Genomic DNA, 95,068 nt, shown 5'->3' on the forward strand with positions numbered 1-95,068 from the left:
GGTCACCCTTGAGGATTTGTCTGGCAAGCGCGTGTCGTTTATCGGCGGCAACAGCCTCGCCGCGCAGATTGCCCGGGACTATCCAGGTATCGGCTTTGTCAATGTGGAGAACCCCGAACAGGCCCTGGAGTTGGTCGCCAAAGGCGGCGCTGATGCGACCATTGTGTCGTTGATCAGCGCACGCTATATGGTTGCGCGTGATTACCGTGATCGACTGCGAATTACCAGCACCGTGGGCACAGAGCCCGCGCGGATTACCTTTGGCGTCAACCGCAGCCAGCTGGAGCTGTATTCCATTCTCGACAAGGCCCTGTTGAGCATCACCCCGGAAGAAATGGACGAACTGACCAACCACTGGCGCGGCGAAGTGATCATTGGAGACAGTTACTGGTTGCGTCATCGCAATGCAATCGTTCAAGGGTTTGGCGTGGCCGCGGTATTGCTGCTGGTGACCCTGGGCTGGGCCATTTACCTGCGTCGCCTGATTCGCACGCGGGTCCAGGCCGAACGTGCATTGAGCGACCAGATGCGTTTTATGAGTGTGCTGATCGACGGCACGCCCCACCCGATTTATGTCCGTGACCGCCAGGGCCGGTTGATGGCCTGCAACAACGCCTACCTCGATGTGTTTGGTTTCAAGCTGGAAGATGTGATCGGCAAGACCGTGATGGAGACCGACACCGGCAACCCACCTCAGGCGCAGTCATTTCATGACGATTACATGCGGTTGATGGCGCAGGGCGAGCCGCAGGTTCATGACCGCATACTCAGGCTGCCCAACAGTGAAGTGCTGACCATCTACCAGTGGATGCTGCCGTACCGTGATGGCAATGACAGTGTGGTGGGCATGATTGCTGGCTGGGTCGACGTGAGTGAGCGTCAGCGCCTGTTGGGGCAATTGCAGGAGGCCAAGGACGAAGCCGACGCCGCCAACCGTGCGAAGACTACCTTTCTGGCGACGATGAGCCATGAGATCCGTACGCCGATGAACGCAGTGATCGGCATGATCGAGCTGGCCCTGAAAAACGCCGAACAGGGCCGGGCCGACCGCGACGCGCTGGAAGTGGCGTCAGTGGCCTCGCGCAGCATGTTGGAACTGATTGGCGATATTCTTGATATTGCCCGCATCGAATCCGGCCATTTGTCCTTGACCCTGGAGCCGGCGAACCTTGAGGCGTTGTTGGCCCCGGTCGTGCGAGTCTTTGAAGGGCTGGCGCGGGCCAAGGGCCTGGCGCTGCAGTTTGAGTTTGATCCGGTGATCGATCGCGCGGTACTGATCGATCCACTGCGCTTCAAGCAAGTGGTGTCGAACCTGTTGAGCAATGCCATCAAGTTTACGGCCAGCGGGCAGGTGCAACTCGGTGCCCGGGGCACGGTGGCCGGGGGCCAGTTGACGCTGCGGTTATGGGTGCAAGACACCGGTATCGGTATCAGTGCCGAAGATCAGCAGCGGTTATTCAACCCGTTTATCCAGGGCAGCAATGCCGAGCAGTCGGCACGCAGTGGGTCTGGCCTGGGGTTGGTGATCAGTCGCAGTTTGTGCGAGATGTTTGGTGGTCAGTTGCACTTGAGCAGCGTGATGGGGCAGGGCACGCGAGTCGATGTGCGCCTGGTGCTGGCGCTGTCGGCGCAGTTGCCGGCCCAGGCGTCAACGGTGGTAGAGGATGCGCCGCCGACCCTGGCGTTGAACATCCTGGTTGTGGACGATTATCGTGCCAATCGACTGTTGCTGGCTCGGCAACTGAGCTTTCTGGGACACCACATCACCACCGCCGACGACGGTGTCCAAGGGGTGCAACTCTGGCAAGCAGGGCACTTTGATGTGGTCATCACCGATTGCAACATGCCGCTGAAGAACGGTTACCAGTTGGCGCACGACATTCGCGCCCAGGAACGGGAGCGCGGTCTGGTGCCATGCCTGTTGCTCGGGTTCACCGCCAATGCCCAGCCGGAGGAGGCCGAGCGCTGTCGGCTCGCGGGCATGGATGGGTGTCTGTTCAAGCCCACTGGCCTGGATGACTTGCGCTCGGTACTCGCTTCTCGCGCCCTGAGCGTTGTCCCGGCGGATACAGCGGCGACGTTTGACCTGAGTACCCTGACGGCATTGACGGGGGATGACCATGACGCCCTCAAAGAGCTGTTGATCCCGCTGATTGAAAGCCTGGAGGTTGACCTCGCCTTGTTGCCGGCGCTGCAACAAGCGTTTGATTTTGCCAAGCTGCACGACCTTGCACACCGCGCCAAGGGGGGCGCACGCATGGTCAAGGCACACGGGGTGATCACCTGTTGCGAAGTGCTGGAGGCGGTGTGTGAGAAACAAGACCGGGAGGCGCTGGGTTCAGCCGCTGGGGATGTCAGTGCAGCCATCGGTGATTTGCATCAGGCATTGAGCGTTTATTGCAATCAACCTTGAGCACCGTTCGGCTGGTTTGGGAAAGCCCCTACGCAAAGGGGGAACATGCCTGATTTTGCCGACGGCCTACGTCTGGAAAATGGCCTGCACTCACTGTCGAGCACTGCCTACCCAGGGGTTTGCCATGCCAAACAAAGCACTGACCATCCTGATTGCCGATGAGCAGCATCTGCAGCGGCTGTACATCGAGAAAATGCTCAATCAACTGGGGTATCACCGGATCGTGCCCGTGCAAACCTTCGACGAGGTGCAGACGCTTGCCGCCATCCCGGTTGAGCCGTTCGATGTACTGATCATCAATGCGGGGCTGGCGACCCATGTCAACGGGCCACCGCCCCAGGTGCGCCATGCACTGGTCTACGACCACCTGGACCTGGGCAATCCCGCCGGTGTCACGTCGACGGTGCTGGTACGGCTGCCGGGCGTGCCGGATAACGTCAACCTCGAACACTTCATGGACATCATCGACCCGCCCGCGGCCACCAGCGGCCTGCGGGTATTGCCCTGGCTACGGGAGCTGTCCCGAACGCCTGTCGCCCGGGTTTAGTCCCACTGGGGCGCGATGCCCTTGGGGCTGGTCAGGCGATGGCCACGCTCCAGGCTGGCAATCTGCGCCATGTCTGCGGCGGTCAAGGTCAGCTGCAGCGCCTTGAGGTTGCTTTCCAGGTTGGCGCGCTGGGTGGACGACGGGATCACCGCGTAGCCCAGTTGCATCGCCCAGGCCAGTGTGACTTGTGCCGCAGTGGCCTGGTGGCGTTCGGCGATCTGCTGGATCAGCGGATCTTTCAGCACTTCGCCGTAGGCCAGGGTCATGTAGGAGGTGATGTGGATGCCGTGGGCGCTGGCGAAGTCCACGACCTTGCGGTTTTGCAGGTAGGGGTGCAGTTCGATCTGGTGGGTGGCGATGTGTTCTGCGCCCACGGCGGCAATCGCCTGTTTCATCAGGTCGTTGGTGAAGTTGGAAACACCGATCTGGCGTGTCAGGCCAAGGCGCTTGGCTTCCAGCAACTGGCCCATGAATTCGGCGACGGGCACTTGGTCTTCTGGTGATGGCCAGTGGATCAAGGTCAGGTCGAGATAGTCGGTCTGCAATTTGCGCAGGCTTTCGCGCAGGCTGGGGATCAACTGGTCTTCGGCGAAATGGGCGATCCAGATCTTGCTGGTGATGAACAGCTCGTCGCGCGGGATGCCGCTGTCGGCGATCGCCTGGCCAACCTCGGCTTCGTTCTCGTAGATCTGCGCGGTGTCGATGACGCGGTAGCCCAGTTCCAGGCCAGTGCTCACGGAGTCGATCACCACCTTACCTTGCAAGCGGAAGGTGCCGAGGCCGAAGGCCGGAACGGTTTGCGTGGGGGTAGACATCAGTAACTCCAGTAGGGCTGAACAATGGCGTTGAGTATCCGCCTGTCGTTCCCTCGGAAAAACCGTCAAGTCCGAAAAGGACTCTTTACCGCAGATCACGAATCGTTATAGCCGACCTTGGGAGGGCGCTTGTCGCACCGCCGCTCCCACCTGTTGGACTCAGCGCGTCATTTTGCCCGCAACCGCTCTGCCGCGCTGCGCAACAGCTGCTCGGTGGCGTCCCAGCCCAGGCAACCATCGGTGACCGATACGCCGTATTTCATCGACGCGCCCAGCGGCTGGCAACCTTCGAACAAATGACTTTCCAGCATCATGCCAATCAGCGAGGTGTCGCCTTGCAGGCGCTGCTCCAGCACCTCGTTGAACACCGCCGGCTGACGCAAGGGGTCTTTGCCACTGTTGGCATGGCTGCAATCGACCATGATCCGCGCCGCCACCTTGGATTTGGCCAGGTCGTGTTTTACCTGCGCGACACTTTGCACATCGTAGTTCGGCCCACGGTGGCCGCCGCGCAATACCAGGTGGGTGTCGGGGTTGCCCGGGGTCTGGATGATCGCCGGATGGCCTTGGCTGTCGACGCCGAAGTGGCGGTGCGGGTGGGAGGCTGAGCGCATCGCGTCACACGCAATCGCGACGCCGCCGTCGGTGCCGTTCTTGAAGCCCACGGGCATGCCCAGGCCGCTGGCCATCTCGCGGTGGATCTGCGATTCGGTGGTGCGCGCGCCAATCGCGACCCAACTGAGCAGGTCATCGAAGTAGCCGGCGGCCATGGGTTGCAGCAGTTCGGTGGCGACCGGCAGGCCCAGGCGCAGCATTTCGCGCATCAATTGACGGGACAGGGTGAGGCCGGCGGCCATGTCATCGCTGCCGTCCAGGTGCGGATCGTAGGCGAGGCCTTTCCAGCCGATGGTGGTGCGTGGCTTTTCGACGTAGGCACGGATCACCAGCAGCATCTGGTCACTGACTTCCAGGGCCAGTTTCTTCAGGTTGCGTGCGTATTCCATGGCCGATTCCGGGTCGTGGATCGAGCACGGGCCGACAATCACCAGCAAACGCTTATCTTCGCCATTGAGGATGGCGCGCACGGCTTGGCGATGGGCGTGGATCTGCTCGTTGAGGAACGGGCTGAGGGGCAGTTGGTGCTTGAGCTCATGGGAGCTGGGCAGGCGCTGGGACAGGGCTTCATTGGCGCTGTTCAGGGCAGAAAGAGGCAGAGCGGCGGTGGCAGAGTTCATATTCAAGGCTTCCTGGGCAAGCGGCGGGTGATTCCCGCACGCTTGGCCCTACTGGGGTGTTCGACAATTGGCCGTATCGGCTACGTGTGTTGGCTTGCCACCAATAGGTGACCGATCGGAGGCGGCAGGCTGTCCCGAACGGAGCTTGCTAAATCGCCATGCAGTGCAAGTGTCGTAGCGGTAATAGGTGGCGTAGTTCATGTCGTGATTCCTTGAGTGTTCTTACGAAATTTTTTGAGAGCCTGAAAAAACAAAACCCCCGGTCGGGGAGCCGACCGGGGGTTAGATTTCTCTGGTAGGCGACCCCTTGAGTAGTGGCCGCCGATTTCAGGTATCAGGCGCGCCAGTGGCTAAACCAATACCCAAAATAAAAGCTTACAGCTGCGCTCGAACCGCTCACACGGGAAGCCGACACCGAGCGCGGGGCGCTGGTAGCAGGGCAAACCGGAGTGTGGGTGAGTTGCAACATGGTGTTTCTCCAAATGATGGGGGGAGCTTACTAGAGGCACGCAGGAGGATTCAATGGGTAATTTCTATGGCGTGGGGGTACTCGGCGCTATTGGCCGCGATATGCTGTTAATACTTCACTATCGATTGCTTGGACGCGACCATGACCACCTTGACCCTTGCTGCTGCTCAATCCATTTCCATTGCGGGCGACGTACAGGCCAATATCCAGCGACACTTGGCGTTTATGCGTGTGGCCGCGGAGCAGGGCGTGCAGGTGTTGGTGTTTCCGGAGTTGTCATTGACCGGGTATGAACCGTCTTTGGCCGCCGCATTGGCGATCGCCCCAGAGGACGCGTTGCTGGCGCCATTGCGTGAGATGGCGCGGGAGTTGCGGTTGATTGCTGTGGTCGGAATGCCAGTCCGATTGGCCCCTGAAGCCGGCGTATCGATCGGCGCTTTGGTGTTGGGGGCGGATGGCTCTCAGGCGACATACACCAAGCAGCACCTGCACCCCGGCGAGGACGCGGTGTTTGTCCCGGGGCAGGGTGGTGCTTTGCTGGCGGTGGGGGACGAGCGAATTGCGTTGGCCGTGTGTGCAGACTTTTCCCAGGCAAGTCATCCACGCGCTGCCGCTGAGGCGGGGGCCAGTGTGTACGCCGCTGGTGTCCTTATCAGCGAAGGCGGCTACGCAACAGACAGTACGTTGCTGCAAGGCTACGCTGCCGAGCACGGCCTGTTGGTGCTGATGGCCAATCACGGGGGGCCGTCCGGCGGCTACGTGTGTGCCGGTCGTAGCGCGATCTGGGCCACTGATGGCAGTTTATTGGCTGCCACGCCGGGTGTGGGGGATGCCTTGGTGATAGCCCGCCGTGAAGGCGGGCGGTGGGCCAGCCAAGTGGTGGTGCTCTAATGGCGCTCTACCTGCGCGCGGCGACGGATCGCGACCTGACATTTGCGCGAACGCTGACCCACGAGGCCATGGGCCGCTACTACACGCAGTACGGTCTGTTGTGGTCCAACGACGGTTTCGATACCGCCTGGGCGGGTCGGGAAAACTGGCTGATTTGTCGCGACGAGAGTGTCCTGGGTTTTATTAGCCTGAGCCGTGATGGTCGGGCGTTGTACATCCGCGAACTGCATCTGCTCGAAGGCTGTCGCAAGCAAGGTGCGGGCAGTTGGGTGTTGGAACAGATGGCGCTGAAGGCCTGCGATCAGGGGTTGTTGCGCTTGACCGTCTTCAAGACCAATCCGGCGAGACGGCTCTATCAGCGCATGGGACTGAGCATCGTTGGTGAGGAAGACTGCTTCTGGCGTATGGAGCGCGTTTGCCCCTCAAGCTAAACCTGCGCCAAATTCTAATAAGCGCATACTGGGTTCAAGAGACGACTTCCTGATCGTTGTTTTGGCCATCAGCCTCAGAAAGGATAACTCCCTCTTTCATGCCCAGAAGGACCGCTACCTTATGGGCTTCCCCACGCCGTCCCTTTTTGCGCCCAGCGAGCACTTGATAGGTGGTTGCCGGATCAACGCCATGTTCACGGGCGAACGCTTGAACTGACTTTCCTTGATGTTCCAGCCAGGCCTTGGCTTGTGCGGCAGTACGGATTCCGGGCATAGTTCAAAACCGTTCAAGTTGGTTTAACAAAGAGATGAATGTGTCACCTCTTGGGGTGTGCAAAATAGGATCATACATCCAAATGAGTGGAATCGGTTCGCGTTTGAGGCAAGAAAGAGAGCGACTTGGCCTGTCGCAGAAAGTTTTTGGTGAGATAGGAGGCGTTGAAGCCAACGCACAAGGTAAATATGAAAGTGGAGGGCGTGCGCCTAAAGCGGACTACTTGTCTCGTGTCGCCGAAAGAGGAGTGGATATCCTGTTCGTGTTGACTGGGAATGCCACGCCGATTCAGTTGGAAAATTTGAGCCAAGTTGAAGAAAAGGTATTGGGCGATTATCGCGCAATGTTCAAGGAAGACCAGGATGCGATCCGTCGCCTGACATCCACCCTGGCCGAACACTCCGTTTCGTTGAATGGCAAAGCCAAGCCGCAGCCCGCGGATTCCTGAAGTTTTTGCCGGGCTAACCAGGGCGCCCGCCGCCAGGCGGGCGGGCGCGGCGTATTCAAGCTCTATATATATGACGCTTGCAGCTAGGTCTACGCCTTGGTTTTTTGCTAAGGTGTTCAGCAACCTATAAGACCATATCGCGAGGTGTCTGCTTGATTAGGGTGCTAGTAGTCGATGACCATGATCTCGTTCGTACAGGCATTACACGAATGCTGGCTGACATCGATGGCCTGCAAGTAGTCGGCCAGGCTGAGTCCGGGGAAGAGTCCCTGATCAAGGCGCGGGAGTTGAAACCCGATGTGGTGTTGATGGACGTCAAGATGCCGGGGATCGGCGGTCTTGGTGCAACGACCAAGTTGTTGCGCAGCCACCCGGACATCAAGGTCGTGGTGGTGACAGTGTGCGAGGAAGACCCGTTCCCGACACGCCTGCTACAGGCCGGGGCGGCGGGTTACCTGACCAAGGGCGCAGGCCTGGCCGAGATGGTCCAAGCCATCCGCCTGGTATTTGCCGGCCAGCGCTACATCAGCCCGCAGATTGCCCAGCAGTTGGCGATAAAATCCTTCCAGCCCGTCAGTGATTCACCCTTTGACGCGCTGTCGGAGCGGGAAATCCAGATTGCCTTGATGATTGTCGGCTGCCAGAAGGTGCAGACGATCTCGGACAAGCTGTGCCTGTCGCCCAAGACCGTCAACACCTACCGCTATCGCATCTTCGAGAAACTCACCATCAGCAGTGATGTTGAACTGACCCTGCTCGCGGTACGCCACGGCATGGTGGACGCCAGCGCCTGACATGACCACGCCGTTTGATCCGAGTGCCTTTCTCTCAACCTGCAGTGGCCGCCCTGGCGTGTACCGCATGTTCGACAGCGAGGCACGCCTGCTTTACGTCGGTAAAGCCAAGAACCTGAAGAACCGCCTGGCGAGCTATTTTCGCAAGAGCGGCCTGGCGCCCAAGACGGCGGCATTGGTCGCACGTATCGCCCAGGTCGAAACCACCATCACCGCCAACGAGACCGAAGCGCTGTTGCTTGAGCAGACGCTGATCAAGGAATGGCGGCCCCCCTACAACATCCTGCTGCGCGACGATAAATCCTACCCCTACGTGTTTTTATCCGACGGCAACTTCCCACGCCTGAGCATTCACCGTGGGGCGAAGAAGCAGAAGGGCAAGTACTTCGGCCCTTATCCCAGTGCTGGCGCGATCCGTGAAAGCTTGAGCCTGCTGCAAAAGACTTTTTTTGTGCGCCAGTGCGAAGACAGCTTCTACAAGAACCGCACCCGGCCGTGCCTGCAATACCAGATCAAGCGCTGCAAGGCGCCGTGCGTTGGCCTGGTTGAACCCGCCGAGTACGCCGAAGATGTGCGCCATTCGGTGATGTTCCTCGAAGGACGCAGCAATGCGCTCACCGATGAACTCTCCGCCGCCATGGAGCAGGCTGCCAGCACCCTGGATTTCGAGCGCGCCGCCGAACTGCGCGACCAGATCTCCCTGCTGCGCCGCGTGCAGGACCAGCAGAGCATGGAAGGTGGCACCGGCGACGTGGATGTGATCGCCGCCTTCGTCAACCCGGGCGGTGCCTGTGTGCACCTGATCAGCGTGCGTGGCGGTCGGGTGCTGGGCAGCAAGAACTTCTTCCCGCAGACCGGTATCGATGAGGACGTGGCCGAAGTCATGGCTGCGTTCCTTGGCCAATACTACGTCAGCAGCCCTGAGCGCGACTTGCCATCCGAGCTGATCGTCAACGTGGTGCACGAAGACTTCCCCACGCTCATCGCGGCGATTCACGAACTGCGCGGCCGCGAGCTGGACATCAGCCACCGCGTCCGCGGCACCCGTGCCCGCTGGCAAACATTGGCGGTGACCAACGCCGAGCAAGCCCTGAGTGCACGCCTGGCCAATCGACAGCATGTCGCCGCACGGTTCGACGCCCTGGCCGAAGTCCTCAACCTGGACGAGCCACCACAGCGCCTGGAGTGCTACGACATCAGCCACTCCAGCGGCGAGGCCACCGTGGCTTCCTGCGTGGTGTTCGGGCCGGAAGGGCCGATCAAGTCCGACTACCGGCGCTACAACATCGAAGGCGTCACTGCCGGCGATGACTACGCCGCCATGCACCAGGCCCTGACACGGCGTTTCAGCAAGTTGAAGGACGGCGAGGGCAAGTTGCCGGATATCCTGCTGGTGGACGGCGGCAAGGGCCAGCTGTCCATGGCCCGTGACGTGCTCAACGAGCTGGCGGTGCCCGACCTCATCCTCCTCGGCGTCGCCAAGGGCGCCACGCGCAAGGCCGGCTTCGAGACGTTGTACTTGAATGATGCCGCCCATGAGTTCACTTTGAAGGGCGACTCACCCGCACTGCACCTGATCCAGCAGATCCGCGACGAAGCCCACCGTTTTGCAATTACCGGCCACCGCGCCCGTCGCGGCAAAACCCGGCGAACCTCAACCCTGGAAGGGGTGGCGGGGGTTGGCCCGACGCGACGTCGCGACTTGCTAAAACATTTTGGTGGCTTGCAAGAGCTCTCCCGTGCCAGCATTGACGAAATAGCCAAAGCACCCGGTATCAGTAAAAAGCTCGCTGAGCTGATTTATGCAAACCTGCACAGCGAATAGAATGCCTTTCCACCTCGTAGCCAGTTGTGCCGATGAATATCCCTAATCTGATCACCGTTCTACGCGTCCTGCTTATTCCGATTTTCATTCTGTTGTTCTATTTGCCGTACGAATGGAGCTATGCCGCGTCCAGTTCGGTATTCGCCTTTGCGGCCGCCACCGACTGGCTCGACGGCTACCTGGCCCGCCGCCTGGAACAGAGCACGCCCTTTGGCGCGTTCCTCGACCCCGTGGCCGACAAACTCATGGTGGCCGTGGCCCTGGTCCTGCTGGTGCAGGAACACGGCAACCTATGGCTGACCCTGCCGGCCGCCGTGATCATCGGTCGCGAGATCGTCGTCTCGGCCCTGCGCGAATGGATGGCCGAAATCGGCGCCCGCGCCCACGTCGCCGTGTCCAACATGGGCAAGTGGAAAACCGCTGCGCAGATGCTCGCCCTGGTGATCCTGCTGGCCAACCCATCGGACTTCTCGTTCTGGGTCCTGACTGGCTACGCCTTGCTGCTGATCGCGGCGGGCCTGACGCTGTGGTCCATGCTCCAGTACCTGCGTGCCGCCTGGCCTCATCTGCGCACCACCGTTGAAAAGAAATAAAACTTTTTTGAATCAAAGGGTTGACCGGTTACGAGATTTGTATAGAATGCGCATCACCAAGCGGGAATAGCTCAGTTGGTAGAGCACGACCTTGCCAAGGTCGGGGTCGCGAGTTCGAGTCTCGTTTCCCGCTCCAAACATAGGTCTACAGGCATCCGCTGGATTCTGGAGATCAGCGAAATAGACGCTTCGGCGTCTTTTTTCGTTATTTCGACTTTCATCGAAATCCACCCGATTCTGGACTAATTCAGTCCAGAATCCAGTCCATCTAATGGGCGGGTTTCGACATCGGATTGTCAGCGGAGCCCGGCGAATCATTTGCTGAACATCTAGCCCTGAATTCAACCCTCAGGAGGCTAGAAAATGGCTCTTTCAGACGCGGCTATTCGGCACGCAAAGCCTACAGGCACAGACTACACACTCGGCGATATCGACGGCCTCTCTTTGGCGGTTGGGTCTTCGGGTGGGCGTTCGTGGCACTTTCGCTTTACCTGGCACGGCAAGCAAAAACGCATGTCTCTCGGTACCTATCCCGAAATTACCTTGCGTGAGGCGCGTGCTTTGCGGGATGAGGCGCGCAAGTTACTCGCTCAAGGGATCAATCCTTTGACGCAGCGTCGGCAAAAGCGCGAAGCTGACCGACTTGCCGAAGAAAACACCTTCAAAAGCACTTACGATCAGTGGCTGGCGCATCGTGCGCTTCCCCTCAAGGAAGGTCGTCAAAGCACCCTCTCGCAAATTCGCCGCATCTTTGACAAGGACGTAATGCCCATTCTGGGGCTGTGCTCAATCGGCGAAATTCAACGCCCTGACTTGCTGAGGGTGCTGTCGAATATCGAGCAGCGCGGTGCGCCCACCACTGCCGAAAAATGTCGAACCTGGTTGAACCAGTTGTTTCGTTTCGCCATGGTCAAGCTTCCAGGCCTAAACCAAAACCCGGCCACGGATCTGGATGTTGTCGCACTGCCCAAGCCGCCGGTGAACCATCAACCCTTCCTGCGCATGCCCGAAATCCCCGCGTTGTTAAGTACCCTGAATGGCTACGGCGGTATGCAAACCCGGTTGGGGATACGCCTGCTGCTGTTGACCGGCGTGCGCACGGGAGAGCTGCGCTGGGCGACACCCAGCCAGTTTGATCTCACGCGAGGCTTGTGGACCATTCCGTCCGAGGTGGTGAAGCAGTTGCAATTGAAAATGCGCAAGAAAAATAAGCGTGCTCAGGATATTCCACCCTACATCGTACCGCTCTCGACCCAGGCAATTGAGATAGTGCAGCAACTGTTGAAGCGGGTTCGGCCGGCACAGAAATACTTGCTGGCTGGTCGTAATAACCTGCGCCTGCGGATCAGCGAAAATACACTCAATCTCGCGCTACATCGGCTGGGATATGCCGACCGGCTGACGGGGCATGGTATCCGGGCGACGCTGTCGACGGCGTTGCATGAGATTGGTTATCTCAAGCCTTGGATTGATGCGCAGCTGTCGCATGCGGATCCGGATAAAACCAGTGCTACTTATAACCATGCTGAGTATGTCGAGTTGCGGCGGCATATGATGCAGGATTGGGCTAATCGGTTGGATTTGCTGGAGCGAGGTAATCTGGAGGCGGCTTGTACGCGGTTGATGATTCGTTTGGAGGGGGTGCCTGCGTTAGGGGAGGGGGTGGAGCTGAATGGTACTGCGGCATGGTCTGTGCGCGCCGGTTAGTACGGATGAATGTAAGTGTGTCGGCAGGAGTTGAGTGCTGAGTTGGTTTGACCAGGGCATCTAAACAGTAATGGGAGATCTCATTTGGGTGGGGGGGCACAACGCGATGATAAAACCGCTGTTTCGGAGACCGTATCATGGCGGTCCGATTTCCCGGCTAACAAATATACAAATCCCAAGAGCCAAAGGCTCTGCGAGATTTTGCCCGCAGTTTGCGGGGCTACCTACTGATGTGTTGGCATTAATTGGAATGTGTTTGGCCAACGGGGGTAGGATGGGTTGCTGAAGGAGCATCGCCATGTTGCATGCGCCTCGCGGGTGTTGATGCTGGAATGCCTGCAATGAGCGGCCTAGGGGCGCCTGGCTCGTCTGCCGTGCGGCACCTTTTGGCGTCCTGACTTCTGAGACGGTGGCGCACCGCCAAGCAGTGACCTGCGCTCAGTTGAGGTTGTAGCCCAATGTTCGCGTCATCAGCATGATCTTCCAGTGGCTTTCACGTGCATCAATCTCTTGCGGTATGGAATGACGGTCGGCGATCTCCAGCAGGGTAAACAGAAAATCCTGCTGACGCTCCACGGCAACGCCCAACTCCTGAACCAGTGCTTTGTTATGGCCGTGACCGTTCGCGGCATAACTGCACCATCGCCCCCAAATGCCGTATTCACCATCCGCCTTGCCCACGTAAAGCTGCCGGTCTGGGTATCGGTGATGAGGTAGACGCCTTTACGGCTGACAACGCCGTGCGCCAGGACTCCAGGTTATGCAGCACGATCAAGTCCAACTCGGCTTTGGAGAGGTTGACGCGTTTGAATCCGGGGAACTGGCCCATACTCCGGCGTTCAGGCAGCAGTTGTTGAAGGGTCAGATCTTGGGCAACGGTTTCGCCATAGACATAGGTTTGTCGTTCCTTGTCACAAAGCGACAGTGAGATGGGCCATTCTCAACATAGTGATTTCGACTCTAATCTCGCTGGTTATCACCAACTGGTCTTCTCTGAAAAGCTCGTTTCTGGCTATCGCTGCGGGTTGACGATTGGGGCGTTCGGCTTTAATGAAGTTGGGCGCTCATTTCGCCCAATGCCTGCGAAACATGATGCTTGCGCAGGGAAGTGGCGCATCGCCACTTTCCGGCTACGCTGAGGCGCTATGCCCACCGTAGAAATGGAATCCCCGCGATGCACTCTTTGAGCAAGATACACATCAGAAACTTCCGCTCGTGCAAGCAAGTGTTTTTACCTCTAGGTGATTTCACCCCGCTGGTTGGTCAAAATAACGCGGGGAAATCCACCATCCTAGATGCGATCAGGTTGGTGCTAGCACCAAAAGCATTTGCGAAGACAGACGCTAATGAACCCAACGAGCCAATCATTATCAGCGCCTGCGTATCGGGGATCACAGAGGAGCTGATTGCGCAAATTCCTGAAGCCAAGCATCGAGCGGCGATTACTCCCTACTGCATCAACGGTGACCTTTGGATCAGGATCTCTGCGTCAGGCTCCACCAAGCCGACCACGGAAGTCTGGGAAAACGCCGATGTGGATGAGCATGGTCTCCCCACCTCCTGGCGCTCCTATCCGACAGGTCTTCCTCAAGCCATTTCAGCATTGTTGCCTGAAGCGTTGCATATCCGTGCTATGGACGACGTTCAGGAAGACTTGGGTAAAGGCAAAGCTGGCAGCACAATCCGAGGGCTGCTGGATGAAATCATGGCACCTATTCTGACGGCTCACCAAGAGGTTCAGGATGCGCTCACAGCAGTCAGGAATATCCTGGGATCTGACGGTGAAAACCGATCCCCGTTACTGGCTCAGTTCGACACCAGTGCCAACAATGCCTTATCAAGCTTTTTCCCAGGGTTACTTCTGAACCTAGACGTACCATCAATCGACGTGAAGGAGTTCTTCAAGAGCGGTGATTTGAACGTGACCGATGAGATATCCGGTCAAACCAGGCGATTCGACACCTTAGGCAGTGGTGCGCAGCGTGCGATACAAATGGCTTTAATCCGGCTTTTGGCCGACATCCGGAAATCCCGCGATCAAGATCTTGCCCGTCGTCTACTACTGATTGACGAGCCGGAAATTTTTCTTCACCCACAAGGTGTCCGAGGCCTAAGGGAAGCGCTCCATGTGCTTTCAAAATCTGGTTACCAGGTCGTGTTCACCACCCACTCGCCATTGATGGTGAGCAGGGATAACGCTCCTGAAACGGTGATAGTGCGCAGATCACGGGAGAATGGCTCCGAGGTTCGTATTCCGATGGGGGCGGCGGTCGCGCACGCTATGGCTGAGGCACAAGCCCAATCACGAACTCTTTTTGAGCTCGGAAACATTGCGGAGATCTATTTCGCGGAAAAGGTAATTCTCTGCGAAGGCAAAACCGATCAGAGGCTGCTACCACTCATCTACGAGAAGCTGTATGGAGTCAGGCCTGAGCTCGAGCGGATCTGCTTTGTTGCACTCGGTAGCTGTACTTCTATACCCAAGGGTTTTTCTGTCCTGACAGCGATGGGGATCAAATGCGGTGTGATCGCTGACTTAGATTTTGCATTCACTCATGCCAGGGGGCCTTGGCTACTGAAGGAATGCGAGGAGATGGATAAGGTCAGATCTGTGCTTCAAGTGGTCGGCCAAACCGAAGGCTTTCAGATCGGTGGTAACGGCATGCCTCAGAACTCCAGAAGCGGGTCAGCAGCTGACTGCTGGGCCGCCTTTGCGAAAAATGCTGACGGCAAAGTTCTTGCGAATGCTGCCCACGAGGCAATGAAGGGCTATGCAACCTGGGTCTGGCCAATGGGCTGCATTGAGGATGCATTGAATATTGAGGAGAAGGGAGAGGCAGCCATCATCGCTCAGGAAGACAATATCCGGAGCTGGGAGCCGGAGATTATTGATCAAGAGTATCCCGTTTTTCGACGTACCCTAGATTGGATGCGAGCGATCTAACAGCCCACCTCATCGTAATGCTTCCAGTTGGAAGCATTACTTCAGCTTGACCTAGGCACTTACTACCACATCATTACTCCCGAGATACCTAGGGATGGAAGTCCCTGGCAGTTCGGGTTGAAGGCTTGAAAAGCTTAGCACGGGAGCGATGAGGTTGAGTCCTAGGTCGACGACGGCTGACGGTTGAGAATTTGTTTTATAAGGTGGAAGTCAGAAGATAACAGTTAAGGGGGCGGAAACACGACGTCCGAATTTAAGTGCGATGATGATCGCTGATAACTAAGACCCGATATGGGGTTCAGGTTCGTCTAGGCGAGCCTCCAAAAGAAGCTCGCCAAGGTTGGCGATCTAAAGTGTAAGCAGGGCACCGATCAGCGGCACGATCAATGCCGTACTGATCGCCATCGACATCACATTCCCAATATACGGATGCATGTACCGCGGCAGCCTCCCTGCAATCGCGCAGGCCAAGGGTGGAGCGAGCAACGCACCCAGCAAGGCACTGCCCGCTATGACGATCGGGCTACCGCCATGCACTAAAACCGCCGCAGGCACCACCGACACCAACGGCACGTAGGTCGGATACCACCCACGCTTTTGCCACTGCCGCCGCCATAACAGAATGCCCAGCAACGAAGTCAGCGCCTGGCCGACGACTAGTTGCGGCAACCAGCCTGATCCATACGCCGGGCTCAGGGGATTTAATGCGTAAGCGAGGAAAACCCCTGCGATCAACCCCAGGCTCGCCCACTCATTGCCAAAAAAAGGCGCTTCGGAAAAATCCGCCAACACCCGCCGGAATGTCCAGCGTATGCCGTAGTCAGGCGTTTGCTGGGGCGTGGGCAGAGGGGAGTCTTCCATGACTTCCGGCTGACGACTGACCAACCCCGGCAACGCCCGACACAGCAAAAACGCCACCACGCTCCCCAGCGCCATGCCCAGCACATTGCCGATCACCACCGGCAATCCAAGCGGAACACACACGAAATTAACGATCAGCAGGCAACTTGGCGTCACCAGAACCGCACCCAGTACGGCGCCATTCAGCGTAACCTTCCACCCGCCGCCAAACAGCAACACCATCGCCGCCGGCAACGACACAAACGCCGCAAAGGTGGGTTGCCAGGACTCAGCCGTCACCGTCCAACCCCACAGCAGATTACTCAGCAACAACCCAAGCAATGAACTGGTCACCAGCCAAGGCCACAGCCCCGTGCCATAGGCGATGCTGAAACCCTGCCAGCCCTGGGCATAACGACTGGTCCAATAACCGAAAGCTCCGCCCAGCAGCAGTCCCACGGAGGCAAACTCGTGTTTGTAAAACGCCACTTCACTGATATCGCCGACTACCCAACGCAACCAGGCGGTGGGTGAGGGCAGGCTGGTCACCATGTCGTTGTAGCCCGGCCAGTAAGCCGCTGCGGAGGCTGAATACAGCACCGACAAGGCGACGATCAGCCCGAGCACGGCGACTGTTACCGCAAGCAAAATCACCAGGTAACGAGCAGCCGCGCCCGATGACGGATTTGCAGAAATTGAGTCCATGATCGTAGCCCCATCAGCGCGGCAGGCACGGGTGTTGGCAATAGCCGAGCATGCCGTCATAGAGGTCGACACGGCGGTCTCGTTGAAGATCGTTCAGATCGTTCCAAATCGGCGCACTGCGTGCGCTGGACAGGTCGATATCCGCATATAAAATCGCCTGTTCATTGGGCGACGCGACCTTGCCGATGGGCCAGCCGTTGGTGCCGGCAATCAGCGAGCAACCGAGGTAACGCGCGCCATGTTCCTCGCCGATCCGATTGGCGGCAGCGATGAACACATTGTTGACGTGGGCGGCGGTCATGGTCAGGTACGAGGCCATGCATTTGCCGGCTTCGTCGAACAGCGGTGGTGGGGTCCATACCCAGTTGTTCAGGCTGCAAATGATATCGGCACCCTGCTGGGTCAGGATGCGCGGGACTTCGGGGAACCAGATGTCCCAGCAGATCAGCAAACCGATGCGGCCGATGGGTGTTTCAAACACCGGAAAGCCCAGATTACCGGGTGTGAACCAGAGCTTTTCCTTGTTCCACAGGTGCGCCTTGCGGTACTTGCCGATCAGCCCATCCGGACCCAGCAGCAAGGCGGTGTCAAACAGTTGCATGCCTTCGCGTTCGGCAAGGCCGGCAACCAGGTAGACCCTATGGTTCTGCGCAAAGTCCATCCAGGCCCGTGTGCTCGGCCCATCCGGAACGGGCTCGGCATGCTCGAAGGCATCCTGGCGATTGCTGAACAGGTAACCGGTATTGGCCAACTCCGGCAGCACGATCAAGTTGGCCCCATTGTTCACGGCTTGCAGCGCTAGGCTGAGGCTGGTGTCGAGGTTGGATTGGCGATTTAGGGTGCCGACTTGCGGATCGAATTGCACAACGGCGACGCGGGCGAGACTGGTAGCTTCGTTCATGGTTCATGACCTCTTTTTATTGTTATGGCTCCGCTGCGGTAGGCGGATGCTTAAGTAGAAGGTCTTTTTGGCGTGGTCGTCAGTAGTCTGTTTCCGCTAGAGGTGTAGGTTCTTGCCGTAAAGCTTGGGCGTGGTAGATGGGGTAGTCGTCCAGGGTAAAGCCACCATTGAAGTTGGCACGGGTGTTGTTGCAGAGGTGAATGACTGCGTCGATTGCGCCGCGCAGACAGGGTTCGGTCCAACCGGCATCGACGGAGAACGATTCCCCCGACAGATAGAGTCCGGACACGTGAGCGTAATCGCGGTTGTACTTCAGCAGGCTGACGGCGTCGGAGTAAGTGCCGGCGCGGTAGAGTTTTGCGCAGCCCAGTGCATTTTTGTCGGTCATCCAGCGTTGAACGACAGCGTTCTGGGTGGCGATGTAGGGGGAAATCGGCGTTTTGACATTGGAGGACCGCAACAGGATGCGGTCGAGTTCGGCGACGCATTTTTTGACGAGCGCTTGATCGTCGAAAGAAGCCAGTTTTGTAGCGTCGTCTTCCCAGGTGTAACTGAGCAGAATGCAGTCATAGGGATAAGCGTCGTGATAGCGATAGGTGTACACGTCGTGGATAAAGCTGTCGGTGACCATGATCTGGGGGATCTTTTTGTTTTTCGACAGGAAGCTCTTTTTCAACGGTGCATAGACCTTGCAACTGGTTTCCCAATGCGCGGTTTTGTAGGCGTTGGTGATGGCGTACGGCAGCATTGCCTGACTGAAATTCTCCAATTGGATGTGGGTTTCGATGATCCAGGAGGGTAGGGTCATGATCACGGCGTCGAAGTCTTCATGGCGCTCGGATTTGCCGCTGGGATTGCTGGCATTCCAGTCGTAGGTCACGCGAATCTGGCCGTTTTCAAGCTTGGTCAATCGGGTCACTGAACTGTCAGTCAGGAAACCTTTACCGCGCTGTCGAGAGTAGTCGTAGAACGAAAGACCATTGACCTTGGCTGGCGTAAATAACAGGCACTCATCCAGCGCCGCAAGGCCAAGATAGCGTGGCGGATCGAAGTTCAGCCCATTGCAGTCTTCAAGCGTGGGGGTGCCCAGGTAGGGCGATGGAACAGGATTGCCGTTGTTGTCGGTACGTCCATGCACCAGTTGTAACTGGCTGCTGAAACCAAAGATCGCCGTGCGTAAGGGGTAGAGGCAACAGACGTCATAAAACGCGCCCCAACTGCCATCTCCGATACCTATGGAATAGAAAATGGTGGACTCTTCAGCGCTCATGCCCAGCCCGCCAAAGTCTCCGGGGGCATCGGCAAGCCATGCCTGACTCGCCAAGCCCACCAGGTCACGAAAGGACAAACTCTGATAACGCGCGACGATGGCGGCCCACATGGACTCCCATTGTGGCGTGCCGTAAGCCTGTGCGACTTGGCGAGTCATCTGGTCAGCAAAGTGGCGCCACTTGGCGTACACCCGTTGAAGCTTTTCTGTTGGAGGTGGCGTGTCACCCTTTGGATTTTTCCAAATCAGCATTTGTGGTTCCGACTGCCCTTCCAGCAAACCTTCGCGCAGGTAAATGCCAGTGCTGCTGACATACTGTGTGCCTGGGTTGGGGAAGTCAGATAGCCGCAGGTCAAAGCGCTTGCAGTAGTAAGCCAGTAGCGACTGGCCCTCCAGCGGTGGCTCACCCGCACGATTGAACAGGGGCATGCGCATTGCGCCCATTTCGAAGGGCGTTTGGCCTAGAAAAGGGGATTGCCCGGAGTTGAGCACGCTTAAGTGGCGGCCGCCAATTCGCTGGGATTGTTCCAGCAATGTCACGTTGTTGAATCCGCATCGAAGTAGCTCCCGAGCGGCGGTCAACCCTGTAACGCCGGCACCGACGATGCAGATCTTGTAGTCGGGCTGGGTCGCGGTGGCGATGCCAAATTCGTGCTCAACCAGCTTTCGGTAGTTGAAACACAGGTCCGGCGGACTGGGAAAACGGCCTCGCCATGCAGAGGGCTCATCGAGTGGCAACCGATTGGCGATGAGGGCAGGGTAGTCGTAGGTGGATCCGATGGTCATGGTTCACGCTCCAGAGTCTGCACGACCGGGAAAGGCCGATGGCAATGGAGGGTGAATCTAGTCAGTCGGCTGTTTGCCGGGGTGGTAGATGGTTGTGGTGATACTTGCTCGATCGTTTTGTCGAGGGAAGGGAGATCACTCATGACGATTCTGAATCCACCCTAGTTTTGTATTGTGTTCCAGGCCACAAGTGAGGCTTGCTAAGCGCTACGTAACCGTCCGTTTTTGGCCGGTTTCTGCCTGTCACCAAACGGCAGGAGTCGGCCAAAAGCGGACGCCAGGGGTCGTTCAAAAAACAGGGAGAGCCTGTTCGATATTGGGCCATGGTAGCTAATCTATAGCCACAGCAGCTCTGCTTCGCTGACCGAGCGACTCGTGGTGGTTGAAGGACAGTACGACTGATCTCAGTTGCTACTCCTGACTTCTTGGCGAAATGGAGTGGAGCCTCGTTCGAAACGATACATCGTGATTAATTTAGCCCAAGATCTGAAGTGCTTTTAATAAGGAGATTTCATGATTTCAAAAAAAGAAACATCTATATTGGAACGTATTTTTGAGGCCTGCGTGCTGGATCGTTCAGTATTAGAAGCCCTCCCTCCCTTATCAGCAGCCGGCATGGTCGAAGATGTGATAATAAAGACCGATGTTGAAGCCTTCAATAAGGGAGTTTCGGATTTTTTAAAAACCAATACGGGGAAGAATCTTTCTAGACAGATGTTGTTGACAGTCATCCGCTCATCGCATGTCTTGTGTAAAAATCTTGATGACAGTATCCTCGCCGAAAAAATTGCAAAGTTTATTGATCTTTTCAAGGCTTGTGAAGTTAAGGGTCACACTACTTTGAAAACACTTTACGGGGCGGACTCTACTAGCTTATGGGAGCCAAAGACAATTGGTCCAATAACTATTTACGCAGTTCCGAGACACGCAGATCAAATCGAGTCTCTTTTCGAACGCTGCAAGCATCAGTTTACAGAAGGGACTGACAGAGTAGTTGTTGAGCATCGATCAATGGTCAGAGATCAAATAAAAGCCTTAGAAGTTGCCAACAAAGCATTCAATACACTCGACTTGTTAATCGCTTTTCTGCTTGGTGATAGTAATAGAACTCATGCTGCAGGCATTATGCACTTACGCTTTGATCCATTTCAGCGTGCCACAATTACGAGCGTTAATGGATTTTTTGGTGGGGAAGAGGAGTTTCAAGGGTTCAGGGAGAATGTTAATATTCATGACTTATTTAGCCCCAATCTTCGTCATGGTAAGGTTGCATCATCGGAATTAATATCAAGCGTGATGGATCCGGTCGACGAAATCGGAAGAAAAATTTCAAGGGCTGTTGAGTGGGTAGGCGAGGCTTACATTGAAAAAAATAAGGCAAGCGCATTTCTTAAGGTGGCAGTTGCAATGGAAGCACTGTTGAAATCTAATGAAAAAGGAGTAATCAACGCTTCTATAGTATCGACAATAGCTGAGCAGTGTGCATTCCTTTTGGGGGGCGATCCCGACGACTGCATTGAAGTTGAAGATAAAGTAAAAGAAATGTATGGCGTCAGGTCTAGCATTGTCCATAGTGGAAGCAGCTCAGTTGATGACTCAACTCTTCAGGATTTTCTTGATTTAATTCGTCAAATTATCTTCAAAGTAATGGAGCTTAAGTCTTCACTCAACCTAAAATCCATGAGCGAACTACAAGCGGTGCTCAAGAAAAGAAAATACCATGGCCATTTTTAAATCAATAAAAAATGGTGACGGCTTAGAGACGTGGCTCATACCAATGGAACGATCATTTTTCCCAGTCAGGATCTGAAATATCTGCATTATAGGAAGCTTATTTCTTCTAGAGTTTTTGATGGCAGAAGTCGTAACTGATTGTAAGGATCCGCGCGGAAAAGTCTGCCTTGGACCGATTCCTGCCCTTCTCAAAGGGCAGCTCTGGTTAGAAAGTTGACCATTACGGTCACATGAGACGCCTCGCTCATGAAGGGCCAATCTTGGCCGGTAGCCGTCTGTTGCAGTGAAGCAAACGCTAGCCATGCCGCAAGCGAGGATAGCGGCCGCTCGCGGCGTGGCGCGCGATTGCTGGCCCCACATGAGTGATGTCACAATGTTGCGCCACGCCTTGCACGCTCAACCACGAGCGCGATTCACGGACTCTCACGATGCCCAGCCTCTGTTGCTGTTCTAACGCGCTCAACCGGCCGGAGAGATCTCTGTTGGTTCGGCTGCGTCGACTGCTGTGTTTTGTGTTGCTCTCGGCTCAGGCTGCGTGGGCGAGTCCGGTCACTCAACAGAATGGCACCGAACAGGTGATTGATGTTCAGCTGCGTTGGACGCATCAGTTCCAGTTCGCGGGCTACTATGCCGCCATCGCCCAGGGCTATTACCGCGAAGAAGGACTGGACGTGCGCTTGCACGAAGGTGGCCCCAACGTCACGCCGGTCGAAGAAGTGCTCTCTGGGCGTGCCCAATACGGCGAAGCCAATAGTGAATTGCTCTACGCACGCCTGCATGGCAAGCCCTTGGTAGCGCTGGCGGTGATTTTTCAGCACTCACCTTCCGTGCTCGTGGCTCGCACAGACCAAGGTGTTCGCACTGTGCACGACCTGATCGGCAAGCCGTTGATGCTGATGGATGCACAGACCGATGCCGATTTTCTGGCGATGTTCCGTAGTGAGGGTATACCTCTCGAAAAACTACAACTGCTACCCAGCAGTTTTCAAATCGGGGATCTGGCCAGCGGTAAAGTTGCGGCGTTCAACTCGTACCTGACCAACGAGCCCTTCTACCTGCAACAGCGGGGCGTGGAATACAACATCATCTCGCCCGTCACCTATGGGATCGACTTCTACAGCGACATCCTGTTCACCAGCCAGGCCGAGATTGACGAGCATCCACAGCGGGTCGAGGCCTTCCGCCGCGCTACCCTGCGCGGCTGGCGCTACGCGATGGATAACCCCGAGCAAATCATAGACCTGCTGCTCGATCAGTATTCGGTGGAGAAAAGTCGCGCGCACTTGCAATTCGAAGCTCAGGCCATGCGTCCGCTGGTGGTATCTGACCTGATCGAGATCGGTCATATGAACCCAGGGCGCTGGCAACGTATGGCTGAAACTTTCCTCGAACTGGGCATGGTCGACACTATCGCCGGTCTGGAAAACTTCATTTACGATCCCAACCCGCCGCAACTCGTCGAGCGGCTGCGCAAGACCATTGTGCTGATCAGCATCGGCTCTGTGCTTGTCCTGATATTCGCTCTGGTTCTGTTGAATGCCCAGCGCCATCTACGCAACGAGATCAAGTTGCGCAAACTCGCCGAAGAGGAAGTACACAATCTGGCTTTCTATGACAGCCTGACTGGCTTGCCCAATCGCAATAGTTTTATTCCCTTCGCTAGTCAGCGGCTGCTCGACGCAAAGAATCGTGGAGAGCATCTGGCCCTGTGCTATATCGACTTGAACCACTTCAAGCAGATCAATGATCGTTATGGCCACCAGGCGGGCGATGCCATGCTGATCCACGCAGCCTCGGCGATCAAATCCAATATTGGCGAGTTCGAAATAGCTGCACGCATGGGCGGTGATGAATTTATCGTGCTGCTCGACGGCGCGCGTCACAGAAGCGATATCCAGCGCATCACCGGTGAAATCTGCGAAGCCGTCGCCTTGCCCATTCCATGGGAAAACAGCCAGATCAAGGTTAGCGCCAGCCTAGGGGTGGCGTGGTATCCGGAAGATGGTGAAGGCCTCGACGATTTGATTTTCAAGGCTGACACCGCCATGTTCCAAAGCAAAGCCAGTAACGCTGCGCAGGCTTGAAGCTGCTGGGTGGTGCCCCTGCGAAAAGACTTGGTGGTTAGAAATCAGTGCGCCACGGCGGTGTGCGTCGTCATTCGCATGAGGCTTCTATCCAGCGCCGTTGACTGGCCCGGACTGTGAAAGCTGAATGGCTACTTTTGGCCGGACCTGTTGAAAAAAATCGGATTTTCAGCTCGCCTGAACTCAGGCACGGCTCCAAAATTGCCGTTCTTGCGCTCGGTTTTGTCCCACACCGGCACGTGCGGTTCTATGTCTTTTTCCTCCACCATCCAGGCCAGCATCGGCGCTAGTGGTCTATTCAATTCTTTGCCAGCACACGCAATTCAAGCCCCTCAAAAATCAGCATGCCCACCAGCATTGCCAGCGTGAATACGACCACCTGCCAATGCCCCGTCAACAGCAATGCCAAGGCCGGCCCAGGGCAAAGCCCCGCAATCGCCCAGCCCATGCCAAACAGCAGGCTGCCCAGCACAAGCCTGCGGTCAATTTTCCTGTTGGTCGGTATCTGAAGGGGCGCACCCAGCAGCGAGACCTGGCGACGCCTGGCGAAGAAGAACGCCACGCTGCTCACCGCAAGGGCGCCGGCCATCACCAAGGCCAGTGACGGATCCCAATCGCCGGCCAGGTCAAGGAAGGCCAGTACTTTCGCCGGATCGGTCATGCCGCTGAGGTAAAGGCCGAGTCCAAAGATCAAACCGGCCATCAAGGCAGTGAGTTTGCGCATGCTCAGGCTCCCAGCAGATGACGTATGACGTAGACACCGGCAAACCCGCTGCCCATGAAGCAGGCGACCGCAACCAGCGAGCGCGGCGACAGGCGTGAGAGGCCGCAGATGCCATGTCCGCTGGTACAGCCGGCGCCATACCGTGTGCCGATCCCAACCAACAGCCCCGCGATGGCCAGCGAGTAGCCACTGGCCTGGAACGAGGCTTCGGGTAACGCGGCAGCGAGTGACCAGACCCAGGGGGAGGCCAGCAGGCCAGTCAAAAACAGCCATTTTTCGGCGCGCCCGTCGTCGCGTTTGGCAAACAGGCTACCCAGCAGGCCACTGATACCGGCAATACGCCCGTTGAGCAGGATGAACAGGCCTGCTGACACGCCGATGAGTGCGCCGCCAAGCAGCGAAGCCCAGGGGGTGAAGTGAATGGAGATGCTCATGTCGAGTGCTGCCTGGATCTAAAGTGATGAGTTATATCGATATCACAATTTGTCGGACAGACATCGTGAAAGATTGTCGTTGCATGCCTTTACTTCATGTCTCTGGCCTGCACCCACAAAACCGCATCCTGGGACAGCGGTTTGCCCTTGTGGGTTTTGGTGCTGCCGATGTCGAGCGCCGCAATACCCCACCAGCCGGCCCGGGGCAGGCCGATGGTCAGGACGCCCTGGCCGTCTGTGTAGGTGCTCAAGGCCTTGAAGGAGGCTTGCGGCGCCGTGACGTAGTCTTGCTGGCCGAAGGCGTTGTTCTCGACATCGACGGAGTGGTTGAGGTATTCGATTTCGACTTCGGTAAAGGGCACGGGCTTGCCGTCGGCCAGTACCACGGCGCGGAATACGCTGCCCGTCCAGTTTGCATAGGGTTTGCTCAGTGGCTGGATTTCCACGGGCAACCCCTGCGGTTCTGACCAGTTGCCGGGCACACCGCCGACATTCACGATCAGCTTGGTGAACTGTTGGATATAGACGTCTTCTTCCGTTTCCAGATAGGGCTCGGGCTCAAGGACGAAAATGTGGTCACCCAATGAACGTACCAACTCGCGGGGAATCGACGCGCGATAGGCGGTCGTTCGGTTGTCGCGGCTCTGCCATTGGACGGGACGCAGGTAGTTGCGCAGGTCGATTTTTTCGCCACCGTGCGAACTCGTGTGGCTGAACGAACGTGGTTGATCCATCAGCATGGTCGGGCCGCCGGAAAACGGGTGCGTGAACACCAGCGCAAACTCCAGGTTTTGCGCACGCGCCAGCGCGGTGTCCTCCACGTAGAGCATCTGGAAATGGGCCTGGGCGGCGCCGGTCAAACCACTGAACGCAGCAACGGCAAGGGTTTGCAGCAGTCGTCGTGTTGTGATTGGCATGGTCGATTTCACCTTGAGATGTCGGAGGACTGAATCGTTGCGTCATGGGCGTCTCCACCGAGGAACACCACGGAGTAGTGGTCGGCAGGCGCCTGGAACGTATAGGTGTTGTCCTGGCCTATGCTGCCTTCGAGCAACACTTTGTTGCTCGCATTCCGGACATGGACTTTTCTGCCAACAGCAGGGCTGCCGTCGGTGTAGCCAGCCTCGCATTTCACCTGGTCATCGTTCTCGAGGTAGCAGTCGAACACGGGGGCATGGGCCAGGGCGGCCTGACAGAACAGCAAGGTGCCTGCGATCAATAGTTGAGTTGCTGAACCTAGGGTGGGCATGGGTTTGAGTCTCCAGGGTCGAGTGTCTTCATTGGCGTACTGGGAAGGCCGCCAGCAAGGCGTTCAGGTTGGCAACCATCAGTGCGTAATACCCGTTGGCCGGGTCGGCGAGCACTCCGGGGTTGCCCGTGTCGAGAATCAGCAGCTGTGCGCCTGCGTCCTCAATGGCCTGGACGATCCGCGCGTCCGGCGCCCACTTATGGACCACCACGCGAATCTCACGCTCGCGCAGGTACTGGGTCAGCGCTGCACGGTCGGCGTCGCTCCAGTCGATGTCCTGGCGGATAAACCAGCCGTCGACGTAGATGCCGAATTCGTCGAACAGGTAGATGAACTCACTGGCCAGCGACAGCACGCGCAGGTCCGTGACGTGCACCAGCCTGGCGCCATACTCGGCCTTGAGCGCACGCAAACGGCCTTCGAGTCCCCCGAGGTTGCGCTCAATGCGGGATGCATCGCCGGGGGAAAGGCGTGCCAGGTCGGCCGCGATGATCGCTGACATGCGCATGGCGTTGACCGGGCCGAGCCAGGCATAGGGTGACAGGTCGCCCTCTGCTTCGTGCACGGCAGCCCATGGCACATCGTTCGCGGGCGCGCGAATCGCAGCGACGCCTGGCTTGATGCTGTCCCAGGCGTGCGAAGCATCGATCTCGACGATCCGCAGGTTGTGGCGACGAGCCGTTGCATACAGCGGGTCCGCACGCCACAGACTGCTCAAGGTGACCACGGCCGTCGCCTGCTGGAACACATCAGGGGCCAGGCGCGACAGCGTGTGGGCCTGGCTTTCCATGGGCACCGCAGCGTCCTGTGGCACGCGCACGACCTCGATGGCCGTGCCGTCGCTGAGTACCGAGGTGAGCGCATACACGGCGGGCAGCGCGACAAGCACCTGTGGCCGGCCGGCGTCGGCGAAGGCTGTCAATGAGCTGCCCAACAGCCAGGCCAGTATCCAACGCCGTTTCATACGCTTGCTCCTCTGAAGCGCGACGCGGACGCGCGAATGACCACGGTGAGCAGGAACACCAACGCCGCCACGATCACAATGGCGCCTCCCGTCGGCACCGGAATATGAAATTGCATCGGCGCCAGGATGCCGACCACGCAGGAAAACGTGGCGATCAACACCGCGCGGGCGACCAGCCCCGGCAGTGAATGGCTGATGTTGCGTGCGGCTGCCGCCGGTATCAGCAGCAAGGCTTCAACCAGCACGGCACCGATGATTTTCAGGCAGGCCACCGTCACCAGGGTGACCAGCACCACGAACAGGTACTCGACGCTGCGCACCGGCACGCCACGCGCATGGGCCAGGCTCGGATTGAGGCTGGACAACAGCATGCTGTTGTACAGCGGCAGGCCGAGCAGCGCACAGGTGGCGGTGACCACCAGCAGTACGTTCATGTCGGTATGGTCCACGGCCAGGATGGAGCCACACAGCACGCTCTCCATCACGTGGGTGTTGATCTTTGCCGACACGAACAGCAGCAACGAGGCGCCGATCGCCAGCGAGATAGACAGGAACACCCCGATCAGCGTGTCGTTGGCCAGCGTGGTGCGGTGTTGTGTGTACTTCAGCGTCAGCGCAAACAGCAGGCAGAAGCCGAACATCGAAAAGTAGGGTGAGGTATAGGACTCGCCGATCAGCACGCCAATGGCCACGCCGGTCATCGCCGCATTGCCGACGGACTGGCTGAAAAAGGCCATGCGCTTGATCATCACCATCGAGCCCAGCACACCCAGCAGGGGGCCGATCAGCATCGCACACAGCAGCGCATTGATCACGAACTCGTACTCGAACGGCTGTGGCAGCAAACCGTTGGCGGTGAGCGCCTGCAGTTGGATGCGAATGAAATCGTACAGGGCGTTCATCGCAGGTTCTCCCAATGCTCGCAGCTGCCATGGAACAGCAGCCGTTGATTGATCACGGTGACCGATTGCGCGACGCGCCTTACTTGTTCCAGGTCATGGTTGATCCAGAGGATGGTGACGCCCTGGTCGTGCAGTTCGGTGACTAACTCCTCCACCAGGCGCACACCGGGTTCGTCGATTCCGGCGGTTGGCTCGTCGAGAATCAGCAGCCGGGGCATCGGGCTGATCGCTTGGGCGAGCAGCACGCGTTGGCGCTCGCCTCCGGACAGGCTGCCAAACGGCTTGGCACCCATTGCGCCAACCCCGGTGCGATGCAGGGCCGCGATGCGGGTTGCCTTGGCTGAGCGGGATGCGCCGAGGAATGCCGGCCTGCGCTGGCTGAGCAGGGCCATCACGTCGTTGACGGTCATCGGCACATTGCGGTCGAAGTCCGGCAATTGCGGCACGTAGCCCATGGGCGTGCTGACCTCGCCCTCTAGCCGCACCGTGCCCGTGTGCGGCATCTGGCCCAGCAACGCGCGCACCAGTGAGGTCTTGCCGCCCCCGTTCGGGCCGACCAGGCAGTGGAGGGCACCGGCCTCGACCCGGAAGTTCACGGCGTCCAGCACTTGAGTGCCGCCCAGTTGCAATGAGACGTTATCGAATATAACGGCAGGTCCACGCACGGCGGGTCGCTCCTTCATGGCTGGGTAAACTCGACGGCTTCGGCCAGGGTTTCGAGGTTTTCGCCCATGGCCACCTCGAACTCATCCGCGCTGTAGGCAGTGCCAGTGATATGCGACAGCGCAAACACCTTCACGCCGGTGGCGGCCTCGATGGGCTTGGCCAGGTCGAGGGAGAAGTTTTTCTCGGCGAACAGCACACGCACATGGGCGTTCTTGATCGCCTCGATGGTGTTGGCCAACTGGCGTGCCGTCGGCGCGACGCCATGGCGCGGTTCAATCACCGCGCTGACGAACAAACCGAATTCCTGCATGAGGTAGTCGTAGCCGGCGTGCGTGGTCGCACAGCGAAAGCCGGACAGGTCCAGCGCAGCGAAACGGCTCATGAAACGCGCGCGCAGTTCGCGGATACGGGTGGCGTAGGCCAGGGCGTTGTGCCGATAGGTCACGGCGTTGGCCGGGTCCAATTCACCCAGCTTGCGGGCGATCTCGAACACCTGTTGTATCGCGGCGGTGGTGGAGACAAAGGTATGCGGGTTGACCACCTTGACGCCGCCCGGGTCGCCGCCCACGGGAATCAGCGCGACCGAGGCATTCGCCTGGATGATCGGCAGTGTCTGCGTACGGCCGGCCGCCTTGACGATCTGGAAGGCCCATTCGTCGTGGCCGATGCCGTTGACGACCAATGCATCCAGGCTCATCGCACGGGTGATATCGTCGGGTTGCGGTTGGTAGTTGTGCGGGTTCGCCTGCGCGGGGATGAGCGGCACCACCTCCGCGCGGTCACCGACGATATTCGCCACGAAACTGTAGTAAGGGTGCAGCGTGACCCCGATTTTGAGCTTCTTGGTCGAATCGGGTGCCGCGGCCGCCAGGGCGATGACGGGGATCAGTACCAGCAGCGCAACGCAGCCGCGCCACAGTGTGCGAAGTGAGGGAGGGGCAGTCATGGCTGGATTCCTTTGACGCGTTCGACTTCGCTGGCGCCGTCGTAGGGGATGACCTGGCGCCAGCCGGCGCCGACCAGCGACTCGGGCTTGACGATGCCAGGGTAGGGCGCGTTCGGGTCGCGGTGGACCCAGATCGTCGCCTGGTTGGCCCACATGACGCCGGCATGCGCATGCCCGATGATCAGCAGGTACGCGCTCTGCCCCGGCGCTCGACCGGCAGCACCGTAATACACCGTGGCGCCTTGGCCTTGGGTGGCTTGTGACACGCTGCTGGCGGTATCGGCTGACGGGTCATGGGCCTGATGAGTACCGGGCAGGATCAGTTGCCAGTGCACTTGGCCGTTGGTTTTCCAGAAGACGTCACGGTAGAAGGGCGGCAGCAACAGCTTCTGCGCATATTCCAGGGTGATCCAGCCACCGGTGTCGTTGTTGAACCAGATGATTTCTTCACCCGCCGGCAACAGCGCGCTGTGAATGGCTTGGTCAGCGGCGCCCAAGCCATCAAAGGAGCGCACCTGCCAGCTCAAGGGCACGGGCGGGCCGACGCGTTCGGGACGCAGCATCACGTAGCCCAATACGCCGGTGGTGACGGCCAGGGTCGCCAGCAGCAGGCCCAGCGATTCCCATCGACCGGAAGCGGGGCGCACCACCTGGATGGCATTGCTCACGCAGGCCATCAGAGAAACGCAATCCAGCGGCCGAGGACAATCACCCCGGCCCACAACGCCAGCGAACTGAAGCCCGCGACACGTGCCTGGCCGGGTGGTGGCAGCGAGGTGTCCCATTCACCAATGCGGCGAAACGCGCCCAGGTGGAATACCCCCATGTTGAGCCCCGCCAGTACCAGCAGGCCCATCTTCCACAGGAAGGCGGTGTTTTGCACATAGGTGGTGCCGTTGGCGCAGAACATCAGCAGGCCGGTGATCACGCACACACAGAACGCGACCCAGGTGTAGGGCAGCAGGTCCTGGATCAGCCTCAGCGCGCTGCGTCGATGGGCCGCCACACCCAGCAGGCGCAGGTCGACGACGGCAATGGTGCCGTACACGATCGCGATGCCGATCACATGCAGCGATTCGAGCAAGGGAAAGGCTGAGCCCGACTCTCTGATGAAGCTGGCGACGGCGGTGTCCTGGAGGATTTGCAGCAGGGCTTGAATGTCCATGGCGAGTACCTGAAGGCTTGGGTTGAAAACGCTTAGATCGTGTAGGCGATCCAGCGGCCGCAAATGATCACGACGCACCACAATCCGATCGACACCCAGGCCAGCGCCTTGATCGGGCGTGGTGCGGGCTTGTCGGCTGCACGCAGCAGCGGGCGCCGCAGCAACAGCGTCAGGGTGAAGGCCGTCACCACCAGCGCCATCTTCAGCCAGAACGTCGTGTTGACGAGTACCCGGTCGGGCTCGGCGATGACCATGATCAGCCCCGTGAAGAGCAGCACGATCAGTGCATTGCGCATCCACGGGTAGTAACGGCGAACGACACCGCGCAAGGGCTCGTCGGTGGCCAGCACGCCGGCCAGGCGGAGGTCGGAAACGAGCGCCGAACCGAACAGCACGGTGATGGCGAGGATATGAATGCTCTGGACCGTGGGAATGACCCAGAGGATGTCTCGGATGGCGGTGCTCAAAGGCGTCGCATAGAGCCAGGCAATGATGAATGACGATGACATCGGCTTTCCTTCCTCTTGGGGTTAGAAATCTTGGGGTTTAGCGACCGGCTGCAGGCCCGCCGCATCCTCTGGAAGCAGGTAGCCTTCCTTGATCGACACGGCTTTGGCCTCTTCGAATTGCTGTGCGTAGCGGTTGAAGTTTGCGTAGTGCCGGCCAAGCACGTCCTTCGCGTAAGCCACCTTTGTGTCGTAGATCAGGCCGCAACCGGTCTCTTGGTCGGTGAGGTAGACGGCGCTGGGCACCTGCACCCAGGGGGGGCGCACGCCGCCTTGCAGGTTGCCGGTGGCAGGCGCACGTGCGGCGGTCTTGCCGTCGCGCACCACCCGTGGCGCCTCTGGCATGGGGGTGCCTTCGCGCACCCAACGGTCCATGCGATCAAGCAGCGCCGCCGCCACCAGCTCAGCCGGTTCGTCGTACAGCGTCTGGCACCGTGGGTCGTCGCCCTTGCCGATGTCGGCGGCGAGCCGTTCGGTGTGGTCTGTGCCCAGGTCGGCCAGGCGCAGATGGGGCATGCCGGTGACTTCGTAGTAACGCACCTGCGGGCTGTCGGTGTCCGCGGGCAGGGCAATGCCTTCGATTACGTCGTGCATCAATTCGGACTGGCTGTAGACCGTCACGAACGGCACGCCCTCGGGCATCTGGCGCGGCAGCCGTATCACCTCGCCGCCTACCTCTCCGTACGCCATGCGGCCGGTCATGTAGGCATCGATCAGCGGCGTATCGTCCGGCATGCGCCATTGCTGGTGCCGGCCCTGGTCGAGGTAATCCATCCACACTTGTGCCGTCACGGCCCAGCTATTGACGTAGATGCGCTGCACGCCGAAGCCCGCCAGCGGCCCCTGCGCCGCAGGGGTTTTCAGCAGCAGCGCCAACTGCGCCGCAATGCCTTGGGACTGTGGCGGGAACGGATCGGGCGCTGTACCCCGGCTGAAGTGCTCCGGGTCGTAGTAAGTACCCAGGGGGGCATAACGTGCGTAGTCGTAACGGCGCATGAAGTCGAAGTTCACGATCCGCCCGTATTGGGCAATCTGCTCGGCCTCGGCGGCGGGCGTGTCGGCCATGAACTTGGGATCGACGCGCGGCTGGTTGGTGTTCAGCGTGTAGCCGACATAGGCGTAGCCACGGCGCAGCAAATAGTCACGGGTCAGGATCCAGCCGGCGCCACGCTCGCCAAACCAACTGAACGGCTCGATGATCACGGTGCCGTTGAACCGCGCGGGGTCAGCCGGTTTGCGCACCAGAATCCGCGTGGTGTAGGGCACATCAAAACGGTTTTCACCGGCGGCGGTAATGGCCGGGGCGATACCTTGCAGGTAAAACTCTTCTTCGCGGTAGCCGTACCTGTCGAGGTCGCTGTATTCGGTGCCGGGACGTTTCGCCGACGACAGCGGCAGTTGGCCCGACGGCGGCACGGCAATCGCCGTGGGCAGGCGCGGCACTTCTGCACCCGCGTTCGACGCCAGGACCAGTGCCAGCCACAGGCCGCCGAGGGTGATCGAACGCGCCATCCGGCCCACCTCATTCAAGGCTGAGGGACGCCTTGCCCTCGCTGTCGATCACGATCTGGTTGTTCTCGCAGACATACTCCTGGATGGCGTAGCTGGAGCGCTTGTAGTCGAACGTGAAGCGATACGGCGTGTTGAGCACCTGCGGGTCTTCGATCACGACCTGGTCCTCCAAGTGGTCCGGCCCGCGCAGGCGGATGCGCTCGGTGATCTTCATGTCCGGGCCGTGGGGCACGTCATAGAAACGCACGTCGGTACGCACCCGTTGGGTCTGCACCACCAACGTATCGCCTTCCCAATGACCGCGCGAATGGCCCTGATACAGCGGGTCGAGTTTCTCCTTGGGCGGCATCGGCTGGTTCAACAGAACCCGGCGCACCTGTTGCAGGTATTCGCCCAGCACGATCACCTGCTTGTCGTCGTGGATGATCTGGATCGGGAACAGCGCGGCCATCATTATCGGCATGCCTTCAGGCAGGCATTTGGCGCTTGTGGTCGCGAGCGGCGTCCCGGCTTCGTTGGCCGCCGCCTGTTTTTTCTTGAGCGCGGCATAGTCGGCGGCATAGGGCGCCTTCAGGTCCATCGGCCCGCCGGGGTGCACGGGGTCGTCCGGGTTCTCACCAAACCAGTCGTCCGGGGTACGTTCCCAGGTGCCGCTGATGTCGGGCTTGGGTGTGGGCATTGTCGCGGCGTTGCCTAAACCGGTGACGGTCGCGAGGGCAAAGCCCAGGCCGATCATGGCCGTGTGCAAGGTGCGTGTCGGTTTCATAGAGACGTCTCCACGTGAGGGTGCTGTTCGGTTGGGGCGGCTGAAAGGGTGCGTTCAACCGCCGCCCGAGAGCACCACGTCACCGATCTTGATCTCCACCAGCAGGCCGCCGGGCTCACCGTTTTTCAGTGGTTTGAAGGACACCTCGGCGTTCTCGCCAGCCTTGATCGAGTCCGCGCTCCAGCCGGTGCGTTGCAATGCGTTGACGCTGCCGGTCTCGATCTTGTAGCGCTGGGCCGGTGGGCCAGGGGCATCGAGGTAAATCGTGATGTGCGGGTTGGTCCAGGCAAAGCGCTCCACCACACCCTTGACCGTCACGGTGCGGGTCTGGTCGAACAGTGCGAAGGAGTGGTGGGCAGTGGCGACTGACGACAACGCGCTGCAGGTAACGAGCGTCAGTAGACAAAGTCCCTGACGTAACAACGGGGAAGGGGGGAATACGGTCATGACGGGTGCCTCGGGTTCTTATGGTTCTTATGCCGCCAGCATAGGGCGCCAGGGAACCCGGGCCGTAGCCCAAAACGGCAACCAATGGCCGTGATGACCGGTAGTTTTTGAAAGACCCTGCACATGCTGATTTGGGTTACCGCTTGCCCAAGCCGAATCGGAACACTCGTGTCTCGCCTCATAAATATAAAAACAGGAGAGACGTCATGCGCACCCCACCCTATGCCCCGTTATTGTCGTTGGTCGCACTTTGTGCATGTGAGCCGCAGGCACACGCCTACACGCTCTACAACGAAGAGGACGGCGGCACCGTGTTGAACGCTGAACTGGGCGCCGGCTTCGGCTGGCTCGGCAGTACCCGCAACTACCTCGGCGACCCCGAGCGCGTGCCCGGCAGCATGCGTTGGCAAGAGGGCTACGCCAAATACGGCCTCAGCGGCACCACCGACAAGCTCACCGCCGGCTCGCTCTACGGCGGCTTCAGCCTGCTCAGTTCCGGTTCATGGGGCGACGGCGACACCGGCAAGATCACCGCCGGCAACGAGCGCCGTACAGCCGTTGAGGACGCATACCTGGGCTGGCGTTCGGGCGAGCTGATACCCGCCCTGGGCAAGGACGGCGTGGATTTCTCGTTTGGCCGCCAACTGGTGACGGTGGATGGTTTCCTGATCACCGACGATGGCTTCAACCCCGGCAAGGCCTTCAGCCCCATCGAAGGCGTCAGCGATGGGCGCTTCGACCGTGGCGGCGCGTTTTACCTCGGCCAGCGCCTGGCGTTTGGCAATACGGCGGTGCTCAAATTGGGCGGCACAGAGGGCTTGCACGGCAGCCTTATCTGGCTCAAGTCGGATAACCCAGGGCAGTCCAAGACCGAAGTCGCTGCGGCTACCGTCGACTACACCACGCCGTTCGGCTCAATCGGTTCAACCTATGTGCGCGGCCTGGATGTGGAAGAGCGCTACGCCTTCGGGGACCGCATGGAGCGCAAGGGCATGAACATCTACAGCTTGCGCGGCCAGGGCAATGCGGGGATCGAAAATGCCGACTTTGCCTTTGAAGTCGCCCGCCAGGAAAAGCGTTCAGGCTCACAGCGGGCGATGTTCTTCGACGCGGGCTACACCTTTACCGACGTCAAATGGCAGCCGACGCTGAGCTATCGCTACACGCGTTATTCCGAAGGCTGGGACTTCCTGTTCCAGGGTGGTTTCCGCAAGCGTTACCAGGGCGAAGTCGCGGTCAATTACGCCGGTTCCGTGACGTCGAACATGCAGATCAACGACGTGCTGCTCTCCGTGCGGCCGACCGACAAGCTGACGCTCAACGCCATGGCGTTCGACTATCACCAACTGTCCCGTCGGCAGCAACAGAACTTCAGTGCGCGCGAAGTCGACTTCTTCCTTGATTGGATGGTGACGGACAACATCACGCTGTCGCCGTTGATCGGCTTCTACAAACCGCAAAAGTGGCTGGGCAATGGTGGGCTTCAGAGTGGCAGTGCATCCACCAACACGTACCTGCAGTTCATCGTGTGGGTGACATTCTAGGAGAGGGGCACAAGGGCAGGCGTTGGCAGCTTGTGCCAACGCCTGTTTGTCAGAGCATGCGACGCAGTACGTCGTTGCGCGGGTCTTTGTCGTAGAAGCGGTGTTTGAGGGCGCCGGCGATGTGCAGCACGATCAGCGCAAGCAAGGTATAGGCGAACACCTTGTGCAGCAGTTGGAACACCACGAACCAATCATCATTTTTCGGCAGCAGCTCGGGCAGGTTGACGCCAAAAAAGAACACCCCATCGCTCAGGGTGAACGTGCTCGACATGGAGTAGCCCATCAGCGGCACGATCACCAGCAGTGCATACATCACCCGCTGGATCAGCCTGGACAGCATCTGTTCATAAGGCATCAACGTTGCCAGCGGTTGGGGAATGTTCGGGGTGAAAAAGCGCACGGCAATCTGCGTCAGCACCAGCAGGAACGCCAGCACCCCGAAGGATTTGTGCCAGGGGTAGTACAGCTCGAACTTGCTCGCCACTTCATCATTCATGCCGGTCATGTGCCAGCCGGCCCAGAGCAGGCCGGTAATGATCACGGCACGCACCCAGTGCAGCAGGCGCAGGGACGTCGGATAACGATCGATTGTCGTTTGCTTGTTTGCGTTCATCACGGTCTCTCCAACGCTCATCAAAGACACCACCCTCGCTGAAAGGGTGGTTCGCTCAGTGCAGGGGGTCAGGTGGGCATCAATACCGTGATGACCTTCTCCTCGGTGTAGGCCAGTGCACCGCTGAAACCGCCTTCGCGGCCGATACCGCTGGTCTTGACCCCGCCCCAGGGCAGGTTGGCATCCAGCGGGCTCCAGCAGTTGATCCCCACGGCACCGGCCTTGACGGCTGCGGCGACGCGGTGTGCACGCACCAGGTTGGTGGTCCACACGGTCGCCGCCAGGCCGTAGGTGGAATCGTTGGCCAGTGCGACGGCCTCGTCTTCAGTGTCGAAGACGATCAAGGTGCCGACGGGCCCGAAGATCTCGTCCCTGGCGATCGCCATGTCATTGCGGGCATTGGCGAAAATGGTCGGGCGCACGAACCAGCCCTTTGTCGACGTGGACACGCCGCCGGCCAACAACGTCGCGCCTTGGTCGATGCCCAGCTGGATGTAGCGGTTGACGCGGTCAAACTGGGCTTTCTTGGCCACTGGTCCCATCTGCACGCCAGGCTGCTGTGGATCGCCCACGCTGACCGCTTGCGCCGCCTCGGCCAGCGCCGCGCCAAAACGTTCGGCGATACTGCGCTGGACCAGAATGCGCGAGCCGGCGGCACACACCTGGCCCTGGTTGGCGAACAGGCCCAGGGCACAGCCGCGCAGGGCGTCTTCAAAGGCTGCGTCATCGAACACGATCTGCGGGCTCTTGCCGCCCAACTCCAGGGCCACGCGCTTGAACAGCACCCCAGCGGTGCGCTGGATTTCGCGACCGGCTTCGGGGCTGCCGGTGAAACTGATCTTGGCGACGTCCGGGTGTTCGCACAGGGCGCGACCCACTTCGGCGCCGTAGCCGGTGACCACATTGATCACGCCATCCGGGAAACCCGCTTCCTGCGCCAGTTTCGCCAAGTGCAGGGCTGACTGCGGGGTTTCTTCCGAAGGCTTGATCACCACGGTACAGCCTGCCGCCAGCAACGCGGCAAGCTTCCACACGGTGATCATCAACGGCGAGTTCCACGGCACGATGGCTCCGACCACGCCCACCGGCTCGCGCACGGTATACGAGAGGGTTTGAGTGCCAAAGTAGCCGCCGGTGGGAATGGTGCGACCTTCCAGCTGGTTGGCCCAGCCGGCGGCCGCGCGCAGGTTGGCGATGGCGTTGGGCAGGTCCATGCGGCGGGGTTCGATGGGGGAACGGCCGATGGCGTTGGCGTCCATGTCGGCCAGTTGCTCGGTGTCGCGTTCCACCAGGTCCGCCAGTTTCGCCAGCAGCCGGCCACGCTGGGCGCCGCTGAGTTGGCGCCACTCGCCACGTTCAAGTTGGTGCAGCGCTGCGCCGACGGCGGCATCGACGTCCTCGGCCGTGCCGCGTGCGGAGCTGGCATAGACCTGCTCGGTCACCGGGTTGATCAGGTCGATGCGGCGTTTGTCCGAGGCGGCAACCGACGCACCGGCAATGAAGTGATTCAACTGTTCAGTCATGTTGTGCTCCAGGGGTCAGGCCTTGAGGGAGGCCAGGGCATCGCCGAAGATGTCCAGTGCCTTGAAGAACAGCGCACGCGAGATGGTCAACGAAGGCATCACGCGCATCACGTTGCTGTAGCGACCGCAAGGAATCATCAGCACACCGTGGTTGATCAGGTAGCCCATGAGCTGGCCGATTTTTTCGCCGGCCAGGGGCGCCTTGGTGATCGGGTCTTCCACCAGCTCGATGCCGATCATCAGGCCGCGCCCGCGCACCTCGCCGACGAAGGGGCTGTTGAAGCCACGGATGCGTTCCTGGGCTTCCAGGCCCAGGGTGTGGGCACGGTTGAGCAGGTCGAGCTCCGGGTCTTGCAGGATGCTGATGTTGGTCAGTGCCACGGCCGACGACAACGAGTTGGCTGCGAAGGTGTTGGGCATCGAGCCGTCTGGGATCTTTGCCGCCAGGTCCGAGCGCATGATCAGGCCGGCCATGGGCAGGTCGCTGCCGATGCCCTTGCCGAAGGTGAGCATGTCGGGCTTGACGCCGGAGTGCTCGACCGCCCACATCTTGCCGGTGCGCCCGGCGCCGGACTGCACCTCGTCGACAATCAGCAAGACGCCGGCGCGGTCGCAGGCCTTGCGCAGCAGTTGCAGGAACTCGGGTGAGGGCGGCACGTAGCCGCCTTCGCCCTGTACCGGCTCGACGATCACGGCGGCCACGTCATCGGCGGCGGTGTACGGGGTGTTCAGCAGGTAGTCCACATAGTCGCCGGCGATCTGCTCGGCGCTTTGGTGGGTAGTGTCGAAGGGGAAGCGGTAGGCATACGGGTAGGGCGCGTGAATCACGCCGCCCATCTGCGCGCCATAGCCCTTGCGGTAAGCCGTGCCGGTGGTGAGGGCACCCGACGCATTCCACACCCCGTGATAGCCGCCATGAAAGGCAATGATCTGATGCCGCCCGGTGATGCGCTTGGCGAACTTGATCGCCGCTTCCAGCGCATCGCTGCCGCTTTGGGTGAAGAAGGTGATGCAGTCACCGCGCAAACCGTCCGGCGCGATCTCGGACATTTTGGCCGCCAGTTCGGTGCGGCGGGTGCTGTTGATCTCCAGGGCATGCATCAGCACTTCGGATTGCTCACGGATGGCCTGCACCACTTTCGGGTGGCAGCGACCTACGCTGCTGACGCCCACGCCGGCGGACAGGTCGATATAGGTGTTGCCGTCCGGGTCCTTGAAGGTTGCGCCGAACGCGCGGTCCATGGCCACCGGCATGCGCCCGCCACCGCGTGCCATCGACTCAGTGCGTGCCGACAAGGCCAGGGCCTCGCTTGCCTTGGGGCCAGGCAGGGCGCTGGAGATGATGCATGGGGCATCTGCGAAGTGCAGGGATTCAAGTTTGGATTCACTCATGACGGTCTCTCTGGAATGTCGATTTTTGTCAGTTGGATCATCTGCGTGGCGGGTTCCAGGCCGGTAGCCCGAATCGGCAACTGCGCGTGCAGACAACGCCGGTCGAGCGAATTCCAGAAACAAATTGCAGGATTTCTGCTATGTGCGACTATCGAGCGCAGCGGCGATCAAAAAACAAGAAATATGGGTAGAGGCTTTCCACACCATGAGAAACCAGACGATCAGCCATTTTCGCGACATCCACGTGCATGCTGCCACCGTCCAGCAGTGGAACCAGGACTACAGCCAGCTGACCGCCGGCTGCGCCGAAAGCACGCTGATGCAGCTGACGACGACGGGCTGCCACTTGTTTCTTGAACAGATCAACCAGCGTGTCGTGCAGAACGGCGTAGCCCCCCGGGGCAAGATGTGCTTTGCCGTGCCAATCAATGTGCCTGGCTCGATCCGCATGCAGGGCCGCGATGTGGACGACAGCAGCCTGTTTTTTCTGCATGGGGGCGAGGAATTCATGTTCCATATGCCGATGGGTATGGAGCTGCTGTCCATCACCTTCGAGCGCGACCTGTTTGAACAGGCACTGGAGCAGATCGCGTCAGCCAAAGAACTCAACCAGTTGCTGCGCCAACCCGTGATCAAGGTGTCACCCCTGCGCTTTGCCCAGGCGCGGCGGCGATTGGTGGCCTTGTTCTCCCAGGCACTGATGTACGACGAACTCGACACCACGTTGGATCGGGAGCGCGAGGTGGCGCTGGAACAGGCCATGCTCAGTGAGCTGTTGCAGCTGATGATCGACCCCGACTGCGACAAACAGCAGCGCAGCCCCAGTTCCACTCGCAGCTTTATCGTCGAGAAATGCCACCGCCTGGCGACTGCAGAACTGCTCAATGTGCCCAGCGTGAACGAGCTGTGCCAACGCTTGCAGGTCAGTCGGCGCACGGTGCAGAACAGCTTTCGCGCGGTGGCCGAGACCACTCCGCTCAATTACCTGCGCTCCGTGCGCCTCAACGGCGTGCGCCGCACCTTGATGACGACCCGCGCGTGCGATCTTTCGATTGGTGATGCCGCCGCACGCTGGGGTTTCTATCACCTCAGCCATTTCGCGGCGGAATACCAGGAGCTGTTCGCGGAGTTGCCGTCCCATACCGCACGGGCGGCCTTCAAGACCTGACCGTCTTCCTCCGCGCGAAGGGACAGACTGAGTTGCATGACCGATTTGGGATATCGGGACGTTCATGAGCAGGCATAGGATCGAATCCAGCATGCGACAAGAACGACGAACCCTCCAGCGATTGCCTCATACAATAAGGTCAAAAAAATGAGTGTACCTCTCCCGGTCAATAGCTCCACGGAGCTCAAGCGTGGCGCCCTGGGTGTCGGCTTTATCATCTTCTTTGTGGTGTCGGCGGCCAGCCCGTTGAGCGTGATTGCCGGCGGTTTTCCGATTGGCATCATGCTTGGCAACGGCGCGGGCACGCCGGCACTGCTGATCCTGGCGCTGTTGGTGTTGTTGGCGTTTTCGGTCGGCTACACCACCATGTCCCGGCACGTGACCAACGCCGGCGGGTTCTACGCGTTTACCTCCCGTGGCCTGGGTGGCCTGGCCGGTGGTGCGGCTGGGGTGCTGGCGATGTTTGCCTACAACATCCTCCAAGTCGGCTTGTACGGCATGTTTGGTGGTGTGGTCAGCGGCACCATGGCCAGTGTGTTTGGCCTTGAATTGCCCTGGTGGGCCTACTCGCTGTTGGCGATGGCCAGCGTGGCGATCCTGGGGTATCGCAAGATCGACCTGTCGGCGCGGGTGCTCTCGGTGGTGGTGATTGCCGAATACCTGGCGATCCTGATCCTGGATTTCGCCATCCTCAAATCTGGCGGCGACAGCGGTATCAACCTCGACGCGTTCAACAGCACGCATGTGTTCAGCGGTACGCCGTCCATTGGCCTGCTGTTTTGCTTTGCGGCGTTTATCGGCTTTGAAGCCACCACTATTTATGGCGAAGAGGCGAAAAACCCGCAACGCACCATCCCCATTGCTACGTACTGTTCAGTACTGCTGATCGGTGGGTTCTACGCGTTGTCGGTGTGGGCGATGGTGGTGGGTGTGGGGGCGGACAAAATCGTGCCGCTGCTGCAGTCGTTGCAAGACCCGACGACCTTTATCTACGGCATGTCCGACCACTTCGTCGGCCCGCAGCTGACTCAAATTATTCGTGTGCTGTTCATGGTGAGTATCTACGCCGGGCTGCTGGCGTTCCATAACGCCGCCGCGCGGTATTTTTATGCGATTGGCCGTGACGGCCTGCTGCACAGTCTGTTGGGCACTACCCACCGCGTGCACCAGAGCCCGCACATGGGTTCGGCGTTGCAGAGCCTGATTTCGGCGGTGGTGGTGCTGATCTTCGCGGCGATGGATGCCGATCCGATCCTGCAACTGTTCGCTTGGTTGTCGAACCTGGCGACGCTGTGCGTGATCCTGCTGATGGCGCTCACCTCCGCTGCGGTGCTGATGTTTTTCCGCCGTCACCCCGAACTCAAGGTCGGGCTCTGGCGTGGGCAGATCTTCCCGGGGTTTTCGTGCCTGGCCCTGCTGGCGGTGTTGGTGCTGGCGGTGGTGCATTTTGACGTGCTGACCGGCGCCAGCGTGGCCTTGTCCTACGCCCTGTGCGCGATCATCCCGGCGGCCCTGCTGGGCGGCGTGTACCTTGCCGTGCGCCTGCGCAAGACCTCGCCGCAACGCTTCCTGGCCTTGGGCAGCCACAAGCTTTAAGGCTGCTTGCTGGGAGCTGTTGCAGATAGCTCCACCGATCCCCTGTGGGAGCAGGCAAGCCAGCTCCCACATTTGACCGTGTTCACAGATCAGAATGTGGGGGCTTCAAGAAGGAGTCCGGTGCTTCTTCACACGCGAAAATGGCCGACCAACTGCTGTTGGTGATTGGCCATGTCGTGCAGGGAATCGCTGGCCCGCGAGGCATCGTGCATGCGCGTGGCCAGGGTTTCGCTGATGCCCCGAATGTCACTGACCCGCTCGCTGATGTCTTCCACCACGGTGCTTTGCTCCAGGGCGGCGCTGGCGATTTGCTGGTTCATTTGCTCGATCACGTCCACGGCCTGGGAAATACCCGCCAGCGCCGCACGGGTCTGCTGCACCTGCAGCACGCTGCTGCTGGCCTGTTCACGGCTCGCTTGGGTGCTGTGTACCACCGCCTGGCTCAGCTGTTGCAATGTCTCGATCACGCCTCGCACCTGTTCGACCGAGTGTTGGGTGTTGCTTGCCAGGTGTCTGACCTCATCGGCCACCACCGCGAAACCGCGTCCCTGTTCACCGGCCCTGGCGGCTTCGATAGCGGCGTTCAACGCCAGCAGGTTGGTCTGCTGGGCAATGGCGCTGATGACGTCGAGCACCTGGCCGATCTGCGCGCTGCTGTCGGCCAGTGCGTTTACCTGGCTGAGGGTGGCGTCCAGGCGCTGATCCAGGCTTTCGATGCTGCGCTCGGCCGTGGCGAACACCCCTTGGCCCGCGCTGCTTGCGCTTTGAGCCGCGCTGGCGGCGTCGGCGGCGCTGTGGGAGTGACGCGCCACTTCCTGGGCACTGGCGCTCATTTCGTGCAGAGCGGTCGCCGCCAATTCCACTTCGCGGTACTGGCGTTGCATGCCGGTGCTGACTTCGCGGGCGATGCCGGACGAGGTGTCGGCATGGTTACGGGTATCCACGGCGGCGCTTTGAATCGCGCGCATCATCGGCTGCAGTGTGTCGAGGAAGCGGTTGAAACCCTGGCTCAGCCGGCCCAGTTCATCCTGGCGTCCGGCAGGCAAGCGTTGGGTCAAGTCTCCGTCGCCCTCGGCGATGGCCTCCAGCAGGTTGGCCACCTTCAATAGCGGCCGGGTCACGCCGTACGCCGCCAGCCAGATCAGCAGCATGCCCAGGCTGCTGGCCAGCAAGCCCAGGCCCAGGTTGAACCAGTTGGCGTCGCGGCTCTTGCGGTCCAACGCGTTCTGCATTTGTCGGGCGGGGGCCTGGACCAGGGCCTGCGGCACTTTGAGCTGCAACTGCCACGCCGGGTTGCCCGCGACGGTCTGCACGGCTTGGCGGATATCGACGGTAGGCCCCTCGGCGACGCCGCTGCGTCCCGCGATCTGATCGGCGGGGGACAGGATCGTCACTTCGCTCGCGCCCGCGTACAGGTCCTGGCCCAGGTTGGCGGCAAGCTTTTGCAGCGTCTCGAGACTGACGTCGATGCCGATCACGCCGAGCACGTTGCCATTGACGATCAGCGGCACGGAAATACTGCTCATCAGCACATCACGGCCTTCGACCTGGCTGGTATACGGCTCCACCACGCAGGTACGCCGCTGGGTTTGCGGGCAGCGATACCAGTCGGTGTCCGGATCGGCGCCGGGGAGGGTGTGGTTAGCGGTGATTTGCGCTTCGCTGAGCACATCCTGCACCAATTGCCCCGGCTGGCTTTGTGACCAGTACAACGCAAAACGCCCGGTTTCGTTGCCTGCCAGGGCCGGTTGCGCGGCAAATTCCGCGTCGGCGGCCGTCGGTAGCAGCACCACGAACAGGCCCAGCACGTTCTCGCGCTTGAGCAGGGTCTGGCGAGTGACATTGACCAGCGCCTCGCGCAATTGCGTGGCGTTGAGGCGGCCCTTGACGGTCTGCTCACGCAGTTGGGCGACCTGTTCGGCGAAGCCTTCGATATACAGCGCATTTTCGTTGAAAAACCGCTCGACGCGCTGGCCATGGGCAACCGCCTGGGCTTGCAAGCGTGCCTCGGCTGCTTGCCCCAGCAACTGACTGCTCTGCTGCTTGAGCAGGTCGGCGCTTTGCTGGTTTTGGTACACGCCGGCTGCCAATAGCGCGCCGACCACTGCCAGCAGGCAGAGCCCGCTCAAGAGGGTGATTCGCCATTGGAGGGAGAGATGAACTAGACGCATGACTGAGGTTCCTGCACAAGGCATTCGGGGAGCGAGCGGGGTGAGGCGAGCATGCGGGGGGACGGGATAAGCGGCTATCCCGAATCGGCAAGCGCTGTCGGCTGGCCGAGGGTGGCTTGACCTGTTTTGGGGCGACGTCTTGGATGCTACCGATTTGGGATAGCGAGCAGTTTGGGCGCGGGCATAGGATCAAATTCAGCGCGCAACCAAAACAAAACGCTAACGGGCGCCGATGCGACTTGGTCGGGCCCACCCAACAGCGACTGCCTCATACAACAAGGTCAAAAAAATGAGTGTATCTATCCCGGTCAATAGCTCCACGGAGCTCAAACGTGGCGCCCTGGGTGTCGGCTTCATCATCTTTTTCGTGGTGTCGGCGGCCAGCCCACTGAGTGTGATTGCCGGTGGTTTTCCCATCGGCATCATGCTCGGCAACGGCGCCGGTACGCCGGCATTGTTGATCCTGGCCTTGCTGGTGTTGCTGGCGTTTTCGGTGGGTTACACCACCATGTCCAAGCACCTGACCAACGCTGGCGGTTTTTACGCGTTTACCTCCCGTGGCCTGGGTGGCCTGGCCGGCGGTGCGGCCGGGGTGCTGGCGATGTTCGCCTACAACATCCTCCAGGTCGGGCTGTACGGCATGTTCGGCGGGGTGGTCAGCGGCACCATGGCCAGTGTCTTTGGCCTTGAATTGCCCTGGTGGGCCTACTCGCTGTTGGCGATGGCCAGCGTGGCGATCCTGGGGTATCGCAAGATCGACCTGTCGGCGCGGGTGCTGTCGGTGGTGGTGATTGCCGAATACCTGGCGATCCTGATCCTGGATTTCGCCATCCTCAAATCCGGCGGCGATAGCGGTATCAACCTCGACGCGTTCAACAGCACGCATGTGTTCAGCGGTACGCCGTCCATTGGTCTGCTGTTCTGCTTTGCGGCATTTATCGGCTTTGAGGCCACCACCATCTACGGTGAAGAGGCAAAGAACCCGCAACGCACCATCCCGATTGCCACTTACTGCTCGGTACTGCTGATCGGCGGGTTCTATGCGTTGTCGGTGTGGGCGATGGTGGTGGGGGTAGGGGCGGACAAGATCGTGCCGCTGCTTCAGTCGTTGCAAGACCCGACCACCTTTATCTACGGCATGTCCGATCACTTTGTCGGCCCGCAGCTGACCCAGGTTATTCGTGTGCTGTTCATGGTGAGCATCTACGCCGGGCTGCTGGCGTTCCACAACGCCGCCGCGCGCTACTTCTATGCGATTGGCCGTGACGGCCTGCTGCACAGCCTGTTGGGCACTACCCACCGCGTACACCAGAGCCCGCACATGGGCTCGGCGTTGCAGAGCCTGATCGCTGCGGTGGTGGTATTGATTTTTGCCGCCATGGACGCCGACCCGATCCTGCAACTGTTCGCCTGGTTCTCCAATCTGGCCACGTTGTGCGTGATCTTGCTGATGGCCCTGACCTCAGTGGCGGTGTGCGTGTACTTCCAGCGGCATCCCGAACTGAACGTGGGACTCTGGCGTGGGCGCATCCTGCCCGGTTTCTCCTGTCTGGCCCTGGTGGCGGTGTTGGTCCTGGCGGTGGTGCACTTCGACGTGTTGACCGGGGCCAGCAAAGTCCTGTCCTACGGCCTCTGCGCGATCATTCCGGTGGCCTTGATCATCGGCATCTATCTCGCCGCACGGCTACGAAAACTCTCGCCGCAGCGTTTTCACGCGCTGGGCAGCCACAAGCTTTAACGCCGTACTCGATAAGCCAGACAAAACGGCCTGCCGCCTTTCGGCATGGCCCGTCAGTGTGTGAAAGGAAGGTTTCCAATGCAGAACTACAAGATGCTGATCAACGGTATCCAGGTCGCCGGTGACAGGGGCCAGTTTGATGTGATCAACCCTGCCACCGGCAAGGCGTTCGCCCAGTGCCCGTCGGGCTCGCTGGCCCAGCTCGACCAGGCGGTCGACGCCGCGCAAGCCGCGTTCAAGACCTGGCGTAACAGCAGCCATGCCGACCGTTGCCAACGCCTGCTGGCCATCGCCGCCGATATCGAGCATGACGCCGATGCGCTGGCCCGGCTGATTGTGCAAGAACAAGGCAAACCGCTGGAGCTGGCATTCTCCGAAGTCATGGGCGCCGCTGCCTGGACCCGCTATGCGGCCGGGCAGGAAATCGCCGTGGAGTTGGTGGAAGACACCCCCTCGCAACGCATCGAACTGCACCGCAAGCCGTTGGGCGTCGTGGCATCGATCACCCCATGGAATTGGCCGTTCATGATCGCCGTGTGGCACATCATGCCGGCGCTGCGGGCCGGCAACTGTGTGATCAGCAAACCGTCAAGCCTGACGCCGCTGAGCACCCTGGGCCTGGTCGAGATCATCGCCCGCCACGTGCCCCAGGGCGTGATCAATTGCGTGACCGGCGAACAGGGTTTCGGCAGCGCGATCACCGCGCACACCGGCATCCAGAAAATCGTGTTTACCGGCTCGACTGCCACCGGCCAAAGCGTGATGCGCGGCGCCGCCAGCAACCTCAAGCGCCTCACCCTGGAACTGGGCGGCAACGACGCGGCCATCGTCTTGCCCGGTACGCCGGTAGACGCGGTGGCCGAAGCGATTTTCCAGGCGGCGTTCCTGAACATGGGCCAGACCTGTGCGGCCCTCAAGCGCCTGTACATCCATGAGTCGCAATACCAAGCCTTTGTCGATGCGCTGACGCAGATTGCCGCGCGCCAAGTGGTCGGGGATGGCCTCGACGCAGGCGTCACCTTTGGCCCGGTGCAGAACCTTGAACAACTGCAACTGGTGGAAGCACTGGTCGCCGATGCTCGGGCCCACGGCGCGCGGGTGTTGTGTGGTGGTGCGCGCCTGGATCACCCCGGCTTCTTCTATCCGCCCACGCTGGTGGCAGATGTCACCGACGGTCATCGCCTGGTGGATGAGGAACAGTTCGGCCCGGTATTGCCCTTGATCGCCTACCGCGATGTCGAGGACGTCCTGCAGCGCGCGAATGCCGGTGACATGGGCCTGGGCGGGTCGGTGTGGGGGCCGGACGTGGCGCAGGCCCAGGCCTTGGCCAGCCGCCTGGAAAGCGGCGTGGCGTGGGTCAACTGCCACGCGCAGATCCAGCCGAACACGCCGTTTGGCGGCAGCAAGATGTCCGGCTTCGGCGTCGAGTTCGGCCTGGAAGGGCTGCTGGAATTCACCGGCCAGCAACTGCTGTTTGTGCGCAAGGGCGCGACTGAATAAGGAACATGACCCTGTACGAGAAAGACAAAAGCGCCAGCGTGAAGGCGGCGTTCGCGCGCTGCGGCTGACACCCGTGCACTCGGTGCAGCGAGGCTGCACCGAGGTTACATCCACTATCCAAGACAGCCTTCAAAGGCGCACCCCGAGGAGCTTGAGCCATGCGGTATCCATCCCGTCGTCCCGTTTTTGGTAGCACGCTGGTGTGCACATTGGCGCTGTGCGCCCTTAACCAGGCCCAGGCCTACGAGCTCTACAGCGATGACAGCCGTCATCTCAACGCCGACATGACCGCCGTGTTCGGGCAGTTCAACAGCCGCAAGAACTACGACGGCAGCCCCGGCGGTTCCACCTGGCGCGAAGGTTTCATCAAATACGGCTTGAGTGGCGACCAGGCCCTGGCGGGAAACGGTACCGCGTATGGGGCCTTTGCGCTGCTCAGTTCCGCCACCTGGGGCGATGGTGATCCAGCCGGCAACACCCTGGGCAGCGAGCGCACCACCAAGATCGAAGATGCTTACCTTGGCTGGCGCTCCGGCGATCTGTTTCCGGCATTGGGCAAGGACGGCGTGGATATTTCCGGCGGGCGCCAAGTGGTCAAGCTGGGGCGTGGATTCCTGATCAACGATGACGGCCCGAATCTGGGCAAGGGCCCCGCCGACGGCAAGCTGAACCGGGGCGGCGCGTTTTATCTGGCGGCGCGGCATGCCTTCGACCAGACCGCCTATGTGCGCCTGGGCGGGCAAGAGGGGCTGCATGGCAGCCTGCTTTGGCTCAAGTCCGACAACCGCGCCCAGGCCGAAACCGAACTGGCTGCCGGCACCCTGGACTATACCGCCACCCCCGGGACCCTCGGGCTGACCTGGATTCACGGTATCGACGTGAATGATCAGTGGGCCAGCGACTTTCAACGCCAGCGCAAAGGTATGAATGTCTACAGCTTGCGCGGCGAAGGCGATGCGGGCATTCCCAACGTCAGCCTGGCGTTCGAGTACGCCTGGCAGGACAAGGACACCGGGCCGGAAAAAGCCTGGTACGGCGAAGCGGGTTACACCTTTGCCGACACTGCCTGGGCACCCAAAGTGACCTATCGCTACGCCCGCTACTCGCAGAAATGGGATTCGCTGTTCACCGGTCTGAGCCTGGGCTACGGCACCTGGTTGCAGGGCGAAGTCGCCAGCAACTATTCCGGGCCCTTCAACAGCAATACCCGTGTGCAGCATGTCGGGTTGAAGGCGACGCCGTTGGAGAACCTGACCCTCGGCGCGCTGTTCTTCGATTTCGATACCGTGCGCAAGGCCAACGCACTGAACCTCAATGCCCGCGAGCTGGACCTGTACGCCGAGTGGGCGGTCAACCCGCACCTGATCATCACGCCGCTGATCGGCCTGTACAAACCCGAACAGGATGAAACCAGCGGCGGTAACCAGGTGGGTGGCAACGGCACCAATGTGTACAGCCAGGTGACCGTGGCCGTGCCGTTCTGATTGGCTCAGGCCGCAGGCGGGTTGCGCATGTTCTCGGCGATCCGTCGCGTGGTGTCCATGACCATCTCGACCACGGTTTCCTGGCGCAGCAGCTTGAAGCTTTGCGTGCTGCCGACCGCCGAGAGGCTGCCGACCACTTCGTCCAGATCAGTCTGGATGATGGGGGCGGCGATACCGGTGAGGCCCAGGTTGAGCTCGTCGTGGGTCAGGCAGTAGCCGTCCTTGCGGATCTTTTTCGCGGCCTTGTTGAACCCCGCCCAGTCGTAGGGGCTGGTGGGGTCGTTGGCCAGGTGCTCGTCGAACAGGCGTTGCAGGCGACGGCCCTTCTGGTAGGCGATCAACACCTTCGACTGCGCGCCGCGAAAGAACGGCAGCGGCTGCCCACGCCCGAACGCAAAGTGGTAGGTGTCGGTGGGTTCGGCAATGTAGGTGTTGATGATGCGCCCGTCATAAAAAACGCTGGCAAACACCGCCAGGCCGATCTGCGCGGACAGCTCGTGCATCAGTTCGCGCCCGGCGAGCAGGATCGGGTCGTACTGGCGCATTTTCCAGTCCAGCTCGATCACCCGTGGGCCAAGGCCATAGCTGCCCGCGTCCACGCGGGTGAGCAGGCCGGCATCACACAAGTCCTTGACGTAGCGGTACACCGTCGCCCGCGACAACCCCATGCGCTCGGCGATGGTGTCGGGGTCGATCTTCAACGTCTGCGGACCAAACAGGTCCAGGACGCTCAGCAATTTGCTCAGGCTGCTCATTTCGTTCCTAAAAAAAGGGGGCACGTGCTGCGTTCTGCTGGCGCAACACTACCGGAGTGCAAGAAAAACGCAAGATTTGCCGCTTTATCCAATCAATAAAAATCGTTTAAATCTCATTAAGTGAGACAAATGAAAATAAAATGCTTGGCGAATGAATTTTTGTGTGTGATAAATCTCAGCATTGAAAACGCTCAAGCAAGAGGGCTGAAAATGAACGGTGCGCAACTGATAGTGAATGCGGCAGCGGCAAGCGGGATCGAGTACTGCTTCGCCAACCCCGGTACCACCGAAATCCCCTTGGTGGCGGCCATGGCCAGCGCACCTGCACTCAAACCGGTGTTGTCGCTGTTCGAAGGGGTCTGCACCGGCGCTGCCGATGGCTACGGGCGGATCGCCGGCAAGCCGGCAATGACTTTGACCCACCTGGGCCCAGGCTTTGCCAACGGCATCGCCAACCTGCACAACGCTCGCCGCGCCAACACGCCGATCGTCAATGTGATCGGCGACCACGCTTCCTGGCACGTCAACTACGATCCGCCATTGGCCAGCGACATCCAGGCCCTGGCCGGTGCGGTCTCCGGTTGGGTGCGCACTTCGCGTACCGCGTCGGGCATCGGCGAAGACCTGCAGGAAGCGATGCGCGCGGCCTGGCAGGCCAAAGGGCAGATTGCGAGCCTGATCCTCCCCATGGACCTGCAAGCCCACGAAGTGACCCACAGCGGTGTGTTTGCGCCGATCCGTCCGCCGGTCCGCCGGTTTGCCGGTGACCGTATCGAGGCAGTGGCGAAGGCCCTGCGCGACGGCCAGCGCCTGGTGTTTATCGTCGGCGACGAAGGATTGTCGGTCGCCGGCCTGGAAGCGGCGGGGCGCCTGGCGCAACTGCCGGGTGTGCGTTTGTTTGCCGAGACCTTTCCACGCCTGAGCTACCGGGGCGGTGGCTTGCCGGACCTGGATCGCCTGCCGTACTTCCCGGAAGTGGCGATTGAAATCCTTGAGCAGTACGACCTGGTGGTGTGTGCCGGTGTCGTCGAGCCCATCAGCTATTTCGGCTACGAAGGTATCCCGTCGCGCCTCGCCGAACGTGAGCGCCTGTTGGCGCTGGCCGATGTCGGTGAGGATGTGGCCGGTGCGCTGACGGCGCTGGCCGATGCCCTTGAGGCGCCGGCCTATGTGCCGACGCCGCAGGGCATCGAGTTGCCGCCCGGGCATGCCGAAATCACTCCGCAGTCGGTGGGCCAGGTACTGGCCGCCTCGTTGCCGGACGACAGCATTGTCTCGGTGGAAGGTGGCACCTGCGGCTATCCGTTTTTCACCGCTTCGGCCCGCGCCGCACGGCACCGGGTCCTCACCAACACCGGTGGTGCCATCGGCCAGGGCATTCCCGTGGGGTTTGGCGCGGCCTTGGCCGAGCGCGGCAACCGCGTGTACTGCCTGCAATCGGACGGCAGTGCCCAGTACACCATTCAAACCCTGTGGAGCATCGCCCGCGAGCAATTGCCGGTGGTGATCCTGATCGCCGCCAACCATCGCTACGCGATCCTGCAGAACGAACTGCGCCGTTTCGGCATGACTGAACTGGGCCCTGAAGCCCTCAAGTTGACCGTGCTCGACAGCCCGCGCATCGACTGGAAAGCCCTGGCCAAAGGCTACGGCGTACCGGCCTGCACCGTGCAAACCAATGCCGAACTGCAACGGGCGCTGGCCAACGCCAATGCCAGCAACGGCCCGTGCCTGATCGAGATGGCGCTGTGAAGGAACCCATCATGAAAACGTTCGACGTACTGCCTGCGGTGCAGGCCTTTCTCGCCCAGCCAGGTCGCCTGTTTATCGGCGGCACCTGGCAGGACGCCGCCGATGGCCGCCGCTTCGCCGTGGAAAACCCGGCCACCGAAGACACCCTCACCGAGGTCGCCCAGGGCGGCGCCCGCGATGTGGACGCCGCCGTTGCCGCTGCGCGCGTCGCGTTCACCGGCGCCTGGGCGTTGCAGTCGCCGGCCCAGCGCGGCCTGCTGCTGTTCCGCCTGGCGGACCTGTTGGATCAGCACCGCGAAGAACTCGCGCAACTGATCACCCTGGAAAACGGCAAGCCCATCGCCAACGCGCGCGGTGAAGCGGCCAGCGCGGCGACCATTCTGCGTTACTTCGCCGGCTGGCCGACCAAGATCGAAGGCAGCACCTTGCCGGTGTCGCCGGCCAGCGGTGCGCCGATGCTCAACTACACCCTGCGTGAGCCGGTGGGTGTGTGTGCGCTGATCGTGCCGTGGAACTTCCCGCTGAACATGTGCGTGTGGAAGCTCGGCCCGGCCCTGGCGACCGGTTGCGTGGCGGTGCTCAAGCCTGCCGAGCAGACGCCGCTGGTTGCGATCCGCCTGGTGCAGTTGATCGAGCAAGCGGGCTTCCCCGCCGGCGTAGTCAACCTGATCACCGGCCTGGGCGCGGAAACCGGCGCGCCGCTGGCCGAGCATGCCGACGTCGACAAGATCGCCTTCACCGGCTCGACCCAGGTTGGCCGGCTGATCGCGCAAGCGGCTACGCGCAATATGAAAAAGGTCTCGCTGGAACTGGGCGGCAAGTCGCCGAACATCATCCTGCCCGATGCCGACATCGTGCGCGCCGCCAAAGGCGCTGCCGACGGCATTTTCTATAACCAGGGCCAGGTGTGCACGGCGGCGTCGCGCCTCTACGTACACGCCAGTGTGCTGGATCAGGTGCTTGAAGAGCTGGAAAAACATGCCGCCGCCCACGTATTGGGCAACGGCCTCGACCCGGCCAGCAGCATGGGCCCGTTGGTGTCCGGGCGCCAACTGAATACGGTCAAGGGCTACCTGCAACGGGGCCAAGAAGAGGGCGCCGAACTGATCTGCGGTGGTGGCCGCCCGGACCATCTGGAACGCGGCCACTTCATTGCGCCCAGCGTGTTCCTTGACCGTGCCGAGCGCGCCTGTGTCGCCCGCGAAGAGATCTTCGGCCCGGTGCTGACCGTGATGAGCTGGACCGAAATCGATGACCTGGTGCTGCGCGCCAACGATTCGCCCTATGGCCTCGCCGCCGGCCTGTGGACCCGCGACCTGCGTTCGGCGCACCGCATGGCCGCGCAACTGAAGGCCGGCTCGGTGTGGGTCAACTGTTGGAACGTGGTCGACGCGGCCTCGCCGTTCGGCGGCTACAAGCAATCCGGCTGGGGCCGGGAAATGGGAAAAAACGTGATCGATGCCTACACCGAGACCAAAAGCGTGTTTGTCGATCTGGCCTGAACTGAATAATCACACGAGGTAGTTGCTATGGATCTGGAATTGAAAGGGCGCGTGGCCATCGTTACCGGTGGCGGCATGGGCATCGGCAAGGAAGTCGCACGTTTTCTGTCTGAGGAAGGTTGCAAGGTGGTGATCTGCGCGCGGCGCATGGCGTTCCTGCAACTGGCTGCCGAGGAGATCACCGCACAGACCGGCAACGAGGTGTTGCCACTTTTCTGCGACACCAACGAGATGTCCGCCGTGTCGGAAATGGTCGAGGCCGCCTACAAGCACTTCGGCCGTATCGACATCCTGGTCAACGGCGCGGCGGCCCCGTCCGGGGTGGTGCGCAATGACATCGAGCACGCCGGCGACGATGAGCTGCTGTCGGACCTCAACACCAAGGTCATCGGCTACTTCCGCTGCGCCAAGGCGGTGACCCCGCACATGAAGGCCGGTGGTTTCGGGCGCATCATCAACATCGGCGGCCTCACCGGGCGCAGCAGCAAAGTGCTGTCGGGCATGCGCAACCTGGCCATCGCGCACATGACCAAGACCCTGTCCGACCAACTGGGTGCTTCGGGCATCACGGTCAACCTGATTCACCCGGGCGTGGTGGACACCCCGCACATCCAGGAGCTGTACGAGCGTGAAGGGGTCAAGCAAGGCAAGACCCCGGCGCAGGTCGAGCAGGGCTACATCGACGCCACGCCGATCCGCCGTACCCTGGCACCGATTGAAATGGGCTGGCTGATCGGTTTCCTGGCATCCCCCAAGGCCGGTGCGATCACTGGCGAATCCATCGGCATCGACGGCGGCTTGACCCGCGGCATCTTCATCTGAGGAGCATCAGCCATGAGTAATGGAACCCTGTTGGTGGCCACCGTGGGCCAGGCCGTGATTCGCAGCGCCGACGATGGCCGCACCTGGCATCGCCTGGGCCTGGGGCAGGACCTGGAGTTCGACGCCATCACCCGCTCCTTGAGCGTGCATCCCGAGGCGCCGGAAGTGATTTACGCCGGCACCGATGTGGGCCTGTGCGTGAGCCATGACACCGGTGGTCATTGGCTGCGAGTCGATTCGCCTTTCAACGGGCAGACGGTGTGGAAAGTCGCCGTCGACCCGCAGGACGCCCAGCGGATTTTCGTCGGCACCGGTGCGCCTTCCCGTGCGGTGTTGTGGCGAACCCTCGACGGCGGCCTGAGCTGGGACCGTGCGCCGGTGGAAATCCCCGAGTTCTGCGACGGTGTCAGCCGCCCGCGCTTGCTGGCCTTCGCCTACGACCCCACCGACCGCAACCAGCTGTGGTTCGGCCTGGAGGAGGGTGGCCTGTTCCATTCCCGCGACGGCGGTGACAGCTGGACCCGTGTCGATGACCGCTTGCTGTGGGACTACAACTCGGACGTGCACAACATCCTGGTGCTGCCCAACCACGGCCAGAAAGTCATCGTGGTGGTGTGTGTCAACGCGGTCTACCGCAGCCTGGATGAGGGCCTGACCTGGACCGGTATTGTCGGTCGCGAAGCCTTTGGCCTGTATTACATCCGCGCGATGAACGCGCCGCTGGGGACGCAAAACGAGCTGTACCTGAGTATTTCCGACGGTACGCCGGGGACCACCAGCAAGATCCTGGTCTCCCGTGACGCAGCACAAAGCTGGGAAGTGCTGCCGCTGCCGCAGCAGCCCAACTCCTGCGTCTGGGCCATCGCCTTCAACCCGGCCAACCCGCGCCATATCGTGGCGGGCACCAAGTACGGTCACCTGTTTACCTCCGAGAACGGCGGTGAAGGCTGGCAGAAACAGTGGCGCGATTTCAGTGAGATCGCCGACGTGCTGTGGACGCCCGCCGTGGCGCAGATCAAGGCCGGGCATCAATCCATCGTCAAGAAGAACTGAGGGCCATGCGATGAAAATCGACATCCTGCGTACGCACTTGTCGCTCTGGGTCAGTGACCCGGACGTGTCGGCCCGTTGGTACGCCGACATCCTGGGCATGCATGAAAGCGCCAGGGGCGAGAGCTGGGTCATGATGGCGTTTGGCACCAAGCATCACGACATTGCCTTGATCCAGGCCGACCCCGGCGCCCACCAGGGTGGCATGGGGTTGCAGCACTACGGCCTGGAAATCGCCGGGGACATGACCACCTTGCGCCAGCTCTACGGCATGTTGTTGGGCAAGGGTGTCGAGGTGGTGAAGATCACCGACCACGAAATCGGGCATGGCGTGTACTTCAACGACCCCGATGGTAATCGCATGGAGTTCTTCCTGGAAACCGAACACGACGACGCGCGTGGCAAGGCTCGCTTCAAGGCCGCCGGTGCGCCGAGCCGGCATTTCAACCTGGACCCACTGGACCCACTCTGAGGAACACCCGATGAAAAGCGCAAATTTCGCGACGTATCACATCCGTAAGTGGTACAGCTTTGTCGAAGAAACCCTGGCCAACGAAAGCGGCCAGTTGGCCGATGGCGAGCCGTTGTTCAAGTATGCGGTCGCGGCGGTGATCGCCAACCCTTATGCGGGGCGCTTCAGTGAGTCGCTGGCCGAGCTGGTGGAGCCGTCGCCGCTGCTGGGTGAAGAATTCGGGCGCCGTATCCAGGCGCTGGCCGGCCAGCGAGAGATCGTCAGCTACGGCAAGGCCTGCCTGGTGGGCAGCCAGGGCGAATACGAACATGGCAACGCCTTCCTGACCAACCCGGCGGCCGATCCTGTGCGCCTGGCGTTGGGCGGCGGCAAGTCCTGGGTGCCCTCCACCGGCAAGCGCGGCGGCCCGGGGACGACCATTGATGTACCGTTGGCGCACAAGGATGCCCTGTATGTGCGCTCCCATTACGACAGCCTGTCGTTGATGTTTGGTGACGGGCCGGCGCCGGATGAGGTGATTGTGATCTGGGCCTTTGCCACACGCGGGCGTTTGCATGCACGCCTGGGCGGCTTGCAGGCCGACGAGGTCAAAGGGCTGGATGGGCTGCACTGATACACGCGTGCGGCTTTGGCGGCGCAGATTAAAACCACAACAAGAAAGCGGTGATAAGCGATGAAGCAGGAGAAGACCCAAGTTGTCATTGTCGGCGGCGGGCCCAACGGGGTCACGGCCGCACACTATATGGGGATGTACGGTGTCGACTGCGTCGTCCTTGAACTGGCGGATTGCATCCTGCCGTACCCGCGTGCCGTGGGTATGGATGACGAAGCCCTGCGCGTGTTGCAGGGCATCGGCATCGCCGAGCTGGCCGCGCGCGACATGATCTGCGATGTGCCGCTGCGTTATTACAACGCACGCGGCGTGTGCTTCGCCGAGGTCAAGCCGAGCACGGCCCATTACGGCTGGCCGATGCGCAATATCTTCATGCAGCAGTTGCTGGAAGGCACGCTGCGCGAAACCCTCGGCCAGCGGGCCAGTGTCGAGTTGCGCCAGGGCCATGAAATGCTCGAACTGGAGCAGGACGGCGAGGGCGTGACCTTGCAAGTGCGCGATGCCCAGGGCGAGATTTATCAACTGCGCGCCGATTACGTGATCGGGGCCGACGGCGGACGTTCCACTGTACGCAAGAAGCTCGGCATCGAGCTGCTGGGCCTGACCCATGCGCGCAAGTGGGTGGTGGTCGATACGGCCAACGATACGTTGGACGCGCCATACACCGCCTTGCATGCCGACCCGCAACGGCCCTTTGTGTGCATCTACCTGCCGTACCAGCAGCGGCGCTGGGAGTTCATGCTGCTGGAGGGCGAGGATGAGGCGAAGATGTGCGAAGAGAGCACCATTCGCGACCTGATCCGTGGGCATATCGGCGACGCGGTGGATTCACTCAACATCATTCGCATCCGCGCCTACACCCACCATTCCCGGGTGGCGGCGCGGTTCGTACAGGGTCGTGTTGTGTTGGTGGGCGATGCGGCGCATATCTCGCCGCCCTGGGCCGGGCAAGGTCTCAATTCCGGGCTGCGGGACGTGGCGAACGTGGTCTGGAAACTCGCCGCAATCATCCAGGGACGTGCTGGCCACAGCATTCTTGCCAGCTACGACCAGGAGCGCCGTGGGCATGCCACGGAGCTGGTGGCCCTGGCCGACAATATGGGCACGGTGTTGGGTTTGACCAACCCATTGATGGCCGGCGTGCGTGACTGGTTGTTCCAGGCCGTGAACAGCGTCGACAACCTGCGTTCGCACTTGCTGGAGTTCAAGTTCAAACCCAAGGCCACCATCACCAAGGGCCTGGTCCATCACGAGCGTGCCGAATTGCGCGAGGACGACCTGGTCGGCCAACTGTTTGTGCAGCCGTGTATCGAGGATGCCCAGGGCCAGCGTCGGCGTCTGGACGATGTGCTCGGACATTCGTATGCGGTGCTCGGTTATCGGGTCAACCCACGCGAGCATCTCAGTGCCGAGACGGCCGCTTACTGGGCGCGCTGGGACACGCAGTTCGTGCAGGTCAACCGGTCGCGCAGCGGCCTCGGCCGTCACCAGCCGTTGACGGCCACGGACGCGGTCAGCGTCGAAGACGTGGATAACCGCTTGGGCGAATGGTTCTCCAAGGTGCGCGACTGCATTGTGGTGGTGCGCCCGGATCGGTTTGTCGCCGCCATTACCACCCCCGAGCGCCTTGAAGGCGTACTGCGCAAACTGGCGGAGCAACTGTCATGAACGGCAATAACGAACTGCTCAAGCGCTTGCAACAAGCCACCCGCACCCGGCAACCCTTGCCGCCGCTGCCACCCGAGGCGCTGGACCCGTATTCCGGGTATGCACTGCAGCGCCTGGGGGTGGATTGCCGCATGGCGGCCGGGGAGCAACTGAGCGGGTGGAAGATCGCCTTCGCCGGCAGCGCTGCCCAGCAACGCTTTGGCCTCGACCAGCCGGTGTATGGCGCGCTCACCGACAGCATGTGCGTCCAGCCAGGCGCGGTGGTACCGCTGTCCCGGCTGATCCAGCCCAAACTGGAGGTTGAGGTAGCGATTGTCATGGGGCTTACCCTGGCGCCGGGTGACTACAGTGACGCGGACATCCTCGGCGCCATCGCCGAGGTAGCGCCCGCGTTCGAGATTGCCGACTGCCGTTGGCAAGGCTGGGCGTTCGGCGCCGGGGCCTTCCTGGCCGATAACGCCGCATCCGGGCTGTACTGCATCGGGCCACGCACGGCGTTTGATCCGGCGCTGCACACCCGCGCGGATTACCGCTTGGACTGCGCGGGCGTGTCAGGCGGGGAGGGCAATACCGAGGAACGTGAGGACACCCCGCTGGCCAACCTATGCTGGCTGATCCGCCGCCTGCTGGCCGACGGTCAGCCGGTGGAGGCCGGGCAGGTGGTGTTGTCCGGGGCCTTGCTGGCGCCGATGACGATCCAGCCCACCACCTACCGCCTGCAGATGTTTGGCACGGAACTGGCTTTGGTTTTCACGGCTGATACCGCCCCTGAGTGAATGAGCGTGGCTGTCACGGACGGGGCTACCGAGGAACGACGACCATGCTGGCTGAAGCACGAACCTTCAATGACCCTCAACAACACGCCGGGTCCATCCACGGCTGGCGGCAGGTGTATGACCAACTGGGGCGTGGCTGCCTGACGAGCGAGCTGCGGCAGTTGGCCGCCGACCGCTTCCAGGTGTTCCAGGAAGTCTTGGACAAGCGCGTGGTGCAGCGCGGTTACGCGCCCAAAGGGCGGCTGTGCGCCGCCATGTCATTGGGCGGCGCGCCGGTGGTGCAGGGCCAGCAGGTGGGCTCCCACAGCGTGGTGTTGTTGCGCGATGGCGAGGAGTTTGTGTTGCATGCGCCCGAGGGCACGCACTTCTTTGCGTTCAATATCGACACGGTACGTTTCGCCAAGCTGGCGGCGTTCGAGTTGTCGAGCGAGCAACTCAAGCGGCTGAAAACCACGTCCCAACTCAGCGTGGACGATGCGTTACTGGCGCGCATCCGCCAACGTATCTACCCATTGTTCTGTCACCTTGTGGAACAGTCCGACGCGATCGGCCCAACCGCCGAAAAAATGCTCGAGGACGAGTTGCTCAACGCGTTCCTCGATCTGTTCAGCAACGCCACCGATGAGGTGCGTTGCCGGCGTGGCAATGTCTCTGTCAGTGCTTACCTGGTCAAGCGTTGCCAGGACTTGATCGACGCCAGTGGTGACAATCCGTTGAGCATTCTCGACCTGTGCGAACACCTGCGGGTGAGCCGGCGAACCCTGCAGAACAGTTTCCAGGCCGTGACCGGCATGCGCCCGGTGGAATACCTGCGCAACCTGCGCCTCAATGCCGTGCGCCGACGCCTGAACGCCACCTCGGCGTGCACCCATAATGTTGGCGAGATCGCCGTGGCGATGGGCTTTTTTCATCTGAGCCACTTTGCCACGCATTACCGTGAGCTGTTTGGCGAGTCGCCGTCGGAAACGCCTAGGGCGATACGCTGAAGCGCAGTGGCGGCGGGTTCAGCGGGGCGTGTCGCCAAGCCCGGGGTCAACGCGCTTGCCGATGTCCTTGAGCCGGGCCAACTGGTCGACCATGCTCGGGGCTTCATCCAGGCAACTGACAAACGTCCATAAATACGTCATCACCGCGTAGATATGCCCGGCCTTCACCGCAGGTGCGAGGGACAACTGCGTAATGGCGATCACAAACAGCAACGCCGCCAGCAAGCCGATGGACAGGAAGGCAATGGCTTCACGGTCCGAGAGCCAGATTCGCAATCGCGACAGCACTTGATAGTGGCGGCGCAGGGTGTGGGCGCCGACGTTTTCCACCAGGCCGATTTCCTTTTCCAAGCGGTTGTTCAAGCGCTCATGCAGTTGCTCGTTGCGCTGGGCGAAGCCTGGCAGCACGGTCACGCATAGCACCAAGGCCACCAGGCACGCCAGGCCGACCCACGGCTCGATCACCAGCAGCATGGCCGCCGCGCCGACAATGGAGACCAGCGCGGTAGCGATGATCGGCACATGTTTTTCAAAGAAATCCACGAAGTCCCGCGCCAGCACCACCCGCGCCGCGGCCTTGGACGTGCTGTGGCGCTGCTGGCGCTGGTTGAGGATCACCGGTACCGCGAGGTCGGCGTAGATGCGCGTAAACGTGCGGGTGTCCAATGCCCGTCGCGCCGCGCCCACCACCCAGAACCCCAGCACCACCAGCGCATAGAACAGGGCGTTAGTCCCATCGCCGCGGATCATGGCGTCCACGGCGAACCCGGCGAACAGCGGGTAGGCGAGCAGCAGTGCGTTCTCCAACGCCACCAGCGACAAGGTGGCAAACAACTTGCCAGGATAGGCCCTGGCGATGGCCTTGAGGGTTTGACTGGCGGATTGCTGGCCGAGGGTCTGGGCCTGTTCGATTACGCGTTGCGGTGTGGCGGAGGGCATGAGGCACCTGTGTGGAGCGCTGTAGGGGGACGAAATGAGTCGGTATACAGACCGCGAGTGATGTCGAGCAGGTAACGGGCCTCCTCGCTCATCAGCAGCAGGTCGATCTGCATTTCCTCGATGACGATCTCGAGGACAATCAACAGGCAGATGGCCGGCGCGGTGAACATCCAGTGGGCGTACGACTGGGTGAACAGCGACGCCGTCACCCCAAGCACCCACAGCACCATCACCAGGCGCGGTGCCTGTTTTTGCAGGGGGATCCAGAAGCGCTGCAACTTTCTGAGCCTGGCGCTATACAGCCTTACCGAGTCTTCCAGTTGGGCCAGGTCAATCAGGTTTCGACTGCGATGGTTGAGGGGCATAGATGCAATCCGTGTGTGAATCACAAAGGTCGGTTGACGCAGCCAAGGCGCCCGCAGGCAACGCCCGGTTCAACCAGGCGAGCTTGACTTCGTTGACGTGTACCCACCTGCCGTTCTGTGGCATCCCTTCGCAGCTCTTGAAAGCAATACAGCGTCCGTGTGTGTCCAGTAAGGCAAAGTGGCGATAGGGTGTGGCTCTATTGAAACCAAACATAGAGAGGCGCATGCCTTCACCTGGGCCGGTTGAATTCAGAGGTCGGTGGGGTGGTCGGGCCAGCTCAGTTCGAACAACGTGCCGCCGCTCTCCAGGTTGCGGCAGGTCACGCTGCCGCCATGGGCCAGGGCAATCGCCCGCACCACGGCCAGCCCCAGCCCGCTGCCACCCTGGGCGCGCGAGCGCGAGCTTTCGCCGCGCTGGAACGGGTCGAAAATCTGCGCGACGAAGGCTTCATCGATCCCTGGGCCTTCGTCCGCGACACTCAAGGTGTTGAGGCCGTCCGAGCTGCCCAGGCGCACGGTGACATTGCCGGGCGTGGCATGCCGTCGAAGGTTGTCCAGCAGGGCCAGCAAGGCTTGGCGGATTCGCGCCGGGTCGCACTGCACGGGGTGCTTGAGCAGGTCCAGGTGCAGGGTAAATCCACTGGCATTCAGGCTGGGCTCGAACAGTTGCGCGTCGGCCTCGATTTCCTCGGCCAGGTCGGCGTGCTGGATGTGCACTTCCAGGTAGCCGTTGTCCGCCAGGCCGACGACACGCAAGTCTTCGATCAAGCGCGTCAGGCCTTCAACCTGGGTGAGCAAGCTGTAGAACTGCGCCTTGTCCGGCTCGAACACACCTTCCGCCAGCCCCTGCAAGCGGCCACGCAAGATGGTCAGCGGGGTGCGCAGTTCATGGGCGATGGCGGCGTTCCAGAACGACTGTTCTTCCGCCATGCGTTGCAGCCGCTTGGCCATACTGTTGAAGTCATCCACCAACACGGCGGTCTCTCCCAATGAAAGGTCGGGCGCCACGGCCCGCGCATCGAGGTCGCCGTCGGCCAGCCGGCGCAGGCTGGCAGCGACGGAATTCAGGGGCATGAGAATGCGCCGGGACAGCTTGATCGCGACCACGGCACCCACTGCCAGGCTGATGCAGGTGGTCAAGCCCATCCACGCCCATTCCATGCCGGTGGGCAGCCACTCATCGACGTCAAGGTCCGACGGTGGCCAGAACGTCCACAGCACCGCGTAGAACACGTAGGAGCCGACCACCGCGAGGGCAATCACGCACAGCACCACGGCCGACATCGACACAATGATCTGCCGGCTCAACCCATTGACGACCTTCATGGGTGGCTCCCGAACCGGTAGCCGACGCCACGGATGCTGGTCGGTACGCCTTGCACGCCGAGGTCTTCGATTTTTCGGCGCAACTTGCTGATGTGGCTGTCGACCGTGCGTTCCAGGCTGTCGCTTTCGGGGGCACAGAGGGCCAGCAGTTCGGCGCGGCTGAACACGCGCTTGGGCGCCTTGGCCAGTTGCGCCAACAGCCGGAACTCGGTGACGGTCAGGTGCAGTGGATGCTTGTGGGCATCGATCTGCACGCTGACTTCATGGTTGTCGATATCGATCTCAAATGCCTGCACGCGCAGCACGCGCTGGCCGCTGCCGTAGCCATGATCGACGCTGCGGCGCAGCACGGCCTGGGTCCTGGCGACCACTTCCGCCGGGTTGAACGGTTTGACGATGTAGTCGTCGGCACCGATGCGCAGGCCCAGCAGTTTGTCCATGTCCTGGTCTTGTGCGGTGAGCATGATCACCGGGGTGTTGCCGCGGTGGCGGATCTCGGCGAGGACCATCCAGCCATCCAGCTGCGGCATCAGCACATCGAGCAGCACCAGGTCGGGCTTGAGTGTCTGGTGCAGTTCCAGGGCACGGCGCCCGTCCAGTGCATGGGCGGTCTGGAAGCCGCTGCGCTTGAGGTAGGCGGCGAGGATGTCGGCGATTTCCGGCTCGTCTTCGGCGATCAGCACCAAGGCCTGGTGTTTGCCGGTGGAGTCCTGGGGTGTCGATGCAAGCGGCGATTCAGTCATGGCGGGCTCGGGTCTGGGTCAGGTGCACTGGGATCGTCGCAGTATGACGAATCACCCAAGGGCAACGAAGGCCAGTGTGCACCCCAAACGTGCGCTTTCATGGGAGGTTTTGTGGAGAAACGATGGAGACGCGAATTTATTCGCGAACCGCGTGATCAGGCGTAGCTGATGCGGTCGGTGTAGGCGTTCTGCAGCATTTGGCGCTGGTAGTCGCAGGGCGTGGTGCTGACCAGCTTCTTGAAGTCGCGCAGGAAGTGCGACTGATCGGAAAACCCCAGGTCGAGGGCCAGTTCGCAGAACGACACGTCGGGCTGGGTATTGAGGGCGTCCAGCGCCGCCTGGCACCGGATGATCCGGCAGAACGCCTTGGGCGACAGGCCGGTGTCCTGGCTGAACTGGCGGTGCAGGGTGCGGCTGGTGAAACCGCTGAGGTCTTCGAGCTGCTGGATGCGGATAGCCCCGCGATGACGCAGGGCTTGTTGAATCACCATGCTCGTCAGGTTCGAGGACTTGCCCGTCAGCCGAGGGGCCAGGTAGTCATTGAACAGGCGCATCTGTTCCGCCAAAAGCGGTGCCTGGACGATGTTGTCGAAGATGCGTTGCGCAAACCGCGACACTTCCAGCAGGTTGAGTTCGCGCTCGGTCAAGTCGGCCGCCAGCACGTCGATGAAACCCGGAATGACACCGGGTGAAAAACGCACGCCGAAGTAATGGTGGCCCTTGTGCAAATCCACTGCCTGCGCCGTCAGCGGCGTGCCGCAGATCTTGGCGCTGGGGCGGCTCGCATCACAGTCGAAGACAACGTCCACACAGCCATCCGGCACCGCCAGTACGGTGGACGATTGCGCCACGTCGAACGCATAGAAATGCGAGATGGCCGGGTGTGCAGAGGGCATGACCGAATAGCGTGAAGAACCCAGCACGAACCAGGGTTGTTCGTTCGCGGTGTGGGGACGTGACGTCGTGATGTGCGGCTTGATCATGTCGGCATTTTCGGTCGGTGGTGAGGCAGCAAAAATCACGCAGGATTCGCGCCAACTCGCGCTGCAAAATCGCTGCGTGCGTGTCCGAAATCTACAATACGCGCCGGCATCGCCGCCTCGATACTCGACGTCGACAGCGTGGAGCTGCGCCTACCGCAGCGCGATCACCTTCGGTTCGGGAACGACTATGGCGACTACAACAAAAATCGATTTTATCTACCTCTCCGAGCAGGACATGATCCGCGCGGGCGTGACGGATATGTTGGCCTGTGTGAACACCATGGAGGAGATGTTCGGTTTGCTCTATGCCGGCGACTACCGCATGGCCGGGCCGAACAATGATTCCCATGGCGCCATGGTGGTCTTTCCCAAGGACTCACCGTTCCCGAACATGCCCAAGCCCACGGCCGACCGGCGCATGATGGCCATGCCGGCCTACCTGGGCGGCAGCTTTGGCACCGCAGGCGTGAAGTGGTATGGCTCGAATATCGCCAACCGCGACAAGGGCCTGCCGCGCTCGATCCTGATGCTCACCCTTAATGACCCCGATACCGGCGCACCACTGGCCCACATGTCGGCCAATCTGCTGTCGGCGTATCGCACCGGCGCGATCCCCGGCGTGGGCGCTCGCCACCTGGCCCGTAAAGATTCAAAAGTGGTCGGCCTGCTCGGGCCGGGGGTGATGGGCAAGACCACGCTGTCGGCCTTCATGGCGGTGTGCCCGCAGATCGATACGCTGAAGATCAAAGGTCGCGGGCAGAAGAGCCTCACGGATTTTATCGCGTGGGTGAACGTCACCTACCCGCAAATCACCACACTAACCGTGGTGGACAGCCTCGAAGCGCTGGTCCGCGATTCAGATCTTGTTACTTATTGTAGCTCCGGCGAGACGGGCGACCCCTCGATCTACCCAATAGTGCGGCGCGAGTGGGTCAAGCCGGGCACGTTTTTGGCGATGCCGGCGTCCTGCTCACTCGATGACGGCATGGAACAGCCCGACGTGCGCAAGGTGCTGGACAACACCGGCCTGTACCAAGCCTGGTTTGCCGAACTGCCCAAACCCGCGCACCACAATGTGCCCGTGATTGGCGTGCGCTTCATGGACATGATCGCCGAAGGCAAGCTGCGCCTCGAAGACGTCGAAGACATCGGCAAGATCATCGCCGGTGCCGCGCCCGGACGCAGGAACGATGAGGAAATCATCATCCTGTCGGTGGGCGGCATGCCCGTCGAAGACGTGGCCTGGGGCACGGTGGTGTACCGCAACGCGATTGAAAAAGGCATCGGCGTCTCCTTGAACCTGTGGGACACCCCGGTGCTGCGCTGAGCCACCCGACACATACTCTGAAGAGGCATTCGACATGACCAACATCATCAAGCTCAAGACCGGTTCCCCCTACGAAGACATGGGCAGCTATTCGCGCCTGGTGGTCGTGGACAACTGGATCTACGTGTCCAACACCGCAGGTCGCAACCCGCAGACCAAGCTGATCCCGGAAGACATCCTGGAGCAGACGCACCAGGTCTTCGCCAACATCGAAACCGCCCTGGCGGCGGTGGATGCAAGCCTGGCGGACGTGGTGTGTTCACGGGTGTTCATCCAGGACCCCAAGGACGTACCGGCGGTGATGGGCCTGATCGGCGAGAAGTTTCGCGGCGTCGACCCGGCCAGCACCGTGACGTGCCCGCCGCTGGGGTCGACGGTGTACAAGGTCGAGCTGGAAGTGACGGCCTATCGCAATGCGGCCAAGGCCCAGGTTGAAGTCATCCGCCTGGCGCCGTAACCGCCCAGCGGTCGCTCCTTTTCTCCCATCACCGAGTCTTGATCATGGCACCGACTATTGCGCCTGTGAACACATCCGCCGCGTTTCCTGCTGCCACCAGCGTTGTCATCATTGGCGGTGGGATTATCGGCCTGACCGCTGCATTGACCTTGGCCGAGCGCAACATCCCGGTGGTGGTTCTGGAAAAGGGCCGTATCGCCGCCGAGCAGTCCTCACGCAACCTGGGCTGGGTGCGCAAGACCAGCCGGCATGCCGCCGACATTCCCCTGGCCCTGGCCGCCGACCGCTTGTGGGCACAGATGCCTGAGCGGGTGGGGGCGGATGTCGGCTATCGCCAGGAAGGCATCCTGTTTGTCGGGCGCACGCCGGAGCAGATGGCGATGCATGAAGGCTGGCTCAAGTCCGTGGAGCACTTGTCGCTGGATTCGCGCCTGCTCAGCGCGCATGAGATCGACGGGTTGGTACCCGGTGGCCGAGGCGACTGGGCCGGCGGCATCTACACGCCGTCTGATGCGCGTGCCGAACCGACCTTGGCCAGCAGCGCCATTGCCAAGGCGGCCATGGCCATGGGGGTGGTGATTGTCGAGCAGTGCGCGGTGCGGACCTTGCAGATGGCAGCCGGTGTGGTCAGCGGCGTGGTCACCGAGCGAGGCGAGATCCGCTGTGATCACGTGTTGCTTGCCGGGGGCATGTGGTCGCGCCGTTTCCTCGGCAACCTGGGCGTGGCGTTGCCCACCTTGCCGTTGACCTGCTCGGTACTGCGCACCCACCCCATGGAAGGGCCGACGCAGATTGCCGTCGGAGCGCCGGACTTCTCGTTTCGCAAGCACAAGGACGGCGGGTTCATCATCACCCAGCGCGGCAAACTGGACGCCTTCCTGACCCTGGATCACCTGTTGCTGGCCAAACAGTACATGCCGCAATTTCGTGCGCAGCGCCATGTGCTGAATGTGTCGTTGGGCAAACCTTTTCTGGATGACCTCAAGCTTGCACGGCGCTGGCATGCCGACAACGTCAGCCCGTTCGAGCGGGTGAGGGTGCAAGACCCCGCCGCCAACCCACGGCTCAACAACGCTGCAATGACTAACCTGATAGCGGCCTGGCCGGTGTTCGAACAGGCGCGGATCGCCCAGGCCTGGGCCGGCACGATCGACGTCACGCCGGATTCCAACCCGGTGATCGGACCGGTTGCGCAGATCCCCGGGCTGACCGTGGCCACTGGTTTCTCCGGACACGGCTTCGGCACTTCGCCCGCCGCAGGTCACCTGGCGGCGGATCTGGTCAGCGGCGATACACCGATCATTGATCCAAGCCCCTATCGCTTCGATCGTTTCTGAATTCAAGGAATCAACCCATGGCTTCTGACAGCTGTTTCTTTACCAATCGCTCAGGCCTGCACCTGCATTTTTTGCACTGGGGAGACCCCAGCGGGGTGCCGTTGGTGTTGTTGCATGGCTTGCGGGCCTATGCGCAAACCTGGGAGTCACTGGTGCAATCCCTGGGACCGGGTTACTGCATCTACGCCCTGGACCAGCGCGGTCGCGGACTGAGTGACTGGGCCAGCCCCGACACTTACCACACGCAGTCGTATGTCGAGGATCTGGAAGATTGGGTTGCGCATCTGGGGCTCGCGCGTTTTGTGTTGCTGGGGCATTCCCTGGGCGGTGCCAACGCCCTTGAATATGCGCGGCAGCACCCGGGTCGGTTGCTGGGTTTGATGATTGAAGACATCGGTCCCGGCTCTTCCAGCCAGGGCGATGGCGCGGCGCGTATCCGACGCGAGATGAGCCAGACACCCTTGCAGTTCGAGAACTGGGAGCTGGCCCGCGCTTTCTGGCAGGCGTCACGTCCTGGGCTGTCGGAGCAGGGACTGACCTCCAGGCTTGCGCATTCGATGAAGGAGAGCGGCGATGGGGTCACCTGGCGCCATGATCAACAGGGCATTGCCAAGGCGCGCCTGAGTATCGAGCCGACGGACCTGTGGCCAGCCGTGCGCGCGCTGGATTGCCCGAGCCTGTTTATTCGTGGCGGCCGCTCGGATTTCCTGCCGGCGGCGACGCTGCAGGCCATGACCGCCTGTAACCCGAATATTCGCACCGTAGAGGTGGCGGACGCGAGTCACTACGTGCACGACGATCAGGGCGAGGTGTTCAATGCGCTGGTTTCTGGGTTTCTCAGGGAGCTCAAGTCCGATGGTTTAGAGTGACCTCCAGCCGCCACCCCCCGGCCCGCTGGCGCTCCCTCCAGAACCCCGCATACCGGCCATTCTGCCCCAGCAACTGCGCATGGGTGCCGCACTCCACCAACCCCCCGTCATCCAGCACCAGGATCTGGTCGGCCGCCATGATGGTCGGCAGGCGATGGGCAATCACCAGCACCGTGGCGCTGTGCATCAGCGTGCGGATAGCGGCTTGCACGTAAGCGTCGTTTTGCGGGTCGAGCGCCGCAGTGGCTTCGTCCAGCAACAGGATCGGCGCGCGTTTGAGCAGGGCCCTGGCCAGGGATACGCGCTGGCGTTCGCCGCCGGAGAGGCTGGCGCCGCCTTCGCCCACGGGGGTGTGCCAGCCTTGGGGCAGGCGGGCGATGATTTCATCGACCCCCGCCAGGCGCGCCGCTTCGGCCACCTGCTGCGCACTGGCGTCGGGGCTGCCGACGCGGATGTTGGCTTCCAGGCTGTCGTCGAACAGGTACACGTCCTGCATCACTAGGGACAGTTGCGCCATCAACGCTGCATTGGACAGCTCACGTACATCCACGCCACCCACCTTGACCTGGCCCTCGCTGGTATCGAAGAAGCGCATCAACAGACGGGTGATGGTGGTTTTACCCGAACCCGAGGCGCCGACGATGGCGGTCATGGAATGGGCCGGGACGTTGAAGGTCAGGTCCTTGAGCACCAATGGGCCACTGGGATAGGCAAAGCGCACGCGTTCAAACGCGAGGCTGCCGGGCGCCGTCAGGGGCTGGCTGCTGGCCGGTTCTGGCAGGCCGGGTTCGCGCAGGATACCCACCAGTTGATCGAGGTCGTTGCCGGCCATGCGCAGCAGGCCACTGCGCGCGGCAGCTTCGGCCAAGGGGCCGACGAAGCGGGCGGCGAGGGCCAGCAGCGCGACCAGTTGGATGGCGTCGATTGCACCGGTTGCCGCCAGGGCAATGCCGACGCCCACCAGCAGGGCGAAGGCCAGTTGCACCGTCAGGCCACCGGCGAGCAATTTGGGAAAGGTCTGCGCCAGCATCGAGCCGCCCGCGTGTTTTTGCGCCAGGTTGGCCGCGTGCAACGGTGCATAGCCGCCCTGTGCCTGGCCAAAGGCGCGCAGCACCGGCTGGTAGCGGGCGAACTCGACCACACGGTTGCCGGCAAGTGTTGCGGCGGCTTCGACGCGCTGGTCATTGGCTGCAATGGCGTTGGCCGACCAGTGATGGGTGGCGTAGATCAGCGGGGCACAGAGCACGGCGGTCAGGCCCAGGCGCCAATCGAACACAAACAGCGTCAGGGCCACCGTGGCCGGCACCACCACCCCGCACACCACCGGCCCCAGGTAATGGGCAAACAGACCGGTGACCATCAACGTGCCGCTGGTGGCGCTGCGCGACAGGCGCCCGACCTTTTCCGGGTTGAACCAGCCCAGGGGCAGGCGCATCAGGTGTTGGCCAAGGCGATCATGCAGGGTCGTCAGCACCAACAGTGCCAGGGCAAAACCCTGCATTGCCTGCTGATAGTGGGCGATGCACGTCAGCACCACCATCGCCGCCAGGGCACACAGCCAGGCGAGTGCCGTCGGCAAGTCGCCGGCGAACAGTGCGCGCAGGATCGGCACCAACAACGCGACGGCCAAGCCTTGCAGCACGGCGCTGGTCACCAGCCAGGCGAGGTAACGGTAGAGGCGCGCGGCATGGGCCGGGCCCAACAGGGTGAGCAGGCTGCGGATCACAAGGACATCTCCAGGTCGGGGTGGGTGGCGCGCCACAAGCGGGCGTAGGCGCCATCGGCGTGCAGCAGGTCAGCGTGACGGCCGCACTCCACCACGCGGCCGTGATCGAGGACGACGATTTGATCGACCCCGCGGATACTTGCCAGGCGATGGGCGATCACCAGCACCGTGCGCCCTCTGGCCAGCGCCGACAGCGCGTCCTGGATCAGCGCTTCGGATTCTGGATCGGCGTGGGAGGTGGCTTCGTCGAGGATCAGCACTGGCGTATCGGCCAGCAGCGTGCGGGCGATGGACAGTCGCTGGGCTTCGCCGCCGGAGAACATCGCGTCCTCGCCAATCACCGACTGATAGCCACGGGGCAGCGCCTCGATACGCGCGTGGATCTGCGCCATACGCGCGGCCGCCTGCACGTCCGCGTCACTGGCCTCGGGGCGGCCCAGGCGCAGGTTGTCGGCCACGCTGCCGTGCACCAGTTGTGCGTCCTGCAGCACAAAGCCGACGTGCCGGTACAGTTGGTGCGGGTCGATCTGGCGCACATCGACACCCCCGACCAATACGCGGCCAACGTTGACGTCGTGAAAGCGCGGCACCAACTTGGCCAGGGTCGACTTGCCTGCTCCCGATGCCCCCACCAGCGCAGTGACAGTGCCCGCTGGGCAATGCAGCGTGATACCGTCGAGGATCAAGTGGGCGCGGTCATAGCCAAACTGCACGTTGTCGAAGGTGACGGCGCTGCCCTCGGGCAACTGGCCTGCCGTCGGGCTTGGCAGTTCGTCGATATTCAGCAGGGCTTCGATACGTGTGGCAGCCGCCAGCGCGGTGCGTTGCGCGGTCAGGCTCTGGTTGATCACCAACAGCGATTGCGGGATCACCACCGCCACCAGGGTTTCGGCGAACAACTCCAGCGGCGTGACCCAGCCCCGCGCCAACATCAGGCTGCCGACGCCCAGGCTGACCAGCAGAATCAGCGGCACGCTCAGGGCCATCGACGACAACGCCTCAAGGCGCAGCAACGGGCGCACCCAACCGGCGTACTGCTGGCTGAACTGGTTGACCGCCTGCTGATAGCTGCGATGAGCCTGGCCGCTGCGCCCGAAGGCCTTGACCACCGCAATCCCGTGGACGAACTCGACAATCGCCGCGCTGACCCGGGTCATGCTCTGGTCCAGCAACTGCATCTTGCTGCCGAAGCCGCGCATCATCAGGGCGTAGGCCAGCGCATAGACCGGCAGGGTCAGCACCGCCAGCCCCACCAGGTAGCCGTTCAGGCTGGCCAGCCACGCCAGCCCGGCGAGGGGCGTGACGATCGCGGCGGTGAGTTCCACGGCGTGATGGGCGACCAGGTGGTGCAGGTCTTCGAGGTCATCCTGCACTACTTTGCGCACCGCGCCGGACGTGGTGTCGCTGTACCAGCCGAGGGGCACGCGCCCGAGTTTGCGCACCATCGCGTCGCGCAAGCCGGCTTGCAGGCGATGGTCGGCCACGTGGGTGAGCCACAGCGCCACGCCGTTGGCCATCCAGCCCAGGCTCAGGGCGATCACCACCAGCGCGGCCCATGACCACAAGGTGTGACGCGCGGCGTTGCCGGCCAGGAGCAGCCGGGCCAACTCGGTCAGGCCGACAAAGGGCACCAGGTTGACCAGCGCGCCAATCGCGGCAAACAGCACACCCAGGCGAATCAGCGGGTTGACCGGGCGTTTCAAGGTGTCCAGGGCAGTTGTCATCAGGGTTCCGTAGGGCCGTGGCGGGGCCAACGATGCTAGTCATTCCTGAGGGGTGGGCTACCCGCATCGGGTCGATTTAGCCCCGCATCCAGGTGCCGAGGCGTACCGGTGGCGCGATACGGTTGGAAAATGACTTGAATCGGGTAGAGGCCCGTGGGTGGCCCTGGCTACCGTTCCAGGCTGCCTGTTTCGCGGGCAGGTATTTCCCCCAACCGGTGTCCTTGGAGTGGCAGATGTCAGTCGATTCAGGTTTACAAGTGCGCAGCCTGCGCAAGCGCTACAACAACGGCGTCGAAGCGCTGCGCGGCGTGGACCTGAGCGTGGGCCCCGGCATGTATGGCTTGCTGGGGCCCAATGGCGCCGGCAAAAGCAGCCTGATGCGCACCTTGGCGACGCTGCAACCGGCCGACGCCGGCAGTATTCATCTGGATGGCGTAGACGTACTGGCTGACGGCAATCACCTGCGCCAACGCCTCGGTTATCTGCCGCAGCAACTGGGCGCTTATCCCGGCGTGAGCGCGCGTGACCTGCTCGACCGCTTCGCCTGGCTCAAGGGGCGCACCGATGCCCGGCAACGCCGCGAGGAAATTGAAGGTCTGCTGAGCAAGGTCAACCTGCAAGACGCCGCACACCGTGCGCTGGCCACGTATTCGGGCGGCATGCTGCGCCGCTTTGGCATTGCCATCGCGCTGGTGGGCGCGCCGCGTTTGTTGATTGTCGATGAGCCGACGGCGGGCCTCGACCCGGCGGAACGCAACCGTTTCCACCGGGTGCTGGCGGATGTTGCCGCCGAGTCGATTGTGCTGCTGTCGACCCATATCGTCGAAGACGTCGAGAACCTGTGCAGTCGCCTGGCCGTCCTGGCCGCTGGGCGGATCATCGTCGAAGGCCGCCCGGCGGACCTGCTGGAGGCCGAGCAGGGGCGCTTGTGGCAAGCGCCGTTTGGCCGTGGCGAACCCTTGCCCGCCGCGTTGCATGTGGCGGCCACTCCGCAAGGCAGTCGGGTGATCGTGCACGGCGAACGGCCCCTCGATCCGCGTTTTACGCCCCACGCCCCGCGCCTGGAAGATATCTATTACCTGGCCTTGGCCCAGGCCGGCGAGGCGCCCGACGCATGAACCACTTTGCCTTGATGCGCCGCGAAGCCTGGGTGGAACTGCGTGCCGGGCTGCGCAGCGGGATTCCCTTGCTGGTGTTCCTCGGCCTGGCCGGCTACTTACTGATGTCCCTGACCAACGCCGACTACGTGCAGAAAATGGGCGCCAGTGAGATCCCGCGCAACGCCCCGAGCCTGATCTACCTGATGTCCTGCGGCTGCATGTTCTTCCTGTTTTTTGCCTGGGCCTGGGTGTTTGCCCAGCCGGCCCTGCGCGACCGCAAGGCGCAGTTGGAAGAAGTGCTGCTGGCGTTCCCGGTGTCGCTGCCGGCGCTGTTGTGGGGACGCTTTATCGGCGCGGCGATGGTCGGCGGGTTGCTCGCCAGTGCCCTGGTGGTGGGCTTTTTACTGAGCCCGATCCTTGCCTGGCTGGGCTGGGTGCCGGCGGCGAGCATCGGCGCGCCGGCATGGTCGGCGCTGGGGTTCGCCTGGGTGGCCTTGCTGTTGCCGGTGAGCACCGGCATCGGCGCGCTGTATTACTTGCTGGCGTTGCGCAGTCGCGGGTTGGCGGCGCCGTTTGCGTTGGCCACCGTGCTGATGCTGCTGTGGATGTTTGCGGTGGTGGTGCTCAAGGGCGGGCAGATCAACCCATTGTTGGCGGCCAGCCTTGATCCGTCGTTGTTTACCTTTGCCCAGGCCCAGGTGGAAACCTGGACGGCGGCGCAGAAATCCGAGGCCCTGCTGGCCTTGACCCCAGGCTTCTGGCTCAACCGCAGCCTGTGGTGTGCGCTGCCATTGGTGCTGTTGGCCTGGGTATTGGCGCGCACCACGCGCGAGGGCCTGATGGGGCGTCGTTCCGGCGCTGTACTGGCAGAGCCTCCGATGCGCTTGGCCGAGGGTACCGCGGTGCTCGGCCCCGTGCTGCGCAGCCACTGGCCTCGGGCGTTGTGGTACGAAGCCCGTTGGCAGTCACGCCAGGTCTTCGCCCGCAAGGTGTGGTGGCTGGCCCTGGTTCTGCTGATGGTGATGGGCGTGCTCAGCGGCTTTGTTCATGGGGTGTGGCACGCCCGTGGGCCGATGTTGCCGAGGGCGGACTTGAGCTTGCCGTTGCTGTCCAGCGCGCTGTTCCTGGTGCTGGCGTTTGTATTGGCGGCGCTGGTGGGGCTGGTGTGCCGACGCGATGACGTCGAAGGCCTGGGCGCGATGCTGCACGCCACGCCGGCCCCGGCGTGGGTGCGCCTCTTCGGGCGGGTGCTGTGTGTGGCGGTGGCGACGTTGCTGCTGGCACTGGTGCCGGGTGCCGCCAGCCTGTTGATCACTGCGCTGGTTGCACCGCAAAGCCTGGCCCCGGGTTTTGTGCTGACCTATCAACTGCTGGTGTTCGCACCGCCGTTGCTGGAATTGGCAATGCTGACTCTGTTGGTGCACACGCTGATCCGCCGCGCCGGCCTGGCTTACGCGACGTCGATGCTGCTGACGTTTTTCCTGGTGCTCAACCATGAACTGGGGCTGGTGAGTTACCCGCCCTATGAAATGGCCATCCCCGCCCATGTGGCGTTGTCGGCGTTGACCGGCTGGGCGCCGTGGTGGCCGTACCTGGCGACGCTGGCGGGCTGGAAGCTGGCGGGGTGTGGGGTGATGGTGGCGGTGGCGGCCTCGTTTGCGCCCCGTGGCATGGGACGTGTGCCCGCGGCGCTGCTGGCGCTGGGCGTGCTGGGCCTGCTCGGCAGCGGTGTGTTGCTGCATCGCCACCTGGTGGAGCAGGGTGATTACCGCTCCAGCGCCGACGAGTTGGCCGAACGTGCCGCCTGGGAACAGCATTGGCTGGCCGATGCCGGCGCGTGGCAAGTCGCCGGTGGACAGGTGCAGGTGCAGATCGACAGCGTGCGTCGCCAGGTGCAAGGGCAGTGGCGCCTGGACCGGGTGATCGCCGCCAACGGCCATCTGGACGCCGAACTGCCACGGGGTTTGCACGTGACCGGCGCCAGTGTCATGGGCCAAGCGGTCGCCGTCGATCAGGCCAGCGACCACCTGCGCATCCCCTTGGGTACGTGTGCGATGGCAGGGTGCCGCGTGACGTTGCACTGGACGCTCAGCGCCAGCGGTTGGCCCGCCGACGGTGACGGCCTGTGGCTGACACCCCAGGCCACGTGGCTGGAAGCGCGCCGGGTGCTGCCGCGCCTGGGCCTGGACCCGGAGCGCGCCTTGCGTGCCCCCGCGCAACGCATTGCCGCCGGGTTGCCCGCGCTGATGCCGGTGTTACCGATGGGCGCGGCCGTGGCGGCGCAAGCCGTGGCCCCGGCCGGGGATTGGCAATGGACGATCAGCCTGGATGGGCAGCCGTTCAGCGGCCACAGCCAGCATCCCCTGGACTTCGCTTACCGCCTGACGCCACTGGCCTCGGCCCAACACCTCGACGGTGTGCAGGTGCTGGCCGATGCCAGCCGCCAGCACACCGCCCGCGAAGTGCGCGAGGACCTTACGGCGATGACCGCGTGCGTGGCCCAGCGCCTGGGCGCAAGCCCGACCGTCAGCGAATTGAGCCAGTGGCCCAGCGGCATGGGCGCCAGTCGCCTGAGCAATGCGCACCTGCTGCTGGCCCAGACACCTCACTGGGACGTGGCGGCCAGCGGCGTCGGGCGCTGGGCGCGGCGTGCACAGATCGCCGAACTGTTGGCCCGCCAACAACTGCTCAGTGCCAGCGATCTGCGCGAACAACCGGGGCATGTGTGGCTCAGTCAAGGCGTGGCCGGCGCCGTGGGCTTGCTGTGTGTGGGCGAGGTGGACGGTCCACAGGCCCGCGCCGCTTTGATCGCGCTGATGGCCGATGACCTGACCCGCGCATTGGGCAGCGACGGCGAGCCCGTCGGCACCCTGGCCAACGCCCGTGCAGAAGGCTGGGCTGCGTTCTATGCGCCGCTGGCCAGCCTCGACTGGGTCGCCCGCCAAAGTCCCGAACAACTGCTGGCAATGACTGCCGCCGTGCGCACTGGCCAGGGATGGCCCGTTTCGATCCAGGGCCTGCTCGGCGCGCCCTCGGAAGCCGTGGTGACCCAGGCGCGCCAGCGCTGGGGAACACCGCGATGAATGTCCTGAAACCCTTATCCCTGGAGTTCTACATGCCTGCCCAATTGACCCTCAAACCCCTGCACCGACCGCCAGGCTGGCGCGCCAACGTGCTCACTCAAGCCTTGGCCCTGGCCCTGTCCAGCCAGATGTGCAGCGCGTTTGCCGCCGACTATCTGCCGAGCCCCGAGACCCTCGAGCTGGCGCCGCTGACGGTCAGCGCGCGGCTGCATCAGGAGAGCGCCAAGGACATCCCGTTCGGCCTGTCGGTGCTCGACGGCCAGGCCCTGGAGACCCGGCGCCTGCGCACCCTCGAAGACGCACTGCGCGCCACCCCGGGGGTGGACGTCAATTCGTGGGGCGGCGCCAACGATGCCAACGTGCGCATCCGCGGTGTCGGTTCGCTGAACCAGATGAGCATGGATGACGGCTCGGTGCAGCTGAATGTGGACGGCGTGCCGATGTCGGTGCGCAACGCGGCCATGGCCACCCTGGATGTGCAGCAAGTGGAAGTGCTCAAGGGCCCCCAGGGCACGTTGCTGGGGCGCAACAGCGAGGCCGGCGCGATCAACGTCACCACGCGCAAGCCGACCCGCGATGGGCAAGGCTATGTGCGCGGCGAAGTCGGCCAGCAAGGCCAATTCATGACCGAGGGCGCGCTGGGCGGGCCATTGACCGACACCTTGGCCGGGCGCATCGCCGTGCGCCGCTCGGGCTTTGACAATTGGGTCGATGACCAGCAAGACGGCGACCCGTTGACCCGTCCCCGCGACCTGGCCCTGCGCGGCAGCCTGCTGTGGGACAACGACAGCGGCACCAGCGGCCTGCTGGTGGCCGAGCGCCAACGCGCCGAGCATTACGCCGGGCTGGAAATGCTGCGCCCGTTCGGCAACCGCCCGAGCCTGGACTACACCCCCGGCGTGTTTGACGGCAACCAGAAGACCAACGAGCGCTACTCCTTCGAACTCAACCACGACTTGGCGCAGGCGCGACTCACCTCGATCAGCGCCTATACCCGCACCGATTTCAATGCGGTCAAAGGCTACGACCGCAACATCACCCGCGCGCTCTACGGTGCGCCGTTCGAATACCTGATCGAAGACACGGCCCGCGAGCAAGTGTGGAGCCAGGACCTGCGCCTGGGCTCCTTGCCGGACGCCGAGGTGTTCTGGGTCGGCGGGGTGAACCTGGCGCGGTCCGAGCGCAGTTTCGATTCGGACAACTTCACCAACGGCTCCTGGCAACAGCGCGATTTCACTACCAACAGCTACGCGGCCTATGGCGAGATCACCGTGCCGCTTGCCGAGCGCTGGAAGCTCACCACCGGCCTGCGCCACAGTTGGGACCGCAAGACCTACGGCGCTGACTACGCCAGTGGCGGCGCGGTGACCGGCGACAGCCGCCAACTGCAAGACCACTACAGCACCGGCCGCGTGGCCTTGGCCTATGCGTTGACCGCGCAGACCAACCTGTATGCCGTGGTGTCGCGTGGCTACAAGTCGGCGGGGTTCAACGATTACGCCACCTCGGTCAAGGACAGCGAGCCGTACAAAGCAGCCAAAGTGAATGCCGCCGAACTGGGCTTCAAGCATGAAAGTGCCGGCGGTGCGCTGAGTGTGGAAGGCGCGTTGTTTATCACCCGTGTCGCCGATGACCATTTGCTTGGGTACGACTTCACCAGCCTGGCCGTCAGCGCGGTGAATGCCGACACCCGCAGCAAGGGCGCCGAGCTGTCCACGACCTGGCATGTGAACGACGAGCTGACCCTGGGCAGTGCCGTGAGCTACACCAATGCGGTGGTGACTTCTGATGCGCCGGGCGTCTCCGGCGGCGATGTGGCCGCTGGCAGCCGTGTCCCGGATGTGCCGCTGTGGAGTGGCAATTTCAGTATGGCCTGGACGCGCGACTTGCCGAACCTGCTGGGCCTGCCAGCGCCACGGCTGAACACCTTGCTCAACTACCGCGTGCAGAAAAACCGCCCGGCCGACGCGCAGAATCACTATGACCTCAAGGGCTACGCCAAGCTGGACCTGCACCTGGGCCTGGAAAGCGGCGGTTCGGAAATCTACCTGTGGGGCGACAACCTGCTGGATGCGCGGTATGACCTGTACGGTACCTACTCGACCGACTCAGTGCTGACCGGTATGCCGGCACGCGGGCGCTCGGCGGGGGTGGGTTACAGCTACGCGTTTTGAGGCGCGGGGAGTCGGCACGCCGGCTCCCCGGTTTATTCAGAACTGATAGGTGTAGCCGACGCCCAGGGTGCGGCGGCGCGCCGGGGCGCCATAGGCCACCGGGTCGCTGTAGAAACCGTAGGTGTCGTAGGTCTGGTTCAGCAGGTTGTCGGCAAAGGCATACACCTCGCCGAAGCGGCTTTCGAGGCCGGCGCGCAGGTCGAGTTTCTCGTAGTTGTCCAGGTTGAAATGGTTCTGTGGATCGGCCGCGCGTTCGCCCACCAGGTGGTAGTTGAGGCTGGTGTTCAACGTGGTGTCGCCGAGGCTGGCGACGCTGCCCAATGGGTGTTTCCAGCTGGCGTTGAAGTTACCGCTCCAGCGCGGCACGTCGGGGGTGCGGTTGCCGGCGTTGACGTCGCCAGCCTGGATGCCCAGCACCGCGCTGGTGATCTTGGCGTCAAGGTAGGTGGCGCTGGCGGCCAGGGTCAGGCCGTGGTCGAAGTGCCAACTGCCTTCGAGTTCGGCACCCCGGGTGCGGGTGTCGGCGTTGAACGCGTTGGTGGCAAAGGTGGCGGCGTCGTAGCCGAGCAGGTGGTCGTCGTGGACGCGGGTGAAGAACAGCGCGCCATTGAGGCTGCCACGGCGGTCGGCGGTCTCGCTCTTGAAGCCCAGCTCGGCGGTTTTGCTGACGGCGGCCTTGTACGGTTGGCTGTCACTGACCTGCGAGGCGTAGTCATTGAACCCACCGGACTTATAGCCCCGCGCCAACTGCACATAGACATTGGTCTGCGGGCTGATGGCGTAGCTCAGGGCCGCACGGCCGGTGCCGTAGTGGTCGGTGAGTTTGCGCGAATCGTTGACCGCGTCGCTGCCGGCGAAATACTGCCCGTCATAGGTCTTGCGGTCCCAGGAATGGCGGTAGCCGGTGGTCAACTTCAGGCGTTCGGTCAGCGGGAAGGTGGCTTCGCCATAGCCCGCATAGGTGGTCGTGGTGAAATCGCGGAACTTCGCCCCGGAGGTGCCGTAGGTATTGCGCGGCGTGTCGTAGCTGCGCTCGTTGCGTGTGGCGGCGAGGCCGGTGACCCAGAACACGTCCGCGTCGGGCAGGGCGCTCAGGTGCACGTCCTGGCTCCAGCTGCGCTCGAAGGATTTATCCACCACCCAGAACTCGCTCGGGGTGCCGTAGAGGGCGCCCATCAGCTTGCTGTCGTAGGCGATCAGGCCTTCGAAATCAGCGGTGCTGGTGGCGGTGGTGGAGGTCAGGCGACTGTTGGCGAAATCGTGATCGAGCTTGATCGCATAACGCTCGGTGGTCTTGTAGTTGTCATCGAACAGGCCGGGACTGAGATCCAGGCTCGGGTCGCTGCCGTAGGGGCGCAGCACCAGGGAGTTGGTGGCGCGCTTGGTCTTTTGCCGCTCGGCGCTGAACAGCACGTGGGTGTCGTCGCTGACGTCCCACAGCAGGCTGCCACGGAAGGCTTCGTTGCGCGGCTTGGTCAGCGGTTGGTTGTTCTGGTCGTTGTCGATCCAGCTGTCGTAGCCCGCACTGCGCACGGCCAGGCGCCCGCTGAGCTGGTCACTGATCGGGCCACCGATGGCCCCTTCGCTGAGGAACTGGCCTTGCTGGCCGACTTCGCCGCGCACATAACCTTGTAGTTCGCGGGTCGGCTGGCGGGTGGTGATGTTCACCGCGCCGGCCTGGCCGATCGCTCCGGACAGCGTGCCTTGCGGGCCCTTGAGCACTTCGATGCGCTCCACGTCCAGGGTCTCGAACCCCAGGCTGCGCGACGACACCGGCACGCCATCAATGTTGAACGCGACGGAGCTGTCATCCATCGACATCTGGTACAGCGAGCCCACGCCACGGATCAGCACGTTGAAGTCATTCGGCCCACCGGACGAGTTGACGCTGACCCCGGCGGTGTTGCGCAGGGCGCTTTCCAGGGTGTCCAGGCGTTGCACGCGCAGCTGTTCGCCGCTGATCACGCTGAGGCTGATGGGCACGTCCTTGGGGTCTTCCTGCGTCATGCGTGCGGTGACGGTGGAGGCGGGCAGTTGCACCGCTTCGGCGTAGACGTAATGACTGAGTGTCAAACTGATAGCTATTGTTATAGTGTAACTACTTTGCGTGAGTCGGCGAGTCGACATGATGGGGCCTTGGCTGAGGATTTTGGAGAGTCGCGATAACGGCCAAGATGCTAGTGATTATCAATTGCGCGACTCTACCCCGATGTGGTCTGATTCGAGCCGTATCCGGTCAGCAGGGAGATTCAACGATGTCAGCTGTTCAGGCGCCCACGCCGGTCTCGCAGATCATTGCCAACGGCTATCGCGGCGAATTCGGCCCCGGCAACCAGTGCCGGGTCACCCGCGTGACCTTGCACGGCGGGCTGGACATCGTGCGCTGGCAAAGCACGTTTGCGCAGGCGGTGGAGCTGCCGTTGCAGGACGACAGCGAACGCATCCACTTCAGCTTCACCCATCGCCTCAAGGGCAAGGCCCATTGCAGCTTCCACGACGGCCGCCGGCACACACGCCATGCGATCAACGAAGGCGCCGGCAGCATCAGCTTCGGGCGCAGCCGCGAGGGCCTGTATCACCAGCAGGGGGAGATCGACAACATCACCGTGATGATCAACCCGCAGTTGCTGGCCCAGTGGGACGTGGAGATTGATCCGATCCTGGGCAGTGCGCTGGCCTGTGAGCATTGCTTCCTCGACGGCTACCGCAGCGGCGAAATGAGCGCCACCGCGCACCTGCTGTGCAACGCCATGGACCTGTCCCAGCCGCGCAGCAGCCTGTGGCTGTACGGCCAGAGCGTCACGCTGGTGAGCCTGTTCCTGCAAGCCCGGCGCAATCTCGCTTGCACCTGCCGCCTCAGCCCCCTCGACCGCCAACGCCTGCTGCGCGCCCGCGAGTATTTGCTCGCGGACCTGGGCAAGGCGCCCAGCCTGCCAGCGCTGGCGCGGGAGGCCGGGATGAGCCAGCCGAAATTGACGCGGGGCTTTCGCCAGCTGTTTGCCAACAGCGTGTACGGCGTGTTCCAGCAAGCGCGCATGGCCCAGGCGCGTAGTCGCTTGATGGAAGGCGAGGCGTCGGTGATGCGGGTGGCGTCGGACCTGGGTTATGCGAACGCCAGCCATTTTGCGACGGCGTTTCGCAAGCAGTTCGGGATCAATCCGTCGAGCTTCAAGGCCGGTGCGGGTCACGATTGACCCGTAAGCCGCAAAAAACAGCCACTCGTACGAGTGGCTTTTTTTTTGCCTGGGATGTGTCCGGTGCAGCGCCTTCACCCACTTTTGCCGGCAAGACAGCATTCCAAAAACGACCCACGACTTTCCTGAGAGCGACCTGTCGGTTTTTTAACACCTGCGGTTAAGCGGTTGAATTAAAACGGAAAAATATAATATCAATTGTGTTTTATCTGAATTCTATATGTATACAGAGAAAATACATCCTATTGACCGACCCTTTTGCCCATGCCAGTCTGGCTTCACCCAGCCGCCTTTGCGGTGCCGAATTTCCTTGTTGTCCCATCACACCGACCTCCATCCCTGGAGGTTTGAAACTATAACTACAACGTAGATCGAGGCATGCCATGAAGACATTTTGGAAAACCGTTTGTGCGGTTGCGTTAGTGGGGTTGGTGACGCTTCCGGTGCAGGCCGAAGAAAAAACCATCACCGTCGGCACCATGTCGTGGGAAGACCTGACCCCTATTACCGGCATTACCAAGAAGGTTTTGGAAAACGCCGGCTACACCGTCAAGGTGGTCGAGTTCTCCGAGGTCGGCATTGCATATGCCGCGTTGACCAAGGGTGATGTGCAAGTCCTGGCGTCGCAGACCGACTACGCCACCCAGGATTACTGGAACAAGAACAAGAATCGCCTGGAAAAACTCTCGCCGGTTTCCTACGGCCTGTACCAGGCTATCGCCGTGCCGAAGTACGTCGATATCGACTCGCTGGAGCAACTCAACGACAACGCCGACAAGTTCAGCGGCAAGATCATCGGCATCGAGCCGGGTTCGGGCCTGATGAGCGATGCCAACAAAGCGGTGAAGGACTACGGCTTCAAGCTGCAACTGCTCGAAGGCAGTACCGCCGCGATGACCGCCGCCCTCAAGTCCGCCGTTGACCGTAAAGAGTGGGTCGCCGTGACCATCTGGGAACCGTCGTGGATGGCGCAGAAGTTCGACCTCAAGTTCCTCAAGGACCCCAAAGGCTCCTTTGCCCCGCCGCAAGCCTACTACTGGATCGGCCACAAAGGTTTCGCCGCCGAAAACCCCCATGCCCGTGAAGTCATCGCCAGCGTCTACGTGCCCCTGGCCGATATCACCGCGATCAACGGTGCGGTCAAGGATGGCCAGACCATGGACCAGGCCGTCTCCAGCTGGGCCGACAACCATGCCGACCTGATGAAGCGCTGGGCCAATATCAAACAATAATCTTCGCTGCATTTTTGCCACTGCCAGGTACGGACAACGCGTTCTGATCCATTAGAAAAACCAGCCCGACTGGTTCAATAGGCTTAGCAATGACAACGGTCAAAATAGACACCAACGAAGTGCTTGTGGATTGCCAGTCGGTCTGGAAAATCTTTGGTCAGAACGCCAAGGCGGCGATGGACGCCGTCGTCCACAAGGACCTTGGCAAAACCCAGGTCTTGCAGGATTTCAGCTGCGTGGTTGGGGTGTCGGATGTGAGCCTGCAGGTTCGCCGCGGTGAGATTTTTTGCATCATGGGGTTGTCCGGCAGTGGCAAATCGACCCTGATCCGCTTGCTCAACAAATTGATCACCCCCAGCGCCGGCAAGGTGCTGGTCAAGGGCCAGGACTTGTCGGCGTTGTCGCCTGCGCAGTTGCGTGATGTGCGCGCCAAGAACATCGGCATGGTGTTCCAGAGCGTGGCGCTGCTGCCCAACCGCACCGTGCTGGAAAACACCGCGTTCGGCCTGGAAGTGCAGGGCGTCGGCAAGGCCGAGCGCTACAAGGTGGCGGAACGTGCGCTGGCCAAGGTCGGGCTGACCGACTGGGCCGCGCGCTACCCCAGCGAACTCTCGGGCGGCATGCAACAGCGTGTCGGCCTGGCGCGGGCGTTGACCGCCGACCCGGAGATCATCCTGATGGACGAGCCGTTCAGCGCGCTCGACCCGTTGATCCGTCGCCAGTTGCAAGACGAATTCCGCCAGCTCACCAAAGAGCTGGGCAAGTCCGCCGTGTTTATCACCCACGACCTGGAAGAGGCGATCCGCATCGGTGATCGCATCGCCATCATGAAGGACGGGGTGATTATCCAGGTCGGCACCGCCGAAGACATCGTGCTGAACCCGGCCGACGACTATGTCGCCGAATTCGTCGCGGGCATCTCGCGCTTGCATCTGGTCAAGGCCCATTCGGTGATGACGCCCATCGCGGCGTACCGCCAGGCCTTCCCGCTGTGCGATTTTTCGCGGTTGCCGCAGACTTCGCCCGATACCGACATCGACGCCTTGATCGGCCTGACCATCGGCGCCGAGCTGGAACCGCTGGCGGTGGTCGAGCACGGCGTGGTGGTCGGTATCATCACGGCCAAGGATCTGCTGCGTGGCGTGCAAGGCATCCCCAACGACGCCCACGCCGTGGCGCCGGTGCTGGAGACCACGCCATGACGACCCCGGATTTTTCCGCCCAGTTCGACGCTGCCGTGGATGCGGGCCTGATGTGGTTGCAGGACAACGGCGAGTTCTTCTTTGAAGCCGTCAACACCGCGCTGAACGGCGTGTTCAAGGGCGTGCTGTGGTGCATCGCCGCGCCGCCGTTCTATGTGATCGCCCTGGTGATCGGCCTGTTGGGCTGGCGCATGGTCGGGCTGCGGTTTGCCGTGTTGTCGGCGCTGGCCTTGCTGCTGTGCAGCTTTATCGGCCTGTGGCCCGAGACCGTCAGCACCCTCGCGCTGGTGCTCACGGCCACGTTGCTGGCCCTGCTGGTGGCGGTACCGTTGGGCGTGTTGGCCGGGCTGGCGCCGGCGTTCGACCGCGTGGTCGACCCTTGCCTGGACCTGGTGCAGACCCTGCCGCCGTACATCTACCTGCTGCCGGCAATCGCCTTGCTCGGCTACGGCCCGGCGACGGCGTTGCTGGCGACCTTTATTGTCGCGGTGCCACCGGCCTTGCGCCTGACCTCGCTGGGCATCCGCATGACGCCTAAGGAGTTCGTCGAACTGGGCGACGCCAGCGGCGTCACCGGCCTGCAGATGTTCTTCAAGATCCGCTTGCCGTTCGCCATGCCGAGCATCATGGCGGGGGTGAACCAAAGCTTGATGATGGCGTTCGGCATGGTGGTGATCGCCGGGATCGTCGGTTCCGGCGGGCTGGGTGAAGCCATCTACGGCGCGGTGCGCACCCTGGATATCGCCAAGTCGATCAATGCCGCGCTGGCCATCGTCATCCTCACCATGATCCTCGACCGCCTCGCCCAAAGCGCCGCTGAATCGCGCACCGGAGCCAGCCAATGAACCTGACGGACTTTCGTTTCTCCCCCGGTGCCTTCCTGGCGCCGGCGATTGATTGGCTGAATGCCAACCTGCACGGTGTGTTCGTGCTAATCAGCAAGATCATCGAAGCCACCCTCGGCGCCATCGAGACCGCGCTGCTCGCGCCCCATGCCTATGGGTTGATTGCCATCGTGGTGCTGCTGGCGTGGGTGCTAGCCAACTGGCGCGTGGCCGTATTCGCCGGCTTGATGTTGGCGTTCTGTTTGTTTGCCGGGCTGTGGGTGGCATCGATGCAGACCATCGCGCTGGTCTCGGTGGCGGTGCTGATTTCGGTCAGCGTGGCGTTCCCGCTGGGCATCCTCGCGGCGCGGGTCAAGCGCGTGGATGCGGCGCTGCTGCCGATCCTCAACATCATGCAAACGGTGCCGCCGTGGGTGTACCTGATCCCGGCAGTGATGCTGTTCAGCCTGGGGCGCGTGCCGGCGATTATCGCCACCATCGTCTATGGCATCCCGCCGATGCTGCGCCTGACCACCCTGGCGTTCAAGCAACTGCCCAAGGACTTGCTGGAGTTGGGCCAGGCCATGGGCGCTTCCCCGCGGCACATCCTGTTCAAGATCGAATTGCCCACGGCGGCGCCGACGCTGCTGGTGGGGCTGAACCAATGCATCCTGCTGTCGCTGGCGATGGTGGTGCTGGCCGGCTTGGTCGGCGCGGGCGGCCTGGGCGCGGAAGTGACGCGCGGCCTGACCCGCATGGAAATGGGCCTGGGCTTGCGTGCCGGGCTGGCGATTGTCGCGGTGGCGCTGTTGCTTGATCGCTTGTCACGCGGCGCCTTGCAGCGCCAGGCACGGCGGACGTGAAGTGGTAGCGCGACGCCAATTCAGCGATGTCATGCAGTGCAAGAACCTGCGTTATCTCAACGATCATCCAGGCCAGGAGGTGCGCAAGGCGAGGGCGGGTTTTGTGCTGCTGGAGCATTTTTCGCTGCCGGCCTTTACCCAGGCGCTGGACACGATCGTCACCGCCAACCTGATCCGGCCCGAGTCGTTTGCGACGCAAACCTTTGGCCTGGCGTTTGATGAAGTGGTCAGCGACCTGGGCCTGGTGATCCGGCCCGATGCGCGCCTGAGCCTGGACGCGGTGCTGCAACTCGACGTGCTGGTGATCTGCGGCGGCTACCGCACGCCGCTGCGCTACAACGATGAGCTGAGCCTGTTGTTGGGCGCTGCGGCGGAGCAGGGTGTTGCCTTGGCGGGCATCTGGAACGGTGCCTGGTTTCTCGGCCGGGCCGGGGTGTTGGAGGGCTATCGCTGTGCGATTCACCCCGAGCACCGCCCGGCGCTGGCGGAGATTGCGCGGCTCAGTCATGTCACCAGCGAAGCCTATGTGGTGGATCGCAATCGCCTCACGGCATCGAGTCCGACTGGTGCCTTTTATATGGCGCTGGAGTGGATCCGCGGCCTGCACGGCAAGACCCTCACCGATGGCATCGAGGACATCCTCGCGTTCGAGGCTTCGCGTTTTCGGCGGGCCAAGCCGCTGTTGAGTGTCTCGGTCAGCGGGCCGTTGCGCGAGGTGATCAACCTGATGGACGTGAACCTCGAAGAGCCGCTGCAAATGGAGGACCTGTGCCTGTATGCCGGGCGCTCGCGACGGCAGATCGAGCGGCTGTTCAAGGAGCAACTGGGTACCTCGCCGCAGCGCTACTACATGGACCTGCGCATCACCGAGGCGCGGCGCTTGTTGCAGCACACCTCGCTGACCATCGTCGAGGTCTCGGTGGCCTGTGGGTTTGTCTCGCCCAGCCATTTCAGCAAGTGCTACAGCGCCTATTTCGGCCATCGTCCGTCCAAGGAAATTCGCCTGGTCAAATAGCCGTATGGCCCCACAGGAGCGGGGCTTTGCTTGATGTTTATGTTGTGTATTTTAATTGTAGACACAAAGTATTTTGTTGTTTTATAGTGCGAATACAGGTAGTAGACCGTGTGCACTTACTACTTAGGAAGGTTTCACCATGGCTACCAAAGAACTCACTACGCCGGCTCCGGTCGAGCCCAGCATTGACCGCAAGGCGGTATTGGGTGAGGCGCTGCGCCGCCGCATCCTCAGCATGGAACTGGCACCGGGTGCCGTAGTGGACGAGTTGGCGCTGTGTGATGAGTTCGGTTTGTCGCGCCCACCGGTACGTGAACTGATGCGGCAAATGGCGGCGGAAGGGTACATCGACCTGGAAGCCAACCGTGCCGCGCGGGTCTCGGCGATGAGTTACCAGTCGCTGCGCAGTTTTTTCCTCGCGGCGCCGCTGATTTACATCGCGACGACGCAACTGGCCTGTTCCCACGCAACCCCGGCCGAAGTGGTGGAATTGAAGCGCATCCAGGCGCTGTTCCGGACCGCCATCGAGGAAAAGGATGTTGAGAACCGGGTGTTGTACAACGACGAGTTCCACCTGCAAATCGGCAAGATGGCGCACAACGCCTACCTGATGCCGAGCTTGCAGCGCTTGCTGATCGACCACGCCCGTCTGGGCAAGATCTTCTACCGCCACCCGACCACGGTGGACATGCAGGAAGACCTGGAAGTGGCCGCCCAGCAGCATGACGACATGATCAGCGCAATCGAACACCACGATCCGGTCTTGGCCGGGGAAATCGTGAAGGCCCACCTCGAACTGTCCCGTCGGCGGATGTCCGAGTACGCGGCCCCCGAAGGCCTGGATGTAGCGCTTACGCTTTGACCTTTTGATGCAGGCCGAAGTGACGCGATGCAGACGGGTAGCTGTTAGCTCTAACAACTATAAAAGAACCCAGGTCGCGAATAATGGCACTCATCAGAAACACCCCGGCAGACGATTCAACCTGTGGCTGGTTCCACCTGAGCCCGCCGCGTGTGGCACGCCCGCGTCATAGCGGTATCAGCGCCACGCGCTGGGCCGTGGTCGGCGCGGGGTTCACCGGCCTTGCGGCGGCGCGCCAACTGGCGCTGAACTTCCCGGATGACGAGATCGTGTTGATCGAAGCCCAGGAAGTCGGCTACGGCGCTTCCGGGCGCAACGCAGGCTTTGCCATCGACTTGCCCCACGACATCGGCGCCGAAGACTATATCGGCGACATCGCCACCGCCAGGATCAGCATGGAACTCAACCTCGCCGGGCAATCCATGCTGCGCGCGCTGGTCGAGCAGCACGGCATCAACTGCCAGTGGCGCGATTGCGGCAAGTACCAGGCGGCTATCGAAGACCGTGGCATTGCCGTGCTGGACGCCTACCGCCGTGGCCTCGACAAGCTTGGCCAGGCCTATCAGGTGATCGACGCCGCTGACTTGCCCAGCCGCATCGGCACCGATTTCTACCGCAAGGCACTGTTCACCCCGGGCACCGCGCTGGTGCAGCCGGCGGCGCTGGTCAAAGGCCTGGCGGACACCTTGCCGGCCAACGTCACCCTCTACGAAAACACCCCGATCACCGCCGTCGAGTACGGCGACAAAACCGTGCTGATCCACAAGAACGGCCGCATCATCGCCGACAAGCTGGTGCTCACCAACAACGCCTTCGCCATGAGCTTCGGCTTCCTCAAAAGCCGCATGCTGCCGATCTTCACCTACGCCAGCCTGACCCGGCCACTGAGCGAAGACGAGCAGGCGCGCCTGGGCGGCGACCCGTTCTGGGGCGTGATCCCCGCCGACCCGTTCGGCACCACCCTGCGCCGCACCGTGGACAACCGTTTGCTGGTGCGCAACAGCTTCAGCTACAACGCCGACGGGCGCAGCAACCCCAAATACCTGCAACGTTTTGTGAAACGCCACAAAGAATCCTTCGACCGGCGCTTCCCGCTGCACCGCGACGTCACCTTCGACTACACCTGGGGCGGCTCCCTCAGCCTGTCGCGCAACCACATGGCGCACTTCGGCGAGCTGGCCAAAAACGTCTACGGCGCCCTGTGCTGCAACGGCCTGGGCGTAACCCGCGGCACCGTCACCGGCACCTTGCTGGCCGAGTGGCTGGCGGGCAAAAGCAATCACCTGGTGGACTTCCTGTTGACGTCCCCGGGCCCCAGCAGAAACCCACCGGAGCCGCTGTTATCAGCGGGTGTAAACATGAACTTGTTATGGGGACAAAGCCGCGCCGGCCAGGAAAGCTGACCCGCACTACGTAAGCGCAGTAACACCGAACTTAATCTATTGATTGGACAACAGCAGGCGTTTCAACGACTGCGGTTTCTGATTGAGACGGCTTTCATTCGCCTGGATTTCAAGTGTGCGTTGTACCCCGGCGAATGAACGAAGCGAAGTAGGAGATAATAATGACAAGTCCGAATGCCTCAGTTGAGGATGTACCTCTTAATAACTTTCACCGTGTACTCACGGCCCGTTCGGGCGGGGGTTCATTTGTCGATGGTTATGTTTTAAGCATTATCGGGATCGCCATGTTGCAGATCACCGATGCCTTGCAACTGACCGAGTTCTGGCAGGGTTTGATTGCCGCATCGGCCTTGATTGGCGTGTTCTTTGGCGGTTTTATCGGCGGTTGGTTGACCGATAAGTTGGGGCGCAAGAAAGTTTATTTCATTGGCCCGTCGTTATTTATTGTGTGTTCCCTGGCGCAGTTCTGGGTTGAGTCCGCCTGGGCACTGTTCCTGTTCCGTTTCATTATTGGCCTGGCCGTAGGTATCGAATACCCGGTGGCCACTTCCTTGTTGGTGGAGTTCCTGCCGAAGAAACAACGCGGGCCACGGCTCGCCGCGCTGACCATCCTGTGGTTCGCCGGTGCGGCGTTTGCCTATGTGGTCGGCAACGCCATCATCAACAGCGGCGCCGACGACGCCTGGCGCTACGCGCTGGCCAGTGCGGCGGTGATCGGCCTGGTGCTGTTTGGGCTGCGCCTGGGCACCCCGGAATCGGCGCGCTGGCTGCTCAGCAAAGGCCGCGACGCCGAGGCCGAGCAGGTGATCAAGCGTGTCTACGGCGCGCACTATTCGCTGCGCGATCTGCCGGAGCAGCCGGACGAGCGCAAGATGACCTTCCGCGACCTGCTGCGCTCGGGTTACGGCCAGCGCCTGTTCTTTGTCTCGGTGTTCTGGTCGTGCTCGATCATCCCGGTGTTCGCCGTCTACGCCTTCGCCCCCAAAGTCTTGCAAGCCCTCAACCTGAAAGGCGAGTGGGCCTCCTACGGCTCGATGTTCATCACGCTGCTCTTTGTGGTCGGCTGCATCCTCGCCACCCGGCTGATCAACACCATCGGCCGGCGCAGCATGCTGATCCACAGCTTCCTCTGGTCGGGCCTAGCGCTGTTGCTGCTGGCGGCGTTTTCCAACAGCCATGAATTGCTGGTGTTGTGCCTGTTCGGCGCCTACGCCGTGTTCATCGGCGGCGCCCAGGTGCTGCAACTGGTGTACCCGAATGAATTGTTCCCCACCGAAATCCGCGCCTTTGCCGTCGGCATCGGCACCTCGTTGTCGCGGGTTGGCGCCGCCGTGGGCACCTACCTGGTGCCGCTGTCGCTGACCTCGATTGGCATCGGCAACACCATGTACGTCGCCGCCGGCGTGACCTTTATCGGCCTGGCCGCCGCCTGGGCCATGGCCCCGGAAACACGCTCGTTGAACTTGCGGGACGCAGCGGCCTTGAGCAGCTGAGCGAAAAACACACCACTTTAACTGTTGGAGAAACACCCATGAAATTTGAAGGCATCTACACCCCGGCAATCACCCCATTGACCGCCACCGGCCAGATCGACAACGCAGCCTTCGCTGACGTGCTCGAATACCTGATCGAATCCAAGGTACACGGCATCATCATCGGCGGCTCCACCGGCGAGTACTACGCCCACACGTCCCAGGAGCGCATCGACCTCGCGGCCCACGCCAAGGAAGTCATCGGCAACCGCGTCGCGTTGATCGTCGGCACCGGCGCCATCCGCACTGAAGACTCGGTGGAATACGCCAAGGCCGCCCGCGCCATCAAGGCCGACGCGATCCTCGTCGGTTCGCCGCCGTACGCGCTGCCCACCGAACAGGAAAACGCCATCCACGCCCTGGCCGTGGACCAGGCCGCCGGCCTGCCGATCATGCTCTACAACTACCCGGGCCGCATGAGCGTGAGCATGGGCGACGAATACTTCAAGGCCGTCAGCGCCTCGAAAAACGTCGTGGCCATCAAGGAAAGCTCGGGCGACATGGCTCAGGTCCACCGCCTGGCCACCCACTACCCGCACATCGCGCTGTCCTGCGGCTGGGATGACCAGGCCCTGGAATTCTTCGCCTGGGGCGCGCGCAGCTGGGTGTGTGCCGGTTCCAACTTCGTGCCGCACGAACACATCGCCCTGTACGAAGCCTGCGTGATCGAAAAAGATTTCGACAAAGGCCGCAAGATCATGAGCGCCTTCATGCCGCTGATGGACTTCCTCGAAGGCGGTAAATTCGTCCAGGCGATCAAGGCCGGTTGCGCGTTCAGCGGCCTGCGCACTGGCAGCGTGCGTGCACCGCTGCAACCGCTGTTCGAAGACGAAAAACAAGCGCTGGAAACCGTGATCACCAACCTCAAGCGCGACGTCGCGCGCATCAAAGGAGGTGCATGATGACCCATCTGCTCAGCGCCGCCGAATACGCGGCCATCGCCCAGGATATCCAGTTCCCCACCACGTCCTTTATCAACGGCGCGCCCTACACCTCGGTGTCGGGCAACACCTTTACCACCACCAACCCGGCCACCGGTGAAGTGCTGGCTGAAATCACCGCGTGCAACAGCACCGACGTGGACGTTGCCGTGGCGTCGGCCAAGGAGGCCTTCGACGACGGCCGCTGGCACAAGCTCAGCCCGGGCACGCGCAAGAAAGTCCTGCTGCGTTTTGCCGACCTGCTGGAGCAGCATTCCCACGAACTGTCCGTGCTCGAAAGCCTGGACAGCGGCAAGCCGGTGCGCGAGTGCCAACTGACCGACGTGCCGGAAACCATCCACATGATCCGCTGGCACGCCGAGCTGATCGACAAGATCTACGACAACACCGCGCCGGTGGGCCACGACGCCCTGACCCTGGTGGTGCGCGAAGCCATCGGCGTGGTCGGCCTGGTGCTGCCGTGGAACTTCCCGCTGCTGATGCTCGCCTGGAAAATCGCGCCATCCCTGGCGGCCGGTTGCTCGATCATCGTCAAGCCGGCCAAGGAAACCACCTTGACCGCCTTGCGCGTGGCCGAACTGGCGTCCCAGGCTGGTGTGCCGGATGGCGTGTTCAACGTGGTGTCTGGCGGCGGTCGTGAAGTCGGCGAGCCGTTGGGCCGGCACATGGACGTGACCATGGTCAGCTTCACCGGCTCCACCGACACCGGCCGCCTGTTCCTGCACTACGCGGCCGAGTCCAACCTCAAGCGCATCGTCCTGGAACTGGGCGGCAAGAACCCCGCCGTGGTGATGAACGATGTCGCCGACCTGGACCTGGTGGCGGGGCATATCGTCAACGGTTCGTTCTGGAACATGGGTGAGAACTGCTCGGCCTCGTCGCGGCTGATCGTCCACGCCGACGTCAAGGATGAGCTGCTCAAGCGCATCGGCGTGCAGTTGCAGGCCTGGAAGATGGGCAGCCCGTTGGACCCGGACAACCGCCTGGGCTCGATGGTCAGCCAGGCGCACTTCGATAAAGTCAGCTCCTATCTGGTGCAGGCCGGCCACGAAAACCTGCGCGTGGTCTTCGGTGGCAAGACCGAGGACGGTATCTACGTGCAGCCCACCGTGGTCGACGGCGTAGGCGCCGATAGCCTGCTGTTCAAGGAGGAGATCTTCGGCCCGGTGCTGACCGTGACCACGTTCACCACTCTGGACGAAGCCATCGCCCTGGCCAACGACACCATCTACGGCCTGGCCGCGTCGGTGTACACCGACAACCTGCGCCATGCGATCAAGCTGTCCCGCGAGATCCGCGCCGGTATCGTCACCGTCAACTGCTTCGGCGAGGGCGATGCTTCGACCCCGTTCGGCGGCTACAAGCAGTCCGGTTTCGGCGGGCGTGACAAGTCGATCTGGGCCCACGACCAGTACACCGAGATCAAGACCATCTGGATCGACACGTCCGAAGGCTAAAAAAACCAGGCGCCTCTCTACAAAGCTCCACGCAAGCAGCGATTGAGGCGCCTTTCTTCCAACCGGGTCAACAATAAGAAGTCCACGGCCCAGCTCGTTTTCGCGAAGCTCTTTTCATGACTGCCTATCGTACTGCCCTTACTTCTGCCCATATCACTGCACTGCTGTTTGGCTTGACCGGTATTTTTGGCGCACTGATCCATGCCAGCGCCAGTGTGATCACCTTTGGCCGCGCAGCGTTTGCGCTGCTGGCCCTGGCGGTGTTCGCACACTTGCAAGACCGTGCGTTGCTGCGCGGCCTGAACCTCAGGAAACTCTCGATTTATGCACTCTCGGGGCTGATGCTTGCCGCACACTGGGTGACGTTTTTCATTGCGATCAAGGTCGGTGGCGTGGCGGTTGCGACCCTCGGCTTTGCCAGTTTTCCGGCCTTTATCACCTTGCTCGACATGGCGGTGTTCCGCGACCGGCCGCACCTGGCCGAGGCGCTGTTACTCTTGCTGGTGACCCTGGGCCTGGTGTTGGTGACGCCCTCGTTCGAACTCGCCAACCAGGGCACCGTCGGCTTGCTGTGGGGCCTGGCTTCAGGGCTGTCGTTTGCCCTGTTGGCCATGACCAACCGCCGCGCCACCGACGGGCGCAATGGCGTGCAAGTGGTGTTCTGGCAGAACGCGACGGTGGCCGCGATCATGGCCCCGTTTGCGGTGTTTGACCTAGTGGACCTCGGTGCCGTTGACTGGACCCACCTGGCCATCCTCGGCGTGCTGTGCACCGCCGTGTCCCAGGCCCTGTTCGTCAAAAGCCTCAAGGGCCTCAACGCCCGCAGCGCCGGCATGATCATCTCGCTGGAACCGGTGTACGCCATCGCCTGCGCCTGGTGGTTGTTCCACGAAGCGCCTTCGTGGCGGATGCTCGCCGGTGCGGCGCTGATTGTGCTGGCGATCTTGATGTCGGAGGGCAAGAGTGCTGCGGTGACCGACTGATGGTGCCTGTCAGCCAAGGCCGAACACTGTACCTGTGGGAGCGGGCTTGCCCGCGATGGCGGAGTGTCAGCTGATGCATTCGGTGACTGACACACTGCTATCGCGGGCAAGCCCGCTCCCACATTTTTTGACCGAGTCGGATCGGTCCTCAGGCCGCCGCTTTGCGCCCCGGAATCGCCGCAATCAACTCGCGGGTGTACTCCGTCGCCGGCCGGTTGAAGATGTGCTCCACCGAGCCATGCTCAATCACCCGACCCTGGCGCAACACCAACACCTGGTGCGCAAAGTTGGCCACCACCGACAGGTCGTGTGACACCAGCACATAGGCAATCCCCATCTCCCGTTGCAACTCTTCCAGCAGCTCAAGAATGTGCGCCTGCACCGACACATCCAGGGCGCTGACCGGTTCATCCAGCAGCAACAGGTCCGGTTTCAACGCCAGGGCGCGGGCGATGGCGACGCGTTGGCATTGCCCGCCAGAGAGTTCGCGCGGCAGGCGGTCCAGGTAGCTGACGGGCAGGTGCACGCGGCCGATCAGTTCGCGTGCGGCCTGTTCCAGGGCGGCGCCCTTGAGCAGCCCGAAGGATTCCAGCGGCTCGACGATGCTCTCGAAAATCGTCAAGCGCGGGTCCAGCGCAGCGAACGGGTTCTGCTGCACCAGCTGGATACGCTGGCGCAGTGGGCGGAATTCGCGCCAGCTGAGGTCGGTGATGTCCTGCTGTTCGAAGTGCACGCGGCCGTGGCTGGGTTTTTCCAGGCCGAGGGCGATGCGCAGCGCCGTGCTCTTGCCCGAGCCGGACTCGCCGACAATCGCCAGGGTCTGCCCGGGGTAAACCTCCAGGCTCAGGTCTTCCAGGGCCAGGAAGGTGCTGGCTTCGCCCTTGACCTTGGGCAGCGCGAAGGTCTTGCCGACGTGGTGCAGGCTGAGGATCGGCGCCTGCGTCGGGTCCAGGTTCAGTAACGGTTCGCGGCGCTTGGCAAAAGCCGGCGCGGCGGCGATCAGGGCGCGGGTGTAGTCGTGCCGGGGCGCGTCGAGGATCTGCCGGGGCGGGCCCTGTTCCACCAGTTCACCGTGCTGCATCACCAGGATGCGGTCGGCGCGGTCGGTGGCCACGCCGAGGTCGTGGGTGATGATCAGCAGCGAAATCCCGCGCTCACTCACCAGGCGTTGCAAGTGGTCGAGGATCTTGCGCTGCACGGTCACATCAAGGGCGCTGGTGGGCTCGTCGGCAATAATCAGGCGCGGGTTGCCGGCCAGGGCAATGGCGATCAGCACGCGCTGGCGCATGCCGCCGGAGAGTTCATGGGGGTACTGGCGGGCGCGCAGTACGGGCTTGTCGATGCCCACCTGTTGCAGCAGCTCGACAATGTCGGCATCCACACCGGGATAGCGTTTTCCGTGGGCCAGGATCAGCGCTTCAGCGATCTGCTGGCCCACGCGCAAGGTCGGGTTAAGGCTGACCATCGGGTCCTGCGGCACCAGCCCGACGGTGCGACCGCGCACGCCGCGCTTCTGGCGTTCGCTGGCGTGGGTCAGGTCGTTGCCCGCGATCCACAGTTCGCCGCCGCTGATCTGCGCGTTGTCCGGCAGCAAGCCGAGGATCGCGTTGGCCAGGGTCGATTTGCCCGAGCCGGACTCGCCGACAATCGCCACGGTCTCGCCCTCGGCAATCGCCAGCGACAGCTGTTTGACGGCCGAGGTGAGTTGCCCGCCGGAACGGTAGCTGACACTGAGTTGGCGCACATCCACTAAAGCGCTCATCGCTGGGTCTCCTCGAAGGTACGGGCGATATGGTTGAGGCTGAACACCACGGCCACCAGGAACAGGCCGGGCAACAGGGACACCCACGGGGCGGTGATCAGAAAGTGCCGGCCGTTGGCGATCAGCGTGCCCCATTCGGCGGCCGGCGGTACCGCGCCGAAACCGAGGAAACTCAGCCCCGCCGTGGCAAGGATCGCCGCGCCGAAGTCCAGGGTGGCCAACACCGCCACCGGGCCCCAGGCGTTCGGCAGGATATGGCGCAGCAAGGTGCGCCCCCAGCTGGCGCCGCCCAGGCGCGCGGCTTCGACATAGGGCAGGGTCTTGACCCGCAGCACTTCGGCGCGGGTGGTGCGGGCGAACCCGGGAATGATGCCGACGCCCACGGCGATGGCCACCGGCACCGTGCCAAAGCCAATCGCGGTGACAATCGCCAGGGCCAGCAGCACGCCGGGCAGAGCCAGCAGCACATCGACAACACGCATGATCAGCGAGTCGATCCGCCCACCGGCAAAGCCCGAGAGGATGCCCAACCC

The 95,068-nt window shown here is 61.9% G+C and carries 82 protein-coding genes, 1 tRNA gene and 1 pseudogene (1 of these 84 running past the window's edge); 47 read left to right on the forward strand and 37 right to left on the reverse strand.

All coding sequences use genetic code 11. The features are described 5' to 3' along the window. Both J1G37_RS12120 and J1G37_RS12125 read left to right on the forward strand, forming a co-directional pair. Positions 1-2,413: the 3' portion of a transporter substrate-binding domain-containing protein gene (locus tag J1G37_RS12120; protein WP_207041942.1), read on the forward strand. It extends 1,205 nt beyond the left edge of the window; the window shows 2,413 of its 3,618 coding nt (coding positions 1,206-3,618); its start codon lies off the left edge, out of view; the stop codon is at positions 2,411-2,413. Between the two features lie 124 nt (positions 2,414-2,537). Continuing rightward, positions 2,538-2,960, forward strand: coding sequence for a chemotaxis protein CheY (locus J1G37_RS12125; protein ID WP_207041943.1), 423 nt, complete (start codon positions 2,538-2,540; stop codon positions 2,958-2,960). Here J1G37_RS12125 and dkgB read toward each other — a convergent pair. Next, positions 2,957-3,775 carry a 2,5-didehydrogluconate reductase DkgB gene (gene dkgB, locus J1G37_RS12130; protein ID WP_207041944.1) on the reverse strand — a complete coding sequence of 273 codons (819 nt, stop codon included), beginning with the start codon at positions 3,773-3,775 and terminating at the stop codon, positions 2,957-2,959. The genes J1G37_RS12125 and dkgB overlap by 4 nt on opposite strands. Positions 3,776-3,942: 167 nt before the next feature. Next, positions 3,943-5,010: a 3-deoxy-7-phosphoheptulonate synthase gene (locus J1G37_RS12135; protein WP_207041946.1), complete on the reverse strand. Its 1,068-nt coding sequence runs from the start codon at positions 5,008-5,010 to the stop codon at positions 3,943-3,945. 610 nt (positions 5,011-5,620) lie between these two features. On the opposite strand from J1G37_RS12135, the gene J1G37_RS12140 reads away from it, so the two are divergent. Beyond that, a complete protein-coding gene (locus J1G37_RS12140) occupies positions 5,621-6,370 on the forward strand; it encodes a carbon-nitrogen hydrolase family protein (protein WP_207041947.1) in 750 nt (249 codons plus the stop codon). Further along, entirely contained in the window at positions 6,370-6,801 is a 432-nt protein-coding gene (locus J1G37_RS12145) for a GNAT family N-acetyltransferase (protein WP_207041949.1), read from the forward strand. Before J1G37_RS12140 ends, J1G37_RS12145 begins: the two co-directional genes overlap by 1 nt. 34 nt (positions 6,802-6,835) lie before the next feature. On the opposite strand, the gene J1G37_RS12150 is transcribed toward J1G37_RS12145, so the two are convergent. Next, on the reverse strand, positions 6,836-7,075 hold the full coding sequence (locus tag J1G37_RS12150; protein WP_207041951.1) for a DNA-binding protein: 240 nt from the start codon (positions 7,073-7,075) through the stop codon (positions 6,836-6,838). A gap of 82 nt (positions 7,076-7,157) precedes the next feature. Here J1G37_RS12150 and J1G37_RS12155 point away from each other — a divergent pair, with 82 nt between their 5' ends. From J1G37_RS12155 to J1G37_RS12180, 6 genes and pseudogenes are all read left to right on the forward strand, one after another. Beyond that, positions 7,158-7,523: a helix-turn-helix transcriptional regulator gene (locus tag J1G37_RS12155; protein ID WP_207041953.1), complete on the forward strand. Its 366-nt coding sequence runs from the start codon at positions 7,158-7,160 to the stop codon at positions 7,521-7,523. Positions 7,524-7,675: 152 nt separating this feature from the next. Continuing rightward, a complete protein-coding gene (gene uvrY, locus J1G37_RS12160; protein ID WP_026136871.1) occupies positions 7,676-8,317 on the forward strand; it encodes a UvrY/SirA/GacA family response regulator transcription factor in 642 nt (213 codons plus the stop codon). 1 nt (position 8,318) lies between these two features. After that, a complete protein-coding gene (uvrC, locus tag J1G37_RS12165) occupies positions 8,319-10,142 on the forward strand; it encodes an excinuclease ABC subunit UvrC (RefSeq protein ID WP_026136870.1) in 1,824 nt (607 codons plus the stop codon). Between the two features lie 32 nt (positions 10,143-10,174). Further along, positions 10,175-10,735 carry a CDP-diacylglycerol--glycerol-3-phosphate 3-phosphatidyltransferase gene (pgsA, locus tag J1G37_RS12170; protein ID WP_003232771.1) on the forward strand — a complete coding sequence of 187 codons (561 nt, stop codon included), beginning with the start codon at positions 10,175-10,177 and terminating at the stop codon, positions 10,733-10,735. Positions 10,736-10,795: 60 nt separating this feature from the next. Continuing rightward, positions 10,796-10,871 (forward strand) — tRNA-Gly (locus tag J1G37_RS12175). 227 nt (positions 10,872-11,098) lie between these two features. After that, positions 11,099-12,385: pseudogene (locus J1G37_RS12180) on the forward strand (integrase arm-type DNA-binding domain-containing protein); the annotation flags it as partial. Positions 12,386-12,880: 495 nt separating this feature from the next. Here J1G37_RS12180 and J1G37_RS12185 read toward each other — a convergent pair. Then, positions 12,881-13,123: a hypothetical protein gene (locus J1G37_RS12185; protein ID WP_207041955.1), complete on the reverse strand. Its 243-nt coding sequence runs from the start codon at positions 13,121-13,123 to the stop codon at positions 12,881-12,883. 493 nt (positions 13,124-13,616) lie between these two features. Between J1G37_RS12185 and J1G37_RS12190 the strand changes: the two genes are divergently transcribed. Beyond that, complete coding sequence (locus tag J1G37_RS12190; protein ID WP_207041956.1) at positions 13,617-15,386, forward strand: AAA family ATPase; 1,770 nt, start codon at positions 13,617-13,619, stop codon at positions 15,384-15,386. Between the two features lie 348 nt (positions 15,387-15,734). Here the strand turns inward: J1G37_RS12190 and J1G37_RS12195 are convergent, their stop codons facing one another. The 3 genes from J1G37_RS12195 to J1G37_RS12205 form a co-directional block, all read right to left on the reverse strand. Beyond that, a complete protein-coding gene (locus J1G37_RS12195) occupies positions 15,735-16,931 on the reverse strand; it encodes a hypothetical protein (protein WP_207041957.1) in 1,197 nt (398 codons plus the stop codon). Positions 16,932-16,944: 13 nt separating this feature from the next. After that, on the reverse strand, positions 16,945-17,832 hold the full coding sequence (locus tag J1G37_RS12200) for a nitrilase family protein (protein WP_207041958.1): 888 nt from the start codon (positions 17,830-17,832) through the stop codon (positions 16,945-16,947). A 79-nt stretch (positions 17,833-17,911) separates the two neighbouring features. Beyond that, complete coding sequence (locus tag J1G37_RS12205; protein WP_207041959.1) at positions 17,912-19,888, reverse strand: FAD-dependent oxidoreductase; 1,977 nt, start codon at positions 19,886-19,888, stop codon at positions 17,912-17,914. Positions 19,889-20,401: 513 nt separating this feature from the next. Here J1G37_RS12205 and J1G37_RS12210 point away from each other — a divergent pair. Continuing rightward, positions 20,402-21,622, forward strand: a complete 1,221-nt coding sequence (locus J1G37_RS12210) for a HEPN domain-containing protein (RefSeq protein WP_207041960.1) — start codon at positions 20,402-20,404, stop codon at positions 21,620-21,622. Positions 21,623-22,104: 482 nt separating this feature from the next. Continuing rightward, entirely contained in the window at positions 22,105-23,706 is a 1,602-nt protein-coding gene (locus J1G37_RS12215) for a GGDEF domain-containing protein (RefSeq protein WP_242551545.1), read from the forward strand. Between the two features lie 298 nt (positions 23,707-24,004). On the opposite strand, the gene J1G37_RS12220 is transcribed toward J1G37_RS12215, so the two are convergent. The 14 genes from J1G37_RS12220 to J1G37_RS12285 all read right to left on the reverse strand — a co-directional run bounded on the left by J1G37_RS12220 (position 24,005) and on the right by J1G37_RS12285 (position 33,987). After that, on the reverse strand, positions 24,005-24,430 hold the full coding sequence (locus tag J1G37_RS12220) for a YeeE/YedE family protein (protein ID WP_207041962.1): 426 nt from the start codon (positions 24,428-24,430) through the stop codon (positions 24,005-24,007). Between the two features lie 2 nt (positions 24,431-24,432). Then, the gene (locus tag J1G37_RS12225) at positions 24,433-24,864 is read right to left on the reverse strand and encodes a YeeE/YedE family protein (RefSeq protein ID WP_207041963.1); all 432 of its coding nucleotides are present in this window, start codon (positions 24,862-24,864) and stop codon (positions 24,433-24,435) included. 89 nt (positions 24,865-24,953) lie between these two features. Continuing rightward, positions 24,954-25,781, reverse strand: coding sequence for a DUF4198 domain-containing protein (locus J1G37_RS12230; RefSeq protein WP_207041964.1), 828 nt, complete (start codon positions 25,779-25,781; stop codon positions 24,954-24,956). Positions 25,782-25,789: 8 nt separating this feature from the next. Continuing rightward, positions 25,790-26,113, reverse strand: a complete 324-nt coding sequence (locus J1G37_RS12235; RefSeq protein ID WP_207041965.1) for a hypothetical protein — start codon at positions 26,111-26,113, stop codon at positions 25,790-25,792. 28 nt (positions 26,114-26,141) lie between these two features. Then, the gene (locus J1G37_RS12240; RefSeq protein ID WP_242551546.1) at positions 26,142-27,077 is read right to left on the reverse strand and encodes a metal ABC transporter substrate-binding protein; all 936 of its coding nucleotides are present in this window, start codon (positions 27,075-27,077) and stop codon (positions 26,142-26,144) included. Further along, positions 27,074-27,979 carry a metal ABC transporter permease gene (locus J1G37_RS12245; RefSeq protein ID WP_207041966.1) on the reverse strand — a complete coding sequence of 302 codons (906 nt, stop codon included), beginning with the start codon at positions 27,977-27,979 and terminating at the stop codon, positions 27,074-27,076. Before J1G37_RS12245 ends, J1G37_RS12240 begins: the two co-directional genes overlap by 4 nt. After that, positions 27,976-28,644: a metal ABC transporter ATP-binding protein gene (locus J1G37_RS12250; protein WP_347402341.1), complete on the reverse strand. Its 669-nt coding sequence runs from the start codon at positions 28,642-28,644 to the stop codon at positions 27,976-27,978. Before J1G37_RS12250 ends, J1G37_RS12245 begins: the two co-directional genes overlap by 4 nt. A 14-nt stretch (positions 28,645-28,658) precedes the next feature. Beyond that, a complete protein-coding gene (locus tag J1G37_RS12255) occupies positions 28,659-29,591 on the reverse strand; it encodes a zinc ABC transporter substrate-binding protein (protein ID WP_207041968.1) in 933 nt (310 codons plus the stop codon). After that, positions 29,588-30,259: a hypothetical protein gene (locus J1G37_RS12260; RefSeq protein WP_207041970.1), complete on the reverse strand. Its 672-nt coding sequence runs from the start codon at positions 30,257-30,259 to the stop codon at positions 29,588-29,590. The genes J1G37_RS12255 and J1G37_RS12260 overlap by 4 nt, the downstream gene beginning before the upstream one ends. Positions 30,260-30,267: 8 nt before the next feature. Beyond that, positions 30,268-30,756: a DUF6644 family protein gene (locus tag J1G37_RS12265; RefSeq protein WP_207041972.1), complete on the reverse strand. Its 489-nt coding sequence runs from the start codon at positions 30,754-30,756 to the stop codon at positions 30,268-30,270. A gap of 32 nt (positions 30,757-30,788) precedes the next feature. Continuing rightward, positions 30,789-31,265, reverse strand: coding sequence for a DUF6644 family protein (locus J1G37_RS12270; RefSeq protein ID WP_207041974.1), 477 nt, complete (start codon positions 31,263-31,265; stop codon positions 30,789-30,791). A 21-nt stretch (positions 31,266-31,286) separates the two neighbouring features. Further along, the gene (locus J1G37_RS12275) at positions 31,287-32,774 is read right to left on the reverse strand and encodes an alpha/beta hydrolase domain-containing protein (protein WP_207041976.1); all 1,488 of its coding nucleotides are present in this window, start codon (positions 32,772-32,774) and stop codon (positions 31,287-31,289) included. 10 nt (positions 32,775-32,784) lie between these two features. Continuing rightward, complete coding sequence (locus J1G37_RS12280) at positions 32,785-33,540, reverse strand: hypothetical protein (protein ID WP_207041978.1); 756 nt, start codon at positions 33,538-33,540, stop codon at positions 32,785-32,787. 54 nt (positions 33,541-33,594) lie between these two features. Continuing rightward, positions 33,595-33,987 (reverse strand): DUF6152 family protein, encoded by a 393-nt coding sequence (locus J1G37_RS12285; RefSeq protein ID WP_207041980.1) that lies wholly within the window; start codon positions 33,985-33,987, stop codon positions 33,595-33,597. A 206-nt stretch (positions 33,988-34,193) separates the two neighbouring features. Here J1G37_RS12285 and J1G37_RS12290 point away from each other — a divergent pair, with 206 nt between their 5' ends. Continuing rightward, positions 34,194-35,531 carry a hypothetical protein gene (locus J1G37_RS12290; RefSeq protein ID WP_207041982.1) on the forward strand — a complete coding sequence of 446 codons (1,338 nt, stop codon included), beginning with the start codon at positions 34,194-34,196 and terminating at the stop codon, positions 35,529-35,531. A gap of 49 nt (positions 35,532-35,580) precedes the next feature. On the opposite strand, the gene J1G37_RS12295 is transcribed toward J1G37_RS12290, so the two are convergent. The 3 genes from J1G37_RS12295 to J1G37_RS12305 all read right to left on the reverse strand — a co-directional run bounded on the left by J1G37_RS12295 (position 35,581) and on the right by J1G37_RS12305 (position 39,059). After that, positions 35,581-36,144, reverse strand: a complete 564-nt coding sequence (locus J1G37_RS12295; RefSeq protein ID WP_207041984.1) for a cytochrome b — start codon at positions 36,142-36,144, stop codon at positions 35,581-35,583. A gap of 68 nt (positions 36,145-36,212) precedes the next feature. After that, positions 36,213-37,667 (reverse strand): aldehyde dehydrogenase family protein, encoded by a 1,455-nt coding sequence (locus J1G37_RS12300; protein ID WP_207041985.1) that lies wholly within the window; start codon positions 37,665-37,667, stop codon positions 36,213-36,215. Positions 37,668-37,682: 15 nt separating this feature from the next. Further along, complete coding sequence (locus J1G37_RS12305; protein ID WP_207041986.1) at positions 37,683-39,059, reverse strand: aspartate aminotransferase family protein; 1,377 nt, start codon at positions 39,057-39,059, stop codon at positions 37,683-37,685. Between the two features lie 205 nt (positions 39,060-39,264). Between J1G37_RS12305 and J1G37_RS12310 the strand changes: the two genes are divergently transcribed. Next, complete coding sequence (locus J1G37_RS12310; protein WP_207041987.1) at positions 39,265-40,227, forward strand: helix-turn-helix domain-containing protein; 963 nt, start codon at positions 39,265-39,267, stop codon at positions 40,225-40,227. Between the two features lie 147 nt (positions 40,228-40,374). Next, a complete protein-coding gene (locus J1G37_RS12315) occupies positions 40,375-41,823 on the forward strand; it encodes an APC family permease (protein ID WP_207041988.1) in 1,449 nt (482 codons plus the stop codon). Positions 41,824-41,951: 128 nt separating this feature from the next. On the opposite strand, the gene J1G37_RS12320 is transcribed toward J1G37_RS12315, so the two are convergent. After that, entirely contained in the window at positions 41,952-43,994 is a 2,043-nt protein-coding gene (locus J1G37_RS12320) for a methyl-accepting chemotaxis protein (RefSeq protein ID WP_207041989.1), read from the reverse strand. Positions 43,995-44,283: 289 nt separating this feature from the next. Here J1G37_RS12320 and J1G37_RS12325 point away from each other — a divergent pair, with 289 nt between their 5' ends. The 3 genes from J1G37_RS12325 to J1G37_RS12335 all read left to right on the forward strand — a co-directional run bounded on the left by J1G37_RS12325 (position 44,284) and on the right by J1G37_RS12335 (position 48,716). Next, a complete protein-coding gene (locus J1G37_RS12325; RefSeq protein WP_207041990.1) occupies positions 44,284-45,732 on the forward strand; it encodes an APC family permease in 1,449 nt (482 codons plus the stop codon). A gap of 78 nt (positions 45,733-45,810) precedes the next feature. After that, on the forward strand, positions 45,811-47,232 hold the full coding sequence (locus J1G37_RS12330) for an aldehyde dehydrogenase family protein (RefSeq protein WP_207041992.1): 1,422 nt from the start codon (positions 45,811-45,813) through the stop codon (positions 47,230-47,232). A gap of 158 nt (positions 47,233-47,390) precedes the next feature. Next, the gene (locus J1G37_RS12335) at positions 47,391-48,716 is read left to right on the forward strand and encodes a hypothetical protein (RefSeq protein ID WP_207041993.1); all 1,326 of its coding nucleotides are present in this window, start codon (positions 47,391-47,393) and stop codon (positions 48,714-48,716) included. A gap of 5 nt (positions 48,717-48,721) precedes the next feature. On the opposite strand, the gene J1G37_RS12340 is transcribed toward J1G37_RS12335, so the two are convergent. Then, positions 48,722-49,471 (reverse strand): IclR family transcriptional regulator, encoded by a 750-nt coding sequence (locus J1G37_RS12340; RefSeq protein WP_207041995.1) that lies wholly within the window; start codon positions 49,469-49,471, stop codon positions 48,722-48,724. A gap of 210 nt (positions 49,472-49,681) precedes the next feature. Between J1G37_RS12340 and J1G37_RS12345 the strand changes: the two genes are divergently transcribed. Genes J1G37_RS12345 through J1G37_RS12385 form a run of 9 tightly spaced genes read left to right on the forward strand, consistent with a single transcriptional unit; the run spans position 49,682 to position 59,112 of the window. Then, positions 49,682-51,223: an acetolactate synthase large subunit gene (locus J1G37_RS12345; RefSeq protein WP_207041997.1), complete on the forward strand. Its 1,542-nt coding sequence runs from the start codon at positions 49,682-49,684 to the stop codon at positions 51,221-51,223. 11 nt (positions 51,224-51,234) lie between these two features. After that, positions 51,235-52,725 carry an aldehyde dehydrogenase family protein gene (locus J1G37_RS12350; RefSeq protein WP_207041999.1) on the forward strand — a complete coding sequence of 497 codons (1,491 nt, stop codon included), beginning with the start codon at positions 51,235-51,237 and terminating at the stop codon, positions 52,723-52,725. Positions 52,726-52,752: 27 nt separating this feature from the next. Next, on the forward strand, positions 52,753-53,547 hold the full coding sequence (locus tag J1G37_RS12355) for an SDR family oxidoreductase (RefSeq protein WP_207042001.1): 795 nt from the start codon (positions 52,753-52,755) through the stop codon (positions 53,545-53,547). A 12-nt stretch (positions 53,548-53,559) separates the two neighbouring features. Continuing rightward, a complete protein-coding gene (locus tag J1G37_RS12360) occupies positions 53,560-54,600 on the forward strand; it encodes a YCF48-related protein (protein ID WP_207042002.1) in 1,041 nt (346 codons plus the stop codon). A gap of 10 nt (positions 54,601-54,610) precedes the next feature. Continuing rightward, on the forward strand, positions 54,611-55,069 hold the full coding sequence (locus J1G37_RS12365; protein WP_207042004.1) for a VOC family protein: 459 nt from the start codon (positions 54,611-54,613) through the stop codon (positions 55,067-55,069). A gap of 10 nt (positions 55,070-55,079) precedes the next feature. Further along, the gene (locus J1G37_RS12370) at positions 55,080-55,682 is read left to right on the forward strand and encodes an amino acid synthesis family protein (RefSeq protein WP_207042006.1); all 603 of its coding nucleotides are present in this window, start codon (positions 55,080-55,082) and stop codon (positions 55,680-55,682) included. A 60-nt stretch (positions 55,683-55,742) separates the two neighbouring features. Continuing rightward, entirely contained in the window at positions 55,743-57,350 is a 1,608-nt protein-coding gene (locus J1G37_RS12375; protein ID WP_207042007.1) for a bifunctional 3-(3-hydroxy-phenyl)propionate/3-hydroxycinnamic acid hydroxylase, read from the forward strand. After that, positions 57,347-58,126 carry a fumarylacetoacetate hydrolase family protein gene (locus tag J1G37_RS12380; RefSeq protein ID WP_207042009.1) on the forward strand — a complete coding sequence of 260 codons (780 nt, stop codon included), beginning with the start codon at positions 57,347-57,349 and terminating at the stop codon, positions 58,124-58,126. The genes J1G37_RS12375 and J1G37_RS12380 overlap by 4 nt, the downstream gene beginning before the upstream one ends. A 44-nt stretch (positions 58,127-58,170) precedes the next feature. Further along, positions 58,171-59,112 carry a helix-turn-helix domain-containing protein gene (locus tag J1G37_RS12385; RefSeq protein ID WP_207042011.1) on the forward strand — a complete coding sequence of 314 codons (942 nt, stop codon included), beginning with the start codon at positions 58,171-58,173 and terminating at the stop codon, positions 59,110-59,112. An 18-nt stretch (positions 59,113-59,130) separates the two neighbouring features. Here the strand turns inward: J1G37_RS12385 and J1G37_RS12390 are convergent, their stop codons facing one another. From J1G37_RS12390 to J1G37_RS12410, 6 genes are all read right to left on the reverse strand, one after another. Then, positions 59,131-60,051 carry an ABC transporter six-transmembrane domain-containing protein gene (locus J1G37_RS12390; protein ID WP_207042013.1) on the reverse strand — a complete coding sequence of 307 codons (921 nt, stop codon included), beginning with the start codon at positions 60,049-60,051 and terminating at the stop codon, positions 59,131-59,133. After that, positions 60,024-60,416 carry a hypothetical protein gene (locus tag J1G37_RS12395; RefSeq protein WP_242551547.1) on the reverse strand — a complete coding sequence of 131 codons (393 nt, stop codon included), beginning with the start codon at positions 60,414-60,416 and terminating at the stop codon, positions 60,024-60,026. The genes J1G37_RS12390 and J1G37_RS12395 overlap by 28 nt, the downstream gene beginning before the upstream one ends. After that, complete coding sequence (locus tag J1G37_RS28990; RefSeq protein ID WP_242551548.1) at positions 60,382-60,642, reverse strand: hypothetical protein; 261 nt, start codon at positions 60,640-60,642, stop codon at positions 60,382-60,384. Before J1G37_RS28990 ends, J1G37_RS12395 begins: the two co-directional genes overlap by 35 nt. A 23-nt stretch (positions 60,643-60,665) precedes the next feature. Beyond that, positions 60,666-61,742: an ATP-binding protein gene (locus tag J1G37_RS12400; protein WP_207042015.1), complete on the reverse strand. Its 1,077-nt coding sequence runs from the start codon at positions 61,740-61,742 to the stop codon at positions 60,666-60,668. Then, a complete protein-coding gene (locus tag J1G37_RS12405; RefSeq protein WP_207042017.1) occupies positions 61,739-62,485 on the reverse strand; it encodes a response regulator in 747 nt (248 codons plus the stop codon). The genes J1G37_RS12400 and J1G37_RS12405 overlap by 4 nt, the downstream gene beginning before the upstream one ends. A 155-nt stretch (positions 62,486-62,640) precedes the next feature. Beyond that, positions 62,641-63,468 (reverse strand): helix-turn-helix domain-containing protein, encoded by an 828-nt coding sequence (locus J1G37_RS12410; RefSeq protein WP_207042019.1) that lies wholly within the window; start codon positions 63,466-63,468, stop codon positions 62,641-62,643. Between the two features lie 187 nt (positions 63,469-63,655). Here J1G37_RS12410 and J1G37_RS12415 point away from each other — a divergent pair, with 187 nt between their 5' ends. From J1G37_RS12415 to J1G37_RS12430, 4 genes are read left to right on the forward strand one after another with little or no spacing between them, the layout of a single operon-like run. Then, positions 63,656-64,795 carry a tyramine oxidase subunit B gene (locus tag J1G37_RS12415; protein WP_207042020.1) on the forward strand — a complete coding sequence of 380 codons (1,140 nt, stop codon included), beginning with the start codon at positions 63,656-63,658 and terminating at the stop codon, positions 64,793-64,795. 34 nt (positions 64,796-64,829) lie between these two features. After that, positions 64,830-65,252 (forward strand): RidA family protein, encoded by a 423-nt coding sequence (locus J1G37_RS12420; protein WP_207042021.1) that lies wholly within the window; start codon positions 64,830-64,832, stop codon positions 65,250-65,252. A gap of 44 nt (positions 65,253-65,296) precedes the next feature. Next, positions 65,297-66,589: an FAD-binding oxidoreductase gene (locus J1G37_RS12425; protein ID WP_207042022.1), complete on the forward strand. Its 1,293-nt coding sequence runs from the start codon at positions 65,297-65,299 to the stop codon at positions 66,587-66,589. A 17-nt stretch (positions 66,590-66,606) separates the two neighbouring features. Continuing rightward, positions 66,607-67,458, forward strand: a complete 852-nt coding sequence (locus J1G37_RS12430) for an alpha/beta hydrolase (RefSeq protein ID WP_207042023.1) — start codon at positions 66,607-66,609, stop codon at positions 67,456-67,458. On the opposite strand, the gene J1G37_RS12435 is transcribed toward J1G37_RS12430, so the two are convergent. Then, on the reverse strand, positions 67,436-69,184 hold the full coding sequence (locus tag J1G37_RS12435) for an ABC transporter ATP-binding protein (RefSeq protein ID WP_207042024.1): 1,749 nt from the start codon (positions 69,182-69,184) through the stop codon (positions 67,436-67,438). The genes J1G37_RS12430 and J1G37_RS12435 overlap by 23 nt on opposite strands. Further along, positions 69,181-70,908 carry an ABC transporter ATP-binding protein gene (locus J1G37_RS12440; RefSeq protein WP_207042025.1) on the reverse strand — a complete coding sequence of 576 codons (1,728 nt, stop codon included), beginning with the start codon at positions 70,906-70,908 and terminating at the stop codon, positions 69,181-69,183. The genes J1G37_RS12435 and J1G37_RS12440 overlap by 4 nt, the downstream gene beginning before the upstream one ends. Positions 70,909-71,141: 233 nt before the next feature. Here J1G37_RS12440 and J1G37_RS12445 point away from each other — a divergent pair, with 233 nt between their 5' ends. From J1G37_RS12445 to J1G37_RS12455, 3 genes are read left to right on the forward strand one after another with little or no spacing between them, the layout of a single operon-like run. After that, the gene (locus tag J1G37_RS12445; RefSeq protein WP_207042026.1) at positions 71,142-72,026 is read left to right on the forward strand and encodes an ABC transporter ATP-binding protein; all 885 of its coding nucleotides are present in this window, start codon (positions 71,142-71,144) and stop codon (positions 72,024-72,026) included. Then, positions 72,023-75,091: an ABC transporter permease gene (locus tag J1G37_RS12450; RefSeq protein ID WP_207042028.1), complete on the forward strand. Its 3,069-nt coding sequence runs from the start codon at positions 72,023-72,025 to the stop codon at positions 75,089-75,091. The genes J1G37_RS12445 and J1G37_RS12450 overlap by 4 nt, the downstream gene beginning before the upstream one ends. Further along, a complete protein-coding gene (locus J1G37_RS12455; RefSeq protein WP_242551549.1) occupies positions 75,088-77,265 on the forward strand; it encodes a TonB-dependent receptor in 2,178 nt (725 codons plus the stop codon). The genes J1G37_RS12450 and J1G37_RS12455 overlap by 4 nt, the downstream gene beginning before the upstream one ends. Before the next feature lie 36 nt (positions 77,266-77,301). Here J1G37_RS12455 and J1G37_RS12460 read toward each other — a convergent pair whose 3' ends face one another. After that, positions 77,302-79,338: a TonB-dependent receptor gene (locus J1G37_RS12460; protein ID WP_242551550.1), complete on the reverse strand. Its 2,037-nt coding sequence runs from the start codon at positions 79,336-79,338 to the stop codon at positions 77,302-77,304. A gap of 182 nt (positions 79,339-79,520) precedes the next feature. Between J1G37_RS12460 and J1G37_RS12465 the strand changes: the two genes are divergently transcribed. The 12 genes from J1G37_RS12465 to J1G37_RS12520 all read left to right on the forward strand — a co-directional run bounded on the left by J1G37_RS12465 (position 79,521) and on the right by J1G37_RS12520 (position 92,773). After that, complete coding sequence (locus J1G37_RS12465; RefSeq protein ID WP_207042030.1) at positions 79,521-80,459, forward strand: AraC family transcriptional regulator; 939 nt, start codon at positions 79,521-79,523, stop codon at positions 80,457-80,459. Between the two features lie 383 nt (positions 80,460-80,842). Continuing rightward, on the forward strand, positions 80,843-81,691 hold the full coding sequence (locus J1G37_RS12470; RefSeq protein ID WP_207042032.1) for a glycine betaine ABC transporter substrate-binding protein: 849 nt from the start codon (positions 80,843-80,845) through the stop codon (positions 81,689-81,691). Between the two features lie 89 nt (positions 81,692-81,780). After that, positions 81,781-82,893, forward strand: coding sequence for a glycine betaine/L-proline ABC transporter ATP-binding protein (locus J1G37_RS12475; protein WP_207042035.1), 1,113 nt, complete (start codon positions 81,781-81,783; stop codon positions 82,891-82,893). Next, on the forward strand, positions 82,890-83,738 hold the full coding sequence (locus J1G37_RS12480; RefSeq protein WP_207042037.1) for an ABC transporter permease subunit: 849 nt from the start codon (positions 82,890-82,892) through the stop codon (positions 83,736-83,738). The genes J1G37_RS12475 and J1G37_RS12480 overlap by 4 nt, the downstream gene beginning before the upstream one ends. Beyond that, a complete protein-coding gene (locus tag J1G37_RS12485; protein WP_207042039.1) occupies positions 83,735-84,580 on the forward strand; it encodes an ABC transporter permease subunit in 846 nt (281 codons plus the stop codon). Before J1G37_RS12480 ends, J1G37_RS12485 begins: the two co-directional genes overlap by 4 nt. Before the next feature lies 1 nt (position 84,581). Continuing rightward, the gene (locus tag J1G37_RS12490) at positions 84,582-85,595 is read left to right on the forward strand and encodes a GlxA family transcriptional regulator (protein ID WP_207042040.1); all 1,014 of its coding nucleotides are present in this window, start codon (positions 84,582-84,584) and stop codon (positions 85,593-85,595) included. A 139-nt stretch (positions 85,596-85,734) separates the two neighbouring features. After that, on the forward strand, positions 85,735-86,457 hold the full coding sequence (locus tag J1G37_RS12495; RefSeq protein ID WP_124525136.1) for a GntR family transcriptional regulator: 723 nt from the start codon (positions 85,735-85,737) through the stop codon (positions 86,455-86,457). Positions 86,458-86,540: 83 nt separating this feature from the next. Then, the gene (locus J1G37_RS12500; RefSeq protein ID WP_207042041.1) at positions 86,541-87,860 is read left to right on the forward strand and encodes an FAD-binding oxidoreductase; all 1,320 of its coding nucleotides are present in this window, start codon (positions 86,541-86,543) and stop codon (positions 87,858-87,860) included. A gap of 161 nt (positions 87,861-88,021) precedes the next feature. Beyond that, the gene (locus tag J1G37_RS12505) at positions 88,022-89,353 is read left to right on the forward strand and encodes an MFS transporter (RefSeq protein WP_207042042.1); all 1,332 of its coding nucleotides are present in this window, start codon (positions 88,022-88,024) and stop codon (positions 89,351-89,353) included. Positions 89,354-89,391: 38 nt separating this feature from the next. Then, positions 89,392-90,294 carry a dihydrodipicolinate synthase family protein gene (locus J1G37_RS12510; RefSeq protein ID WP_207042043.1) on the forward strand — a complete coding sequence of 301 codons (903 nt, stop codon included), beginning with the start codon at positions 89,392-89,394 and terminating at the stop codon, positions 90,292-90,294. After that, positions 90,294-91,790 (forward strand): aldehyde dehydrogenase, encoded by a 1,497-nt coding sequence (locus J1G37_RS12515; RefSeq protein ID WP_207042044.1) that lies wholly within the window; start codon positions 90,294-90,296, stop codon positions 91,788-91,790. Before J1G37_RS12510 ends, J1G37_RS12515 begins: the two co-directional genes overlap by 1 nt. A gap of 116 nt (positions 91,791-91,906) precedes the next feature. Beyond that, positions 91,907-92,773: a DMT family transporter gene (locus tag J1G37_RS12520; RefSeq protein WP_207042045.1), complete on the forward strand. Its 867-nt coding sequence runs from the start codon at positions 91,907-91,909 to the stop codon at positions 92,771-92,773. 148 nt (positions 92,774-92,921) lie between these two features. Here J1G37_RS12520 and J1G37_RS12525 read toward each other — a convergent pair whose 3' ends face one another. After that, positions 92,922-94,535 carry an ABC transporter ATP-binding protein gene (locus J1G37_RS12525; protein ID WP_207042047.1) on the reverse strand — a complete coding sequence of 538 codons (1,614 nt, stop codon included), beginning with the start codon at positions 94,533-94,535 and terminating at the stop codon, positions 92,922-92,924. Then, positions 94,532-95,068: ABC transporter permease (locus J1G37_RS12530; protein ID WP_207042049.1), on the reverse strand; the 537-nt coding region annotated here is incomplete at its 5' end. The genes J1G37_RS12530 and J1G37_RS12525, both read right to left, overlap by 4 nt.

This window comes from Pseudomonas sp. Marseille-Q1929, assembly GCF_017316265.1.
In the GTDB taxonomy this organism is placed as follows: domain Bacteria; phylum Pseudomonadota; class Gammaproteobacteria; order Pseudomonadales; family Pseudomonadaceae; genus Aquipseudomonas.

Coding starts and splice junctions, on each gene's coding strand:
- J1G37_RS12125 (WP_207041943.1), top strand. CDS start 2,538: ATGCCAAACAAAGCACTGACCATCCTGATTGCCGATGAGCAGCATCTG.
- dkgB (WP_207041944.1), bottom strand. CDS start 3,775: ATGTCTACCCCCACGCAAACCGTTCCGGCCTTCGGCCTCGGCACCTTC.
- J1G37_RS12135 (WP_207041946.1), bottom strand. CDS start 5,010: ATGAACTCTGCCACCGCCGCTCTGCCTCTTTCTGCCCTGAACAGCGCC.
- J1G37_RS12140 (WP_207041947.1), top strand. CDS start 5,621: ATGACCACCTTGACCCTTGCTGCTGCTCAATCCATTTCCATTGCGGGC.
- J1G37_RS12145 (WP_207041949.1), top strand. CDS start 6,370: ATGGCGCTCTACCTGCGCGCGGCGACGGATCGCGACCTGACATTTGCG.
- J1G37_RS12150 (WP_207041951.1), bottom strand. CDS start 7,075: ATGCCCGGAATCCGTACTGCCGCACAAGCCAAGGCCTGGCTGGAACAT.
- J1G37_RS12155 (WP_207041953.1), top strand. CDS start 7,158: ATGAGTGGAATCGGTTCGCGTTTGAGGCAAGAAAGAGAGCGACTTGGC.
- uvrC (WP_026136870.1), top strand. CDS start 8,319: ATGACCACGCCGTTTGATCCGAGTGCCTTTCTCTCAACCTGCAGTGGC.
- pgsA (WP_003232771.1), top strand. CDS start 10,175: ATGAATATCCCTAATCTGATCACCGTTCTACGCGTCCTGCTTATTCCG.
- J1G37_RS12190 (WP_207041956.1), top strand. CDS start 13,617: ATGCACTCTTTGAGCAAGATACACATCAGAAACTTCCGCTCGTGCAAG.
- J1G37_RS12195 (WP_207041957.1), bottom strand. CDS start 16,931: ATGGACTCAATTTCTGCAAATCCGTCATCGGGCGCGGCTGCTCGTTAC.
- J1G37_RS12200 (WP_207041958.1), bottom strand. CDS start 17,832: ATGAACGAAGCTACCAGTCTCGCCCGCGTCGCCGTTGTGCAATTCGAT.
- J1G37_RS12205 (WP_207041959.1), bottom strand. CDS start 19,888: ATGACCATCGGATCCACCTACGACTACCCTGCCCTCATCGCCAATCGG.
- J1G37_RS12210 (WP_207041960.1), top strand. CDS start 20,402: ATGATTTCAAAAAAAGAAACATCTATATTGGAACGTATTTTTGAGGCC.
- J1G37_RS12220 (WP_207041962.1), bottom strand. CDS start 24,430: ATGCGCAAACTCACTGCCTTGATGGCCGGTTTGATCTTTGGACTCGGC.
- J1G37_RS12225 (WP_207041963.1), bottom strand. CDS start 24,864: ATGAGCATCTCCATTCACTTCACCCCCTGGGCTTCGCTGCTTGGCGGC.
- J1G37_RS12230 (WP_207041964.1), bottom strand. CDS start 25,781: ATGCCAATCACAACACGACGACTGCTGCAAACCCTTGCCGTTGCTGCG.
- J1G37_RS12235 (WP_207041965.1), bottom strand. CDS start 26,113: ATGCCCACCCTAGGTTCAGCAACTCAACTATTGATCGCAGGCACCTTG.
- J1G37_RS12240 (WP_242551546.1), bottom strand. CDS start 27,077: ATGAAACGGCGTTGGATACTGGCCTGGCTGTTGGGCAGCTCATTGACA.
- J1G37_RS12245 (WP_207041966.1), bottom strand. CDS start 27,979: ATGAACGCCCTGTACGATTTCATTCGCATCCAACTGCAGGCGCTCACC.
- J1G37_RS12255 (WP_207041968.1), bottom strand. CDS start 29,591: ATGACTGCCCCTCCCTCACTTCGCACACTGTGGCGCGGCTGCGTTGCG.
- J1G37_RS12265 (WP_207041972.1), bottom strand. CDS start 30,756: ATGGACATTCAAGCCCTGCTGCAAATCCTCCAGGACACCGCCGTCGCC.
- J1G37_RS12270 (WP_207041974.1), bottom strand. CDS start 31,265: ATGTCATCGTCATTCATCATTGCCTGGCTCTATGCGACGCCTTTGAGC.
- J1G37_RS12275 (WP_207041976.1), bottom strand. CDS start 32,774: ATGGCGCGTTCGATCACCCTCGGCGGCCTGTGGCTGGCACTGGTCCTG.
- J1G37_RS12280 (WP_207041978.1), bottom strand. CDS start 33,540: ATGAAACCGACACGCACCTTGCACACGGCCATGATCGGCCTGGGCTTT.
- J1G37_RS12285 (WP_207041980.1), bottom strand. CDS start 33,987: ATGACCGTATTCCCCCCTTCCCCGTTGTTACGTCAGGGACTTTGTCTA.
- J1G37_RS12290 (WP_207041982.1), top strand. CDS start 34,194: ATGCGCACCCCACCCTATGCCCCGTTATTGTCGTTGGTCGCACTTTGT.
- J1G37_RS12295 (WP_207041984.1), bottom strand. CDS start 36,144: ATGAACGCAAACAAGCAAACGACAATCGATCGTTATCCGACGTCCCTG.
- J1G37_RS12300 (WP_207041985.1), bottom strand. CDS start 37,667: ATGACTGAACAGTTGAATCACTTCATTGCCGGTGCGTCGGTTGCCGCC.
- J1G37_RS12305 (WP_207041986.1), bottom strand. CDS start 39,059: ATGAGTGAATCCAAACTTGAATCCCTGCACTTCGCAGATGCCCCATGC.
- J1G37_RS12310 (WP_207041987.1), top strand. CDS start 39,265: ATGAGAAACCAGACGATCAGCCATTTTCGCGACATCCACGTGCATGCT.
- J1G37_RS12315 (WP_207041988.1), top strand. CDS start 40,375: ATGAGTGTACCTCTCCCGGTCAATAGCTCCACGGAGCTCAAGCGTGGC.
- J1G37_RS12320 (WP_207041989.1), bottom strand. CDS start 43,994: ATGCGTCTAGTTCATCTCTCCCTCCAATGGCGAATCACCCTCTTGAGC.
- J1G37_RS12325 (WP_207041990.1), top strand. CDS start 44,284: ATGAGTGTATCTATCCCGGTCAATAGCTCCACGGAGCTCAAACGTGGC.
- J1G37_RS12330 (WP_207041992.1), top strand. CDS start 45,811: ATGCAGAACTACAAGATGCTGATCAACGGTATCCAGGTCGCCGGTGAC.
- J1G37_RS12335 (WP_207041993.1), top strand. CDS start 47,391: ATGCGGTATCCATCCCGTCGTCCCGTTTTTGGTAGCACGCTGGTGTGC.
- J1G37_RS12340 (WP_207041995.1), bottom strand. CDS start 49,471: ATGAGCAGCCTGAGCAAATTGCTGAGCGTCCTGGACCTGTTTGGTCCG.
- J1G37_RS12345 (WP_207041997.1), top strand. CDS start 49,682: ATGAACGGTGCGCAACTGATAGTGAATGCGGCAGCGGCAAGCGGGATC.
- J1G37_RS12350 (WP_207041999.1), top strand. CDS start 51,235: ATGAAAACGTTCGACGTACTGCCTGCGGTGCAGGCCTTTCTCGCCCAG.
- J1G37_RS12355 (WP_207042001.1), top strand. CDS start 52,753: ATGGATCTGGAATTGAAAGGGCGCGTGGCCATCGTTACCGGTGGCGGC.
- J1G37_RS12360 (WP_207042002.1), top strand. CDS start 53,560: ATGAGTAATGGAACCCTGTTGGTGGCCACCGTGGGCCAGGCCGTGATT.
- J1G37_RS12365 (WP_207042004.1), top strand. CDS start 54,611: ATGAAAATCGACATCCTGCGTACGCACTTGTCGCTCTGGGTCAGTGAC.
- J1G37_RS12370 (WP_207042006.1), top strand. CDS start 55,080: ATGAAAAGCGCAAATTTCGCGACGTATCACATCCGTAAGTGGTACAGC.
- J1G37_RS12375 (WP_207042007.1), top strand. CDS start 55,743: ATGAAGCAGGAGAAGACCCAAGTTGTCATTGTCGGCGGCGGGCCCAAC.
- J1G37_RS12380 (WP_207042009.1), top strand. CDS start 57,347: ATGAACGGCAATAACGAACTGCTCAAGCGCTTGCAACAAGCCACCCGC.
- J1G37_RS12385 (WP_207042011.1), top strand. CDS start 58,171: ATGCTGGCTGAAGCACGAACCTTCAATGACCCTCAACAACACGCCGGG.
- J1G37_RS12390 (WP_207042013.1), bottom strand. CDS start 60,051: ATGCCCTCCGCCACACCGCAACGCGTAATCGAACAGGCCCAGACCCTC.
- J1G37_RS12395 (WP_242551547.1), bottom strand. CDS start 60,416: ATGCCCCTCAACCATCGCAGTCGAAACCTGATTGACCTGGCCCAACTG.
- J1G37_RS28990 (WP_242551548.1), bottom strand. CDS start 60,642: ATGCGCCTCTCTATGTTTGGTTTCAATAGAGCCACACCCTATCGCCAC.
- J1G37_RS12400 (WP_207042015.1), bottom strand. CDS start 61,742: ATGAAGGTCGTCAATGGGTTGAGCCGGCAGATCATTGTGTCGATGTCG.
- J1G37_RS12405 (WP_207042017.1), bottom strand. CDS start 62,485: ATGACTGAATCGCCGCTTGCATCGACACCCCAGGACTCCACCGGCAAA.
- J1G37_RS12410 (WP_207042019.1), bottom strand. CDS start 63,468: ATGATCAAGCCGCACATCACGACGTCACGTCCCCACACCGCGAACGAA.
- J1G37_RS12415 (WP_207042020.1), top strand. CDS start 63,656: ATGGCGACTACAACAAAAATCGATTTTATCTACCTCTCCGAGCAGGAC.
- J1G37_RS12420 (WP_207042021.1), top strand. CDS start 64,830: ATGACCAACATCATCAAGCTCAAGACCGGTTCCCCCTACGAAGACATG.
- J1G37_RS12425 (WP_207042022.1), top strand. CDS start 65,297: ATGGCACCGACTATTGCGCCTGTGAACACATCCGCCGCGTTTCCTGCT.
- J1G37_RS12430 (WP_207042023.1), top strand. CDS start 66,607: ATGGCTTCTGACAGCTGTTTCTTTACCAATCGCTCAGGCCTGCACCTG.
- J1G37_RS12440 (WP_207042025.1), bottom strand. CDS start 70,908: ATGACAACTGCCCTGGACACCTTGAAACGCCCGGTCAACCCGCTGATT.
- J1G37_RS12445 (WP_207042026.1), top strand. CDS start 71,142: ATGTCAGTCGATTCAGGTTTACAAGTGCGCAGCCTGCGCAAGCGCTAC.
- J1G37_RS12450 (WP_207042028.1), top strand. CDS start 72,023: ATGAACCACTTTGCCTTGATGCGCCGCGAAGCCTGGGTGGAACTGCGT.
- J1G37_RS12455 (WP_242551549.1), top strand. CDS start 75,088: ATGAATGTCCTGAAACCCTTATCCCTGGAGTTCTACATGCCTGCCCAA.
- J1G37_RS12465 (WP_207042030.1), top strand. CDS start 79,521: ATGTCAGCTGTTCAGGCGCCCACGCCGGTCTCGCAGATCATTGCCAAC.
- J1G37_RS12470 (WP_207042032.1), top strand. CDS start 80,843: ATGAAGACATTTTGGAAAACCGTTTGTGCGGTTGCGTTAGTGGGGTTG.
- J1G37_RS12475 (WP_207042035.1), top strand. CDS start 81,781: ATGACAACGGTCAAAATAGACACCAACGAAGTGCTTGTGGATTGCCAG.
- J1G37_RS12480 (WP_207042037.1), top strand. CDS start 82,890: ATGACGACCCCGGATTTTTCCGCCCAGTTCGACGCTGCCGTGGATGCG.
- J1G37_RS12485 (WP_207042039.1), top strand. CDS start 83,735: ATGAACCTGACGGACTTTCGTTTCTCCCCCGGTGCCTTCCTGGCGCCG.
- J1G37_RS12495 (WP_124525136.1), top strand. CDS start 85,735: ATGGCTACCAAAGAACTCACTACGCCGGCTCCGGTCGAGCCCAGCATT.
- J1G37_RS12500 (WP_207042041.1), top strand. CDS start 86,541: ATGGCACTCATCAGAAACACCCCGGCAGACGATTCAACCTGTGGCTGG.
- J1G37_RS12505 (WP_207042042.1), top strand. CDS start 88,022: ATGACAAGTCCGAATGCCTCAGTTGAGGATGTACCTCTTAATAACTTT.
- J1G37_RS12510 (WP_207042043.1), top strand. CDS start 89,392: ATGAAATTTGAAGGCATCTACACCCCGGCAATCACCCCATTGACCGCC.
- J1G37_RS12515 (WP_207042044.1), top strand. CDS start 90,294: ATGACCCATCTGCTCAGCGCCGCCGAATACGCGGCCATCGCCCAGGAT.
- J1G37_RS12520 (WP_207042045.1), top strand. CDS start 91,907: ATGACTGCCTATCGTACTGCCCTTACTTCTGCCCATATCACTGCACTG.
- J1G37_RS12525 (WP_207042047.1), bottom strand. CDS start 94,535: ATGAGCGCTTTAGTGGATGTGCGCCAACTCAGTGTCAGCTACCGTTCC.